The organism is Phaeodactylibacter sp. (assembly GCF_040219495.1).
Classification (GTDB): domain Bacteria; phylum Bacteroidota; class Bacteroidia; order Chitinophagales; family Saprospiraceae; genus Phaeodactylibacter.
Window position 1 is genome coordinate 173,015 of record NZ_JAVJSK010000079.1, and the last position, 115,343, is coordinate 288,357.

65 protein-coding genes (1 of these 65 cut by a window edge) are annotated in these 115,343 nt (G+C 50.5%); 30 read left to right on the plus strand and 35 right to left on the minus strand.

Annotation, left to right across the window (positions count from 1 at the left end; genetic code table 11):
* The 7 genes from RIC19_RS12050 to RIC19_RS12080 form a co-directional block, all read right to left on the minus strand.
* A protein-coding gene (locus RIC19_RS12050; RefSeq protein ID WP_350178570.1) for a DUF6923 family protein crosses the window boundary here: on the minus strand, nucleotides 1-269 show its 5' portion. The gene continues 2,326 nt to the left of window position 1, outside the view; the window shows 269 of its 2,595 coding nt (coding positions 1-269); it begins with the start codon at nucleotides 267-269; its stop codon lies beyond the left edge, outside the window.
* A gap of 339 nt (nucleotides 270-608) precedes the next feature.
* Nucleotides 609-1,466, minus strand: a complete 858-nt coding sequence (locus RIC19_RS12055; RefSeq protein ID WP_350178571.1) for a glycosyltransferase family 2 protein — start codon at nucleotides 1,464-1,466, stop codon at nucleotides 609-611.
* Between the two features lie 8 nt (nucleotides 1,467-1,474).
* Nucleotides 1,475-2,245 (minus strand): FkbM family methyltransferase, encoded by a 771-nt coding sequence (locus RIC19_RS12060; RefSeq protein WP_350178572.1) that lies wholly within the window; start codon nucleotides 2,243-2,245, stop codon nucleotides 1,475-1,477.
* A 35-nt stretch (nucleotides 2,246-2,280) separates the two neighbouring features.
* The gene (locus RIC19_RS12065; RefSeq protein ID WP_350178573.1) at nucleotides 2,281-2,721 is read right to left on the minus strand and encodes a peptidylprolyl isomerase; all 441 of its coding nucleotides are present in this window, start codon (nucleotides 2,719-2,721) and stop codon (nucleotides 2,281-2,283) included.
* 197 nt (nucleotides 2,722-2,918) lie between these two features.
* Nucleotides 2,919-4,025, minus strand: a complete 1,107-nt coding sequence (locus RIC19_RS12070) for a glycosyltransferase family 4 protein (protein ID WP_350178574.1) — start codon at nucleotides 4,023-4,025, stop codon at nucleotides 2,919-2,921.
* On the minus strand, nucleotides 4,025-6,520 hold the full coding sequence (locus tag RIC19_RS12075) for a YfhO family protein (RefSeq protein ID WP_350178575.1): 2,496 nt from the start codon (nucleotides 6,518-6,520) through the stop codon (nucleotides 4,025-4,027). Before RIC19_RS12075 ends, RIC19_RS12070 begins: the two co-directional genes overlap by 1 nt.
* A gap of 17 nt (nucleotides 6,521-6,537) precedes the next feature.
* Nucleotides 6,538-7,590: an NAD(P)H-dependent glycerol-3-phosphate dehydrogenase gene (locus RIC19_RS12080; RefSeq protein WP_350178576.1), complete on the minus strand. Its 1,053-nt coding sequence runs from the start codon at nucleotides 7,588-7,590 to the stop codon at nucleotides 6,538-6,540.
* 114 nt (nucleotides 7,591-7,704) lie between these two features.
* Here RIC19_RS12080 and RIC19_RS12085 point away from each other — a divergent pair, with 114 nt between their 5' ends.
* From RIC19_RS12085 to RIC19_RS12100, 4 genes are read left to right on the plus strand one after another with little or no spacing between them, the layout of a single operon-like run.
* Nucleotides 7,705-8,748, plus strand: a complete 1,044-nt coding sequence (locus tag RIC19_RS12085; RefSeq protein ID WP_350178577.1) for an alpha/beta hydrolase family protein — start codon at nucleotides 7,705-7,707, stop codon at nucleotides 8,746-8,748.
* 36 nt (nucleotides 8,749-8,784) lie between these two features.
* The gene (locus RIC19_RS12090) at nucleotides 8,785-10,170 is read left to right on the plus strand and encodes a caspase family protein (RefSeq protein WP_350178578.1); all 1,386 of its coding nucleotides are present in this window, start codon (nucleotides 8,785-8,787) and stop codon (nucleotides 10,168-10,170) included.
* 44 nt (nucleotides 10,171-10,214) lie between these two features.
* The gene (locus RIC19_RS12095) at nucleotides 10,215-13,598 is read left to right on the plus strand and encodes an ATP-dependent helicase (RefSeq protein WP_350178579.1); all 3,384 of its coding nucleotides are present in this window, start codon (nucleotides 10,215-10,217) and stop codon (nucleotides 13,596-13,598) included.
* Between the two features lie 12 nt (nucleotides 13,599-13,610).
* Complete coding sequence (locus RIC19_RS12100) at nucleotides 13,611-15,278, plus strand: glycoside hydrolase family 26 protein (RefSeq protein WP_350178580.1); 1,668 nt, start codon at nucleotides 13,611-13,613, stop codon at nucleotides 15,276-15,278.
* Nucleotides 15,279-15,517: 239 nt separating this feature from the next.
* Here the strand turns inward: RIC19_RS12100 and RIC19_RS12105 are convergent, their stop codons facing one another.
* Nucleotides 15,518-16,726 (minus strand): pyridoxal phosphate-dependent aminotransferase, encoded by a 1,209-nt coding sequence (locus RIC19_RS12105; protein ID WP_350178581.1) that lies wholly within the window; start codon nucleotides 16,724-16,726, stop codon nucleotides 15,518-15,520.
* A 541-nt stretch (nucleotides 16,727-17,267) separates the two neighbouring features.
* Between RIC19_RS12105 and RIC19_RS12110 the strand changes: the two genes are divergently transcribed.
* From RIC19_RS12110 to RIC19_RS12125, 4 genes are all read left to right on the plus strand, one after another.
* A complete protein-coding gene (locus tag RIC19_RS12110; protein WP_350178582.1) occupies nucleotides 17,268-19,469 on the plus strand; it encodes a tetratricopeptide repeat protein in 2,202 nt (733 codons plus the stop codon).
* Nucleotides 19,470-19,511: 42 nt separating this feature from the next.
* On the plus strand, nucleotides 19,512-20,315 hold the full coding sequence (locus tag RIC19_RS12115) for a class I SAM-dependent methyltransferase (RefSeq protein ID WP_350178583.1): 804 nt from the start codon (nucleotides 19,512-19,514) through the stop codon (nucleotides 20,313-20,315).
* Nucleotides 20,316-20,323: 8 nt separating this feature from the next.
* On the plus strand, nucleotides 20,324-21,865 hold the full coding sequence (locus tag RIC19_RS12120; protein WP_350178584.1) for an acyl-CoA carboxylase subunit beta: 1,542 nt from the start codon (nucleotides 20,324-20,326) through the stop codon (nucleotides 21,863-21,865).
* Nucleotides 21,866-22,049: 184 nt separating this feature from the next.
* The gene (locus RIC19_RS12125; RefSeq protein ID WP_350178585.1) at nucleotides 22,050-23,231 is read left to right on the plus strand and encodes a ribonuclease D; all 1,182 of its coding nucleotides are present in this window, start codon (nucleotides 22,050-22,052) and stop codon (nucleotides 23,229-23,231) included.
* A 150-nt stretch (nucleotides 23,232-23,381) separates the two neighbouring features.
* On the opposite strand, the gene RIC19_RS12130 is transcribed toward RIC19_RS12125, so the two are convergent.
* Nucleotides 23,382-24,932 (minus strand): cryptochrome/photolyase family protein, encoded by a 1,551-nt coding sequence (locus RIC19_RS12130; protein WP_350178586.1) that lies wholly within the window; start codon nucleotides 24,930-24,932, stop codon nucleotides 23,382-23,384.
* 141 nt (nucleotides 24,933-25,073) lie between these two features.
* On the opposite strand from RIC19_RS12130, the gene RIC19_RS12135 reads away from it, so the two are divergent.
* The 3 genes from RIC19_RS12135 (at nucleotide 25,074) to rimO (ending at nucleotide 28,160) form a co-directional block, all read left to right on the plus strand.
* Nucleotides 25,074-25,967: an ABC transporter ATP-binding protein gene (locus tag RIC19_RS12135; protein WP_350178587.1), complete on the plus strand. Its 894-nt coding sequence runs from the start codon at nucleotides 25,074-25,076 to the stop codon at nucleotides 25,965-25,967.
* Nucleotides 25,968-25,971: 4 nt separating this feature from the next.
* Nucleotides 25,972-26,778, plus strand: coding sequence for a DUF2705 family protein (locus RIC19_RS12140; RefSeq protein WP_350178588.1), 807 nt, complete (start codon nucleotides 25,972-25,974; stop codon nucleotides 26,776-26,778).
* Between the two features lie 71 nt (nucleotides 26,779-26,849).
* A complete protein-coding gene (rimO, locus tag RIC19_RS12145; protein ID WP_350178589.1) occupies nucleotides 26,850-28,160 on the plus strand; it encodes a 30S ribosomal protein S12 methylthiotransferase RimO in 1,311 nt (436 codons plus the stop codon).
* 75 nt (nucleotides 28,161-28,235) lie between these two features.
* On the opposite strand, the gene RIC19_RS12150 is transcribed toward rimO, so the two are convergent.
* From RIC19_RS12150 to RIC19_RS12165, 4 genes are all read right to left on the minus strand, one after another.
* Nucleotides 28,236-29,306, minus strand: coding sequence for a hypothetical protein (locus RIC19_RS12150; protein WP_350178590.1), 1,071 nt, complete (start codon nucleotides 29,304-29,306; stop codon nucleotides 28,236-28,238).
* Between the two features lie 22 nt (nucleotides 29,307-29,328).
* Nucleotides 29,329-31,026 (minus strand): HBL/NHE enterotoxin family protein, encoded by a 1,698-nt coding sequence (locus RIC19_RS12155; RefSeq protein ID WP_350178591.1) that lies wholly within the window; start codon nucleotides 31,024-31,026, stop codon nucleotides 29,329-29,331.
* 81 nt (nucleotides 31,027-31,107) lie between these two features.
* Nucleotides 31,108-32,184 carry an HBL/NHE enterotoxin family protein gene (locus RIC19_RS12160; RefSeq protein WP_350178592.1) on the minus strand — a complete coding sequence of 359 codons (1,077 nt, stop codon included), beginning with the start codon at nucleotides 32,182-32,184 and terminating at the stop codon, nucleotides 31,108-31,110.
* Nucleotides 32,185-32,432: 248 nt separating this feature from the next.
* Nucleotides 32,433-36,479 (minus strand): hybrid sensor histidine kinase/response regulator transcription factor, encoded by a 4,047-nt coding sequence (locus tag RIC19_RS12165; protein ID WP_350178593.1) that lies wholly within the window; start codon nucleotides 36,477-36,479, stop codon nucleotides 32,433-32,435.
* 942 nt (nucleotides 36,480-37,421) lie between these two features.
* Between RIC19_RS12165 and RIC19_RS12170 the strand changes: the two genes are divergently transcribed.
* From RIC19_RS12170 to RIC19_RS12195, 6 genes are all read left to right on the plus strand, one after another.
* The gene (locus tag RIC19_RS12170) at nucleotides 37,422-38,201 is read left to right on the plus strand and encodes a helix-turn-helix domain-containing protein (RefSeq protein WP_350178594.1); all 780 of its coding nucleotides are present in this window, start codon (nucleotides 37,422-37,424) and stop codon (nucleotides 38,199-38,201) included.
* 70 nt (nucleotides 38,202-38,271) lie between these two features.
* Nucleotides 38,272-39,372: a phage tail protein gene (locus tag RIC19_RS12175; RefSeq protein WP_350178595.1), complete on the plus strand. Its 1,101-nt coding sequence runs from the start codon at nucleotides 38,272-38,274 to the stop codon at nucleotides 39,370-39,372.
* A 91-nt stretch (nucleotides 39,373-39,463) separates the two neighbouring features.
* Nucleotides 39,464-51,004, plus strand: coding sequence for a PKD domain-containing protein (locus tag RIC19_RS12180; RefSeq protein ID WP_350178596.1), 11,541 nt, complete (start codon nucleotides 39,464-39,466; stop codon nucleotides 51,002-51,004).
* A gap of 288 nt (nucleotides 51,005-51,292) precedes the next feature.
* Nucleotides 51,293-63,748, plus strand: a complete 12,456-nt coding sequence (locus RIC19_RS12185) for a PKD domain-containing protein (RefSeq protein ID WP_350178597.1) — start codon at nucleotides 51,293-51,295, stop codon at nucleotides 63,746-63,748.
* A 35-nt stretch (nucleotides 63,749-63,783) separates the two neighbouring features.
* The gene (locus RIC19_RS12190) at nucleotides 63,784-71,130 is read left to right on the plus strand and encodes a PKD domain-containing protein (RefSeq protein ID WP_350178598.1); all 7,347 of its coding nucleotides are present in this window, start codon (nucleotides 63,784-63,786) and stop codon (nucleotides 71,128-71,130) included.
* A 3-nt stretch (nucleotides 71,131-71,133) separates the two neighbouring features.
* Complete coding sequence (locus tag RIC19_RS12195; RefSeq protein WP_350178599.1) at nucleotides 71,134-71,829, plus strand: PKD domain-containing protein; 696 nt, start codon at nucleotides 71,134-71,136, stop codon at nucleotides 71,827-71,829.
* Nucleotides 71,830-72,049: 220 nt separating this feature from the next.
* Here RIC19_RS12195 and RIC19_RS12200 read toward each other — a convergent pair whose 3' ends face one another.
* The 13 genes from RIC19_RS12200 to RIC19_RS12260 form a co-directional block, all read right to left on the minus strand.
* Nucleotides 72,050-73,384, minus strand: a complete 1,335-nt coding sequence (locus RIC19_RS12200; RefSeq protein ID WP_350178600.1) for a hypothetical protein — start codon at nucleotides 73,382-73,384, stop codon at nucleotides 72,050-72,052.
* The gene (locus RIC19_RS12205; protein ID WP_350178601.1) at nucleotides 73,381-74,781 is read right to left on the minus strand and encodes a transglutaminase domain-containing protein; all 1,401 of its coding nucleotides are present in this window, start codon (nucleotides 74,779-74,781) and stop codon (nucleotides 73,381-73,383) included. Before RIC19_RS12205 ends, RIC19_RS12200 begins: the two co-directional genes overlap by 4 nt.
* Nucleotides 74,782-74,899: 118 nt before the next feature.
* Nucleotides 74,900-76,111, minus strand: a complete 1,212-nt coding sequence (locus RIC19_RS12210) for a radical SAM protein (RefSeq protein WP_350178602.1) — start codon at nucleotides 76,109-76,111, stop codon at nucleotides 74,900-74,902.
* Nucleotides 76,112-76,348: 237 nt separating this feature from the next.
* Nucleotides 76,349-78,130 carry an asparagine synthase (glutamine-hydrolyzing) gene (asnB, locus tag RIC19_RS12215; RefSeq protein WP_350178603.1) on the minus strand — a complete coding sequence of 594 codons (1,782 nt, stop codon included), beginning with the start codon at nucleotides 78,128-78,130 and terminating at the stop codon, nucleotides 76,349-76,351.
* 12 nt (nucleotides 78,131-78,142) lie between these two features.
* Nucleotides 78,143-79,225: a UbiA family prenyltransferase gene (locus tag RIC19_RS12220; protein ID WP_350178604.1), complete on the minus strand. Its 1,083-nt coding sequence runs from the start codon at nucleotides 79,223-79,225 to the stop codon at nucleotides 78,143-78,145.
* 18 nt (nucleotides 79,226-79,243) lie between these two features.
* Nucleotides 79,244-80,041, minus strand: coding sequence for an ATP-binding protein (locus RIC19_RS12225; RefSeq protein WP_350178605.1), 798 nt, complete (start codon nucleotides 80,039-80,041; stop codon nucleotides 79,244-79,246).
* Nucleotides 80,038-82,482: a PEP-utilizing enzyme gene (locus RIC19_RS12230; RefSeq protein ID WP_350178606.1), complete on the minus strand. Its 2,445-nt coding sequence runs from the start codon at nucleotides 82,480-82,482 to the stop codon at nucleotides 80,038-80,040. The genes RIC19_RS12225 and RIC19_RS12230 overlap by 4 nt, the downstream gene beginning before the upstream one ends.
* Nucleotides 82,472-83,641, minus strand: coding sequence for an SDR family oxidoreductase (locus RIC19_RS12235; RefSeq protein WP_350178607.1), 1,170 nt, complete (start codon nucleotides 83,639-83,641; stop codon nucleotides 82,472-82,474). Before RIC19_RS12235 ends, RIC19_RS12230 begins: the two co-directional genes overlap by 11 nt.
* A 1-nt stretch (nucleotide 83,642) precedes the next feature.
* A complete protein-coding gene (locus RIC19_RS12240) occupies nucleotides 83,643-84,773 on the minus strand; it encodes an ABC transporter ATP-binding protein (RefSeq protein WP_350178608.1) in 1,131 nt (376 codons plus the stop codon).
* 4 nt (nucleotides 84,774-84,777) lie between these two features.
* Complete coding sequence (locus tag RIC19_RS12245; protein ID WP_350178609.1) at nucleotides 84,778-85,587, minus strand: ABC transporter permease; 810 nt, start codon at nucleotides 85,585-85,587, stop codon at nucleotides 84,778-84,780.
* Between the two features lie 13 nt (nucleotides 85,588-85,600).
* Nucleotides 85,601-87,868, minus strand: a complete 2,268-nt coding sequence (locus RIC19_RS12250) for an O-antigen ligase family protein (protein WP_350178610.1) — start codon at nucleotides 87,866-87,868, stop codon at nucleotides 85,601-85,603.
* 47 nt (nucleotides 87,869-87,915) lie between these two features.
* Nucleotides 87,916-89,091 carry a glycosyltransferase family 4 protein gene (locus RIC19_RS12255; RefSeq protein WP_350178611.1) on the minus strand — a complete coding sequence of 392 codons (1,176 nt, stop codon included), beginning with the start codon at nucleotides 89,089-89,091 and terminating at the stop codon, nucleotides 87,916-87,918.
* A gap of 64 nt (nucleotides 89,092-89,155) precedes the next feature.
* Nucleotides 89,156-90,022, minus strand: coding sequence for a glycosyltransferase (locus tag RIC19_RS12260; protein ID WP_350178612.1), 867 nt, complete (start codon nucleotides 90,020-90,022; stop codon nucleotides 89,156-89,158).
* Nucleotides 90,023-90,310: 288 nt separating this feature from the next.
* Here RIC19_RS12260 and RIC19_RS12265 point away from each other — a divergent pair, with 288 nt between their 5' ends.
* The 4 genes from RIC19_RS12265 (at nucleotide 90,311) to RIC19_RS12280 (ending at nucleotide 94,278) form a co-directional block, all read left to right on the plus strand.
* Entirely contained in the window at nucleotides 90,311-91,237 is a 927-nt protein-coding gene (locus RIC19_RS12265; RefSeq protein WP_350178647.1) for a hydroxypyruvate isomerase family protein, read from the plus strand.
* Between the two features lie 51 nt (nucleotides 91,238-91,288).
* On the plus strand, nucleotides 91,289-92,095 hold the full coding sequence (murQ, locus tag RIC19_RS12270) for an N-acetylmuramic acid 6-phosphate etherase (RefSeq protein WP_350178613.1): 807 nt from the start codon (nucleotides 91,289-91,291) through the stop codon (nucleotides 92,093-92,095).
* 82 nt (nucleotides 92,096-92,177) lie between these two features.
* Nucleotides 92,178-92,672, plus strand: a complete 495-nt coding sequence (locus RIC19_RS12275) for a DoxX subfamily (RefSeq protein WP_350178614.1) — start codon at nucleotides 92,178-92,180, stop codon at nucleotides 92,670-92,672.
* Complete coding sequence (locus RIC19_RS12280; protein WP_350178615.1) at nucleotides 92,665-94,278, plus strand: Gfo/Idh/MocA family oxidoreductase; 1,614 nt, start codon at nucleotides 92,665-92,667, stop codon at nucleotides 94,276-94,278. Before RIC19_RS12275 ends, RIC19_RS12280 begins: the two co-directional genes overlap by 8 nt.
* A gap of 166 nt (nucleotides 94,279-94,444) precedes the next feature.
* Here the strand turns inward: RIC19_RS12280 and RIC19_RS12285 are convergent, their stop codons facing one another.
* Both RIC19_RS12285 and fmt read right to left on the minus strand, forming a co-directional pair.
* Nucleotides 94,445-95,338 (minus strand): MBL fold metallo-hydrolase, encoded by an 894-nt coding sequence (locus tag RIC19_RS12285; protein ID WP_350178616.1) that lies wholly within the window; start codon nucleotides 95,336-95,338, stop codon nucleotides 94,445-94,447.
* 56 nt (nucleotides 95,339-95,394) lie between these two features.
* Nucleotides 95,395-96,315 (minus strand): methionyl-tRNA formyltransferase, encoded by a 921-nt coding sequence (gene fmt / locus RIC19_RS12290; RefSeq protein WP_350178617.1) that lies wholly within the window; start codon nucleotides 96,313-96,315, stop codon nucleotides 95,395-95,397.
* Nucleotides 96,316-96,380: 65 nt separating this feature from the next.
* On the opposite strand from fmt, the gene RIC19_RS12295 reads away from it, so the two are divergent.
* The gene (locus tag RIC19_RS12295) at nucleotides 96,381-96,917 is read left to right on the plus strand and encodes a hypothetical protein (protein WP_350178618.1); all 537 of its coding nucleotides are present in this window, start codon (nucleotides 96,381-96,383) and stop codon (nucleotides 96,915-96,917) included.
* Nucleotides 96,917-97,744: an alpha/beta hydrolase gene (locus RIC19_RS12300; RefSeq protein ID WP_350178619.1), complete on the plus strand. Its 828-nt coding sequence runs from the start codon at nucleotides 96,917-96,919 to the stop codon at nucleotides 97,742-97,744. The genes RIC19_RS12295 and RIC19_RS12300 overlap by 1 nt, the downstream gene beginning before the upstream one ends.
* A 16-nt stretch (nucleotides 97,745-97,760) precedes the next feature.
* On the opposite strand, the gene RIC19_RS12305 is transcribed toward RIC19_RS12300, so the two are convergent.
* Nucleotides 97,761-98,717 (minus strand): glycosyltransferase, encoded by a 957-nt coding sequence (locus RIC19_RS12305; protein ID WP_350178620.1) that lies wholly within the window; start codon nucleotides 98,715-98,717, stop codon nucleotides 97,761-97,763.
* A gap of 399 nt (nucleotides 98,718-99,116) precedes the next feature.
* On the opposite strand from RIC19_RS12305, the gene RIC19_RS12310 reads away from it, so the two are divergent.
* Nucleotides 99,117-101,306 carry a peptidase domain-containing ABC transporter gene (locus RIC19_RS12310; protein ID WP_350178621.1) on the plus strand — a complete coding sequence of 730 codons (2,190 nt, stop codon included), beginning with the start codon at nucleotides 99,117-99,119 and terminating at the stop codon, nucleotides 101,304-101,306.
* Between the two features lie 12 nt (nucleotides 101,307-101,318).
* The gene (locus RIC19_RS12315) at nucleotides 101,319-102,596 is read left to right on the plus strand and encodes an HlyD family secretion protein (RefSeq protein WP_350178622.1); all 1,278 of its coding nucleotides are present in this window, start codon (nucleotides 101,319-101,321) and stop codon (nucleotides 102,594-102,596) included.
* 112 nt (nucleotides 102,597-102,708) lie between these two features.
* Here RIC19_RS12315 and lpdA read toward each other — a convergent pair whose 3' ends face one another.
* Both lpdA and RIC19_RS12325 read right to left on the minus strand, forming a co-directional pair.
* Nucleotides 102,709-104,109, minus strand: coding sequence for a dihydrolipoyl dehydrogenase (gene lpdA, locus RIC19_RS12320; protein ID WP_350178623.1), 1,401 nt, complete (start codon nucleotides 104,107-104,109; stop codon nucleotides 102,709-102,711).
* Between the two features lie 697 nt (nucleotides 104,110-104,806).
* A complete protein-coding gene (locus RIC19_RS12325) occupies nucleotides 104,807-105,352 on the minus strand; it encodes a hypothetical protein (RefSeq protein ID WP_350178624.1) in 546 nt (181 codons plus the stop codon).
* A 124-nt stretch (nucleotides 105,353-105,476) separates the two neighbouring features.
* On the opposite strand from RIC19_RS12325, the gene folE reads away from it, so the two are divergent.
* Complete coding sequence (gene folE / locus RIC19_RS12330; protein ID WP_350178625.1) at nucleotides 105,477-106,193, plus strand: GTP cyclohydrolase I FolE; 717 nt, start codon at nucleotides 105,477-105,479, stop codon at nucleotides 106,191-106,193.
* 20 nt (nucleotides 106,194-106,213) lie between these two features.
* Nucleotides 106,214-106,936 (plus strand): SDR family oxidoreductase, encoded by a 723-nt coding sequence (locus tag RIC19_RS12335; protein ID WP_350178626.1) that lies wholly within the window; start codon nucleotides 106,214-106,216, stop codon nucleotides 106,934-106,936.
* A 205-nt stretch (nucleotides 106,937-107,141) separates the two neighbouring features.
* Here the strand turns inward: RIC19_RS12335 and RIC19_RS12340 are convergent, their stop codons facing one another.
* The 4 genes from RIC19_RS12340 to RIC19_RS12355 form a co-directional block, all read right to left on the minus strand.
* Complete coding sequence (locus tag RIC19_RS12340) at nucleotides 107,142-108,548, minus strand: S8 family serine peptidase (RefSeq protein ID WP_350178627.1); 1,407 nt, start codon at nucleotides 108,546-108,548, stop codon at nucleotides 107,142-107,144.
* A 6-nt stretch (nucleotides 108,549-108,554) separates the two neighbouring features.
* Nucleotides 108,555-111,764, minus strand: a complete 3,210-nt coding sequence (locus RIC19_RS12345) for an AAA family ATPase (protein ID WP_350178628.1) — start codon at nucleotides 111,762-111,764, stop codon at nucleotides 108,555-108,557.
* Nucleotides 111,765-111,825: 61 nt separating this feature from the next.
* Entirely contained in the window at nucleotides 111,826-112,410 is a 585-nt protein-coding gene (locus RIC19_RS12350; RefSeq protein WP_350178629.1) for a DUF429 domain-containing protein, read from the minus strand.
* Nucleotides 112,411-112,932 carry a shikimate kinase gene (locus RIC19_RS12355; protein WP_350178630.1) on the minus strand — a complete coding sequence of 174 codons (522 nt, stop codon included), beginning with the start codon at nucleotides 112,930-112,932 and terminating at the stop codon, nucleotides 112,411-112,413.
* Between the two features lie 110 nt (nucleotides 112,933-113,042).
* Between RIC19_RS12355 and RIC19_RS12360 the strand changes: the two genes are divergently transcribed.
* From RIC19_RS12360 to RIC19_RS12370, 3 genes are read left to right on the plus strand one after another with little or no spacing between them, the layout of a single operon-like run.
* A complete protein-coding gene (locus tag RIC19_RS12360) occupies nucleotides 113,043-113,558 on the plus strand; it encodes a DUF1573 domain-containing protein (protein WP_350178631.1) in 516 nt (171 codons plus the stop codon).
* A 24-nt stretch (nucleotides 113,559-113,582) separates the two neighbouring features.
* Nucleotides 113,583-113,912, plus strand: coding sequence for a preprotein translocase subunit YajC (gene yajC, locus RIC19_RS12365; RefSeq protein WP_350178632.1), 330 nt, complete (start codon nucleotides 113,583-113,585; stop codon nucleotides 113,910-113,912).
* 43 nt (nucleotides 113,913-113,955) lie between these two features.
* Nucleotides 113,956-114,885: a CdaR family protein gene (locus RIC19_RS12370; protein WP_350178633.1), complete on the plus strand. Its 930-nt coding sequence runs from the start codon at nucleotides 113,956-113,958 to the stop codon at nucleotides 114,883-114,885.
* Nucleotides 114,886-115,343 lie beyond the last annotated feature (458 nt).

The window sequence follows — 115,343 nt, forward strand, 5'->3', positions numbered from 1 at the left end:
TTTGTATTTTTGCGGTTTGCGTAGATGTAATTGTCATATCGGTTATAACCTACTGCATTGAAATATAAATCATTAAAGGTCGCTAACTCTTGGAACTCAACTTCGCCGCTTTCATTCATTTGTACCCAATGGGAATAGTTTGGAGGAGCATTTTGGTGTAGGGTGATAATCGGCTTTCCATTGCAGGGGAAAGCCTGCCCCGATAAACAATCAGTTATAATGAAAAGCAGTAATACTCCAAGTACAAATTTCACAGAAAGTGCACGCATTGCAAAAAGGTTTAATTACTTCATCAAGTTAGGAATTAAATGTAAAATATTCAACTTTTACCATCGAATGAATAGTGCGCTCTTAGAGTGGGTTGGGACTTTTGTCTTCTAGTCGAAAACTAACAATTTTTTGGTTAGATGAGGCACGGAAACCGGAGTTTAGCCTTAGCTAAACAGCCTGTCCCGCAGTTTGCGGAAAGGATTTTCGGGACGAAGTATAAGCAAACCTGCCTGCGTGTCGAACACTTCGGTCTCCGGTGGCCAAAGCCCACAGGCGATGAGACACAGGCAGGAAAGTGTCCCAGTGCACCGGGATAAAATCCCAACACGCTCTTAATTTCACCCAAACACCTTCCCCCGCATCCTATCTTTCCGAAACCGCCGGATAAACCGCCCTTCCTCAGCCGTCACAATAAATTCATCCTGGTTAAGGAAGGACTGTACCCAGCCCCAGAGCACTGCCAGCCCCGTGATGCCATACGGCTTGTTCAGATAGCCGGCCTTGATGGCGCTGATAAGGGTGATAAAAAAACCGTAGCGCAGGCGGTACATGCCATTACCGACTTTTACCCGGATTTTGACGGAGCCGGTCTCTGCCCCCAGTACCCGGTAGTGCCTGACCTGTAGCTCCGGGTCGACCTGAATGCCCCAGCCATGGAAGCGGGCCAGCAGCTCATCAGCTGTGTCCCAGCCGATGGAGGCGCGTAGTCCGCCAATCTGCTCAAAGCAGGCCCGCCGATAGGACTTGAAGGCGCCTTTGACATGATCAACATCCGAAAAATTTTCGTACACCCATTCCCCATTTTCTTCTATGGCAATGGTGCCGCCGGCGATGCCCAGTTTGGGGTCAGCCCGAAACAGGGAGGCAATGCGCTCAAAATAATGGGTCGGTAGAGTAAGGTCGGCGTCCAGTTTGACCAAAAAGTCGTAGTGATCCTGAATTTGCTGATACCCAAGGTAGAACGCACGTACGACTTTGGAGCCAGCCGCCCGCTGTTCCTTTTTATCGTTGTTGACCAACTGAATCCAGGGGTAGGTTTGCTGATAGCCCTCTACGATTTTACGAGTGCGGTCAGTAGAGCCATCATTGACGATGACCAGGCGCTGTGGGATCAGCGTCTGCGCTGCAATGGACTCGATGGCGCGCCCAATGAAGCCCTCCTCGTTGTAGGCTGGCATGACGATGACGTACTTCATATAACCTTTTAATCTTCCCGGAAGAACAGCCCATCAATGGTATTCACCCGGCCTGTGTTGAGGTCTACGCCTTCCACATGGAAACTATAAGGCTGAAAGCCGTGATGCCGGGCCAGGTCCATAATATCATAAAACCGGAACTCGGTATGCTCGTAGATGGCGTAAAGGGGGATTTCGATTTTTAGCCCGGTCGCTTTCGCCAAAGTGTCAGGGCCTCCTTCAATGACTTGCTTCTCAAAGCCTTGCGTATCAATCTTAAAAAGGATACGGGCATTTTTACTATCCTGAATATAGCGCGGCAGAATGGTGTCAATCCGAAAAGCCGGCACTTCTTCCTGCCGGACGATGCGCGACTTCTGATTATGGGAAACGTAGGAATCCTTGATAGGCAAAGCGGAGCTGAAGACGGTATCATCCGACACATTCATCGTGATGGTGCCGTCCTCTGCTCCGATCGCACAGCGCTCCGCAATAGTCCAGTTGGGGTAGGGGGCAGACCGTTTTTCCAGCTCTGCCCGCGCCGCCGCTACCGGCTCAAAGGAAATGACCTTGCCTGAAAACCCAAAATCATAAAGCGACTCCGCAAACTGACCGGTATTGGCACCGATGTCAACGACATGGGTAATGCCCGTATGCTTGCAGAGCATGGCTGTCCGCAGCTCCTCACTAGCGGAAGGCGTGAAACGCTTGAGCTTGAGGTAGAGGCCAGAACTTTTGCCTACCAATCGCTTGGTGCGCTCTAAAGCCTTGGATTGCAGGATTTGTTGGAGAAGATTCATGTCTACGGTGTTGCGCTGAGGTAAAAGACAAAGGCCTAAGCCTCTTCGTGGATCACAATTTGCTCAATCTTGTCGCCCTGACGGATATCGTCGATCACATCCAGGCCTTCCACTACCTTGCCGAAGCAGGTATGGTTGCCATCAAGATGAGCGGTGTTGTCCCGGCTATGGCAGACAAAAAACTGAGAACCCCCGGTATTACGCCCGGCGTGCGCCATAGAAAGTACGCCCCGGTCGTGGTACTGATTGCCCCCATCCAATTCACAGTCGATCGTGTAGCCAGGGCCGCCTCTGCCATCTCCCTTCGGGCAGCCGCCCTGAATCACGAAGTTGGGGATGACGCGGTGGAAGGTCAGCCCATCGTAGTAGCCTTCCTTAGACAACTTTACAAAATTGGCAACGGTATTTGGGGCATCTTCGTCGTAAAACTCGACTTTCATGGTGCCCTTTTCTGTTTTGATTTCTGCTTTGGTCACGGTAATTGTTTTAGTGGTTGGCAAAGAGACGGAAAAAAAATAAACGGAACAAATTTCGGGAAGCCTTCAGAAGAAAGTTTGACCGTTATTTTCCGTCAGGGCCCGCCCTGAAGCATTGTGAGGTTCGTAAACCCTTGATATACAGTAGGCTAAAACTCCAAACATGCTTTCGAACCGCTAAATTAAGGCTTTTCGCGCTAATGGTTAACCCCCCGCACGATATTCCCCCAGTAATACGTTTCGTAAAAGGAGGATGGGGTCGGTAGCTGTCCCTTTTGATAAGCCTGCTGTAAGGCGGCTGCAAATGCCGGGTATGCTTCATCTGCTACCCTGATCAGCTTTGGACCGCATGCCTCGGGTACGACACCAAGGGCACCGGTATAGCTCGATACCACCGTAGTGCCCAGGGCGATAGCCTCCACCAGTTTGGTTTTTACGCCCCCGCCGGAGTTGACGGGATTAGCCATGAGGTCACAGGCTTGCACGTAGGCTTCGATATCTTCCACATAGCCAAGGTAATCAACCCGGTCGTAGTCTTGCAGCCGGTTATACTTCCCGGGTAATCCGCCCCCGCAGATGAGGAAGCGGTAGGGGAAGTCAGCTATCTGACGGAAGGCGGGCTCAATTTGTTCCACAATGCGCACTACAGCTTCCAGGTTGGGCTGATAGGTCTGCGGGCCAAAGAAGATGATCAGGCATTCGTCCTCCGAATACCCATGTTGCTTACGGATACGCCTGCGTGCAGTTTGCCGCTCTGGTTGACGGGCGTATGGCGTACCGTAGGGAAGGACGCTGCACTGCTCCGGCTGTAGCCCAAATGCCCGCTGTCCGGGCACCACTTCGTCCGGCGAAATAAAATACAGATGGTCTGACAGGCGAAAGGCCAGCCATTCAACCACAAAAACGATGGGCCACCATGCTTTACCCATGCTGCGGAACCGCTGGTATTCCAGGTTTTGGATATAGATGGATAATGGCACGCCTCTGAGCCGGCACGGGATGAAAAGCAGGAGTGCGATAAAGGGCTGAAAAGCAATGCACTGGGTCACCCCGGCTTGTTTGAAGTAGCGGGCAATGCGCACCGCTCCACGAGGGTGTAGGTACCGGGTTACACTGTTGCCCAGTAAGCTTTGCAGCCGGAAGGGCAACGCTTCCGTATCCTCATTTCCAGGCGTGGTAACAGCGGTGACCGAAGTATGCCCGGCAAGGAACCGGCACAAGCCAAACGCTGCTTTGTGCCCCCCATTACGGGGCGGCACAAAGCAGTAGGGGACCACCACTGCTACGTGGCTGTCCTTAGCCATTATTGGTTTTTCTTTTTGCGTTTGGTACGGGTGGCCACTGGCTGGGTTTTTTCAGTCCCCGTATCTTTAGGTTGTGGCGCCTGCGGTGGATTCTGGAAATACTGGTAGCCATTGAAGCCCACATAACCGACGAGCCCCAGCAAAATGAGGCTGCTGAAAATACGGGAAACCAGCACACCCCGCTCAAAGGAGGCTGGTGCGAACTCAAAAGTGATTTCGTGCTGCCCAGCCGGTACTTTCAGCCCACGCAAGATATAATCGACCCGGATATGCGGTACTGGTTGTCCATCAATGTAAGCCTGCCAGCCTTTATCGGGGCCGTACCAGACCTCTGAGAAAACCGCAAGTTGATCGCCCTGCACGGTAGCTTCATAGGTAAGCTTGTTGGGGGCGTAGGAAGTCAGTTTTATTTGCCCGGCTCCGGTAGGGGAAAGGCCGGCAATGTAATCCTGGAATTCCTGATGCACAATGGCTGTGGTAGCGGGTTCGAAATTGCTCAGCGCATCAATTTCCTCGTTGGCCGAGCTTACGGTCTGCAAGTTGCTGACCAGCCAGGCATTGCCCAGTGCGTTGGGGTTCTGTTGCACTTGTTCCTGTCCAGGCTGCCCCACAATGAAGTACTTGGCGTTCAGCATATCAAGGACTTTCTGATTGCCTTTGCTGAGGTGGCGGTCAATCAGGTCCTGTGCGCGCTGCAACTTAGCCGCATGGTATCCCCCAATAGTTTTATGATAGTAGGAAGCCTTAGAACTGTTGAAGGTGTTGATGGAGGCATCGAAGACCCGGTAGTGCAGATCGGTATCCTGCAGGATTTGCTCATCTACCGGGCGGGGTGCCAGCCCGGCAAAGTACTGCCGCTCGGTAACAAACAGTTCATCGTCCACATAGCGGCGGCCAACGGTCCAATGATCAAAGGTGATCAGTACGCCCAGGCCCAGCAGGAAGATGTTGAGCTTGACTTTATCTTGCAGGTAAGCCCAGAGCAATCCGCCGCTCAGGAGCACCAGGAGAAGCGTACGGAATGCATCACCCCGCATGAGCGACTGCCGGTCGGAGCGTATAGCCCCCAAGTCATAGCCAGCCTGTTCGAGGCGTGCATCTCCGGGGTTGTTGAAGTCGAAAAAGGACGGCCCCAACAGGGCGAAAAAGAGCGCAATAGCCGCTGCAATGCCGCCACCGATTTTCAGGCTGCGCAGGGCTTCTTCTTTTGTGACTTTTTTGTTGACGATTTTATGGACGGCCAGGAAGCCGAGTACCGGGACCAGGAAAGCGGTAACGCTTAGAATAGAGTTAGGCGTACGGAACTTATTGTACAGCGGGAAGTAGTCGAAAAACAACCGGTTAAACCCTTCCAGGTTATTACCCATAGAGAGCAGCATCGTCAACAGGGTGCCTAGCCCTACCCACCATTTTACCGGGCCGTTGACGAGGAATAAGCCCATCAGGAAGAGGAAGAAAACGATACTGCCAAAGTAAATAGGCCCACTGGTAAAGGGCAGGTCGCCCCAGTAAAGCGGTGCCTTGAAATTGGCGGGCAGCCGCGCCCCTTTGCGCTTAAGGTCCTGAGCGATGGCGGAGTCTGGGCCTACCGCTTCCTGAGAACCGCCCCCAGCCACTCCGGGGATGTAGGAGGCGAAGAGGTCAACCACTCCGTTGCTCCACTGCATGGCGTAGTCCCAGGCCAGCCCATCGGTTTCGCTGCTGGAAGAGGCGTCGCCCGTGGTTTCCAGAATAGGCTCTCCCCGCATAGTATCTTTGGAATACTCGTAAGTAATGTACAGGTTGGAAGCCGCCGCGCCAATGGCCAGGAGCCCACCGGCAATGAGCACACCGGCTGCTTTGGCGAAATGCGGGAGGCGATTGCGCTGAATGTTGTAAATGAGCTCTGCGACGCCAAAGATCAGCAGGGTCAGGGCAAAATAGTAGGTCATCTGCACGTGGTTGGACATGATGTTCAGCCCAAGGCCGGTAGCGAAGAGGATGCCACCGAGCAGGTAGCGTTTCCGGAAAGCCATCAGCAGGCCCACGGTGACGATAGGCAGGTAGGTGATGGATTTGACTTTAGTCTCGTGCCCGGCTTCGTAAAGAATAAGATTGTTGGTGGTCAGCCCAAAGGCAATCGCGCCAATAACCGCCAGCCACGGATTGGCCCCGAGGACGACCATCAGCAGGTAGAAGCCAAGCATGGCGAGGAAAAACCGGCCAATCGGCGCCTTCATACCCAGCGTGCCGATTTTATCCAGCACCTTCAGGGAGTTACCCTCGCTTACGGTGTTGATTTGGTAAGTCGGCATCCCGCCAAACATGGCGTTGGTCCAAAGGGAGGTCTCACCGGTTGCTTCTTCGTATTCCCTAACCTCCTGAGACATACCCCGGTATTGGATAATATCGCCTTGCTGGGCCATTTTACCTTCGAGCTGAGGGTAGAAAAATGCGGCGCAAAGGGCAAAGAAAATACCTAAAGCGATCAGGTGAGGAATGACTTTTTGGATCATAATCGTTGTTGTTCTGGTCAGATGAAGTCTACGTCCACATCATAAGGATACGTAATCAGGAAGTGGATCGCGCGGTCTATATCAAAGTTTTCAAATACAATTTTGTAAAGCATATCCGTAATCGGTACCCGTAATTTATAGTGCCGAGCCAGCTTGCGGGCGATGCGCAGGGTACGTACCCCTTCCGCCAGTTCGGGCATAGTAGCTTCGATGTCTTCTATGGCTTCGCCCCGCCCCAGGCGGTACCCGAAGGTGAAGTTCCGGCTGTTTTTGCTGGTAGCAGTGGCGACGAGATCACCAATGCCGGCGGTACCAAAAAAAGCACTGCTTTGACTGCCCATAGCGTTGCCAAAGTAGACCATTTCGGTCAGGCCGCGCGTGATCAGCATGGCTTGTATGTTTTTGCCCAGGTCTTTGCCTTTGAGGACACCTGAGCCGATCGCGATGATGTTTTTCAGGGCACCTGCCAGTTCTGCTCCGAGCAGGTCGTAGGTGCCGAAGACATGAAAGTGCTCGCTGCTCAATACCTGCTTGCCCATGCTGATGACCTCATCAAACGCACTGCCGATAACAGTTGCTGTAGGTTGCCCTTCCATGATTTCGCTGGCCAGGTTAGGGCCCGACAAACAGCCAACCCTCCGCACTACGCTTTCCTGCAAAATCACTTCGCTCATGGTACTGACCTCTTCCCGCGAAAGCGGCTTGCCGTCATCAGTATCCTGAAACAGGTGCGCCGGGGCATCAAACCCCTTGGTGCCATGAATAAGGACATGATAGGGGCGTAGGTGAGGCCCCAGGCTGTGCATCATCTTTCGGAAACTATTGGAAGGCACCACCGGGAAGATCAGGGTGCAGGTGCTCGCCAGCTCCTGCAGGTTATTGGTAGCGCGGACGCGCGGGGAGAGGTCCACATCAAGGTGCCGGTGCGTCTCATTAATTTGCTGCACGATAGGTTGTTGACGGCTGTACAGCAAGACGTCGACGTTGTACGCCAGGAGATTGGCAATTGCAGTGCCAAAGCTGCCTGCCCCGATAATACCTACAGGTTGTTCTACTGTATTAGATGGCATGAAGCGCTCCTCTGATTTGGCGTAAATGTACACTTTTTTTCAGAGCCTGTCGGGCGACGGTCAAACTAGATTTTCTGAAGACAACTTTCCGGCGTTTTAGTCGTTTCCTTTCCTATGATGAATATTTGGTCTTCTACTTTTCTGCTGCTGTGCGGAGTTGCCCTCCTGTCGCCGGAACGGGAGCAGCCTGCCGGGCCGGAGCAACCCGCTTTTGGGCCTGGCGGTGCAGACTATACGCATGCCGCTGTAACCTTTTCCGATCATGCCCGCCGGGCTGACGGCTTTTGGCTGTTTGAGCCGGCGTCGCCTGTGCCACAGCAGGCACCGGTGGTGGTCTTCCACCACGGCTACGGCGCGATCAACCCTATGATTTACGGTGCCTGGATCCGGCATTTGGTCCGGCAGGGGAATATCGTCATCTACCCACGTTATCAAAAGAATTTGTTTTCGCCGGGCTCCAAACACTTCGTGCCCAACGCCGTAAAAGGGATACAGTCAGCATTGAGATTGCTGTCTGAAGAAGCGGGGCATGTCCGGCCCGATACCAACGCCTTATTTATGGCGGGGCATAGCTACGGCGGGGCGATTACCGCCAATATTGCTGCCCGCTACACTGAGCTCGGGCTGCCACGCCCACAGGGTGTTTTACTGTGCGCTCCGGGTACGGGCCCGCTGAAAGGTGGCCTGCTGGAATCCTACCATACGATTGATCCGCAAACGCGCTTGGGCATCATCGTGAGCGTCAACGATTACGTAGTCGGGGAGGAGCTGGGGCGAATGGTCTACCAAACGGCTACTCAGACCCCTTTCCGTTTTTTGATGCGGCAGTTCCCGGACGAGCATGGGGCACCGGCACTCACTGCCGGGCACAATGAATGCTATGCACTGGATGCTGACCTGGACGGGGGCGTGAACAACCTTTCCCTCAAGCGGGCAGAGCGCGTTGCCCAGGAAAATGCTTCCGATTACTTCGGGTACTGGAAAATGCTGGATGCTATGATGGCCTGTTCGCTGCGCGGCGAGCATTGTGAACTGGCTAAAGGATGCGGTGCTGAAGCCGCTTACATGGGCCAATGGAGCGATGGGCACCCGGTACAGCCTATGGAAGTTTGGGTGCCGGAAGATACGGTAGCCTGGCAGGGCGCTCTTAATCCGTAAAAATCCTATATTAGCCGGAAATAAGCCTAAAGCACTATGCCAGATTCAGGTTTCGGAGGAATGGACCTCAGCACCTATCAGCCAAAAGGTAAAAACTATCTGTATATCGTTGGTATTGACCAGTATACTGATATGCCAAAGCTATACAACGCCCGGATGGATGCCGAAAAAATCCAAACGGTACTGGAGGAAAAGTATCAGTTTGATGAACGTCTCACGCGCTGTCATTTCGATAAAGAGGCTACACAGGCGAATATCACCCAGCACCTCCGCAGCCTGGTCGAGGTAATCGGCGAAGATGATAACTTCCTGATGTACTTTGCCGGGCACGGCGAATACGATAAAGCTTTGGACGTGGGGTATTGGATCCCCTATGATGCTAAGTCGGGGCACATCGGCTCCTACATTTCCTTCGATCTGATCACCCGCCTGATCCGGGCCATCAAGAGCAAGCACACCTTTGTTATCACAGATTCGTGTTATTCTGGCAGTATTTTTACGCAGCAACGTGACAGCAGCTACATCGACCGGCTGGAGAGCATGCCCTCGCGGTGGCTACTGACCGCCGGGCGCAATGAGCCGGTCTCGGATGGCCGCCCCGGGCAGCACAGCCCGTTTGCGCAGGCGGTGCTGGCGGTTTTGAAAAACAACCAAGACCAGCGCCTTAGGGTGTCTATGTTTTGCAATATGGTACTAGATGGCGTAGGGCAAAATGTGAGAGACCAACTCCCGCGCGGAGCAGCGCTTTACGATGTGGGGGATATGGGGGGCGAATTTATGTTCCGCCTGAAGGACTTTGCCTACGAACCCGTGCCAGAAAAACGAACCTCTGAACCGAAAGCGGAAACGCCTTCACTGGCAGATGATCCGGTTTCGCGTGGGGCTGCATCATCGGGCGGTACCACCCAGAATGCCAAGCCAACCACCCTGAAAGGTTTGAAGAAACAGCTCAAAAGCTACCTGGCTGCCGGTGAATTCGAGCGGGTGTTTGATACGCTGAATGAGCTGATCTCTGATGATTCCTACCGGGAGACGGATATCATCATGCAGCAGGCGCGATACAACCGGACCAATCGGGAGAAAAATCAGGGCACCATCCGTAAGGAATCGGCAGATCTTACCTTCAATCAGATACAGTATGCCATGATCGACCTGGTGGACAGCCTCGAGGAAGAGGACCTGATCCTGGGCGAGGTGACCTCCCCGCCTGAAAATGAGCGTAGCAACACCGGTTCCGTAACCACCCTAAGCGAACTGGAACGACAGGGGCTTGAAAACCAGGCCGGGCTGCTGCAGCGCAAGCTCAACTCTTTTAATGAGGCCCTGATCAAAGCCTTTGACCCTTCGATGAAGTTTAACCTCGAAGAGCAAATTAAAGAAACCGAGCACCAACTGGAGGAAGTCCGGCGTAAACTACAGTAGTCTTCCGGTTGTAAACTTTGTGGATTTGGCCGTATATTGCTGGTATGTCCGAACAGCTCAATAAACCAGCACTAGCGGAGCTCTTTTACAAGGAAGTAGCCAAAGTAGTCCGCAATAAAGAATTGCTGCCCGTCGATCAGGTGGCGGCACTTTACCGTCTGCTCACCCTGCTCTTTGTAGAATGTACCAAAGCAGAACGCATACAATTTTCCACCCTCTTTGCCCGGATGGCTTACGTGTGCCATCGGGACGAGGTGGATAAGCGCCTGCAATTCTACCTGCACCAATTCAGGAAGCGGGCACTGAAGAGTTTCCGGCAGCCCGACGCGGTTGACGAATCTATCAAAACCCTGGGGCTTAAAGTACTGCTGGATATGCTGGAAGCTCTTCTCCAAGCACCGTTGCCCGAAGGCCTGCGCGACGACTATCCTCCGGCCTGGCCCAAGGGGATGAAAGCCCATAAAGTGGAGCAGTTTATTCCGCAGGCCAGGGTGGTGGCGCTGGAGGATGACCCAGAGGCCGAACAACTGCTCGTCCGGGACGAAGCCTGTGCGGATGCCGTGGTGCGGGTGCAGTATAACGATGCAGACCGGAACGACAACTTCATGCCGACCATCGAAGCGATCCGCTCCGTTTTTGGTTTTCCCCTGGTAATGAACCTGTTGGATATAGAGGTGGACGATAAGGGCTTTTACCACCCCCGGGCGTTTGTGGTGGAGCCCGACTACCTCATGGATGTGACCGCTGTTGCGGAATGTTTTCAGCCGGACGGGACCAATCCCTGGCCGCACCTCCTTAAAAAGTACCTGCCCAAGCCGCCCAATAAGTACCTCATGATCGGTAACATCGCGAATTTCTTTCTCGATGAGCTGATGAATGATTCCGATCTGCCTTTCCGGGAAGCTTTCCGGCAAACCTTTGCCAACAACCCCCTGCAGTATTGCCTGTTTGAAAACCGGGAAGTGAAAGAGATTATGCAAAGTTCCCAAAAGCACTTCCTCAACCTGAAACAGATGGTGAAGGAGGGCTTTCGCGAGCAGGGGATCATGCCTGAGGACTGTTATCTGGAGCCTAGCTTCTACGCCGAGACTTATGGCTTACAAGGCCGCCTGGATTTGCTGCACATGGGGGCTGATCGGGCCAGCATTGTAGAACTGAAAAGTGGCAAACCTTTTATGCCGAACACCTACGGGCTGAGCTCCAATCACTACACCCAGACCTTATTGTACGATCTGATGGTCCGCTCTGCTTTCGGCAAATCAGTAGACCCTGCCAATTACATCCTCTATTCCGGGCAGGACGACCGGCAGCTGCGCTATGCCCCCCGCATTCAGGCCCAGCAATACGAGGCTCTGCAAGTCCGGAATCAACTGGTAGCAATCGAACGCTTGCTGACTAAACTTGGCGACCCGGAGGCAGGGGACCTCCTGGAGCAGGGCAACCGGTTGTTCGGAAAGCTGAGCCCACGCAGGCAGAACAACTTAAAAGGCTTCGCACGCAGGGATATGGAAGCCTTCGAAAAAATTTATCAGGGCATGAGCCCTATCGCCAGGCGGTACTTTATAGCCTTCTCGGGGCTGATTGCCCGGGAGCACCAACTGGCTAAAGCCGGTGAGCAAGGACTGGAACAGGTCAATGGACTGGCCTCACTTTGGCTGAACAGCTTCGAGGAGAAGCAAGCGGGCTTTGATATCATTAGTCATCTGACGGTACAGGAACTGAATGCGCAGGAGGAAGAGCCGAGCATCACCTTTCAAAAAACTGAATCCACCAACCCACTGGCCAACTTCCGGAAAGGAGATATTGCAGTACTGTACCCACATCAGGAAGGGCAGGCCGTATTGTCCAATCAGATTTTCAAATGCTCCATCATTCACGTCAGTAACGAGCAGGTCACTGTGCGCCTACGCAGCCGGCAGTTCAACAACCGCATTTTTAAAGAACAGCCCCTGTGGAACCTGGAGCACGACTTGCTGGACAGCAGTTTTAACTCGATGTACAGAGGGTTGTATGCGTTTGCCGACAGCCCGAAGGTCAAGCAGCGTCTTTTGCTGACGCAGGACCCGCCCCGGGAAGGCCTTCCCGAAGACATTCCCGTCAGCCCGGAACTGACGCCGGAGCAGCAGGATATTTTCCGGAAAGCCCTGGCGGCAGAAGACTACTTCCTGCTTTGGGGGCCTCCGGGTACTGGGAAAACAAGTATGATGCTCAAACATCTGGTGGGCTATCTCTTTGAGCAAACCGAGGAAAATTTTCTGCTCCTGGCCTATACCAATCGCGCAGTGGATGAAATCTGCGCTTCCATTGAACGGCTCCGTCCGGATATCCGCCACCATTACCTACGCATCGGCTCAAGGTATGGGGCCTCTCCCGAATTCCAGGGGCAGCTCCTTCAGGAAAAAATTAAAGGCGTGGAGGACCGCAAAGCACTGAAGGCGGTAATTGACCAGCACCGGATTGTAGTGGGCACGGTCTCCTCTGTTGTTGGTAAGCCGGAACTCCTGATGCTCAAGCACTTCAACCGTGTGATTATTGACGAAGCCTCACAGATACTGGAGCCCATGCTCGTTGGGCTTTTGCCACAGTTTGAACGGTTTATTCTGATTGGCGACCACAAACAGCTCCCTGCTGTGGTGGTGCAATCGCCTACTGTTTCTCAAATTGATGATCCGGCCCTGCATAGCCTTGGGCTACACAACCTGCGCAATTCTCTCTTTGAACGGCTCTTCAAGCGGTGCCGGGAAAATGACTGGGACTGGGCCTATGCACAGCTTAGTCATCAGGGGCGTATGCACGAGGACATCATGCGGTTCCCCAATCAGTTTTTCTACGAAAACACGCTTAAAATCCTGCCGGATTCCGTGCCGGTAGCGGCGAAGCAAAAGCGGGTTTTGTCCATTCAGGTAGAAGAGGAAGCCGATAGGTTGATCCAACGCTTAGCTGGCAGCCGGGTGGTCTTCCTGCCTACCCCGACTGATGACCGCAGCGCCACCCAGAAAACCAACGCCTACGAAGCCGAACAGGTAGGGGAGGTGGTGAAAGCCTACCAGCATATATACCAACGGCAGGGCTGGGCACTGCATGAAAACAGCATTGGGGTCATCACCCCTTACCGTGCTCAGATTGCACAGATCAAGTCGGTGCTGGAAACGCAAGGCGCACCTCTGCAGCTTCTGACCATTGATACCGTTGAACGTTATCAGGGCGGTGCCCGGGACGTAATCATTATTTCCCTTTGTACCAATTCGATTAGTCAGTTGGCTATGCTGACTTCCTTATCGGACGAAGGGGTGGACCGGAAGCTCAACGTGGCCCTCACCCGCGCCCGCAACCACATCGTAATCATTGGCAATCCTGACCTGCTCAACCGTAGTGATATTTACCAGGCTTTGCTCCGTTATTGTGAAGAACAGACGACAGAGCCTTAAACCCTTTCGACTATGCACAGGAACTTAAAAGCTTTGCTCCTCTTCCTTAGCCTGCTCTTGGTAGCTGGTTTTGTTTACCGGTTTTTTTTCGCAGAGCCCACAGGGTTTGGGCCAAAGCCGTTGTTTCGTGAAATCAAAGCGGTTTCTGATACTTCCGCCCATGCCATACTCCCGGGCGCACAATCCTTTTTGCTGGAATGGCGGAAAACTTCTTTTGACCAGGCTGCGCTGGACGATTTCTACAATCTGATCAACAAACGTAAACCCTTGGTTCTTACTCTGCATGCCCTTGCTGAGCCCGGATTTAGCGATAGCTATGGCGCAAACCTGAATGCTACTACGAGAGGCGATTATGACCAACGAATTCAAAAACTGGCCAAGAAGCTCAGCGCTCACCGGGCACCGGTCTATTTGAGATGGGATGAAGCCATGGAGGTAGATGCACAGGAATACCCCTGGCAGTTGAAGTACCATAAGCTTTACACCGATGCCTACCGACACTTTGTGGCTACTGCCCGCGCAGTCAATCCGGGCCTGAAATTTATCTGGGGGCCCGCAGGCTACCCTGGCCTGGAGGAGTACTGGCCGGGCCAGGATGTGGTGGATGTCATCAGCCTGGACATCGCTCATCCTTCCGAACAACACCCTAAGGCCTATCCTCCCTATACTTCAGTTGCAGCGGAAGTATATCGCAAAGTGCACCGGTTGCGATTTTTTGATAAGCCCATTGTGGTTTTTGCAGACCAAGCATTGCCGGCTCAGGAAGTAACAACGGCCCTGGAAGAGGCGATCGCCACGCAGGCAACTCTGTCAGACGTTCCAATCGGGACTTCAAAAATGACGCCACAGGGCGATGGTTTTCATATTGGGGTATATGATCCGAAAGACCGGCTGACGGAGCTGGAGGGCGTTACCGTAGAGCACCTGTTTGTCAACTGGGCTGATTTGGAAAACGGGCCTTTTCAGTCTGACCTTCAGGCTGCCCTGGACCGGGGGCATGAGGTTATCGTTACGGCTGAACCTTTTAAAGATGCAGAAGCGAACCACGACCGGCAGGTGTTCTTAAAAATGCTAAAGGGTGAATACGATGCTAACATGCGGCAACTCTTTAACATGCTGGCTACAGCTGACCAAACCATCTACCTGCGCTTTGCTCACGAAATGGAAATCCCCATTGAGCGTTATCCCTGGCAAAGTCAGGACCCCATAGATTACATCAGGGCCTACCGGTACTTTATGAACTTCCCGGATACCCTGCCGCCCAACATCAAGCGGGTATGGGGCCCGGCGGGCGACCGCGGGAGTATGGAGTTTTACCCGGGTGATGATGTGGTGGATTTTGTGAGTGTGGCCATCTACGGGCTACCGGATAAGAACATCACGGACCACGAACAACAAGAGAGTTTCGAGCGGATTTTTGACCGGAAGCGGCACCGGGTACTACTGTCCGGAAAGCCTCTTTTTATCACTGAATTCGGAGTGAAAGGGCCGGAAGATTTTCAGGCCTTCTGGCTTCAGGAAGCGGCACAGGTACTTAGGTCACAGATGGAGCATATTTACGGCGCCTGCTACTTTAACCTCTATGACAATCCGGATGTATGGGGGGAAGGAATCCCTGCACCGGACTGGAGTGTGGAGGCGGGGACTTTTGCGGCTTTTATCGCAACCCTGGGGGAATAAATGGCTACCGGCCTGAATTGATTCTGGCAAGAGCAGCCCGAAGAGTGTACACCTAAATAAGCTCTAATCAACTACTTTTTCCCCATTCATACCATACTTTTGAGAACGAACAAATGGTTTGGGCTACAATAGAAGAGGGGCAGGAGGGAAGGAAGCCCGGCGAAAGGAGTGCGCCGGGCTTCCTGTCTGTTAACACCCGGCGCGCTCCCTTCGCCGGGTGTCCTGTTCGGCAGCAGTTTTTACCCCAAACGCTCCACCGCCGCGGCAATCCGCTTCACGGCTTCCCGCAGTTCTGCTTCACTGGCTGCGTAGGAGATACGGAAGCAGTCCGGCGCACCGAAGGCAGAGCCGGTAACTACTGCAACGTGTGCATCCTTGAGCAGGTACTCGCAGAAATCATCCGCATCATTCACTGCAAACTCCCCTGCCCGCTTGCCAAAGTAAGCGCTGATATCGGGGAAGATATAGAAAGCGCCCTGTGGCTTGTTGACCTTCATACCCGGAATCTTGCTGAGCTCCTCGATCATCATGTCCCGGCGCTGCAGGAATGCCGCTTTCATTTCGTGGGTGGGCGTCATGTCTGAGGTCAGAGCATGGGCACCTGCCATTTGGCCGAATGAAGTCGCACCGGAAGTGAACTGGCCCTGAATTTTAGCACAGGCACCGGCAATCCAGGCCGGCGCACCGATGTAGCCCAGGCGCCAGCCAGTCATCGCAAAGCCCTTGGAGAAGCCATTGACGGTGATGGTGCGGTCTTTCACTTTTTCAAAGGTGCCGATGCTCACATGTTGGTCGGTGAAGTTGATGTACTCGTAAATTTCATCAGAGATGATGTAAATATCATCCCGTTCTGCAATGACATCGGCGATGGCTTCCAGTTCCGGCTTGGTAAAAACAGAGCCGGTTGGGTTGCAGGGGGAAGAAAACAGCAGTATGCGCGTGCGGTCAGTCAGGGCAGCCCGCACCTGATCTGCAGTTGCTTTGTAGTCCTGATCGATGCCCGCGCTGACCAGTACCGGTATGCCGCCTGCTACCTTTACAATTTCTGAGTAAGAAACCCAGTAAGGCGCAAGGATAGCCACTTCGTCCCCTTCATCAAGCAGCGACATGCAAATGTTGGCAATGGACTGCTTAGCTCCGTTAGAGACTACAATCTGGCTGAGGTCGAAATCCAACCCGTTGTCCCGTTTGAACTTGGTCTGAATCGCTTTGCGCAATTCCACCAAACCGGGCACCGGCGTGTATTTGGTATAGCCCCCATCCAGTGCTTTTTTGGCGGCTTCCTTGATGTGGTCGGGGGTGTCAAAATCAGGCTCACCAAGGCTGAGGCTGATGACCTCATGGCCTTCAGCGGCCAGGTCGCGGGCCATTTGTGCCATTTTGATGGTGGCCGACTCTTCCATATTCTGTATACGCTGAGCAAGGTGCTGCTTAGTTGCCAATGCCATTAGCTTGTTTTTTTAACTTTGATAAATTCAAAAAATGACGGCTGCAAAATTAGGCATTTTGATATTCCATTCCACTTTTTAGGCAAAGTTTAGCTGTCTTAATGTAAGATTATCGTCCTAAGACAGAGACTAGTTTGACTAGTCTGAAATAGTTGGGCCTATTTCACGCTCGGAGCCCCTGGTTTTCCCGGGCTTCTATAATTAAGCGCTTGTTGGGGTTTTGCACTTTGGGCTGCTCTTGCCCGATTTTACACTGCTCTTCCTTGCTCTCCCGCCTGCCATAGTCTTGTAGGGGCTCCGGTGGTCAAAGCCCACAGGCGACGAGAGACGGACAGGTCGGTCCTGTCGCTATGGCCATGAGATTCAAGAATGGGTCCCTTTAATCTCATTTTTGAATGTATGGCTCCCAGATCTGAGCAAGATGTTGGCTGCGTTCGCTCCAAAAGCAGAATCCCGGCAAGCTCTAATTCCTTTCAGAACAATCCAAGAGTAGCCAAATGTCCATTTTTTGCTATCTTCGGACCAAATACGAACGCGATTCATGAGCAAAAAAAAACAGGGCAGCCGAAAAACGGCTAATCCCAAGGAAGGGAGCTCCACCGCGCCAGTACAGGCACCAAGCCTTACGCCTCCGGAAAGCCCCAATGACCCTTTACTAAAGCAGGTTTTTCAATTTTCCATCATCGGTATGGTCATTCTGGCGATCCTGCTCTCCCTGGGCACCGGCATCAATGGTGATGATGAGTTCCAGGTAGATTATTCCGGAAAGCTGGTAGACTATTACACCTCGTTTGGAGCGGATACAGCTGCCTTGTACATCGAAAAAGGGAACATGCATTACTACGGCGGCTTTTTCGACCTGACAACGGGCTTGATTAATACCGCTTTAGGTTTTGATGAATTTGATACCGGGTACCATCAGGTACGGCACGGGTTCAATGCCCTTCTGGGTATGCTTGCTATTCTGTTTGTCGGGCTTTTCGTCCGTCAGATTGCCGGGTGGCGCGCGGCTGTATTAGCCATTTGGATGCTGTTCCTTTCGCCCCGTTTCCTCGGGCATAGCATGATGAACCCCAAGGATATTCCATTTGCGGCGGGCTTCGCCGTTTCGCTATATTATATGGTGCGGGTGTTCCGGACCCTGCCCAAACCTGATTGGAGGAACGTACTGGGCCTGGCGCTTGGCATTGGCCTGGCTCTGGCTACCCGGGCGGGCGGTCTTCTGCTGATTGCCTATCTGGGGCTTTTCGCAGGGCTCGATTTCCTGTTCAAGTACGGCATCAAAGGTTTGTCTACCCAGTCAAAACTGGCTGGGCAGTACCTGGTTTGGTGTTTGGGCGCAGCAGTGGGTGGTTACGCTATAGCGGTGCTTTTCTGGCCCGCAGCCCTGGCTGATCCAATTGGGCATCCCCTTGCCGCACTCACGGAGTTCGCACAGTTGGGCATTAAGATCCGGCTTTTGTTTGAAGGGGAGAACGCTATGTCAGATGATACGGCCTGGTATTATCCTCTGATCTGGATCGTTAAAACCATTCCACTGTACGTGCTGGTGGGTTTTTCGGGCAGTTTATTCCTACTGCCGCGCCTGCTCAAAAAATATGATAAAACGGCAGTACTGCTGGCCTACTTTGCCACCATTTTCCCGGTAGCCTACATCATTTATAAGGATTCCATCCTGCACGATGGCTGGCGCCACCTGATGTTTATTTATCCGAGTATGGTAGCGGTAGCTGCCTTGTTTTGGATTAATCTGGAGGCCCTGTTTTCGAACAACAAGCCGCTCGTTTACGGGCTGTACGGCATTTTGGGGTTGATGGCTATTGAGTCCACGCAGTTCATCGTGCGCAACCCGCACTTGTCTTATGTGTACTTCAACCCCATCGGTGGCGGGTTGAATGGGGCCTTGGGCGAATACGAGACCGACTACTGGGGCATAAGTGTCAGGCAGGCGATTGACTGGATGGAAGACGAGGGGATTCTTAGTGAAAACATGCAGGATACCATTCGTCTGGCGACAACTTTCTACTATCCGGCCAGCCGGCAGACACGGGAGCAGTTCAATGGCAAAGTTAAGATGGAGTACGTCCGGTTCAGCTCCCGCTACGATGAGCCCTGGGACTACGCCATTTTCCCGTCCCGTTTTATAAGAGGTGCGCACCTGCGGTCGGGGAACTGGCCCACGAGCAAGTCTGTCCACACCATCACGGCCAACGGGGTTCCTATTGCTACTATAGAGCGTAACGAAACCTTGGCGGCTTACAACGGGCAGCAGGCCATCAAGCAGAGCAACTGGCAGGAAGCTATACGGCAGTTTAGTGCAGAAGTGCAAAATCATCCTGACAATGAGATTGCCTGGATCGGCCTGGCGAATGCCTACATTAACACCCAACAGTATAACGAAGCCCTGAGTGCCGCCCAAAAAGCGCTGGAAGTGGCACCAGACGTGGAGTCTGCCATCCTCTATCAGGGACTGGCTTACCTGAATACGGGCCGCTCAGCCGAAGCGCTGCAGACCTTTGACTACGCTACGCGTGTGAATGATGAGTACTTTGCAGCCTACTACTATATGGGGCTGATCCATCAGCAACAGCAACGCTACCGGGAAGCCTACGAGAATGCACAGAAAGCCATTGAGGCCAACCCGCGTTTCCGGGCGGGTTACCAACTGGCTGCGCAGGCCCTGCAGGCTTTAGGGGATAACCAAAATGCACAACGCTACCTGGAAGCAGCTCAGAAGTTATAAAATGCTAATTTTGCGGCTTTTCAACCTGACGTAAATACGGTAATGAACTATAAACTACTTTTCCCAACTTATCGCAACCGGTACCTCTTTGTGCGGCGCAACCTCAAAAGACTGTCTGAGGAGCGCCGCTTCGAAAAAGCGCTTAACCTGGGCACTGGCGAAGGGGATTACGACCCGATGATCAGCCAGTACTGTGAGCACCTGATTTCCTGTGACATCAACGAACAGGATATTGCCTACGCCCGTCAGTTAAATGCCGGCCTGCAGGGGGTCACCTACCGTGTGGAAGACGCGCTCAACCTTAGCTTCCCGGATAACCACTTTGACCTCATTACCTCAGTGGATGTGATCGAGCACGTCGGGCAGCCGGAACGAATGATTGAAGAGGTACAAAGAGTACTAAAACCCGACGGTATTGCGCTAATTACTTTTCCATCTCTGGATTTTCCATTAACTTACGATCCGATCAACCGGGGGTTGAGCTGGTTTGGTAAAAAGCGGATTTCGCAGGGAGCCTACGCCTTTGGGCATGACTACCTCGTCTCAAAAACAGAATTCCGCAAATGGTCAGCCCGCCATCAGTTGGACGTTTTGATTGAACAAAACCTTAGTGGATACATCATCGGGCTGCTTGAAATGTACTGGACCGGTATGGTGCAGCGGATTTTCAAGGCGAACGCAACTAACCTGCAACGGCAGCCTGACAAAGGCATGGCACTCCGGCCTTCCACACGGGAACCCTTCCTGACTAAGTTAACGGATCTGATTATCGCCATCGACCACGCCCTTTTCCAAAGAGCTGCACACTCTGTTGGCAAAGGTTTTATCATTAAAAAGAAAACCTAATTACTAAAATGAAAGACCGACTCGTAGAGCTAAAAGACCGCCTGGCGCAAGCCGAATTAGGTGGTGGACAAAAACGCATTGACAAACAGCACGAAAAGGGCAAACTCACCGCCCGGGAGCGCGTACACTTCCTGATGGATGAAGGCTCCTTTGAAGAAATTGGCGCTTTTGTTAAGCACCGTTGCACCGACTTTGGGATGGATAAGCAGCGGGTGCCCGGCGATGGCGTAGTGACAGGCTACGGTACCATTGAGGGCCGGTTGGTGTATGTCTTTTCTCAGGACTTCACTGTATTCGGCGGCTCCCTCTCTGAAACCCACGCAGAGAAAATCTGCAAGATTATGGACATGGCCATGAAAAACGGTGCTCCCGTCATTGGCCTGAACGATTCCGGTGGTGCCCGTATTCAGGAAGGTGTCCGCTCTCTGGGCGGTTATGCTGATATTTTCTACCGCAACGTAATGGCTTCAGGTGTTGTACCTCAGATTTCAGCCATCATGGGGCCTTGTGCGGGTGGAGCTGTTTATTCGCCGGCCATGACCGATTTTACCATCATGGTAGAGAATACTTCCTATATGTTTGTCACCGGGCCTAACGTGGTAAAAACGGTGACCAATGAAGAGGTTACGGCCGAAGAATTAGGAGGAGCCTCTGCGCACTCCACCAAGTCGGGGGTCACACACCTGACCGCAGCCAACGATATCGACTGTATCGCTAAGATCAAGCGGCTGTTGAGTTACATGCCGCAGAACTGTGAGGATAAGCCCGCAAACCTGCCCTACGAGCTGGGTGATGAACTGCGCCCTGAATTGCGCAACATCGTCCCTGAGAATACCAATCAGCCTTATGACATCCGTGAGGTAGTCAAAGGTGTGGTAGATGAGGGCAGCTTTATGGAGATCCACCCTAATTATGCGGATAATATCGTGGTCGGCTACGCACGCATTGGCGGGCGCAGTATCGGAGTAGTGGGCAACCAACCGATGAGCCTGGCGGGGGTACTCGATGTAGAGAGCTCCAAAAAAGGTGCTCGTTTTGTACGCACCTGTGACTGCTTCAATATTCCGCTGCTCGTCTTGGTTGATGTCCCCGGCTTCCTGCCTGGTACCGATCAGGAATGGAACGGCATTATTGTGAATGGTGCCAAGCTGCTGTACGCCTTCAGTGAGGCTACTGTGCCACGGGTGACGCTGATTACGCGCAAAGCCTACGGTGGTGCCTATGATGTGATGAACTCCAAGCACATCGGCGCCGATATGAACTTTGCCTGGCCGTCTTCTGAGATTGCTGTTATGGGCGCTAAGGGCGCTTCTGAAATCATCTTCCGCCGCGAAATCATGGCAGCGGATGATCCCGAAGCCATGCTCCTGGAAAAAGAAAAAGAATACCAGGAAAAGTTTGCCCATCCTTACCGGGCTGCAAGCCGGGGATTCATCGACGAGGTCATTGACCCGATATATACCCGCCGCAAACTGATCAAAGCGTTTACTATGCTGGAAAATAAAGTGGCTAAAATTCCTGCGAAGAAGCACGGTAATATCCCGCTTTAGCAGCGCTGTAAGAACTTTTTGATACATTTGCCAACTGCCGGGCGGCCGAAGCTCCCGGCAGTTTTCAATAGGCTTGATGTGCCGGGCCAGTGTAAGGGGAGGGAAAGCGCTATTTTAACCCTACAATGACTCCCGACGCATCAAGCTTAATAGGTTAGACCTTGATATACCATAGTACCTAAAGATGTCGCAGAGACTACCAGACTACACACTGATTGAAACGCCGGAGGCTTTGGAAGAATTCTACCAGGCCCACCGCAACCTCCAATGGATGGGCTTTGATACGGAGTTTGTAGGGGAGAAGCGTTTCAGAACTACCCTGTGCCTGATTCAGACGATTTCAGACGAAGGGCTCTATCTGATTGATTCCATTAAGCTTAAGGACGACCTCGGCCCTTTCCTGAGGCTTATGGAAGACAAGAATATCCAAAAGATCACCCATGCCGGTGACAATGACTACCGGTTGCTGTACAACTTGTACGGCACCCTGCCCAGAAACGTATTCGATACCCAGATTGCAGCCGGTTTTGCCGGGTACAATTACCCGACTTCGTTTCGTAAACTGGTAGAAGGGGAAACCGGGCGGCACCTGAAAAAAGGGTATGCGGTAGCCGATTGGGAGAAGCGCCCTTTCAACAGCAAAGCCCTCGGCTATGCTCTCGATGATGTCATCCCTCTGCCGGAGCTGCATGCGTCCCTGCAGAAAAAGCTGGAAGAACGTAACCGTTCGCATTGGGCTACGGAAGAGTTTGCGCATCTGGAAAAAGAATCCTACTACTATAAAGACCCGCATCATGATGCGCTGAACAGCAACATCATGCGCAGCCTCAAAAAGAAAGACAGAATCTTTTTGCTCCGGTTATTTGCCTGGCGCAATGCTACTGCAGAGCGGCGCGACCACTCTAAGGAAATGGTGTTGCCTGCCAAGTACATCAGCCACATCGTACGGGGTATTGCTTCCGGGGCCAATGCACTGCGCCAAAACCGACGTATCCCAGACAAGCTGGCCAATAAGTACGGGGATGAGTTTGAGCGGTTGTACAATAACGAAGCGACGGAAGCGGAGCTGGAAATCCTCAAACGGCTACCGTATGACTCGGATACCACGCCCGAAGAAGATGTGCTCATGGAGCTTCTCTACCACGTCATCAAGTACCGGTGCATTCAGGAAGACCTCTCCATAAATATGGTGGTGCCCCGGCAAATCCTAAAGTCGATCCGGAGCGGGGAGGAAACTGCCCGGGAAGCCATTGGCGATGGTTGGCGCCAGGAGATGCTTGGTGCTTATTTCACCGAGTGGCTGGCTACGGCCAAAAGCATGGATGTGCGGCTGCATGATGACCGTATTGAGCTTTGGCCGCATTAGTGCCGGGCTCACCCTCAACCTGAGAGCAGGTTCGGAGGAGCACTTCTGCTGACAGCCAAAGTGTTGTGAATCCTGCAAGGAGGTGGGACGTCCTGGAAAATATTTATTTGACCCGGCAATGCTGCGGGGCATGCTTCGCCCAACACGCTCTTAGAAATCGTTGATGTTGGCTTTTACGTAGTCAGCCTGCTTCAGGATTTCTGCCTGTTGCTCGCTGTCCATTTTATTCCAGATCCGGTACATCATGCCGATGCGTGGGTTGTTGCCAAGCTTGTCGGCGTGACGGTCATAAAAATCCCAATACAAGCTATTGAAGGGGCAGGCATCTTTGCCTACCTTTTTTTTATGATCGTAGGAGCAGTTGCTACAGTGATCGCTCATTTTGTGCATGTAGTTGGCGCTGGAGACGTAAGGCTTGGTGCCCACGATGCCGCCGTCCGCAAATTGGCTCATGCCTCTGGTGTTGGTGATTTCCACCCATTCTATTGCATCCATATAAATACCCAGGTACCATTGGTCGAGCTCATCGGGGTGTACTCCAAGCAGCAGGGCGAAGTTGCCGGTGACCATGAGGCGCTGAATATGATGGGCGTAGGCATGGTCCAGGGATTGATTGACTGCGGTGTGGAGGCACTTCATTTTGGTTTCGCCAGTCCAGTACCAGTCGGGTAGGGGCGCCTGGTGCTCAAAGAAATTCAGCTTTGCGTACCCAGGCATCTTAGCCCAGTAGATGCCGCGCATGAACTCCCGCCAGCCAATGATTTGCCGGACAAAGCCCTCGATTTGTGAGATGTCGACCTGGTCCTGATTGGCCTGCCAGTATGCTACACAGGCTTCCACCACTTCCAGCGGTGACAACATTTTGGTATTCATGGCGAATGACAGCTTGGAGTGGAAAAGCAGGTAGCCCCGGTCGGTCATTGCATCCTGATAGGTGCCAAAGTGGTGTAGGCGGATTTTGGTAAAATGCTCCAGCAGTTCGAGGCTTTCAGCTCGCGTAACGGGCCAGTAATAGTACTCCGGGTCAATACGCCCGATGGTTTCCACCTCTTCCGACTCCAGCAGGTTGACAATTTCCGTTACATCGCGCCGGAAATGCATGGGTTTGGGAATATCCTGTTTTTTGGGCAGCTTCTTGCGGTTGTCCTGATCGTAGTTCCACTGCCCGGTGAGTGGTGTCTTTCCATCTTCTTCCATGAGGATGTTGTACCGCTTGCGCATACTCCGGTAGAAGGTTTCCAGAAGGTAGGTTTTCTTGCCGGCAAAGAAGGTTTCCACGTCGTCCCGGGCGGTAAGGAAATGCTCAGTATCCACCGCTTTTGTTTCAATACCCAATTGCCCGCACAGGCTTTTGAGCTCATGGTCGAGGCGGTATTCGTCGGGCAATTGGTACTCAAAACGTTTGATGCCGTAGGTTTCGATGAGCGCTTTGATATTGGCGGTAACGGAGTGCCGGTTGCGCTCGTCATCGAGGGTATAATACAGCACCTCATGCCCCTCATTGCGGAGGTGCTCGGCAAAATGCCGCATGGCGAGGAAAAACCCGGTAACCTTTTGTATATGGTGCCTGACGTAGCCCGTTTCGTTTTTCATTTCTGCCATGAAGTAGAGCGCATGGGGATCCTGTTTTGCGTACCAGGAATGCTTTTGATTGAGCTGATCGCCCAAAATAAGCCGAAGCGTGCGGTAAGATTTTGACATAGTCCGTTGGTGGTGTTCGGGGGTGAAACGTGAATCCGGTCACATGGTTCATCTAAAAAATCAGGCGGTTAAGCCTAAAAAATCTCTCAAACCGGTCAAAATCCTAATTTTTACCTTAATTACTGGAAAAACAGCCTCCTAATGAATGTATTACGAATCAATGGGTTGAGTAAGCGGTACGGTCGCATTCAGGCAGTAGACCAGCTCAATCTGGAAGTAGAGCAGGGGATGGCCTACGGAATTCTGGGCCCCAACGGGAGCGGGAAGACCACGACCCTTGGTATGGTCCTCGACATTACCCATTCCGATAGCGGTTCTTTTGAGTGGTTTGATGGCCGGTACGGCAACGATGCCCGACGGCATGTGGGTGCCTTGCTGGAAACGCCCAACTTTTATCCTTACCTGAATGCAGTCGACAATCTCGGCATCGTTGCGCACATCAAGAAAGTGAAAAAGCCCCGCTTTGACGAGCTACTCAAGCTGGTCAATTTATACGAACGGCGGACCTCCAAATTCCGCACCTACTCCCTGGGCATGAAGCAGCGCCTGGCTATTGCATCGGCTATGGTGGGCGACCCCGAAGTGCTGATTTTTGACGAGCCTACCAATGGGCTGGACCCTCAGGGGATTGCGGAAATCAGGAATACGCTGCAAGGTATTGCGGAGACCGGCAAGACCATCATTATGGCCAGCCATATTCTGGATGAGGTGGAAAAGGTGTGTTCGCACGTCGCCATCATCAAGAACGGGCAATTGCTGGCTTCCGGAACCGTAGGCGCCATTATCAGTGAGGACTTCCTGGTGGAAGTTGCTGCAGAAGATTTGGCAGGGCTGCAGGCCGCTTTTCAGGCCGACGCCCGCATCAAAAAGATAACGCTGCAGGATGATCGGATGCTACTGCTGCACCTGGAGGAAGAGACACCGGCAGCTGCTATCAACGAGTGGGCTTTTGGCAAAGGGTACACCCTTTCTCACCTACGTATCGTGAAGAAAAGCCTGGAAGCTGAATTTTTGGAAATCACCGCGAATCGATAACCTCATGTTGTACTTACTCCGACTGGAATGGATGAAGATCCGGAAGCTTACGTCTTTCCGGCTCTTTTCGATTTGTTACCTCATTTTGCTGCCCGCTATTTTACTGACCGGATTACGGTTTGATGAGCTGCCGCCGCCCATCAACACCAATGAGGTGTTTTTCATGTTCCCCACGGTTTGGCAATACCTGGGCTACATCGGCAACTGGTTGTGCTTCTTTTTCTTTGGCTTCTTATCGATTGTGGTGGTCACTACGGAGCACAGCTACCGGACGATGCGGCAAAATATCATCACGGGTCTGAGCCGGCAGCAGTACTTCCTCAGCAAGTTTTACCTGATTGTGGTGGTCAGCCTACTGGCAGCGCTGTACTACGCACTTTGTGGTTTTACGATCGGGTATTTCAATACCGAAGCTATCTACTGGCACAAAGTATGGCAAAATGCCGATTATATTCCCCGGTACTTCCTCATGTGCTTTGGGTACATGAGCTTTGGCCTCTTTTTGGGCTTTATGATCCGGCGGACGGGCATCGCCCTGTTCCTTTACCTGGCTTACATCATGTTTATTGAGCTGATCTTGAGATGGGGCGTACACTTGCAAATCGTGGAGCACCGAAGTATGCATTTTTACCCGATGAATGCAGTAGAAGACCTGGTTTCCCTGCCTTTTATGGAAATGGCCGATGAATTCACCTCCAAGTATGGCTTTAGCATTTATCTGCAGCCCTGGGAGGCTTCGATAACGGTACTGGTTTACAGCGCGTTGTTCCTCTACCTGGCTTACTGGCGGGTGACCCGCAGCGATTTGTAGCAGAACCGGTCATCAGGGTTTGACGTTGTGAAATCCGGGACGTATCTTTGCGGGCTCGAAACGGGAATAACATGAAAACCAAGACCTTAAAGCAGGATAAAGTCAACGTCATCACCCTGGGCTGCTCCAAAAACCTGGTGGATTCTGAGAATATCATCACGCAGCTGCGGGGCAATGATTACGAGGTGGTCCACGATAGTAACGAAGAAGACGCGAATGTGGTCATCGTGAACACCTGCGGCTTCATCGATCTGGCTAAGGAGGAGTCTGTCAATACCATTCTGGATTATGCGGAGGTAAAAAAGCAGGGTGGCATTGACAAGCTATACGTCACCGGCTGCCTTTCTCAGCGCTACAAGGATGACCTGGAACAGGAAATTCCTGAAGTGGACGCCTACTTCGGCACTCTGGAGCTGCCGGGGCTTCTGGCTAAGCTTAATGCTGACTATAAGCACGAGCTGATTGGGGAGCGGGTGACCACCACACCACAGCACTTCGCTTATCTGAAGATTTCCGAAGGCTGCAACCGTACCTGCGCTTTTTGCGCCATCCCGCTCATGCGCGGCAAACACATTTCCAGGCCCATAGAAGAGCTAGTCAAGGAAGCCGAAAACCTGGCCCGGTTCGGCGTCAAAGAGCTCATACTCATCGCTCAGGAGCTGACCTACTACGGGCTGGATATCTACAAAAAGCGGGAGCTGCCCCGTTTGCTGCACGCCCTTGCAGATGTGGAAGGCATCGAATGGATTCGCCTGCACTATGCTTATCCCAGTAAATTCCCCACCGAAATCTTCGACGTAATGGCGGAACGCCCGGAAATCTGCAACTACCTCGACATGCCGCTGCAGCACGCCAATAATGCCGTGCTCGACCGCATGCGCCGTCAGATTACCCGGGAAGAAACGGTGGAACTTGTGCGTACCGCCCGCGAAAAAGTACCAGACCTGACCCTGCGTACCACCCTGCTAGTCGGCTTCCCCGGTGAAACGGAGGAAGAATTCCAGGACCTCTGCGACTTTGTACAAGAGATGGAATTTGACCGTTTGGGTGTCTTCCAGTACTCCCACGAAGAAGGTACGATCGCCCATGAGTACGAGGACGACGTGCCCGCCGAGGTGAAAGCCGAGCGAGCCAGCTACATCATGGAAATCCAACAATCCATTTCCGAAGGCAAAAACCAGGAGAAAGTAGGGCAGACCCTAAAAGTCCTGTTTGACCGCAAGGAAGGCGAGTTCTTCGTGGGCCGTACCGAAGGCGACAGCCCGGAGGTGGACAATGAGGTGCTGGTGAAAGCTGCCGACCACTATGTCCGTGTAGGTGATTTCGCGCAGGTGCTGATTACGGAGGCTACGGATTATGATTTGTTTGGGGAGGTGGTGTGAAGCTGATTGTCCAGCACAAGACAGACTGTATTTCCATGCTATTTTGCCTTGTCCTGGAACATAGCTTCAATGCACCTAGGCCTGGGTATATTGTACAGGTAATTTGCCAATACTGTAGAGGCCTTTGATCTTGATGCTGAGTTCGTTCCAATCACCCTTAGCCTGCTGTAATTGGTCAATCAGTTCATTATCGGGCTTGTTGCTGGACAAGTGTTCAGCAAGTGTTTTTAGCCCGTTCAACAGGTCTTTCCAACCCGCATCAAAATTTGCCCAAAAGTCTTTTAGTACAGGGAGCTGGGTGTTGAGAATGGTAAACTGAGCATTGAGGCTGCATACTAAAACATAATCCAGCTTATCGCTTTCCTGTTGCAGCACTAATTCTTTGTAGCGTTTGATTTGTGCATCTACATCGGCCATAGCTGCTTTCTGCTTGGCGTCCACATCTTTGATTTTCTTGATGCTCGCTGACATGATTTCGGAATTACGTTGTACTTGTTCCTGTTGCTGTTCGCCCTTGCTGGCAGCAGAAGAGATAGCAGCAACAATCATATCAAATATCGGCTTGATGTCTTCAGTTACACCTTTTGAAAGGGTTTTGTTGTCTTGATTGATTTTCTCAAACACAGAGTTGATCTGGGACTGTAAAGCGCCCGTTACAGCAGGGCCCAGGTCTTTTTCTACTTCTTTAACGGTGCTGTAAAAACTTTCAGAAAAGCTGGACGCTGCGTTGACGAGGGACTGTATATTGCCAAAAACGAGCTGCCTTTTTTGCAGATCAGCCTCGATCGTTTTTTCTAGTAGAATGATACCCTCTGTTAGTTCCCGGGCTTGTTTTTTTGAAGCGTCAGTTTCATAAGCTTTTGTGAACGCTATGAGCTTGCCATAGAGACTGCTGTACTCATTCTCGAACATTACCACAGTATCTCTCATGTTGCCAAAGATATCTCCTACCTGGTCAAGCAATGATTTGGATATACTTCTCGCAGTGCTTTGCTGTTTGGGCAATGCAGGAAGGCTGTCTATTTTGATGTCAGATTGGGCTACTATCGCGTTACAAGGAGCCTGAAGGCAAACCAATTGCGTAGCAACAGCCATGGCAGCCTGTTCGATGTTAGCAGTTGAAAGTAATTTGACTTGGGTACGCATATCTAATATTTTTTAGGTTTTGTTAAAATGTCTTGATAGACTTTACTTCTTTGCTCAAATCTTTCCATTCATCATTGGCTGTTGCCAATTCTTCCTTCAGCCAGAATACCATGTCAGTGGAGATGTCCTCCGCCTGAATAAGTTCGTCGAAATTAGCGTTTAGGGCGTCCCATCCCTGAACAAGGGCAAGGATACTGGCATGCTGTGCTCTTGCTGCCTGTGTTAGTCCATTCAAGCGGCCACTTATGGCTTTCAGGTGGTACTGTTCTTTTTCCTGTTTGGCTAGTTGACTGATTTGCCGGTTCAGTTCCCTCTCTAGCTTTTCACTATTTCCTTTAGCAGCGTCAATAATTCCCATGATGGGCACAAAAATGTCAATCAGAAAATTCTTGCGCCTTTGTTTTTCATATTCTTCAATATTGGCTTTGAGCTGCTTGATCTCTGCCTGGGAACCTGCAAGCTGGCTAGAGATTTTGTCTTGATCTGAGGTGAAGCTTCTGATATCCTGAGCTAAATCATCCAGGTATGCAATCATTTGAGGTTCATTGCTCCGGGCTTTTTGTGCCGCATGCCGGCTATACTGCTGCAGGGCTTTCAATTCGTTTTTAAAAGCGGGGCTAGCCCCTTTGTTGCCATTGGCTATTTGTGTAGCCAGCTTGAGGAGAGAGTGGTATCTACGCTCAAATTCGGAACCAAATTTATCTACTTCGGCAAGCATGCTGATCATCTGTGGCCGGATTTGAGTCCGCCATTTTCTGGAATGTCCTTGCGCCCTGATGATGTGTTGGTTGAGGTAGTCAATTTTCTCATAGATAACCGTACCCTTACGAGGCGGTCGTGGGGCATTGGGGTTAACTTTTAATATAGGCTGCTGATAGGAAAAGAAGAGTGCTGTATAAGGGGCGTAGTTACCTTTTCCGACCTCATTCCAGTAGCCTCCCGGATTGATATAGACGAAAAACTTGATATTCGGGTTACGATCTGCATATCGGACGGCGTCTGACACAGCGATTTGGCTGTAAGCTTTCACCAGATGCCAAGAAGAGACATAATTCTGATCCATCGCAGAAGTGGTGTAATAGTACTTATCTTCCCATGTCACCCATTTTACGGGAGTATAGTCTAATAGCTTCGTGCCGATGATCCTAGCAGAAGTCTGGTCCATCAAGTTGATGGCTTTGACTGAGGTTTGTACAGCCTTTGAAACTCTTCCCTTAGGAGAAACAGGAGCCGGGACTTTACCGCCAATGGGTGTGATTCGCCAGGCAGAGGACTGGTCTTTAACGGAACTCATAAGGTAACGGTCGTTCAGTACCATGTTATCGCCCAGTTGAGCATTACTGATGTAGTAATACCCACTTCTGTTAGGGGTAAGCTTCCACAGCTGACTTCTAGAGTTAGATTGTTTTTTAAGTTTGACTTGATTTCCATCAGTATCCAGGCAGTAGTAATCCTCATAGGTTAGGTTGGATATTTTGTAATACCCTTTTGACACAGGGGTAAATGCCCAGTGTTGACCAGAGTAAGGTTGATCTGTTCTGCCAGTGGAAGGGTGCTTTTCTGGCGTGCAGCAGTCCATAGCGTAATTGCCGCCTGACTGAGCTGAGGTCAACCTTTGGTATTGCTTGATATTTATTTCCTGACCTACTGATAAGAGGGGTAAAAACAGAAGGGTCAGGGCAAGAAAATAGTGACGTGCCGGGGGGATACTAGGAGCCATATTTTGAGTTTGGGTGAGCAAAGGAGCAAAACAGCCCCTTTGCCTTATTTTGGTAAAGATAAACTTGCTAAGAGCTGGTACTTACACCGTCTTTTTGACGATCTTTACTTTCCCATTCGATTGAAGCTGATCGGCCAGTGTGTAGGTGTCCTCCCACTCATCGTTAGCCGCTTTTAGTTCTTCGCCAATCCAGTCACTGAAGGTAGTGTCCACATTATTAAGTGCATCGATGATCTCATCAAAATCAGCTCCCAAGGCATCCCAGCCTTTCTGCAGACTTTCTATAGCCGCAACTGCTTGGTTAATAGAGTCTTTCATGTGAGAGATATTTGCATTGGCATTTTTAGTCAATGCGAACAATTTTTTGTCAGCATCAAGCTTTGATAGGTCGGTTTTGAGTGAATGGGTAGAGCTTTCTAAATTCTTTGCAGCAATTCCTGTCATCGCTCCACCGCCAGCAGCCATAGCTAAACCACCTACGACAAGGGCTGTAGAGACACCACTAGTCTCTATTTCTCCAAATATACCCCCAACTACCATTAAAGCGCCTACTACCATCATGACTGATCCGCCGGCAATCATACCGTTATCTTTTTTAATGGCGGAATGCAAAGCATCAATGGTCGACTCCAAAGTCTGTATTTCTCCTTTTTCCCCTGCCATAGCATTGGTCACGTACAGCGTAGCCGTATTGAAGTTGCGCTCATCGCCCTCAATATCATCAAGGAACTTTTTCAGAAATTCTACGATAGGCTCGGTAGTTTTCCCCTTTTCTTCAACCATACTCTTAAACTTGGTCATCGCCTCAGTAAACATCTTACGATTGTGCCCCTCGTCAATGTTTTTGCCCAATTCAACGAGTTTGTTATAAAATTCACTCCAGGTATGCTTGAATAACACAATATCACCTAGCACCTTTTCCATATGTGTGTCGTATTCAGCATACTGCTTAGCATGATTAATTGCTGTATTTTGATACTTTGGAAGGTCTTCCACGACTTGGCTATTACTGTCCTTGTCTACGCTAGCTGGAAGTTTGATGATTGGAGTACTGGTAATCACATTGTAGTATGTTTGTATCAAAAACCCAGCCTTGACGGTATCTAGCATTCCATTTTTTACACCCTTGACATTGATTTTTTTTGCTGTAGTGGCCATAATAATTGGTTTAAGTTTGAATGAGCTCAATAATTAGGATCATTTGGGCCCATAAGAGGATTTTAAATACTTTTTCAATCAAATAGCAATCAATGTTGTACTACATCAAATTGCTTGCATCAAAATTAGTGCAGGGGCAAGCCTGGTCCCATGTCAATCCGTCCCAAACCTATGTCAATTCGTTGCATGAGCACACACGAAGAATGGTGTATTCGTTGCAGATAAAGACTTAATGGGTTGAAAAACAATTACTTATTGATCTCGCTAGGGGAATGGTCAAATGCTTCCAAAAATGACTTGGAAAAGTGCGCCGGGTCTTTGAACCCGACTTTCCAAGCTACTTCCGATACCGAAAGCTCGCCCTCTTCCAGCAATTTTCTGGCCGTATTGAGCCGGTAAAAGCGGATAAAGGCAGAAGGCGTAGTATTCGTCAGCGCCTTCATTTTGCGGTAGAGCTGCGAGCGGCTCATGCCGAGCTTGGAACATAGATCAGGAAGGGCGAAATTTTCATCCTCGTAGTGTTCGGCGACTATGGAGCGCACCTTTTGGATAAAGGCATCTTCTATCTGCAGCGTAGCTTCCTCCTCCGGCTGGGGTAGGGAGGTTGGCTTGGTATCTTTTACTTGCCTTTCAAAGTAGGCCGCCATGCGCTTTTGCCGTTCTGCCAGCTTTTCCAGGCGCACGAGCAGCTCTTGTTTGTGAAAGGGCTTGGAGAGGTAGGCGTCTGCCCCACGCTTCAGGCCAGCAATACGGGAGTCAGTATCGGCTTTTGCGGTAAGCAAAATAAGTGGAATATGGCTGGTGCGTTCATCCTGCTTCAGGAAATCACAGACTTGGTAGCCATCCTTTTCCGGCATCATGATGTCGCTGATGATCAAGTCAGGGATGTGCTCCAGGGCTTTTTCGATACCGATTTTCCCATTGTAGGCAATATCGAGCCGGTAAAGGTGACTAAGGCAGCTTTTGAGGTAGAGCACCACATCCGGATTGTCCTCAATGATGAGGAGGAGGGGTTTGTCCGGGCTTGCATCAGCAAAAAGAGCAGCTTCCTCAACGATCTTGGGCTGCGAATCCTCTACAATGGGGGGGTGAGCCAGAGGGGCGTTCTGTGTGATAGGCAGGCTGATCGTGAAAACGGTGCCTTTGTGCAATTCGCTATCAACAGTTATACGGCCTTTCATCAGCTTGACCAACTCGCGGGTGTGCGACAGGCCTATGCCCGTACCCGCTACTTTATTGGTGTGCAGGGGTTCTCCATTCGCTACGACTTGGTAAAAGCGGTCAAAGATGCGTGCCTGGGCCTCCTTGTCGATGCCGATACCATTATCCTCTACGGCTATTTTCAGCAGGTCTTGCTCTTTTTGCAGACGCACGACAATCGCCCCACCGGATGGCGTGAATTTCACCGCATTGGAAATCAAATTATACATAATCTGCTGGAGTTGCTCCGGGTCGTAATCCATGAGCAGTTCATTTGGCTGGGCGAAGAAGCGCAAGGAAAGGTTCTTGCTGTTGGCGTAAGTCTGTAAAGAAGCGGTAATATAGCGTAAGTAGGAAACGATATCCGACTGCACCCATTGGAGTTGTAAGGCGTTATCCTCTAGTTTTGACAAGTCGAGCAGTTGATTAATCAGCCTGAGCAAGCTGCGTCCGTTGTTTTCTATGAGCCGCGTGCCTTGTTCCAGATGCTTTTTGGGGGCAGTACGTATCTGTTCTGTCATGCCGAGTATGACCGTCAATGGAGTGCGGAACTCGTGGGTGAGGCTGGTGAACAGGCGGCTCTTGAACTGGTCCAGCTCTGTCAGGCGCTGGGCTTCGCGTCGGTTGAAGTCCACTTGAGCCTGTAGTTTAAGTCTGTTTTTGAAAATGCGTAGGGCGATTAAGGCAGCTCCGGCGATAAACAGGGCATAGAGTGTATAGGCCCACCAAGACTGCCACCAGGGTGGTGATACATACAGGCGGACTTCCGCCGGCTGTTCGTTCCATACCCCATCCGCATTGCCCGCCATAACCTGAAAGATATAGGTACCGGGTGACAAATCCGTGAAGGAGGCAATACGATGGTCGGGGCTGGCTTCAATCCACTCATCTTGCAGGCCCTTGAGCCGGTATTTGTACAAATGCTCTGTGGGGTTTAGATAATCTAAGGCAGCAAACTCAAAAGCGGGGAAGTTCTGCCAGTGCTTCAGACGAATCTCCTCAGCGTATGAGATATGAGTTTTCAGGGGCGAAATGGCTAAAGTACTATCTACTAAAGCCTCATCAATGGGTACGGATTTATTGAATAAATGAAAGTCTGTCAGTGCTATCTTCGGGGCTACGGTGTAGTTTTCGATTTGTTCTGGATGGAACAAGACCGCCCCGTCAATACCTCCTAACAGAATACGTCCGTCTTTTGCTTGCGCAGCCGCACGGGTGAATTCCCCTTTTAGCAGCACATCTGCCGGCCCGTAGTTGGTAAAGGTTTCTTGGTCCGGGATAAACTTGGAAATCCCCTTGCCCGTTCCTAGCCACAGTTGCCCTGCAGCGTCTTCCGCTATGCTTTTCACCCAGCTGTCTGCCATTCCATGGGATTCGTCCCAGATTTTAAGCTCGCCCTTTGGGCGATAGTTTACTAGCCCTTGCTGCATGCCCAACCATATAGCACCATTTTTACCAGGGTGTAGTAGCGAGATGGTTGCGTTTTTATTGTTCAGGCCGGGCAGGTCAAGGCGTTGCGCTTGCTGGTTTTTAGTATCGTATTCAAATAAACCCTCATTGGTTACAAACCACAGCTTGCCTTGCTCATCTTGGGCGATGTCCTTGACCCAATAACCGGGGACTTTTCCACGAAAGTGGGTGAAGGAGGTATCTTTGGGCTGATATTTGACCAGTCCATTATTGACGGTGCCTATCCAGATATTTCCATGCTCGTCTTCCAAAAAGGTCCAGACAAATGGGTCTCTGATGAAGTCAGGTAGTTGTTCCTCTCGTAGCAAATGGCGGATTTGTCCGTCCGGTTTAAGTATACTCAGTCCGCCTCCCCAGCTTCCGATCCAGATGTTGTTATTCCTATCTTCAAGAAGGGCGACGACATCGTTATCGATCAAGTCGCCATTCTGCACGGACAAATAGGTGATCTTCCCGTTTTCAGGGTCGTAGATATTGATGCCGCCATCGTCGATACCCAACCAATACCGCCCATCATCGGTTACGCAAGCTGCTTCTATCGCCCCCGGGCTAATGGCGTTTTCACCCTGCCCAGCCTGTAGGGCCTGGAAGGCTTTACGGTTCATGTTGTAGTAGCTCATCCCTTTATGGGTGCCTACCCAGATACCTTGGTGCGGGTCCAAGTACAAAGCTTCCACGTTGTTGTCGGCTATACTGTTGGGATCAGATAAGATGTGCCGATAATGCAGAAACCGCCCGTTTGATGGATCGAGCTGGGACAATCCCCCTCCATCCGTGCCTACCCACAACCGGCCTTTGTCGTCTTCTTCGAGCTCTGTGACGAACTCATTCTGCAAGTAGCCAGGCACACCTGTTTTTACCGGGTATTTTTGACACCGGCCTAACTGTGTGTCCAGCTTGTATAGTCCCTGTTCTGTACCAATCCAGAGTTGATGTTCTTTGCCAAATTTCAAGTCATGCACGGGAGCGGTAAATACTGCCTTATTGGCGTCGGTTGGCTGTAGGGGCAAGGGGATGAACTGCCGTTTTTCCAGATCGAAGCAGGCAAGGCCCGCGTTGGTGCCCACCCATATACGGTCATTGGTGTCCTCTTCTAAGCTCCATATCCGATTTTGAGTACCTTCCAGCGCGTGGGCGGTCAGTTGGAATGCTCCTTTCCGTTGTGCTTCTTCCAACTCAGATTGCTGGTCTACCCGTTCTAACTGGCTGATACGGAACAAGCCATTTACGGCGCCTACCCATACATCTCCCTCACTGCTCTCCAGCAACTTCATGACCTGCCCAATTTGCTGGAAAGGAGAACGATTAGATTCTGATGAGGGGAAGAACTGCTCCTGTTGCCGGTTCATCAGTTGCAAGCCGCCCTTTGTACCTACCCAGAGATGCCCTAGCCGGTCTTCGAGCAGGGCAAGAACCCCACTGTGGTAAAGCCCCCCGGCTTCAGGCTTTCCGGAAGCTTCGAAAACCGTAAAACGGTAGCCGTCAAAGCGGTTCAGTCCCGCGGCTGTACCTACCCAAGTGAAGCCATCTTTGTCTTGCAGGAAAGCCCGCACCCGTGAATTGGAAAGTCCGTCTTCTGTGGTGTAATTCCGGAAGGGGAGCTGAGGCTGGGCAGCTATTATCAAGGGTAGAAAAAAGATAATAGTACTGATTAGGAGTAGCCACTTCAACTTGTTCATCACGGATAAAAAAAGCAAAGGCGTTTATTAGTTATTAGGTGTTTATCGTTTTTGTGCCAAAGCCGACCGCCCGAACATTTAGAGATGCTGACATAGCATCTCGTAAACAGCTGATGGACATGGACCAGATTTGGACAGGTTCGTAATATAGTGATAATTGTGATGCGGGGACAGGCTTCGCCTTTTCTTAGCGTAACTTTTCTCTTAAGCTCCATTGGTTGTAGCAGTAAAGCATCAAGTCTAATGGAATGTAAAGGCCCGCTCTGTCCTCTACTGAAAAATACACAACCCTCCCTGCCCAGAACGGTCGTTCACTGATTATTGCTTGCTGTCTTGCTACGAAGGTTCCATATTTGCTGTAGGGTTAAGAGCGTGTTGGGACTTTGCTTTTGGAGCGAACACAGCCAAATTTTGTTCTGATTAAGGCGTGATGAGGGAACATAGCCTTAGCTACGTGACCGACCTGTCCGCCGTACAAGACTATGGCAGGCGGGAGAACAACGAAGAGCAGGACAAAATTTGGCAAGAGCAGCCCGAAGTGTAAAATCCCAACACGCTCTAACTTCTGTTGGGCTATGGGAAAGAGCAGGTACGGCTACTGACATTCAGCATTGGTTGAAAGCTAACGCTACATTTTACTGATTTGGGACATACCGGGCGACTAGTATAAATTTCGTAATTTAACAGTCTTGATTTCTCTGCCGTTGCAGCTGATCGTTCCGGATAAAGGAACACACCTTAATGACAGCCGACAGGTAACCTTTTCCCCAATACGCAAATGAAGCCACTTGATACCGCTGATCTCTTCCTTTCCTGACAGCGGGATAGAGTTGCCTGCAGTAGGCGAGTATCACACTTTCGGCTTTTTTTCGGTCTAAAACCCAGCAGATGAAATATAGAGACATGGCAAAAGGAGTGTTTTCAAGCAGGGAGGAGACACCACAGTCCCGGATCATGCTCATAGGGAAAGAGACCACTGATCTGGAGGCACTAAAAAAATGTCTTCCGCCCAATTACGCTATAGAAGTGGTGGAGTGGGCTGCTTCCTCAAAAAGGGGTAAGAGGCAGTACGATCTGATTATACTTGCAGGCTGTTCTTTAATAAGCCAGCTACCAGCGCTAAGTAAAGCCCTTACTTATTATCCACCTGTCATATTTCACGGCTCCGCCATTTCCGCGAAAGAGCGGATAAAGGCCCGAAGATTGGGGGTCATCAGCTTTGTAGTTTCAAGCCCGGAAGAACAAGAGTTGGTGGCGGCTATAGAAAACGTGATTCAGTATACAAGAGTGCAAAGCCAGCCAGCGAAAAAAAACACTTTGTTTTGCCAGGAAGTGACCAAGGCACTTGGACAGCTCCTGTCGGATCAGCCCGGCTTCGGGGTTAAAGACTTAGGCCAGAAGTTGCAGTTAAGCCAGTCTACGGTGTACCGTAAAATAAAGGAAGCATTTGACCAATCCCCCAACCGCCTGATCGCCGCCTACCGGTGTTATGAGGCTGCAAAATTATTGTCTGGAAGTGACCAGAATATCACCGAAATCGCCTATACCTGCGGCTTTTCAAGCTCGACCTACCTCGCCCGGACATTTAAGCAGTTTTACGGGATTACGCCCAGGCAATTCAGGAAAGATGGTTTGTCGTCTGCCCAATTTGTGCGAATATTTGAATGATCCGTGCGGCTTCAAAACAATCATATACGCTAATTTTACACTTGCAAATCATAAAACACCATTAACTCTCATGAAGTACCTAATTTACTCCTCGAGCTTCCCTCGTTTGGCTTTCCACTTTAAAGCGCTGTTTTTTAGCGCATTCCTTATGGTTTTCTTCATTCAATCGGTTACGGCTCAGGCCCCTGAACAGTTTAGTTATCAGGGGGTAGTCCGGGATCTGAGCAACAATCTGATTACCAATACCACTTTGGGGGTTCGTATTACCATCCGGCAGGGATCTCCAGCCGGAAATAATGTGTTCAGAGAGACTCATAATCCGGTAACCAACGGTGCAGGATTATTCAGTATCGAAATTGGAACGGGGACTATTGAGAATGGTAGTATATCGGCCATCAATTGGCAAATGGGCCCTTATTACATAGAGCAGGAAATTGACCCTAATGGTGGTGTAAACTATACAATAACAGGAACAACTCAGCTGCTTAGTGTTCCTTACTCCCTGTACGCCAAGAATGCAGGTCGTGCTGCTACAGCTGATGTAGCCGACCAAGCAAGTTCGTTGTCTGCAAGTGGTGCCGCAACCCTGACCGTACCTCTAGGGACCATTTTGCCTTACGCAGGGAGTGGTAGCAGTGTTCCCGACGGTTGGCTGTTGTGTGACGGGACTTCATACGATGATGATGCCTACCCTGATTTATTTACCCTTATAGGCTACACGTACGGTTCGGAGTCTGGACGTTTTCGGGTGCCAAATTTGAATGGACGTGTTCCTGTTGGGCTAGACAATAATCAAGCAGAGTTTAACGCGCTTGGAAATATAGGCGGTAACAACGAGCATACGCTGACCGTGGATCAAATACCCGCTCACTCCCATAGTGCTAGCACAGGCAACGACGGGGCACATACGCATGATGTGGTAACCGAGCCAGTTCCTGGTGTCTTTGGGCCGTATAGTGTGCTCTGGGGTGACGGAGGTGGGAATGGTATTAACTATATTGATGCTGCCGGCGGTGCTGGTAGTGGTCAGATTAATTCCGGTGCAAACGTTTTTGCATCTTCTGCAGGTACTCATAATCATCCTGTTACTGTTAATAATACCGGCGGCGGTCAGGCGCATAGCATCTTACAGCCTTACCTCACTATTAATTACATGATTAAAGCAAGATAACCTCCAGTACCGCTGAGGATATCGACTTAATACCGGAGTGATCAGGCATTCACTATGGTATTGCTCGTGGACGACCTAAAACCCTAACGTCATGCATTGTTACAAGATACTTATCTTTACTATCATAGGGCTGTTTTCATACTTACCCATATTTTCGCAAAATGGTACTAATGCTGCCCATACCGAAGCGAATGGATCGGGTGGGAGCGTAAGCGCTACTTTAGGACAAATCTTTTACGTTACCGGAGATGCCTGTGGTGGTCGTGTGCAGGCCGGTGTATTACAGCCCGATTTCCCACTGTTGACTCGGGAAAGCAGACTGGATGCTACAGATACTTCTGATGCATACATTACGATTTCCTGGAGTGTCTTAGAAGAATGTTTTAAAGATGTAGGAAATCGATGCATGCCGTATCCGGATGGTGTACTCTTGGAGCTGCTAGCAGGAGGGGAAAGGATATACTCTGATATCATATTCAATGCCAATGGCTTGTTAACGGATAGTTATCGCCACTTTGTAGGGCCGGACAGTACCGTTAATTATACCCTGAATTTGTTCATCAGGGGCAGTGGCGCGATGGCTTGCACCAGTATTTCCACTATGGGTTCAACCTTGCCTTTTCAGCCACCGACCAACCTGACGGCATCCACAGGGGCTTCTCCCGGAGAGGTAACACTCAGTTGGACCAATAACTCTCAGTTGACGAGCAGTGTATTGGTATTTCGTAAAACCGGCACTGATAGTGTATTGGTAGAGGCTATTCCGGGCACAGAAACTGTAGATACTTCATTCACTTTTGTTGACGCCTACATAACTGGAAATCCAGACAATCTGGTCAATGGCCAGGTTTATGAATACTGTCTGGCTACTTTCAACGATCAATTGGATAGGACACTGCCTGAGCAGGTATGTACAAACGGCAGTACATTTGATATCGGCCTTGGCGCTATGGTCGAGGACAATAGTATTGTAAACCTATCATGGAATGATGTAAGCTCCTTTGCAAGTGCGTTGAATATCCGGCGGGATGGTATCGTTATCGCAACATTGGACAGCACCAGTACGGCCTTCACAGATCAGACGCCTACCTTTGGAATGCCAAGTTCATACCAACTTGACTTGCTGAATGAAGAAGGCCAGACGAGAGGACGCGACGTCTTTACAGTCGATTTGGATGCTATTGGCCAGATTTCCGGTTTTATCCGTACACCACTTTCAGTGGGTATCGCCGATATACCGGTGACTTACTCCGTCAGGATAGAAGCCGACACCCTCAGAGACACGGTATATACGGACTACAGAGGCTTTTATGTTTTTGACCAGGTGTTCTTTGGCAGGCGTGGTGTGTTTAACGTAAACGCCAGGGATATGGGACGGTTTACTTTCTCAAACCGGGCACTCAGAGATACATTGACTAATGGAGAACCAATTAGCAGCTTACTCAATTTCACCTCAAGGGAAACATACCCTACAAGTATCGATGGCAGTATAATTGTTGATACAGTTATTGCTACAGCTGGAATAGACGAACTTTCTTTCCAATGGGATTATCAAACCTCAGACAATTTAAGAGACACCATACACTTTCAGTTATTTCGGGAAAGCCAGTTGATTGACTTTACGGACGACCAACAATCACAACCGTTTACTCTAATGGATGAAAGCGGAAGTGCCGGTTATATCTATCAATACCGGGTGGTCGCTTATGGCTTCAAGGGAGACTCGCTGGTCTCAGGCAGCAAAATGCTTTTTGACACTATGCCAGCGGTCGAGTCGCCCTACAACTTGGTTGGACAAGTTGGAATTGATGCGAACAGTGATAATGTCATGGCGTTGAGCTGGGATCATGACTCGGAAAACTTCGACGGGTTTAGGCTATATAGAGATAATGAATTGATTGCTATACTTGATACCGCGAGCCGGACCTACTACGATTACTATGCAGATCCCGGTCAGACTTTTACTTATGAACTTACTGCCTTCAGAAAAGCAGCGGAATCGAATGATATCCTCGAGTCCAGTCCTCCGGCTAACTCGGGGCCGCTTTCGATACCCGATTTACCTGTAGCCATATCGCTCACCGCTGACCCATTGCCGGCATCAAACGCTGTTGAGCTAAGCTGGTCGCTACCCGCAACTGCAGACAACTACGACAACCTTTCCGGTTTCATTGTTAGTCGTAATGGTGTACCTGTAAAACGGATACTCAAGGAGGGGCAGAATTATATTTACCGGGACTATCAAGGTGGATCGGATATCAATTATACCTACAGTGTTTCTCCTTACCTTTATGTGCCGGATACGACTTACGTTGGTACCGCCACGACGGCAGCAGTCACTTATCCTGTTGTAGCGGAGCCAGGTATAAGCACTGTAACCCAGCCCGCTCCCGGAGTATTAGGTGTCAACGTAGACCCTGCTTATGCCCAGCAATACAGCAATTTTGACGGCTATGTACTTAGTGTAAATGGTGTCCGCTTTGATACCTTGCGCCCATTTGAGTTTAGCGCTTTTTTGACTCCAAACGTAGCGGGTGGTCTTACCAATATCGATATAGAATTGGCTGCGTTCCGTACAGTCAATGGCGTGGAATATACCAGTGATATTGCTACCCAGACAGCGTCCATACCCGCACAGACAGGTGCTCCCTTAGATTCCATTGAGCATTTTACCGCTTCCAACGACATCCCCATGCATGTGGGACTCAAATGGGAATTCCCGGACTTCATTTTTGCCACCTTTTCGGTATACAGAGACGGGGTACTATTGGATACGCTTCCTTTTACTGCCCGTAACTACTATGATTACGGTGCCACTCCGGGGCAAAAGCATTTGTATACCCTAACTGCTGAGTATGAGGGAACGAGCTCTCCGGTTGTAGCGGCAAGTGGCCTGCGCCGCGGGACAGACTTCCTACACGGACAATTATTGGCTAAGCGGTATACGACCGATCGAAATGGTGTTAGCGTTAGTCTTGTGGATGCATCGACTAATGCTTTTCTTCAGGGCACTACTACCGACAGCTCCGGCTATTTCCGCTTTGCCCGCCTGCATGAATTGGTGGGCAGTGGTGATTGGGAAATTGCCGTCGATGATATTGGTGGGGGGCACGAACTTGTTGCTAATAGCCAGTCGGGCTTAACTACTTCAAGGCGCACCATTTTGTTCCGGGACGACTTTTCGCCAGCAGTATTACCGCCTTTGCCCTATCAGGACAGTATTGCGTTTGTCACTGCCTTTCAGTTGAGCCCGTTTGAGGAGGAACAAGCAATGGTAGCATCTTGGTCTTTTACCGAAGGTGCTGCAACGGGAGCTGTACTGGACCGCGGTCTATCTGAAATTGTTTCTGTCAGAATGAATGGAAGGCAGTTTTTCATGGATACACTGGGTGTGGGTGCGACAACCTATCCTTACCTGGTCGGTCCATATGTGCTGCAAGACGGCAATCGCATACCAGAGGCTGAAGTTCGGACCGTATTCAGAAATACCGATTATCCGGCATTGCCTGCTGTTGAATGTCTTTCTGCTCTGCCTAACTTGAATTATCTTGACAACAGTATCACCTTGCAGTGGAGTCACTTCAACGATAAAGTATCTTTTTACGAAATACGCCGTAATGGTTTACCACTAGGAACGGTAAGCCCCGGTGATTCACTTTGGTATGTTGATGTACAGGGTAAGCCAAACCAAACCTACATATACGAAGTACGGGCGGTAAGAACAAACAACATCGGAGTTTCTAATTCAGATTTCCGCTCTGTGGAAGTCGTATTTCCTACCGTGGCACGCCCGGCTCCTTTCTCTGCCGTTGCTGAACCTGATTCTAATGCTGTTCGTTTGGATTGGTCCTACAATGGCAGTGCAGTAAGTGCTTTTCGTATTTTTAGGAATGACGTACCCATAGCCGATGTGCCGGCTGATGAGAGGAGTTACCGGGACTACGAAGGGATACCATTCTCTGAACCAACCTATAGTATTGTAGCTCTCCTTGAGCGGGAAGGAATATTGTTCCAGTCGCGGGCTTCAGAAGCTGAAGTGGAATACCCGCCTATTTTATCTCCATTTAACGTTGTCGCAACGCCAAATACCAATCTGGGGCTAACAGAAATCAGCTTTAACTACCGTGCCCAGGGTGTCAGCCAATTTATTGTATACCGGGTTTCGGGAGGAAACCGTACAGAGTTGGGTAACATACCTTACACTTATGACGGCACCCTGCAATCTTTTGCCTTCAGTGACAATACTGGTGTGAAAGACGCCTCGTACCGTTATGAGCTTGTCGCCACTGACCGGCGGGAGGGTATTCTTTATGAGTCCGCACCCGGCATAAGCAATTTGGCTGTATATCCGCCTCCCCCTCCGGTTGATGAGTTTTTTGCTACTACTGACCTGCCCAACTGGGTAGACCTTGACTGGGCTCAAGATCTGGGCGTAAATGTAGATGGCTTCCGTATTGAACGTACTTTTAACAGCTTTCAAGATACCTTTTTTGTGTTCAACCCGGGAAAGCGAACCTACCGGGACGTTTTCTTCCCTTTTCCAAATTTGCCAAATACCAATATGCAGTACGTCATCCGATCGTACCGCAATGTCGAGGGGGCAACCTATTTCTCGATTCCGCGAAACATCAATGGCAGGGTGGCCAATATTGCCAATAATACTGCACTCTCACAGGTGATTGCCAGCAAGGGCACTTTCACGAACCGTACCCGTATTTCCTGGGAGTACACCGGGGATATTGCTGATGTTGATAACTTTTTGGTCTACCGGGATGAAGAACAGATCGCTACCCTGGGGGCTGATGACAGTTTCTACAACGACAGTGACGGTGTGCCAGGTCGGGAGTACGTTTACGTTGTCTCAGCAGTTGTAAACGGGAATGAAGATTCTGGATTGTCAGACATTGGCTTCACAAAGGGGGCAGGGCAACTGGAAGGCGAAGTTGTTTCGCTAATAGGTAATGCGCCAATTCAGGGAGCTTATCTGGTTGCCAGAGGAATTGTAGAAGGCGAACTTTATACTTACGAAGCATATACCGACGAAAATGGGCAATTCATCATATCCGGTATGTATGTAGGGGAAGAGCCGGTGAACTATACACTCAGTGTTAGCTTCAGGGACCACGTGTTTGTAGAGTCTGAGCAAACATTTACACTCTCGCCTCAAAATAGTACCCGTTCTAACATTTTCTTTCTCGATTCTACCGCTTACACTGTGGCAGGGTCTGTGTCCTATGCGGGCAGTGATTGCAGTATTGATAGTATTACGGTGCGCGCTTTGCATATTCTTTCGGACGGAAATATTGTGGAGGAGACAACGACCACCGGAGCCGATGGCACCTATGGGCTGGTCCTTAACCCTTATCTGAACGGACTGGTCCGTATAGAAATCACAATAGATAGTGTGTACACCCGTAATTTGGGTATGCCAGGTGAAGAACGGATCCTGCACAGGTTTGCTAATCCCGTAAGGCAAGTTAGCACGCCTGTACCTCAGTTTACCGAGTTCAACTTTCAAGACGTCCTGACTTACGATGTGGCAGTGTCTGTCCGGAATGTGTGCGGTTTTGCGGCCTCTTCCAATGCCCGTTTTGACATTGAAGTCAGTACCCGGGATGGGTGTTTTAAGCGTATTGAACAGACTGCCCTGAACGGAAAAGTTACCCTGCAGTTGCCGCCGCTTGATGGAATTGTGGCAAGGGTGGTTGGGGCTGCGCCATTATCCTTGGAAAACAACCTGATTGTCAATTATTTAGAATACAGACCAACGGAATTGGAGCTCGGAACTTTCCACATAGCCAATACTGAACTGGAGGCAGGGGGACTGGTTCAAATACAAACGGATACCACCTTAGAACGTACACTCGTTTACCACAAACCTGCATCAATAACCCTGGCTTCGGAGTTTGGAATGCGCCCGGCTTGTAACCCCAACCAGCCAAGGATATTACAGCAAAATTCACGGTACACCACCCGGTTTAACGTAACAGAATTACATCAGGGGGTGGTGTGTGATGTAAAAGAAGGGTATATAATTATCAACAACTCAGCGGCGAAGGAGAACAGCCGGGATACCCTTTTCTACCAACCCGAAACAGATGATTTTGAGCAGCATAGTTTCAGGGGAGGGGCTCCTAATTTAGTTGCTCCTTACCGCAAGGGTATCAACATACAATACTTTTCAGAAATTGGTGATTTACTGGCGGAACGGACAATACCGGTCATTGTATTAGGCGCTTCACCGCTACCGGGCAGCGATATTATCGTAGACGTAGAGGATGAAGAAGGGCAGGTGAAAATGCCTATTTACATCCTTCGTGACCCTCCGGGTGATGGTAGCTTCAGCTCAATAGAAGAAGGGCAAACTTTCACCAAATCATTGACTGATGTTTTCTCTTTCCGTGGGGGAGCGGGGCTTGACCTTGACTTTAAGTTGGGATTAGCCGGACAAGGTCTGTTTCTGGAGATTGAACAACGTATTGGTGGAAGCACGAACGACGAAGACACCTTTGAACTTGAATTCACGACAAAGCAGACTATTTCAACATCTTCCACTGCTGATTTCGTAGGCCCAGATGCGGACGTAATGGTGGGCATAGGGGTAGCAATACAGTATGGTCTGATTGATGAAATCCGCTTTAATGAGGAGACCTGCAGTATTACGAAAGTGCAGAGCTTTAATGTGTCTCCAAACGAAATTAAAACCGATTGGAATTACACTGTTGGTCAAATTAAGCAAATCGCTAACGAAAGAAGGGCCCAGGCAGATTCGGTAAGAGCGGGTAGCCTCGAAATACAGGTTGGTGGCAATATTTTACCACCAGGCGAAGCGGAGGAAAGGCTGATAACAGAAGCGATGAACTGGGAAGAGATACTGAATTACCACCAGGTTGAATCGGTTCCTTTTTATCAATTCTGCGCCGAAACCTACGATCCAGATCAGCTTTGGTCAGAAGTACAGTTCTATAACCTGGAGAGCGAGTACCGTCAGGGACTTGGCGTATTCGGACAGGAAGTAGAGTTTTCTGATGCCGAAGCTCCAAGTGACTACAGGGACAGAGTAGTGGCAGCTGACGCAGCGCGCCGCATTTTTTGCGCCGATCCTGCTGTAGGCTCCTACAATGCACAGGATAGCTTCATCCTGGCCCAGGATATTCAGGAAGTCATTTTCACTACAGATTTGGCAGCAAAATACGAAACGGCGACTAGGGCTGTAGACTACTATCTGGACTCCTTGTACATCCCTTCTTTTTTGATTGAATCCTTTATTGGGCAAACTCCTACGGTGTCCTTTATTCCTACCGTAGAAAATACGACTTTCTCTGCTGGTGTAGATATTGAAAAAAGTAAATCCATTTCACAGACAACGAGCAGCAAGTTCTCTCAACGCGGCTTTTTTACCCTTTCAGCTAGTGTCGGCGCTTTACTGGGTGTTAATACGGAAGCAGGCTTCGGTATCATCATTGAAAGTATAGATATCGAAAATAAGATAGGTGTAGGGCTGGATTTAGAGTTTGAATGGGGTAAGGACTTTTATAGCAGCAGCGAGGTAGAATCTACTGTTTCCTATACCTTTTCTGATGATGATCCCGGCGACCAATTTAGCATAACGGCTATACAGGCACGCGACCCGGGTCATACGCCTTATTTTCAGCTCCTCGGTGGCCGTTCGAGCTGCCCGCCGGAGGTAGGGACGATACTCCGTGACCGCTTTGATATTTCTCTTTACGATCCGGAGACGCAATCTACTTTTGATTTCCAGGAACTTAGAGCATTGAATCCCGATGAGCCAGCTATTTTCTACCTGCAATTGACCAACCTTAATCCGTTTGGTGAGCAACGTGACTTCTTCGTTTACCACGAAGCCGAGAGCAATGAGAATGGCGCAGCACTACGCTTAAATGGTGCTCCACTTGGAGGCGGAAACCAAACGGGGCAAACGCTGACTTTTATCAATGCAAACCAGCCCGTAATTATCCCTCTGGAGTTAAACCGGTCTATCAATAATTATCAATTTGACAGTATTTTCATTACACTCCGTCCAAGCTGTACAGATGGCGATTTGTTCCTGCTAGGCGTGCGGGATACTGTAACCATTAGCGCCTTCTTCGATTCGCCCTGCAGCGATATCAGTATCGCCTCACCAGGCAACGACTGGCTCATCACCCGCCGTAACCCTTTCCAGGCAGACAGCCGGGAGGCTATTGTGGTGGAAGTAGGCGACTACGATTCCGAAAACCCGAATCTGGATGAGATCTACCTGGAATACCGGCGTATTGGTGATGGCTCGGGTTGGGAAATCGTACCGTTTACAGAACTTGAGCCTCGCTATATCGTCAATCAGGATTCCCTGATACAGTACGATATGGAGAAATTTGGTCCGGGTGAGTCGCCTCGCTTCTTCTTTACCTGGGACATCACGGAGCTTTACCAGAAATATCCGGATGGCACTTACGAAATCAGGGCTATTGCTGCTTGTGGTACCGATGGTGTCACACAGTCCAACCTGATCCGGGGACAGATACGCCGGCAAACGGGAGAAGCCTTTGCTTTATTTGAGCCTTCAGACCTGGTCTGGCAGTCTGGCGATGAAATCAGCATTAAAGTCAACCGGGAGCTGGATTGCGCTACCCTAACAGAGGCTTCTTTCATCGTAATGAATGAAGCCACGCGGGATACCGTACCGGGTACCTTTGGCTGCGACCCGGCTGAGAACAAGTTGGTATTCCTGCCTTTTGCTCCTTCCTCCTTATTTGAGACGCTGGAGCCATTCGATGATCAGTTGCTGACCATTAAGGTTTCCGGGTTGCGTGATGAGTTTGGAAACCCCTTCCCTCTGCTCAGAAACGCTCAGGGTATTGTACAGGAAACATTAGATGCCAACGGAAATACCGTACCGGCCAGGGATACCTTCAAATGGGATTTCCGGGTGGTTGCGAGAGATATTCTCGTGCAGGACACCTTCCTGGAAACCACCATTTACCAAGACAGCGAAGGCATACTCCGCACGGTCTTGTTCAACACCAATCAGGGTGCTGGTGCTACCATTGGGTTCTCTATTCCGGAGCTGCTGGGCTTGCCCTGGCTGCAAGCTACCCCACCCAACGGCATCATAACTACGTCTGATGGGCTGCCGGTGCAGTTCAATATCGATGGCAGCCTGCTGCCGGTAGGGGACACGACGGTGGTGCTGAGTGTGGTGTCCAACTCCGTCCTCAACAACGCCGGAGTGGACAATATCCGCATAAAAGTCAATGTGCTGGCCCGCCCGCCTTATTGGGTGGTCGATCCGGCTGACTTTAGCAACAGCATGCAAGTCGTTACGAATTATCAGTACACGCAGCCACCGGGGAATGCACCGTCCCGGGACACTATGGACATCATTAGTGCCTGGATTGGTAATGAAATCCGTGGGGTGGCCCGAATTGCAAGTACGCAGACAGGGCAATACGCCGCCTTTATGCTTGTATATGGCAACCCCGAAGATATTGGCAAGCCGATTGAGTTCCGGGCATGGGATGCAGATCCGGGAGAAGAGTACAATGCTTATCCGTTGGATAGTATTTTCTTTGACGAAACGACCCTTGTGGGCTCCTTCAGCGACCCAGAGTTGTTGTTTGCAGACCGCGATCGCGACCGCGCCCGCTACATACCCGTCAACGGGGAAGGCGATGGCGGTGGAGGTCTGACCTGGCTTTCCTTCAATAGCCAGGAAACCGACATGACGGTCAACGAGCAGCTCCGGGAGTTGAAGTTCCTGGAAAACGGCGATATCATCAAAACAGAAAGCACCTCTGCCGGCTATGTGGAAGGGGTAGGCTGGATTAGTACGAATGGGCTGGATAGTATTGATGTGGAAGAAGGCTACATCCTTTTCTTAGGCAATCTCGACGATACCATTCGGGTAACCGGCCGGGATGCCACTTATGGCCCGATCGTATTGGAACAAGGCTGGAACATCATCGGCTATCCGCTTCAGGATACCGTAGGGATTAATGACGCCTTTACCCTGTTCAACGTAGAGGATGGTGACCGCATGCAAACGGTGCCTCAGGACCCGATTGCGCTTGATCTACCTACCAACATGATTGCGGAATACAATGAGACGCTGATGCGGTGGTTGTTTGCACCGGGTATGGAAGTGCTGCGCCCGAATTTTGCCTATCAGATTCTGGTGAGCAATCCGGCAGCGACGATGCTCTATGATGGGGCACAAACGCCATTTACGGAGGCACCCGTTAGCGATGGTATGGGCAGTAATTTGCCTGTGTTTGCGCCTTCCGACCCTGAAACATGGACGGTTGACCCCTCTGCCTATCCTTCCAGTATGGTGGTAACGTCCACCCTCCACTTTGATGGTGAGATGAGCCTGGACGAAGGCGATCGGGTTGCTGCCTACGTCAATGGAGCATGCCGGGGCGTTGCGCCGGTGAGTTACGTGGAGGCATTGGATGCCTATCGGGCACCCTTGTTTGTATACGGTACGCAGGCCGGGGACGAGGTGCAATTTCTGATGTACGATGCCAGTGCAGGTCAGGTTTTTCTGGCGGAGGCGTCACTACTCTTTGAGCCGAATGGCATCACCGGCAGCTTCACCGCACCTTATGCTATGGAAGCCCGGTCCATGAGTGCGGCTTACGAGCAAAGCGGTACCTACTGCGCGGCAGATGCCAATGGCACGATTAGCGTAGCTATGGTCACCGGGCTGGAAGCGCCTTACACCTACCAATGGGAGACCGGAGCAGAAAGCGCCATGATTGAAGGGCTTACCGCCGGAGATTACAGCCTGACCATTACCGGTGCCAACGGACTGGTCTTTGCCGATACCGTAACCCTGGAGAATCTGAATATTGAAATTCCGGCACCGGAAATTGAGCTGTCTGCCCAAAGCCCGGCTTGCCGTGGCACCGACGTGGTCCTGTACGCTCATGCTCCCAATACAGGGGCTTCGGTCCTTTGGGAAACAGCGGATGGGGAGCTCCTGCAGGAAAACCCTGCGCTGCTGATTGAAGACATACAGTCTGCCTATACTGCTCGCGCTAAAACCACCTATCGGGGCTGCTTGTCCGAGCCGTCAGAAATCGTAGTGGAAGTTTACCAGCCCGATGCGAGCTTTACCCTTGCACGACCAACAGAATTGACCACGGAGACAGAGGTGCAGTTTACGCCTGCTGAGACGGAAGGCTCTTTTGCCTGGGCCTTCGGCGATGGGGAAAGCAGTACACTTATGAACCCAATGCACCAATACGAGCTGCCCGGGCACTATCAAACTGTTCTGTCTTTGACGGATATGGACGGTTGCACCGGGCAAGGGTTGTATGACATCTGGGTTAGCGCTGCCACGCAGGTGCTGGAATTACCGGAAGGCGAGCTCCTGCTGCAGGCAAATCCAAATCCATTTGGGACGCATATTGATGTGAGCCTCCAATTGCCCTACGGCAGTAGGTATACACTGGAACTGCTCACGCTATCCGGGCAGCGTATTGAGAAGCACGAAAACGTTTGGGAAGCCGGTGCACAAAGCCTGCGCCTCTCCCCGGATGTGCCAGATGGCACCTATCTGCTGAGGTTGGAAAGCAGTAGAGGGCATCAGTTGGCGCTGCCTATAGTCAAGCAAACACCACGTCCATAGGGCGTACTTAGGGGAGAAGACCATTTCACTTACCTGGGAGGTATTTTTTTTAGAAAAAAACCATGTCAAATCATGGAATTATTTTTTTTGATTAAAAGTCATGAAAAAATGTCTACTTTTGAAGAAGCCAAGGGTGATTTATTCTATTCCTTAAGCTGCCATAACCCCTCGGGACGATCTAAATATGAGCAGCAATCTTATCCTAAGGCGGGTTTTTCAATCGCGTTCTGTTTAAGCCTTCAAGCTGAATGGACGTGTAACGTAGATGTATAACAAATCCTAAACCTCATGACTCGACTATTATCCCTGGTGTTGAGCGGTTGCCTCGTTTTTGGTTGCCAATTTGCTTTTTCCCAACCTTTTTCGGCCACTTCCGGAATGAGCGACTCCTATATTGATGTGGAGTGGGACTTATCTCAGGCTTGTTTTGAAGATGCTTCTAATAATGATGAAGCTTATGAAGATGGTGTATTCCTTGAGCTGACAGCAAACGGTGTTGTCATCTATACAGAAATCATAGATGAGGCTATGCCGGGTCCGGTAGACAATATTTACCGCCACTTTGTTGGTCCGGGGCGATCCATTAATTATGAGCTTGTCCTCTATGAAATCGGGCCCGGTGACGAAATTACGGCGATGGGGTGTTCAAGTTTGACTGCAACTGGCGGCACCCTGGCTTTTCAGCCCCCGGTTGGGGTAACTGCTACAGATGCCACTCGTGCCGATGCGGTAGAGCTCACCTGGACGAATAAGTCTGAGTTGAGTTCCTCCTTCCAGGTGATACGAAAAGTTGGGGCAGAAGAGACTGTTGCGGCGATTATTCCTGGAACTACTATTATTGATTCTGTTTTTACATTTGAGGACAACTACCTCCTTGGCAATTCCAATAGCCTTGAAAATGGTGTTCAATATGACTATTGTATCCGGACCTTTAGCAATCTTGTAGATTCTACGTTTACTGAAGCCGATTTTACAGTTTGTGACCAGGGTAGCACATTCGATATTAATTTTCAGGCTTCTGATTTCACCTTTTTAGACCGGGTGGAGATGTCATGGAATGATGTATCGCCATTTGCTGATAAGCTGGTAATTAGAAGAGACGGGGACGTTATCGAGGTTATTGAAAATCCTTCTATAACACAATATGTAGATTCCATTCCTACTTATGGACTGAATAGTTTATACACTATAAGCCTGTTGGTTGATGAAGAGGGCGATGTTATCCAGATACAAGATCAGGATATGGGAGGTGTAGATCCTGTAGGTAGTATATCCGGATTTGTGAGAAGCGACGATGGGGTTGGTATATCCGGAGTTAAGATAATATATCGGGTAGAGGTTCTCGATTCGATCATTCAGGATTCGACATTAACGAACTACATCGGCGAATATTCATTCAGTTCGGTTTTCTTTGGGAGAACGGGTAATTTCACTATTACACCTTCCCGTCCGGGTGATGGGGCTTTTCTGCCCGCTGGAAAAGAGGTTACACTTGACGTAAACAATCCAGATGCTCAGAAAGTCAACTTCTCTTTTAGAGGCGTTCTTAGTACCGGGCCTGATTCCATAGCTATAAATTCTCTTACTTCCGACGGGGGAGAGGATATCCTAACCTTCTCCTGGGATTATTTTTCTGATGCGGATACTACCCATTTTCAATTGTATCGATATGGAACCCTTATTGGTATAGAAGATGATGCTGATGGCGTACCTGGAAGCATCACTGACAGAACCGGGAAGCCGGAACATTTTTATGTATATGAGCTTAGGGCTTATTCCATCCAAAATGACTCCTTTACTTTAGTATCTGTAAAGGATACGGTGCAGTTTCCAAAGGTCACAGCGCCACAAAATCTCATAATTCAGGATGATTTCAATTCCGAAACAGAAGGGGTTCTAACATTGAGCTGGACCCATGCTTCCAATAACTACGATGGTTTTCAGGTCTATCGCAACGATAGCCTTATCGCGGTGTTAAACAAAGGAGTAACGTTTTTCTCCGATTATGCTGGTATTCCGGGAGCAACTTACGATTATAATGTATCTGCCTTCAGGAAATTCAATGGTCCCGTTTTGGGAGAAGAAATCTTTGAATCAGCCTATTTAAGTGCTGATGGTAATTTATATCCGCAATTTTTTGAGCCAGAAAATGTAAACGCAGTCCCCAGGGGAAATGGTAATTCAGTTTTAATAACTTGGAATATACCAGCAGCAGCTTCGACAATTGATAACTTCACTGGCTTTAAAGTTTACCGCAACGGGGAAGAAATAGGAACTATCTTAAAGGACGATGATTATGAATTTTTAGACCTGCAGGGAGTGCCGGGAGCTGGAGTAAATTATTCAGTTAGCACTTTCGTACTACAATCTGACACCACATCCCAAAGCAACGGAACTTCAGCGTCTAACAATCCGGTCACTTTTCCTATCATAGAAGCTCCCGTCATTAATTCGGTGACACCCGCCCCGGGTAAAGCTACCGTAAACCTTGATGCGAGCTACCCTCTGAATAACTCCAACTTTGATGGGTATATCTTTTACGCAGACGGTGTACCCTTTGATACGGTTGGTGTAGATAAAAGCAGCGCAATTTATTATCCAAATACTACTGGAGCCATTGCTCTTTCCATCGATTTTGAAGTCCGCGCTTTTAGGAATATAAATGGTACGGTTTTTACTTCTGACGCTGCTGATCAAACGGCTTCCGTTACAGTTGGTAACAATACGCTGGAGGCTCCTGGCAATATCAATGCCTCTGAACGCTTCCCTATGCATGTGGCGCTGACCTGGACCTATCCGGTTTTCAAACTATCTCAGTTTGTCATTTACAGGGATGGAACAGCTTTGGATACCTTGCCAACTACCGCTCGGGCTTACTATGATTATGATATAGCTGTTTCTACCCGCTATGAATATGCGATCAAAGCCATTTACGAAGGTGCGGAGTCTATTTCTGTTTTTGATCGGGGTTCAAGATTAGGCCGCGGGTATGTGATCGCTCACATTGATACGGATGCGAATGGAAGGAGTATGGATAGCCTGCGAATTGATGTTGTGGGAGATTCAGGGCCTCTTGAACCTGTTTTTACTAATGCATCGGGTACGGCTATTTTTGATTGTATGCCAATTGGTAGCGAAGTAATATCCTTCAATCTGGATACTGAGGGGCGTACTCTTGAAGTACCGACAGATATCCTGAGTCCGGTTGGTGGAGTATCAGGAAACGAAATTGAAGTACTTATATTTGAAGAAATCTTTCAACCTTCTGATGTTCCTCCATTACCCAGAACAGACTCTATTGCTGCCGTATTGAATACTTCAGCTCAGGCACTTAAGCACCATAGGCAAGTTATTATCAGTTGGTCTGCCTCAGAAGGTAGTTATGATGGGTTTGAAGTCTACCGCGGTCTGGCTAAAATTGCTGATATTTCCAGGGGAGAGCCTAATTTTGTTATTGATAGTACTGGTTTTGGGGGCATTGAATACCTTTATACTGTGCGTCCATACGTTATTGATAACGGAGACATTGTTAGAGGAGAAGAAGTTGGAGCATTCATAGCTTTCCCTGCCCTTCAACCTGTGGAAAACTTAACGGCTACTATTGGTTACTTTGGAACTGCAAATACCTTAAGCCTCAACTGGAGCCATCCGAAAGGAGATGTTGCTTATTACCAAGTGACCAGAAATGACGAAGTAATAGGCATTGTGCAGGCTGGAGAACAGTTGACTTTTGAGGATAAGACTGGAAAGCCGGGTCAGACTTATAATTATACCGTCAGAGCTATACTGTTTCAGAATAATGGATTGGTCGCGTCTGCCCCTAAATCTGTAACTGTCGGCTACCCTGTTGTTGGAGATCCCGATCTTAACTTACTCGCTGTACAAGATAGCAATGCGGTTAAAATAGAATGGACATATATGGGAGACGAGGTGGATGGCTTCCGAATACTTCGGGATAACAACCTCATTGCTACATTGGATCCAGGGACACGATTGTATTGGGACCTGGAGGGTAGTCCGGAAACTGTTCATGATTATACGGTGATTGGATTGCTGGATCGCAACGGCATGGAATTCCAGTCGGAAGGAGCAATGGATACCATTACCTACCCTAAGCTTAAGCCAGTTGTCAATTTGATCGCCACACCAGTAGACTCTCTGGGGAATGCCATGCTGTCTTTTGAGTATTATGCAGGTGGGGTGGATCGGTTCGAAATGATGTATATGGTTACTTATACTGACCAGAGCAGCGTAATGCGGGATTCGACAATTATGCTAACGCTATTTCCAGATCAATTGGTAGGTAATGTCCTGAAATTCGAGGATGAACTGGCTATACCGGGAGCCAGTATCGATTATATGCTTCAGTCCGTATCGGTAAGAGATGGCGTAACCTATTATTCTGACTCAGAGACGGCTACAGTTGCCTCTTATCCCCGACCTCCAATGCCGATGAATCTGATCGCCACTGATGGTACCTATGAAAACCGGGTTGAATTGACTTGGTACAGCCCAATTGAAGCCAATATAGACTATTTTGAAATCCTGCGGGACAATTCCCCAATCGGAACCGTAAGTGGTGGGCTTCGGCAATTCACGGATGTATTTAATGGTATTGGTAATACGCCCGGCGGATCCTACTCTTACTCTGTAATTGCTTACAGGAGTGATTACGGGGTTAATTTCTCGTCTGTCCCCGCTATAAATTCTGGTTACCCAGGCTTGCTTCGTGAAGGGTACAATACTTTGGATGACTCCGGTGTCGATGCAACATTTGGATGGGCTGTCAGTGCGCATCAGGATATACTTGCTGTGGGGTCTCCATCCTCAGGTGGAGGGGTAGGACATGTTTCATTTTTTGAGTTTGATAATAATGGTTGGGGACTCGAAAGGTCTATTTCCGGAAATAGTTTTGGCGGTCTTAGCGAGTGGGGATACAGTGTTGATGCCTTCAATGGTCATTTTATAGCAGGTGCACCCGGTACAGATTCTCAGGATGGCTTCATTGCATATTATGATACTTTTTTTCCAAGTGTTATTATTGTAAATAACACACCAATAACGGATAGCCGTTTAGGAGAAAATGTTGCCGTTTCGGGGTCTCGCTATTATTTCACACAGCAACCAGACACTCCAACGCCATCCAGAGAAATAAGAGGGGTTAATATTACATATTCCCCTTTTGCAGCCACAGTCTTTACTAATCAGGTACAAGCTGCTAATCCATCTAATCAAAAGTATGTATCCATGGATGCCTCTGATTCTTACGTAGTGGCAGGGGCTACTACAAATACAGCGACGGAGGAGGGCTTTGTGGATGTTTACGAACGATCGGGTAACTCGATGAGCTCAATCAAGAGGATGAACGGCGAAGAGGATGGTAATAATTTCGGTACTTCTGTTTCCTTGAGCGGCAACTTACTAGCTGTGGGAGCTGATAGCAAAGAGTCCGGAAGGGTATATATTTACAGAGTAACTGGAAACAGTCCATTTCTGGATCCTATCCAGGAAATCTCCCAACCTGGTTTAGACAATAATACAGGTACGGATTTATTTGGTTCATCAGTTGCATTGTCAGATGACTACCTAGTAGTGGGGGCCCGAAATCATCGAGATATAGGCAGCTCATCTACTCGAACTGGGGTAGCCTATCTTTATAAAAGGACGGGTTCCAGCTTTGAATACATTGATGTAATGAATATTCCCGGAGGGCAAGGTAACGCAGGAGATGATTTTGGGTTCTCTGTCGCAGCTTGTGATGAAGGGTTTCTGATAGGAGCGCCTTATTATGGCAGCAAAGGTGGAGTGTTTTACTATTCGATAGACCTCCTCGAGCTTTGGAACGAAAAACTAATATCCGTTACCGCCAGCGATGGCCAATTCTCGAGCCGTACCCGAGTGGAATGGGACTTTACCGGCAATCGGGATTACATCAACGGATTTAACATCTACCGGGATGATGAGCTCATTTACAATGCTGCCTTCAATGAGTCGGTATACATGGATACCGACGGTGTTCCGGGCAGAGAATACACCTATAAGGTTAAAGTATTAACGACTGAAGATCGGGAATCTATACCCAAATCAGATAAAGGCTACCGTAAAGCAATCGGGGTATTCGAAGGGGATGTATTCACCGCGATCGGCAGTGCACCTGTGCCTGGCGTAACTATATCAGCAGAAGGGATCATTGATGGCGAGAAATATGAATATACAGGGCTTACAGATGTGAATGGCCATTTCTATATTGATGGCGTGTTCTTCGCTGATGAAACCGTCAATTATACGTTGACAGCTTCCTATCTGGATCACGTATTCCTGGTTAATCCAATTCCTGTGGTTATCTCACCAGATAATCCTGTCAAATCTAACATTATCTTTATTGACAACACTGCTTTCATTGCGCAGGGAAAGGTAGCCTATGAAGATGTAAGTTGCGGGCTGGACAGTATCACGGTCCGGTCTATCCATACCTTTACGAACGGGTCTGAAACCGTTGATGAGGTCATGACTGATGAAGAGGGTAACTATTCTCTGGTTCTTCGGCCCGGACAAGCCAGTTTGGAAGAAATTCGTATCGAAATTGACTCCTTTCAAATCCGGTCGGATATAATGGGCAATAATGTAGATACTATTCTGCATCTGTTTACAACAGACAGCGCAACTGTCTTTACAGATTTCTCAAATTTCAGGCAAAATTATCAGATTGACTTTGTTGATACTCTTACTTATGAAGCGGAGTTCTTTGTAACGACGGTTTGTGGTTTGCCAGCCTCGAGTAATGGCAGCTTTAATATTGAAATCAGCCGAAGAGATGGTTGTTACCAGCAAATTGTAGCTACCGATAGTATTTCAGGTAAGGTAACAGCGAATTTGCCGCCTTTGGATGACCTCGTGGTGACAGTCAGGTCCGGAGTGCCGGCAACGGTAGAAAATCTGTTGATCACGGACTATCTTCGTTATCGCCCAACTGAAATAAATGTAGAGCGTACCCATATCGATAATTTTAAAAACGACTACAGCCAGGAAGTATTGGATTCCTTGCTATTCACAAAACTGGTCTACCACAAGCCTGCAACAATCGATGTGGCGAACGAAATCGGAGAGTTGTTCTGCGGGGATGCTTCTGAGCCCCGGATTTTACGTCAAAACAGCAACTACAATTTAGCTTTCAGTGTGGAAGAAACCATCAATGGCCTCACCTGTAGTGTAGACGAAGGAATCTTAGTAGTAACTAATGCTGCAGCCAAATCCAATACCCGCGATACGCTGGCGTATTTGCCGGAATTGAATGGGTTTGAAAAACACCTGTTCACTGCGGGTGGCCCTAACCTTGTAGCGCCTTTCCGTAAAGGGGTCAACATCAAGTATTTCTCTGAGATTGGAGACTTGTTAGCGGAGGTCAATATTCCGTTTGTTATTACAGGTTCTGCACCATTGCCAGGCAGCGACATAATCGTGGACATCAGAGACCAGGAAGGCCAGATTAAACTTCCCATTTACGTGCTTCGTGATCCTTTCGGAGATGGCAGTTCTAGCTCTATTGAAGAAGGAACTACAATTACAAAATCACTTACGGAGCTCTTCTCTTTCCGTGGTGGTGCAGGTGTAGTGACAGACTTGAAGTTTGCTGTGGGCACAGTAGGACTGTTTTTAGAGATTGATGCTTTAGCAGGCGGAAGCACCGCCGATGAGGATACTTATGAGCTCTCAATTACTACAACCCAGGAAATCTCTACCTCAGCTACAAGTGACTTTGTAGGACCGGATGCTGATGTACTTGTGGGGATCGGGGCTTCAACGCAGTATGGTCTGATAGAGGAAGTCCGGTATCTTGAACAGAGTTGCGAGTTTGTCAAAGTTCAAACTATTGACATTACGCTGAATGAGATTAAAACAGATTGGTTTTATACGGTTGGTCAGATCAAACAGCTGCGCAATGAAAAGCTGGATCAGGTTCAGCAGGTGCTGGATGGAACGCTAGAGCTTCAGGTGAACGGGGACGTATTGGATCCAACTGAAGCAGTTGGGCGACTAAGTGCGCTTGCTGAAAATTGGCAGGCAATGCTAGATTACCATGCCCGGGAATCAGTCCCTTTCTATCAACTCTGTGCGGAACAGCTCAATGCAGATTCTTTGTGGGATGAGTCGATTCAGTTTGATAACTTCCAAACCTTTGTACAAGGGCTGGATGTAGGCGTCTTTGGAGAAGAGCCGGATGATTTTACGCCAGATGCTGATCCGAATGAGGATTTTATTACCAGGATACAAAATGCCAGGGATGCCAGAGCAGGGTTCTGTGGAGAAATAGGTTCCTATAATGCCCAGGATAGTTTTATCCTCAACCAGCCCCTGAATGAGGTCATTTTTACAACCGATTTGGCGGAAAGGTATGAAGAAGCATCGAGAGCTGTTGATCTATGGGTGGACTCCCTTTATCTTACTATTGATAAGATAGAGGAACAAATTTCTGATATTACAACGCTGGAGGGGATATTCCCGGAAGTGGAAAATACCACCTTTTCAGCTGGTGTGGATGTCACCAAAACCCGAACAGTCAATCGTACGACAAGTAGTAAATGGTCAACCCGGGGATTTGTGGATTTCTCGCTGATCCTGGGAGGTTACTTGGCAGCAAAGGCTTCGGGCGGATTTGGCCTAATTACAGAAATAGCCGTTGCTGAAAATAAACTTGGAGGACAAATCCAACTCAATTTTGAGTGGGGTAAAGACCACTATAATTCCAAAGAAGTGGAGTCCACTATCAGCTACACATTATCTGATGATGACCCAGGTGATCAATTTAGTGTGACCGCTATCAAAGGCCGTGACCCTGGGCATACGCCTTACTTCCAACTCCTTGGTGGCCGGTCCAGTTGTCCTCCTGAAGAGGGTACTATTTTGAGGGATATCTTCGATATTTCACTGTATGACCCGGAGACGGAGTCTACTTTCGATTCCCAGGAGCTAAACAACCTGGATCCCAATGAACCGGCGACTTTTTATGTACAGCTTACCAATCTAAACCCCTTTGGAGAACAGCGAGATCTATTCGTATACCACGAAGGGGAAAGCAATGAGAATGGGGCAGCGATACGCCTTAACGGAGGACTGCTAGGCGGAGGCAATCAGAGCGGGCAAACGTTAACATTCATTAATCCTAATCAACCCATTATTCTTCCGCTTACCCTTACCCGATCAGTCAATAATTACCAATTTGACAGCATCTATGTTGTACTAAGACCTAGTTGTACAGATGGGGATTTGTTCCTTTTAGGTGTTCGAGATACAGTAACCATTAGCGCCAATTTTGATCACCCTTGTAGTGATATCAGTATTGCTTCTCCGGGTAATGATTGGTTGATTTCAAGACGTAATCCATTTCTGGAAAACAACTACGAAAATTTATCCGTTGAAATTCGCGATTACGAAGCGGGTAATCCCTCTTTGGAAGAAATCTACCTCGAATATCGCCGCATTGGTGATGGTTCGGGTTGGGAGAAGATTCCAACATCTCAATTGGATCCGAACTATGTAGTTAAAAATGATTCTCTGGTTGCCTATAATGAAGACAACTTCGGTCCTGGACAAATTCCGAAATTCTTCTTTATATGGGACATAACCGAATTGTATGAAGAATATCCGGATGGGATTTACGAAGTCCGTGCTATTTCTTTCTGTGGGACTTCGGGAAAAGTCCAATCCAATATCATCCGCGGTCAGATCCGCCGGCAAACCGGCGATGTATTTGCTCTGACCGAACCCGCAGACGGTATCTGGCAGGCCGGGGATAAGATCAGTATCCAAGTGAATAAAGAACTGGATTGTTCAAAGCTCGGTAACTTTACCTTTGAGGTCACAGAGCGTGAAACCGGTAATGCTGTGCCCGGTGACGTATTCTGCTTTGCAAATGAAAATAAGCTGATCTTCGAACCGGATGACGCCACCCTGTTAACTTACGATGGACAAATACTGGACGCCATCGTCTATGATCTTGAAGATGAAGTCGGTAACCGTTATCTGGATACCTTCCGATGGGATTTCAGAGTGGTGGCCAGAGATATTTTTGTTCAGGATACCTCATTAGAAATCACCATCTATCAGGATAGTGAGGGTGAGTTGAATACGGTCATTTTCTACAATGATGATATTGGCTTTATCAACTTCATAACAGACGGAAACGCAAACTATCCCTGGTTAACGGTTGATCCATCTACAGGTTCTGTTCCGGCTGCCACCGGCAGAGCGATCAACTTTACCATTGATGGAACGCAACTTCCGGTAGGGGATACCACTGCGGTGATCCGCTTTTTATCTACCTCAGGTCTTGCCAACCAAGGTGAAGACGCTGTTACGATTAAGGTCAATGTATTGGCCAAACCGCCTTATTGGGTGGTCGACCCGACTCAGTACACCACTAGCGTCCCTGTGATTACCAACTTTGAATTTAGCAATGCACCGGGTGTGACTTCCCGTGATTCCATGGACATTATCAGTGCATGGATTGGTAATGAAATTCGTGGCGTCGCACGGATTAGCAGTACTCAGGTTGGGCAGTACGCCTCCTTTATGCTGGTTTATGGTGACCCCGAGGATGTTGGGACCCCGCTTGAGTTCAGGGTATGGGATGCGAATGAAGGCCGGGAGTACAATGGTTACCCACTGGATAGTCTGTTCTTTGATGATACTGAGCCAATCGGCTCCTTTGGAGATCCGGAGATTTTAATCGTTGACCGGAACCGCGATCGTGCCCGCTACATCCCTGTCAACGGCGAAGAAGATGGAGGAGGGATTACCTGGCTGTCTTTCAATAACGAGGAAGATGATATGCGTGTCGGCGAGCAGCTTCGTGAACTTAAATTCCTACAAAACGGAGATATTATCAAAACAGAAAGCACCTCGGCCGGCTATGTCGAAGGCATTGGATGGCTCAGTACCAACGGGCTCGATAGCATCGATGCAGAGGAGGGGTATATTCTCTTCCTGGGCCGGTTAGACGACACAATACGGGTGACCGGAGCGGATGCGTCATTTGGGCCTATCTCGCTTGAGCAGGGTTGGAATCTGATCGGTGCTCCTATTCAGGACACTGTAGATATTAATGCTGCCTTCAATGTGTTCAATGTTTCAGATGGTGATTTCCTCACTACTGTTCCACAGAACCCAACTATACCCGGTCTTGGAACCAATATGATTGCCCAGTACAATGAAGGCATGGCTCAATGGCTATTCGGTACGGGCAGCGGCATGGAAGTCATGCGCCCTAATTTCGCTTACCAGATAAGGGTGGGCAGTAATAATGCGGTCATGATATATGATGGTGCGACCAGCCCACTTTCGGCAGCACCGGTTACCGATGGCAACGGGCAAAACCCGGTTGCTTTTGTTCCTGCAGATCCGGAAACCTGGTCAGTCGATCCATCTGCTTTCCCTTCCAGTATGGTTGTTACGGGCGTGGCCCGGTTCAATGAAATACAGAGTTTGGACGAAGGCGATAAAATAGCAGCATACGTAAACGGAGCCTGCCGTGGCGCTGCCCATATCAGCCATATTGCTGCCCTGAATGATTACATGGCACCTATGTTTATCTACGGTGCGCAGCCTGGTGAAACGGTTCAGATATTGATGTACGATGCCAGCGAGGATCAGGTCTACCTGGCCAAGGAGTCTTTAGTCTACGAACCTAACGGCATCATTGGCAGCTTTACGGATCCTTATACCTTCGAAAACCAGGCTATGAGTGCGGTTTATGAGCAGGTGAGTACCTTCTGTGAAGCGGATACCACCGGCACATTGAGCGTGACAATGGTCAGCGGCTTAGAAGGGCCCTTTACTTACGAGTGGAATAACGGAGCGGCTGGGGCCTCACTTGAGGGCCTCTCCGCAGGCAGCTATACGGTCACCATCACGGGACAGGGGGATATCGCGTTCACTGATACCGTAGTATTGGAGAACCTTGAGGTGGAAATACCTGCACCAGCAATTGAAGTATCAACAGACGGAGCGGCTTGCCGCGGAACGGATGTTGTCCTGCACGCTATTGCGCCTAATCAGGACGCCAGCGTAGTTTGGGAGTCTTTAGATGGTGAAGTGCTTCAGGAAGGCAATACGCTACTTCTTGAAAACATTGAAGCGGCTTATACGGCTTACGCCAAAACGGTCTACCGGGGCTGCATATCTGCACCTGCGGAAGCCACCGTAGCGGTTTATGAGCCGGATGCCAGCTTTACGGTAGCCCCTCCTGAAGAAGTGACCACCGCTACTGCTATTCAGTTCCTTCCGGAACATGAGGCAGGGAGTTTTGCCTGGTCATTTGGAGATGGCCAGACGAGTGCCCTTGTTTCACCTTTGCATCAGTACGAATTCCCCGGCCATTACCAGGCCTCCTTATCACGAACCGATATGGCAGGTTGTATGGGCTTCGGGCTCTATGATATTTGGGTTGGCGCAGCTACTCAGACCCTGGAACTTCCAGAGGGAGAACTTCGACTGCAAGCCACTCCTAATCCGTTTAGCCAATACCTGGATGTAGCGCTGCAATTACCTTACGGCGGGGTTTATGAACTGGACCTACTCTCCATATCCGGGCAAAAAATTGAGCATTTGACCGCCACATGGGAAGCAGGGAAACGAAGTATTCGTTTAGCACCTGATATTCCAGATGGCACTTATCTGTTACAATTGAAGAGCGACCGAGGGCACCGCTTAGCTTTACCAATTGTAAAGCAAACACCAAGGCCATAACGGTCATTTAAAACAATTGAGAAAAAACTAGCTCCATGGCACCTAGAATTTATTTTAGCTTTTTGATCCTAATGGCTTGGTGTGTTACCCCGGTCCTGGCACAGGACACAGCCGACCGCTTCGACGAGTCCACCTGGTCGGTCGACCCTGCCAATTATCCCAATAGTATGGTGATAACGGCGGTCATTGATATAGAAGGGGAGGAGTCTATGGACCCCAATGACCGGGTCGCTGCCTTTACCGGCAACTCCAACGGTATCCGTGGGGTGTCCAACCCTGCTTATGTCGCTGCACTCGACCGGTATATCGTCAGCTTGTTTGTGTACTCCGTCAATGGCGCACAGGACGATATTACCTTCCAGGTGTATGATGCAAGCACAGACGTGGTCCTGCCTTGTACCACTACCGAGCTTTTCAGCACCAATAAAACCGTGGGCAGTTTTGCACAGCCGGACACGATTTTTACCGTCCGCATACAGGCGAACTTCACTAAGGATGACGTGCTGTGCGCCGCCGATACCTTTGGCTTCGCACAGGCCAACGTCATAGGTGGGCTACCGCCTTATGAGTATCTATGGAGTAATGGAGCTACGAACGACCGGATTGATAACATCGGCCAGGGCCGGTACTACCTGACCATTACTGATGATAACGGTTTTGCTAAAGTAGACAGCGTAGATATCCTGAACCTCAACCGGGAGATTTTAGCGCCGGTACTCGCCGCTGCTCCCGAAGACACCCTCTGTGCAGGGCAAGACGTATACCTGTTCAGCTTTAGCGCCGAAACTGAAATGCCCGCCTACGAGTGGTACGACAACTTTGGCAACTTCCTGCAAGAGGGGCAGTCCTTGTTTTTGCCAGATATCGCCTTTTCCAGAGAGTTGGAGGTCTTTACGAACGTGCGCAACTGCCTCTCTGCCCCAACCAGTATCGATATAGAAGTATTGCCGGTACCGAGTGCAGCCTTCACCTTGAATAATGCAGCACCTTCCGTACAGGATACGGTGATCTTTACCCCCGAAGTCAATGACGGGCAATTTGCATACGCCTGGAACTTCGGCGATGGCAATACCAGCACCATGCCTATGCCCAGCCACGCCTATACTATAGCAGGCAATTACGTGGTGGCACTGGAAATTACAACAGCAGACGGCTGTACCAATCGCACCGAACAATATCTAAGTGTAGGAGCAACGGGTATTGATGTATTGTTCAGCCAGGAATCGCCAGCCTGCGATGATGACCCCTCTGGCAGCATCACTGCTCAGGCCATAAACGGCGCACCCCCTTATACCTACGCATGGGAAAACGGCAGCACTGGCACTACGCTTGAGGGTTTGCTCCCTGGTGCTTATTCCCTGACCGTTACGGATGCGCAGGGTAACGAACGAGAGGCTGAATTTACACTCACTGCAGCCGGCGCACTCGCCGCGCCTGTCATCATCGCCAATGGTAACGGACAGGCCTGTGCGGGGGACGATGTAGCCCTCGCTGCTTTCTCTGAACGCCCCGGAGCTGAAATCCGTTGGTACGGAGATGCAGCCGGCGCCCAGTTGCTCTACACCGGTAGTCAGCTTACACTCTATGGTTTAAGCAGCAGTCAGCAGCTTTGGGCGGAAGCCCGCATTGGCGGCTGTACTTCTCCGCTTACCCCAGCAAATATTGAAATACCGGATATTGAAGCAGGCTTCAGCATTGATGTGGAAGCGCTGCCCCTGGGCGAAGCCACCACTTTCCAAGCTGCTGCCCAGCAAGCAGGCTATGTTTACACCTGGTCATTTGGCGACGGCAACGGCGCTACGGGCCCCGGGCCACACGACCATGCCTACTTGCTTTCTGGTACTTTTGAAGTGACATTACAAGTAGAAAGCCCGGAAGGCTGTACCACTACTTCCTCACGCTTTGTCAATGTCTGGGGCGGTGCATTGCAGTTGTTGCCCGTTGTATCTGAGGCCAGCTGTGCAGGGGACGATAGCGGTTCTGTTAGCCTGCAAATTCAGGGCGGCCAGGGGCCTTATACCTACGCCTGGAGCAACGGTAGTGCTCAGCCCAGCCTCGATGGCCTGCTGCCCGGCACCTACAGCGTCACCATTACCGATTCGAACGGTTTGTCAGCCAGCGTACAGGCGACAGTAGGTGCTGAATTGGACGGCCCCGCGCCGCCTGCGGTAATCGTGAACGGCGGTAATGCCATCTGTACCGGCGGCGACGCCTGGGCTACTGCCTATTCGCAGGACGATGGCGTTGTTTTTTACTGGTATCCTACTATACTCGGCAATAACCCCGTTTTCGTGGGCAGCACCTTCCTGTTGTTTGGCGTGGAAGAGAGTGATACCTACTACGTAGAAGCCAGAAATGGAGATTGTATTTCAGACCGTACGCCGGTCAATATTCAGGTCAACAACCCCGATGCCCGTTTCACAGCCAGCCTGGAAGTAGTGTACCCCGGTACGCCTATCCAATTTTCAGCACTGAATACGAACCTGGGCACCATTTTGTCCTGGGACTGGGGTGACAATTCGCCTAACGGGCAGTTTCCCGATATGCAGCATACTTATGCAGAGCCGGGTATTTATGAAGTTAAACTGACAGCGATCGCAGTACAATCTGGTTGCCAGGCCGAAGAGGTCATCCGCATTCAGGTTGTGAGTGCTCCGGATGGGGGTTCTGGCGGTGGGAATGGAGCTGAGAACTTGCTTGCCCTGCCATTATCTGAGCCTGCCCGTTGTCAGGGCAGCCCCTCTGGCACACTATCTGCGTACGCCATTGGCGGTACGCCACCTTACAGCTACAACTGGAGCAACGGCAATACAGAAGCCTATCAGAATGGCGTCAACAGCGGCGCTTATTTTCTTACGGTCACAGACAGCGAAGGCAATAGCGCCGTAGGGGCTGCAACAGTTGGCGCCCTGGACGAACTGGAGCCGCCGCTTGCGGTAGTCAATGGCGGACAGCCTGCCTGCCCCGGTGAAGAACTCTGGATTGCTGCCGCAAACCAGCATTCAGGGCTATCGTATTTTTGGTATGCAGATTCGTTGGGCCAGGAGGTACTTTACGCAGGTGCTTACATACAAGCGCAAGGCAACGATTTACTCGATACCCTTTACCTTCAGGCACGTGCAGATGGCTGTACTTCCGACCTGACTCCAATAACGGTGCAGTATGAGCCCATTGAAGCCAACTTCAGTGTGAGTGCACCTACAGCATCTGTAGATGACGAAATCACCTTCTCGGTAGAGACCACAGCACCTGGCGCCACCTATGCGTGGTCGTTTGGTGACGGTACCAGTGCAGATGGCGCACTGTCGACACACAGCTACCCACAGACGGGGCTTTATGAAGTGGCCCTTACCGTCACTTCGGCCTCTGGCTGCAGCGCTCAGCAGCGCCGCTTTGTCAACGTTTACGAAGCCCCGGCCGGACAGCTGTCTGCGGCTTTTGCTTTAGAGTACCCTTTCTGCCCGGAGGATGCAACCGGAGCCATTAATACACTGGTATTTGGCGGGCAGCCACCTTATACTTTCGATTGGGCGGATGGTGCGAGCGGTAATGTTCGTACCGGATTATCTACCGGTACTTACGCCGTGACCGTAACGGATGCCAATGGCAATACTGCCGTTGCTTCAACTTCACTGCCTGCCCTGGTGCCCCAACTGCCCGCTCCTGATGCCGGTCAGGCACAGTCAGGCCCGGTTTGCCTGGGAGGCACAGCATGGCTTGCTTCCACTGCGGACGTCTCTGGCGCTCAGTTCTACTGGTACGATTCGCCTGTGGGCGGTTCACCAATGTTTATTGGCAGTTACCTGGAGTTGAATGAAGTAGCCGGAGCACAGGCTTACTTTGTGGAAACCCAATATCAGGGTTGTGTTTCAGATACCCGAACGCCTGTTTTTGTGGAGGTGGAAAGTGCTGATGCGGCTTTCTCCGCTTCACCCATCGCAACTGTTGCCGGTGAGGCCATCACCTTCGTGGCACAGGATGGCCCGGGCGATCAGTCTTACAGCTGGTCCTTCGGCGATGGCAATAGCGCTGGCGGGTTTAGTGCCATGCATGCCTACAACAGCCCTGGTTTCTTTACCGTCGCTTTGGAAGCGACGACGGAGAATGGCTGTAGCGCAGCAAGTAGTCAAATCGTTCAAATCCTGCCAGGTGGCGGGCTGCAACTGGCAATAGAAGCCCAGGGGCCTGCCTGCCCGGATGCCACCGACGGCACCCTGGCGTTAAGCATTACCGGAGGAGCCTGGCCCTTTACCATCGAATGGTCTGACGGGTCGGCGGAAGCTGAGCGTTCGGGCCTGCAAGCGGGCACTTACGAAGTGACCGTTACCGATGGCCTTGGCAATACCGCTTCTGCTCAAGCCGAATTGAATAGCCCCGCCGGTGCATTAGCGGCACCAGCTGTAACGGTCTCAGGAGGCACCTGCCCGGGCAGCACGGTAAGCCTGATTGCGGGCAACAACCCCTCACAGGCCTTTTACCTTTGGTACGATGCGCCGGTTGACGGCAACCTGATCTTCGCCGGCTCCACCTTCCCGTTCGGGCCAGTGAGCGCCACAGATACCGTTTATGTGGAGGCTAAGCTGGGCAATTGCACCAGCAGCCGCGCAATGGTTGAAGTGGTGGTGGAAGGCCCTAATGCCGGCTTCACCTATAGCCCTGCAGATATTCTGGCAGGAGATGTGGTGTCTTTTACTCCGGAAGAAAATAACCCCGGTTACACCTATGCATGGGCCTTTGGTGATGGCAGTACTTCTGCTGATGCCACGCCCGTAAATACGTATACTACCGATAACACTTTCCTGGCAACCCTGACTGTAACCGACGAGTCGGGCTGCAGCGTATCCGGCACACAAGCTGTACCGGTCGGCTTTGGCCAGGCGTTGGGCATTCAGCTGGAAGCTGTGAACACCCAATGCAGCGGCGGCAGTGATGGCGCAGTAGCTGCTCTGGTGTTCAATGGTGCAGGCCCTTATACCTTTGAGTGGAGCAATGGTGCTTCCGGCCCGGCTCTACAGAACATCAGCGCGGGCTTGTACAGCGTGACGGTTACAGACGCAGAAGGCGTTTCTGCAGTAGCCCAGGCCACAGTGGGGAGCAACGTGCCCCCGCTTGCTGCACCACAAGCCGCTTCGAATAATGATGTCATTTGCGGGGATGGCTTCCTGTTGCTTTATGCTTACGATAATACCGGATCAGCTAATACCTTCTATTGGTACAACAGCGCTACCGGCAACGACCTGCTGGGCAGTGGCCCGACCTACAGTCAGCAAGGGCTGGCCGGGGCCGCACAGACCTTCTTTGTGGAAGCTGCTGCAGGCACCTGCCGTAGTGGCGTCCGGACACCTATAACGATTGAAGCGGAGTCGCCAAACGAAGGCTTCACCGTTTCGGCAAGCACCGTTACAACGGGAAATACCGTCAGCTTTTCCCCCATCAACGGAGATGCTTCTTTTGATTACCTGTGGTCCTTTGGGGACGGAACGGTTTCCACCCAAATGAGCCCGGTACATACTTACTCAGCCCCTGGGCAGTACACCGTAAGCTTGCAAGCAGAGAGCCCATCGGGCTGCAGCCAAACGGTTGAAGAGCCGGCCTTTGTGGAAGTGGTGGCTCAAGGGGCCTTGTCGGTCAGCCTGAATATCAGTCAGCCTGCCTGTGCAGGTGAGGTCACTGGAACGGTGGAGGCAACCCTGCTCAATGGTACTCCTCCATTCGAATACGCCTGGAGCACGGGCAGCACCGCGGAAGTACTGGTAGCGGTGCCCGCCGGGCAGTATGCCGTAACTATTACTGATGGGGAAGGCAACGTAGCGCAGAAATCCTTCGCGGTCAACGCGCTGTTCCCAACGCCCAATATCCCGAATATAGAACTCAATACAAGCTTACCACTTTGCAACGGTGAAAACGTTCTCCTTACCGCTTTCTCAGGGCAGGTGGTCGACCAGTATTTCTGGTACGATAACAACGGAACGCTGCTCGGCGCTGGCAATAGTTACCTGGCTGTAGCAAGCGGAGACTCGTTGAAGTTGCAAGCGCAAGCACAGCGGGGCAGCTGCTTTTCTGCACTGGCATCGGAAGCCTTCGAGGTGGAAGCCGTTGACGCTTCCTTTACAGTTGCCGGCAATGCTCAGGCAGGTGAAAGCCTGTCCTTCCAGGCCAACACGGCAGGATACCAGAGCTATACCTGGGATTTCGGCGATGGCAACACCAGCGCAGGAACTACGGTACAGCATACCTACCAGATGGAAGGTAATTATGCTGCCTCATTGGTAGTGGAAAGCCTGGCGGGCTGCGCCTCATCGGCGGGGCAAAACCTGGCGATTGCATCAGAAAACCAACTCGCCCTTCTGTTTGATACGAAGGATGTCCTTTGTGCAGAAAGCTCGGCTGGCACAGCTGCGGTAGCCGTACAAGGGGGGACCGCGCCTTACAATTACAGCTGGAGCAACGGGGAGTCCGGAGCCGGCATCGGTAATCTGGAAGCCGGCCTTTATCAGGTAACGGTAACGGATGCTGAAGGGCTTGCCATAGCGGGTACTGCTGAAATTGTAAACCTCAACGCCACCATCCCTCAGCCGGCAGTGAATGCCAACGGCGGGGCAGTGGTTTGTAAAAACGAGCCGGCATTCTTTACGGCCAGCGTTCCGGGCTATCCGGGTGCGGGCGTCAATTGGTACGAAAGCCTGTCGCAGCCCTCACCTTCAGCTCAGGGTGCGGTATTTGTCAGCTCCGGCTATGCCTCCAATGCCGTCCTTTATGCGGAAGCGGTGGTGGAAGGTTGCCTTTCCAATACCCTGCAGTACAACGTAAATGTGCAGGCACCGGAAGCTGGGTTTGCCATTACGCCTGAAGGCACCTTGGACGAGGGCAGCCTCGTTCAGTTCCTGCCCTCAGCACCTGAAAACGGTAACACTTACTACTGGCAGTTTGGCGACGGGGGCTGGAGCACCGCAATGGAGCCCTTTTATTTCTACAACTTGCCAGGTATGTTTGATGTGTCCCTCGAAGTGACGGATACCGACGGCTGTACCAATAATGAAATGGCACCGGAGTTTGTGGAAGTCCTGCCTTATCAGGGATTTGGCCCGGGGCTGGATGAGCGCTCGAGCCAGTTGCAGGGCAGCAGTGAAATGTCTGGTACCGTTTTCCCGGTCCCTTTCCGGTCATCGCTAACCGCAGTACTTGTTGCGAAAGAAGAAAACCAGTATAGCATAAGCCTTGCGGACGCCTTCGGCCGCACTTTGTTTCAGGAGCAGCTGGAAATCGGGCCGAACCCCCGTAGCTGGCAGCTCAGTGACGTTAGCCACTTGCCTGCCGGTGTATACTACCTGCGCATTCAGGGGCAGGGGCAGCATGCCATTACTAAAATCGTAAAACAATAAATCATGCCCAGAAACTTGAAATCCATCTTGATAGCCGCCTGCTGCATTGCAGGGGTTTTGCTGGCCGGCTGTAAAAAAGACAATAACACGAACGGGGATGGCCTCCCGCCTGTCCTTCTGGTTAACGGGGCAGATGTGTATGAAGACACCCTTAAGGTCAGTGCCGGGCAACTCCTGGAATTGACATATACAATAGAGGATGATCAAAGCAACCATACCTTGCTCATGTCTAAACTGAATGGTGCCGTTGTCAAATCGGGCGACTTTGTGCTGAACAACGCCAGTCTTGATGCCGTACCGAAAACCGGTACACTGACGCTACAGGCGCTTGAAGAGGGCACCCACTCCTTCATTTTGTCGGCTGAAGACCCGTTTGGGGTTTCTGGTACGGCATTGGTGGAAGTGTTGGCCATTGGGAACTATGAACCCGTCGCAGCACTGTCTATAGCGCAGCTTGATGAGGCCGCGCCCTATCATGTACGCATCAATGCTGGCCAGAGTTTTGACCGCGATAGTGCATGGGGCGGTGGTGTCCTGGCCTACGAGTTTACCCTCGAGGGAATCTACACGGTCGAGACGGAGCGTCCTGAGTTGGACTATATTTATCCGGGGCCGGGCACCTATGCGGTCCGGGTTCGGGTGAAAGACAACGATGGGGTATGGTCGGACTCTGTAAGGAGTACCTTTACGGTAGAATAGGTCAAGCCCCCTGAGAGCATGTTTGGAGCTCGTTGCTATTGCAAATCAACGCTTTATGAACCCCGCAGAAATGAGGGGCAAGCTCTGATTTCTTCACTAAATTTTTATTTAGCCCGCTAAACTCAAATTTAGTGACTTTGCCAGAACCATAAATCCTTGATTTTCATAACGAAACCGCTCCTAACATGCTCTGAGCTTCAGAAGTCTGGGAGATGGCTGGTTAACTTCCGGACAGTTGTTCTATATCTCTCCACAAAGGCCAGGTCATATTTCCGGCTTCGTGGAAGATGTGTACGAAAGCAGGGTGAAGGATGGTATCATCCTGTGCCTTAAAAGAGAAGTTGCCTAAGTAAGTATAAGCTGTCGTGTAATAGTCAGCGATAAGATTGAATTCAGCGGGTAGGGTGGGGTGGTCTGACAAATGCCTGTCCCACACCACCGCTGTAAGGGTGCCCTGATCTCTGATCTTCCATTTGGGGTGGTTGAAAATACGAAGAGTCCACTCGTGCCATTGTTTTAGGAAAGGAACGGATGAGTTGGAAAACAAGAATACACCTCCGTTCCAGTGTACCCAATAGGGCGCTGTGATGGTTGTATGGAAGTCTTCTTCAATGCGCTGCTTCAATAGATTAGAGCCTGGCCATTCCACAATCCGCTCACGTTGATCCCTCCACTTACCTGAATGACTGTCCCAGCGAAAAGAGCTGTTCGTGGCGATATGGTCATGAATAAGATTTTCTTCGAGGATGAGTTGCCCGTCCCGGGTAAACCATGCTTCCCTTTTTTCGTCGAATTTTAGCCCGGTTTGAAGAGCGGCAAAAGTCTTGAAATCAAACGGCGTTTGGAACAGGGCTTGGTGCAGCCTTTCAAAGGATGCTTCCTTTTTTTTGTGGTCAAATAGGAAAAAAGGGAATAAAACTGCATCATGTATCCACCTACTAAGCCTGAAAAAAGCTTTAGAACCCCACACTTTCAATCGTTGGCCAGCCCTGCTTACCTGCCTGGCAGAAAGGGTGTGTAAAGGGCGGTTTTCGTGAAAACGGGCTTTCACGGATTGAATTTGTCTAACGTAGTCAGGGGATTTTTGCTTTTGGGCACGGTCTAATTCGGCGGCTTCCAGATAAAGTTCTTTCAGTAAATTGATATTCTGCAGTTGCTCCTCGGTCTGCGGATCATAAACTGCATTGGGGCTAAAGTGGTGGAGATTGCCCTGGTCTTTTGCAAAGGTGACGGGAGGGACAAATTGCCCGAATATCTTATCAACAGCATTCGAGACCGCAAACACATCCGTATCAAGGTAGCAGTACAATTCACCTTCCCGGAGCGCAAGCCATTTCCAAAGCCCGGTTTTCAAGAAAATGGCGGCTTCGGCATTCGAATAATGAGGCGGGGTGTCAACCTGCACAACAGTATCATGCTCAATAGGCCGCTCATTGCGCTTGAGGTCGGTGATGACGACAATGGGCTCTCGGGAATGCTTCCTGAGCAACCGTATGGACAAGTGCAGTAACTGAATATGGTTCGTGGCCCCGCAGACTACATAAACATACGTCATAGCTTAAAATGCGTTTTCAGTAAACTGGGCAGCAGGTCTGTAGGATAGGTGATAAGGTAGTAGTCCAATATCAGGAATAACGAAAAAAGATCTCCATTCAATTGCTGGCGGATTACCTCTTGTTTAGCAGAAGCCAGGGCTATTTTGGATACCAGGCTGTACCTTAGGTCAAAATTTTTCTGCATTTCCGGGGACCAGGAGCCTATCTGTTTTTGAAACGACTGGAATATCTCCGGTAAAGTTTCCAGAGAAACCGGTGCAGGCTGTGATTTGAAATAATGACAGAATGCTGCAAATCGTTCCAAATCCAAAGCGTAGGGGCGTGAAAGAAGAGGGGCTTTCTCATCCGCTATATTCAGTACGGACCACCTTAGGTTATCGAGGTATGGGCTGCTGATCTTCAACTCTTTGAGTGTGTGCCATATGGGATTGACCTGGAAGTACAAGTCAGTATCCTGAGCTAAGGGGTGCTCTATTGGCCAGGGGGGTGCCTGTGCAGAAACCATTAAGGCCACCTCGGTAGCAGGGGCAGGACTGGAAAGCAGGAGTGGAATGTGTACTGCACCTCTTGCACCTTTAGGTAGGTGCAACTTTAGAAAGGAAGAAAGGGGTTGCGACGGGATAGTGTAACAACAACTGACCGAGCCCTTCCCCGGCAGCCTGAAACGGGTGTCCAGGTTTGGCACAGAATCAGTAAACCAAGTATTTGGGGTGTTGTCAGATTTAGTAGTATACTTTTCCAAATGAAAGGGCAGAGGAGAAAAAGAGCGTAAAGGAAAAGAGGTTTGGTTTTGCACAACCGCAGTGGCTTCCCCTCTTGCAATTGCTTCTACAGAGAGTGTGGTTTGATTATCATCTGTAAAGTATAAGCCTAAATCAGGATCATACATTTGCCATTTGCCATTCCGGAAAACCTCGGGTACAACATGTCCCTGCAAGTACCATACTCTGGCTTTGAATCCGAGTTCCTGCCATAATAAAGCCAGCGCACTTGCCATATCATCACAGTAGCCGTGACCAAGGCTGCTGATGAGCATTTCCGGAGCGTGAATATAACGTGCATGGGTGGAAAAGGAATTGAAGGTGTAATCACAGATGATTTTCCACGCTAAGCGGATCTGTTCTTCGGGGGTGGCCGCGTTCCGTTTAATGTGTCGGGACAGTGCAGCGCGGTCCAGAAAAAGGATGGAGTCAAGTTGCAGAGAAAAGGCAACTTCCTGCTCACTTGTGTTGTGGATTTGCCATTGGGATTTGTGCCCCGGCACATCGTTCAACCGCAGAGCAATGCTTTGTTCTTCGGGGCTGCAACCTACGTAGGCCATAAAACAAACCCATCCTGCAAAGGCAGGGAAGTAACTTTGTATTCGCTTAGAGCTTGTTTGGAGCGGTTTCATCATGAAAATCAAGGATTTATGGTTCCAACACGCTCTTAGTGAGGAAGTCAGAGCTTGCCCCGAATTTCTACGGGGTTCATAAAGCGTTGATTTGCAATAGTAACGAGCTCCAAACATGCTCTTAATCATCATTCTGTGCATCTCTCCATGAAATAAGCTGATTAATCAGGCCGGAAAATTTTGCCTGGTTTAATGGGTTACTTTGGGAGGCCCTTCCACCGGCAGCTTTCCGGTACTGTAGGATCAGGTCATTTAGCCATGGTTTGGGTAGTTTCCGAAGGGATAAATCTTCGGGCCACCAAACGGTATTGAAATGCAAATACCAGCCGTTTTTATTGCACCGTTCCACCATGTCTGGGATTTCATGGGCATTCAGAATAGTTGGGCATATACTAATAATGAGGTCTCTGTTCTTTTGCTGCAATACCTGATTGAAATACTGAAGGTTGCTCATGACCGTCTCAAAATTAGCATTTTTTCGGATCGCTTCGTATGTCTCAGGCTCAAAGGAGTCTATGGAAAGAATAAGGTGGATATTTAGCGTTTTTAATACGGTCCTGACTTTTTGGTTTAATATGCTGCCGTTGGTGGTGATGTGTATTTGAGCCTTGGGGTTGCATTTTCTGATTTTATCCCATATCTCATAGTAAAGAGGGATCAGAAAGGGCTCGCCACCGTAAAATTTAGCTTCCCAGATGTGGGGTAGAAAATGGTCTAAATCTTTAACGAATTTTGCATCGTAGACATCAGCGAGTGCAGGCAAATGTTCCCGGTTCCGGCGTATGCTGGAGCTGAATTCCCCAAAGCACATCGCACACTCGAGGTTGCAGGTATTGCTGAGCTCAAATTCGAGCAACTTCGGCATCTTCGAATCAGTCGTGGGCAAACCAGTACCGTATTTGATTCTCCTGCCTTCTGCTTTGATTTGATTCCACAGTACGGAAGAGCCTCTAAGGCCTGCTTTTAAAAGCCTGATAGGGAAAGCCTTTAAGGGGAACTCCGCATACCGGTCAAAGTTTTTTGCAAGCGTGTTTTCTACATTCCCGGCTTCAATCTGCTCCGCACACCCTTCGCATCCGCTAATTAGCTGCCCGGAGTCAAAAACCCGTTGCAGATGAGCAAGACGGTCAGAACTCCATACAGCCGAGGGCAGGTCCGCAGGGTAGCGCCCGAGTTCATATTTTTTGTTGTAGCAACAAGCCGTGATGCTACCATTACGGGAGAAATAAAGACTGTTTTTCGGGGCAAGGCAGTACCTTTTTTCTATACCTAAGGGGCGTGTGAGCTGGTATTTTTTACTCTGTTGCCGGGAAATTTTTATTGAGTCCGTCATGATAAAGTCGTATTTAGAGCGTGTTGGGACTTTAGCAATCGGTCTGTCCCGGTGAACCGGTACACTTTTTGCTTCTACTTCGTCCCGAAAATCCTTCCCGCAAACTGCGGGACGGGCTATCTAACTCAGGCTAAACTCCGGTTTTCGCGCCCCTGCCTGGCAAACCCGTTTGGCAGGCAGGTCGTTTAATCAAAAAATGATTAGTTGTCGACTAGAAGACAAAAGCCCCAACACGCTCTAATTGATCCAGGTCTGCCACCATTTTTCCAGCACGGTTAGCTTCCACAATCTCCAATGGTCTTTGGCTTGAAGCAGTGCTTCCACTGCTTCTCTGCTGATAACTGCTTCCTTTACCAGCCGCCCGTTTCGGAGTGCCTCAGCGTAAAAAGCATAAGACATGTAGTACCGGTCGGGCCCGACAAACCCTTGTTTGGGCCGCTTAAGGATGGATGCAGGGAGCTGGCTTTTGATGCATTCGTATAGTAAAAACTTGGTCTGTTGCTTATTAAAAACTACGTCTGCGGGCAACTGGTATAGGAAGGAGACCAGCTCATGATCAAGGAAAGGGACCCTCACTTCCAGTCCGCAAGCCATACTGGCCCGGTCGATCTTGGTCAGGACCAGCTCGCCCATAAAGGTCTTAATATCCAGCTGTTGCACTGTTTTTATCAGCTGGGTTTTAGGGTGTACCTGAGCTTTGTAAAACCATTCCGGGAAGGCGGGCAGCTCTTTGTGCAACCTGGGGTGGAGTACTTGCTTCAGTGTAGTCAGGTCAAACCTGCCCATCGCCATAGCAGAGGCGTAATAGGCGGTCATGCTTTTCCCAAACAATCGCTCCCTAAAGTATAACTGTAGCCGGTGCCTGGTATTGAGCTGAGCAATAGGCTGTTGCCAGCCGTAGCCAATGAAAAGCTCATCTGCTCCTTCCCCCGAAAGAACTGCCTTGCAGTGCCGGCTTGCCAATGCACTGACCATATAGGTGGGAATGGTGGAAATGTCTCCGAGAGGCTCATCGTAATGGTATGCCAGTTTGTCCATCAGAGCGAGCTGTTCATGCCCGGCCATTCTGGTGTGCAAGGGCAGTTTCAGGTGTTGGGCGACTTGACGGGCATGTTGGTGTTCGCTGTTTGCCCAGCCTTCGAAGCCGATCGAAAAGGTTTGTAAAGGGTAACCTTGTGCGGAGGCATAGGCAGCGAGGGCACTGCTATCGTACCCGCCGCTCAGAAAACTGCCTACGGGCACGTCGCTTTGCAGGTGCGCTTCAATGGATTGATTGAGAAGCGTATGGGTGCTTTGGATCGCATCCCGGGTGTCGATACTCAGCCTAGCATCTGGCAATTGCCAGTAGCATTTAGGGTCAAGGGAAGGAGGCGCTGCCTCAAAGGGAATATCGAGGTAATGGGCGGGCGGTAACTTTTTTAAGCCTTCCCAGATCGTTTTGGGGCTGGGCACATACCTGTAGACCAGAAAGTCTGCAACGGCTGACATTGAGGGGGGCGGGCATCCGGGGAGCCCTTTGATGATCGCTTTGAGCTCAGAAGCAAAATAGAATTGGTGGTCAAAGTAGCCATAGTAGAGCGGCTTTATCCCAAACCGGTCCCGTGCCAGGAAAAGCCGTTTTTTGCGGTCGTCCCAGATACCAAAGGCAAACATCCCCTTTAGCCGGTGCAGCATGTCCGCACCCCACTCTTCATAAGCATGCAGGAGGACTTCCGAGTCGGTACGTGAGCGAAATTGGTGCCCAGCCTGTTCTAACTTAGCCCTGAGCGGCAGGTAATTATAGATTTCACCATTGAAAGTCAGCCAAATATCTTCAGTCTCGTTTGGCATTGGCTGTTGCCCTTGCTCTGACAGGTCCAGGAAGGACAGCCGCCGGTGACCCAGCGCTGCGCTGTGATCCTTCGCAAACCAGGAGCCATACCCATCAGGGCCTCTGTGGGCAAGGGTATCCCGCATAGTATTAAATCTTTGAGGGTGGATAGGTTGCCGAAGAGAAATCTGCCCGATTATTCCGCACATGGGGTAAGCCGTTTAGCTGAAGAAGTATTTTTTTAATCGAGCATAAAGGATCAGCAATTTATGGTAATAAAAATAGACCATACACCCTTGTAGCCACTTCCATCTGTCCCGGAGCCAGCGCAGGTATTGCCAGGCCCGGGGCAGGATGACAGAACGGAAGCCCAAGATATGCAATAATAACAGGGCGATGTGCCCTGTGGACTGAATAACGAGGCCCAGCAAAAAATAAAGCGGTGCCCAGATTTCTGTCAGTTCGTTCGTAGCAATAAGCTTTTGAGCTTTTGGAGAATGAGTACGCCGGCTCAGGGCCTGCGTCCGGGGCAGCGTGAACATAAGTAGTGTGCCAATCAAACCAGCTGATAAAACCACCTGCCCGTTGAGCCCCAAAAATAAATAATACCCTCCCTGCGATACCAGGCTCAGCGGGGCAAACCACCGGAAGCTCAGCTTCAGCGCATTGGACGGCCCGGTCCGGACAACCCAGGTCTGAACGCCCGCGCTTTTGTCTGCCTTGTAATCCTCCAGTTGGTGATAAATAATATTGTTGATACCCGGCGCAAGTTGGGATAATGCTGCAAGTGCAACGTACCAGCCCAGGTAGTCCGGGGTTTCTGTTCCAGCTGTATAGCCAAAGGCAAAACCTACTGCTGCGGGCACCACATGGCCATAGCCGGCATCACAAATCAGGCCCGCCCAGCCACGTTCCTTCAGCCGTATAGGCGGCAGCGAATAGATCAGGTACAAGACATGCTGCAGCCCCATCAGAATATAGAGGATGGCAGGGGCGCTCAAGAGCCACAGGACGATTACAATCAGAGCGGAGTAACCTGCTAGCTTCAGGCCCTGCACTACCAGAGTATCGGCCTGAGCGATATTGTACTTGCCCGCACGCCGGTCTTGCTCCTGATCACAAAAGTCATTGAAGTACCTGACAAAGAGCCCGCTCCCCAAAAAGGCGAAAAGCATAGCCGCCGTATGTATGAGCGCAACTGCCCAACCTGCCTGAGGGGCCATCAGCAGCCCCAAATAACAATACCCGAACCCCATGGGGACCTTCGAATAGAGCCAGCTGTTTTTGTGGGTCAGGTGCTTCAAGTTAGGGTTGGTTTGGGGCTAGGAACTTAAAAAAGAGGGAAGGATGGCTTCTGTGGTATCCGCAGCCCCATCGGTCGTATACACTTTAAGGTTAGACTGACAGGCCATAAGGGCTGCAAGGGCTTGCTCAAGGTAAGTCTTGAGTTGCCGGATAAAGGTGGCCTGCTCATGCATTTCTCTTGCGGCAGCTTCTCTTTGCTGCAGCCGCTCAATAATGGTGGCCACCGGAGGGTTCAGGAACAGTATTTTTTGGGGTATAGGGACGTCAAAAGCGCGGGTGAATACATCAAATTGCGCTTGCCATCCTAAAGGTGCGGTTTGTTTGATAAACTCAGGTAGGGGCTGTTGGTCCCATCGTTGGGCATTTGCACTAATCAATTGGGAGAGGGCTTCCCATTGGTCCGAAGGCAGGTAAAGCTTTGCCCGCGCGAATATGTTTTGCTTTTCCTCCGGGCGCATGCGTAAGTGTTGGATAAACAGGCGCGCGTAGACAGGGGTGTCGATAACCGGGTGGCGGGTGGAAAGTACGACGGCCGCTGCATGCTGCTCCTGCAAGTGGCGAAGCTCGGTAGAGAAAAGCAACATCTTCAAAAAGAGCGAGATACCTTTCAATGCTGCATCAGATGCCTGGTCTGCCTGTATTCCTAATTCCTGCAAGGCCATAGATAATGCAGGCTGCGCACAATGTGCTGAATGATGATAGGCCGTACAGGGTAGCGGCCAATACTTTTTAGTATCAACCTGCGCCATAATACGCTGCAGCCAATAGTCTTTTCCACTGCCGTCAATCCCTATGATGCTGAAAAGCTGCTTCATTTAGCCAAGATAGCAACTTCGCCAGTTTTTCCATTCAGTTGAAGGCGGGCGTTGTCGGGGATTTTCCGCGTGGCGTCCGGAATGCCGAAAACAGCCGGAATCCCCAGCTCACGGCAGATGATAGCTGCGTGAGAAAGCAGCCCGCCGTTTGCGGTAATCAGCCCCTTCAGGGTCGGAAAATACGAAAGATGGCCAGGATTGATATACTCGGTCACCAGGATGCGCCCGTGGAGCAAACCGGGGTCAAAGGACTCATTGAGTTCAGCAATGACTACAGCAGGGCCTTCCACAACACCCTGGCATACCCCAATCCCGTTTAAGCCTGAGGATTTACCAGAATGCCTTTGCTGTAATACCGGGTTCGGGAAAATAATATCGGGCTTTTGATAATTCCGAAAACTCGCTCTTATGCACCGTCGGTATTGAATCCGCTCCCGGTAGTCTGCTGGTAGATGACTCGATTGAGCCAGGTGGATTAATTCCTGATGGGTTAGGAAAAAAGCATCTTCTGCTTGGTGGAGCAGCCCATCCTGTACCAGGCTTTTTCCAAGCGCTACCACGGTCAATCGGATAAAATGCATGAGCTGTGTTGTGATATCCCGGATTTCCTCTTTCCACCACAGAAATTTTCGTTGCCGCTCAATTTTCCTTACCAGCGATTGGGGAAGTTGGTGCCTGATCTTTTGGAAGGTCTGGTGTTCCGTATGTTCAGAAACAGGAGCAGGTGGAAGGTCGAGGTACTGTTGAAGGGCCTGCAGGACAGCAGTGGGGTCTTCTATCCAGTTTGGGGCCATTATTTCCAGTTCACGGGTACTTTTATAGCCGTATTTATCCAGGAAATCGGCAAGTCGTGCCCGGTAGGGAAAGGGCTTACCTGTACGCCACGCTTCGAGCAGAGCAGTAGCAGTAGCTGGTTTCCACCATCGGTAAGCGGGCTCGTCCGATCGGATTTGTGCTGCGAGTTGTTGTAGTGCATTCAGGGGATGGAGGTGAGCGACGTGATCGAGCCCTGCCGTGACATCCGTAAATTGTAAGTCTAAGCCCCTTCGGCGATTGTACCGTTCGATAGCATTTTGAGTAAATGTGCTGACGAAAGTATTGTCGTAAATGATTTCCCAGTAATTGGAATAGACATACATCAGGTGTTGAGTAGCCAGCCGCTTAAAGTATTGCCCGATTTCAGCAGTAGAAGACGGGTCGAATGGGGCCGCTTTGAATTCGGGGCGGACAATATCCTGGAAATAAGCCTTGGTCTGCCGGCAAACGGCAAACCTTGTTTTGATGGACTTCCGGATGGCGGTCAGGGCCTTAACAGAAGTGGAGATACGCTTAAGTGTTAGCTTTGATTGCTCCCCTTTGCCTTTATAGTAAGGGGTAACGCCTTGCCCTTCATCAAACCGTCGTTCTACATAACCCATGACTTTTCTGGCGCCACTCTTGGTAGCCGCAAGGTTCCAGTAAGGGTAGCCCAAAAAGGTGGTGGACCAGGCTCTTGGGGGTTCGTCGGGCGTTATATGATAGCGCCTGGAAAAAGCATCAATCGAATAATCGAAGGTCATCTTATACAAATCCCACATCAGCGGCGAGGGCATTTCCGCACCAATGCCACCATCCCGGAAGTTGGCATTGGTCCAAATCGTTTCGGCCGGGAAAAGGATTTGAGTAATCGGCCTGCACTGAAAAATGTAAAGTTGCCCGTTTTTGACACCCCACTCAATATCCTGAGGGCATCCGAATTGCTTTTGTAAGCTTAAAAATACCACTCCGAATTCAATAATTTGCTTGCTACTGACCAGTTGAGCCAGCGCAGGTGGAATCCGCCCGTTGAGTTCCTGCCGCCTCCAGTTAAAATTCAATCGGGCATCCGGACTGTGCCCGGCCGTAAGCGCTTCACAGCTACCGGCGGCCAGCTCCAGTATCATCTCAGCCGCTTTGGGAGCGGTAGGCGAAAGGGTAAAAGTGAGCCCTGCAAATTCCGTAGGGATGTACGCCTGAAGCAAAAGGGATAACCGGTTTTCGGTTATTTCCCGGCTATTGGCTGTAGCCCAGACTTCTGCAAAGGCTTGTTGTAAATCCTTTAGAGTAGTGAGGCCTGCCGGGGAGGCAAAATGCCCGGCCATGGTTTGCCCTGGGCGGTCTTCTGCTGAAGCGGCTGTCCTCAAAATCAGGGGCTTGCCCTCCGGGAATGCGGCAAGCAGTGATTGAAGTAAAACATTGGCCGCTCCGGATGATCGTATGCGCTCAGCAGCTTGTTCTTGCGTATCCTGAGGGTGTAGCCCTGCCTCCTGGCAAAAGCGTTCAAAACGATCATAGGGGACGACTAAACCCTCCGGAACCCGGTAGCCTTGCCGCTTGAGCTGATTTTGATATATGGCTTTGGGGCCACAGTCTAAAGGGCTCAAGTCCCTTTCTCCGAGCCAGTGATAGTGCTTAGAGTCCAAAGTCATGCTGTTTTGCAAATTCAAGCAATGCGTGCAGTGCAGGCCCTTTCACCAGTGGGCATTCAGGAAAATCGACCGGTAGTTGTTCGTGTAGGCTGTCTAGTGAAAATAATGGCACCGGTTTACTGATGTAGGGGTCATAGATCTTACCGACGGACCGGTGGTAATACACCCGCTCCAATGGAGTCAGGTCAGCTGGCATTTTCTCTACAAAATCAGGTAAGGATACCTTGATGAATGCCAGAAGCCCGGGCAGGTCATCGTAGTTGTCGGTCAGGCCGGGCGATGCCAGGTGATAAGCCTGTGATGGAGGGCGTTGAAGACAGATATGTACGAGTGCTTTAGCGGCATAATCAGCCGGTATGATGTTCAATCCGGACCCCCGCCTGAGGGCGACGCGGATATCAATGAAAGCCGGAGTTTCATAATCCAGACGACCGAGTTGTTTGATCTTTAGCCTCAGGAAGAATGCCAGCCAGGCGTAGAAGACATCAAACTTTGGTGTGTACCCGATAGGCGGTTCGATCAGGCGGCCACAGATGGTGGTTGGGCGAAAGCAGTGGACCCGTTTGAACCGCCCTTCAGCACCGGCTTGCTTCACGAGTTGCTCCGCTTCGAGTTTGGAGCGCTCATAGGGGTTCCTGAAGGTTGGATTTGGGGCACTAAAATCCGGAGCGACTTCCCCCGAGCGGATACCGCATACATAAGCCGTACTGACTATAGCGAAATCAGGCACCCCCAGGGCTTCAGATAAGGCCAGCACCTGTTGGGTCCCTTCTACGTTGATCTGCCTAAGCTGCTCCACCACACCCGGCTGATCGCGGAAATCAACCGCTGCCGCGCAGTGGATAAATAAGTCAGGGGGGTGCTGCTTCATTTCGCGGAAGCTATCGTCTGCGATCCCTAAATTTGGGTGGCCCAGAAAGCAATCCACGGCCCGGATTCGGTCCAGGAACGGAGCAGGGTCAGCAATTTGCAGGTAGTGGCGCCCGTCGGTTTGCATCAGCTCCGATAGTCGTTCGGCAAGGGGTTGCCGGTCAGCAGGCCTTCCCAAAACCCATACGGTGAGCTGCCCGGGGGAATGCCGGTATTGGCTGAAAAGCTCAAAGAGAATGTTGCTGCCCAGCAATCCCGTAGCTCCGGTTAATGCAACGACCATTTTACCCTTGTTTTATACTGATTTGGCTGTCGATATGAATCGCATGAAATCCCCCCTCAATTTGCCGGTAGGGGTCCGCATAGGGCGGTATCTCCAGTTGCCCGGCTTTAGGGTGTTGTTCTGCGATACTTTCCGCCTCAATAAAATACAAATTCACCCAAAATAAACCTTCGTTGAGGTGTTTTTTAGGAAATCGCCAGGTCAGTTCAACGGTTTGCCCGTTTAAAGAAACGGCCTCCATGCTGACGTGCCCGCTAAAGAGCAATTGATTAAGGCTGTCGGCAATGGCGACGGCTACGGCAGAGGGGCGCTTTCCCGGCTTCAGCTTCAGCTTGAAAGCAACAGATACTGAAGCATCGGTACCTTCTGACAACACAGTAGCGCCCTGATAATGCATCGCATTCAGGTATAGGCTGTCTTCCAGTTCATGCGGGGGCGCGGCAGCATAGTGTTTGCTGTAGAAAGACAGTGCTTTTTGAGCAGGCCCGATAAACTGACATTGGCCATCCGCCATCACGAGCACCTGATCACAAAACTGAGCTAGCTTAGCAGGCTCATGACTAGCCATGATCATGGTCTTTCCGGCTTGCTTCAGGGTTTGTATTTTTTGAAAACACTTTTCCTGAAAGGCATTATCGCCTACGGCAAGCACCTCGTCGAAGAGCAGGATTTCACAATCGGTATGGATTAAAGTGGAAAAAGCCAGCCGCAGAAACATGCCCGAAGAATAGTACTTAACGGGAGTTCCCAGGTGTTTTTCTAAGCCACTAAATGCCACGATTTTTGGAAAAACGGCTTGGAGCTGTGCCCTGTTCAAGCCAGCCAGCCGACCCGCAAAGTAAACATTCTCCCTGCCTGTCAAATCAGGGTGGAAGCCTGACCCGATATCCAGTACAGCTCCTGTTTTTCCCCGCATTACCGCTTGTCCGCAAGTGGGCAGGTAGATGCCAGCCAGAATTTTTAGCAGGGTACTCTTGCCGGCCCCGTTAGGACCAATCAGCCCTAAAGCCTTGCCCGCCGCCAGATTGAAAGACAACTGCCTGAAAGCCCACACTTCGTGGTTGGGGCCAGTACTACGATTGGGCAATTGTTGAATGCTGAATTTTTTGCCCAGGTTTTCTACCGAAATCATATTATTAAAGGTAGTCAATTAATTGGTACTGCCGTCGAAAGAAGGCCCTGATTCCAGCAAGGAGGATGCCCATCCATAACAGTAGGCAGGCCCAGGCAAAAAACGGTGGCAGGGGCAGCCCCAGAAGAGCCCATCTGTAGGCACCGAGCAGGGTGGCCACAGGGTTGAGGTATATCAAAGATTGATAGGGGAGCGGGATCAGGCCAGGAAGGTAGAATACAGGTGTCAGCCAGATGCCTACATTCAGCCCGGAGATCGCCAGGTGTATGGCGTCCCGTCTCTTTCCCGAAAGATTGCAAACCCAAATGGCCACACTGAACCCCAGTAAATGATTGAGTAAAATGAGTAAGGGGAGCACCAAAATAGAGGCACGGAATGGCTGTTGATAGAGGAGCATTAATACCAGAAAAAGCCCAAGTGAAATACCAAGCTCGACCAGCCCCAGCAGGCTCCTGTACAGCGGAATGATAAACTTGGGCAGGACATTCTTTTTCAGGTATTCTCCTTCCTCATGCAGGGAGGGCCCTGCGTTGTGAATAATATCTTTAAAGTAGTTCCAGCCCAACAAGCCGGAGAAGGCAATGAGGGGGTAAGGCAACCCTTCGGTATCGACTTTCAACAATACGGAGAAGAAAACCGAATAGATGATCAGATAGGCAGCAAGGGGGAGGATGACCCAAAGTAGCCCCAGGGTGGTATTTGTATATTTAATGCGAATGGCCCGCTGCGCAAAAGCCAGGGCGATGGGCAAAGCGCCCCAGACGGCTTTCAGCTCTTCAGAAAAAGGCTTGGGTTTGTTGTTAATGATGTGCATTAGTAGCCCGTATTTAAAAGGGGAAGAGCAAGTCTTCGGCTGCGGTCATACCGGTTTCAGGCAGCTTACCGATCGCGCTTAGGGTTTGCAGGTGGTCGTTGTACATGATAAGGGCTGTGATTTTGCTGTAGGAATTAGTCTTTCCAAGGTTATCCGTCACTTTATCCAGTGCTTGTTTTAACCGGATAACATCCTCAGGTGGCGGTTTCTCCTGCCAGGCCTTGAATAGCACGTAATGCCTGAAGGTATCGAAATAGGCTTTTACGAATGCCTCATCGGATGGGAACTGCTCCCGTAGTAATTTGACCCGTCCGGGCCATTGCGACTTGGGCAAAGGCGGATTTGCTTTTAGTGCAGTCAGCCCGGCCTGGTAGATCGCATTGTCCTGCAAGGCGTTCCTTTCCATGCGCTCGCCCGCATCCCAAATTACAGGCAGCCACTTGGAATGCTGCTGCAAATCGAGTTGCATAAGCGCTGCTATAGCTTGTTCAAATTGATCGGTCCGGTACCGGGCATAGCCCAGGTTGGACAAGGCTGGTTCGTAGTCTGGCGCCAGTTGCAGAGCCGAATCCAGCGCAGGCAAAGCAGCCTGAAACTGATTTTGTTGAATGAGGATAGCCGCCCTGGTATTCCAAACCCGGTGACTGCCCGGATGGACTTTAATAGCCTCATCGATTTTTGTAAGGGCGGCATCGTATTTGCCCAATTGTTTGAGCGCATTAGCAGAGTGCCATTCAATAGGGTCGCCTACGGGGTCGAGACTGGCCAGTGGCATGCGTTCGGTTTCCTGGCTGATTGCAATGGCTTTTTCCCATTGGCCTGCTACTTCTGCCCGCAGCAACTGATGTAAGCTACGGTTGGTTTGCCAGTTATAGTAGCTCAAAATGGCCGCCGCCAATGCCAATAAACCCAGCAGGCCAGCCAACATGCCCTGAAGCCGTTTGCTGGTTTTCCCTTCACCAGACCATTGCAAGGCCAGGGCGGTATTCAAAGCGATGAGGTAGCTATGCCCCATGCGTTCCAGCGCAAAGCTGAATACAAAATCTACAGCCAGCCCTGTACCGATGCCGACCAGGACAATACCGCTGATCAGTTTTTGTTCCTCATTGGTCCTGAACACGAGCTTTAGGGCGCTAAATGCAGTAGTGGCCATCAGTGACAAAAACAGGAGGAGCCCAACTAAGCCCAATTCACTGCTGATACTCAGGTACTCGTTATGAGGACGGACCCGTAGCTTGTCTTTTTCTTCAAACCGGGCTGCGCTACTCCCTCCGTACTTCGGAAACTCAATTTTCCAGTTGCCAGCGCCGACTCCTTTGAGGGGGTGTGCTTTGATCAACTCAAGGGTATGTTGCCAAAGGTGGTACCGGTCGAGAATATTCCGTTCCGCTTCATTAGCGGCTTCGGCACCGGCAGAGGGGACCTGCACCAGGCTGACCATCCGGTTGCGGAGGTTTTCTTTTAGTTCACTACCTTGCCCGCTCAAAGTGAGGAATCCTATTATGCCTATTACCCCGGCAATTACAGCAATACTGCCAACTTTCCAGCGCTGTTTGACTTGCCCGGAAAGCCGCTTTCGGGCAATCAACAGCAGCACTTGCATCACCAAAAAAGCCACTATAAAAGCGACCCAGGCCGAACGGGTTTGAGAAAGCAGAAGCGCAGCAGTGCCCGTTGCCAGGCTTAGCAGGCCGGCGAAGCTCCAGTAGCGTGACCCAGTCAGGAAAAGGTGGAGCGCCCAGGGTAAAAGAATGATTAGAGTGGACCCCAGCAGATTACGGTTGCCGGAAAGGCCTATAGGTGGGCTACTGCTTTCGTATGGGAATACGGTCCAACCAGTGTACTGCCCAATGCTCAAAGCCGATAGGAGCACTAAATAAATAGAAAAGACCCGCGAGAGGGCCAGGGTTGGATTGGTGAAATCGCGATAGAAAAGTACGAAAAAGGCGATGAGCCCCACTTGAAGCAACACCCGGTTGGAAACGAGTAGCGCCTCTGTTGGGTTGTATGCCCAGGTTGTGCTGAGAAAGCACCAGGCTAAAAACAGGCCACTGAGGATTAGGAATGTTTTGCCAGCGGAGGAGAAAACAACGGGTTTTTTTACAATCCATGAAAACCCCAGCGTCCCGGCCAGCAACCAAATACTGATTAAAAACTGCCGGACGGGCAAAAAAGCTTCTCTGGAGCCCGGGTCAAAAACGAAACCACTGAAGAAGAGCCCTATGATAACCCATGCCATAAAGAATTTAGGGTAAGCAGGACTCTCGTTTTTATTGGTCATAAGGCAACAGCGTTGGTTGGCATTTTTCTCAAGCGCAAAGTATGAAATTAGTGCAATTTTATTGGCGCTTTGGTTCGTTGATCTGCCGGGCAGCCTAAAACCTGTTCAAGCAAACGCAGATAGCGGTCAATAATGATTTCTTCCCGAAAGTTGGCTGCCACGATTGCCCGCCCGCGAATGCCCAGCTTGCGCCGTTCGGTTTCAGGCAATTGTATGATTCTCGTCAGGGTGTGGGCCAGTTGAACGGGCTCCCGTTCCTGGCATAAAAAGCCATTCTCCCCTTCAATGACAATATCTTTGGAGCCTGGAGAGTTGGTGCCTACAATGACGATGCCCATGCTCGCGGCTTCGAGCAATATCCGGGGCACGCCCTCCCGGTAATAGGTCGGAAGCACCACACAATCGGCTTCAGCAAGGGTCGGGCGGATGTCTTCTTTTGGACCTTTGTAGGTGATCAGGCCTGAGGCTTCCCAGGCTTTGATATCTGCCAGTTGAATAGCACCGGGTGCTTCGCGTTCTATAAAGCCCGCAATCTTGAACTGAATACCAGGGTGAGCCGACTTGATGATTTGCGCAGCCCGAACGAACTCCGGGACTCCTTTCTCCTTGATTAATCGTCCGGCATACAGGAAACACAGCGGCCGTTCCGAAACCGGTGTAGTGGGCATGGGTTTAAAGTAATTGATGTCTACACCCTCTCCCGGAAGGTAGCCCGCCTGCGCTTTAGTTATTGTGCCATCGGACAGGAATATCGCCAAGTCATCTTTATTTAAAAACCAAACCCGCTCCGCCCTTTTAAAACTATGGCGGTATAACGTCTTGACAATTCGGGTCTTCCAGTTTTGGGCTATGAATAAATACCCGAGCCCTGTGACTACGGCCAATCTGGGGATACCAAGCATCCGGGCAGCAAGCTGCCCGTAAATATTGGGTTTGATGGTATAGCTGATCATAAGGTCAGGCTTGTACTTTTTCAGGATGCTGAATACCTGGAATGCATACCTGAAATCATGAAGAGGGTTGACCTTGTGCCGGGATAACGTAACCGGGAAAAACAAGCACGGTTCTTCCTGGAGCTGGGCGGTGTATTGGTCAGGTGGGGCAACAATCAAAACCCTGTACCCCTCTGCCGAGAGCCGCCTGATGAGGCCACGGCGGAAGTTATAAACGCTCCAGCTTGTATTGGAGAGTATGGCAATGGTTTTTATTGCTGACCTACGCATTCCTGTAGAGCATTTTCCAAATGATAAGAACGGATTTTAAACCGGGGGTGTTTGTTTCCACTGCTCAGGAGGGTATCATAAGCCGTTGGAAACGAAAAGCCAGTGACTTGAGCCTGCTCCGGATAAATTGCGGTAGAATAGGGATAAGAAATTTAGCTAAGCGTTGGGTTAATCGGGTTCGGAGGGCGATGGGCGGCAAATAGTTGACTTCAATGGAATGGCCTTGCAATAGCCGGGCTAAGTAACTTTTGGCTCTCACGGCATCTTTCGGGATAGATTTGCTCCTCCATTCTTCATTCATCCAATGAAAGGCATACCAAGCCGGATCGGGGGGTAGCGATTGCTCCCGGTAACAATCGACGATTTCCCAACGATCGGGGTTGGTCATATCGTGGATGGCATCGCCGAGGTGGAAATCGGTGATGCCCTGATTTAAGATACGGATAGGCAAAAGCCAATCGGTATTGTCTGCATCTACCTGTTCCCGGGCAGTTTTGTAGCACCATTTCATAAGGGGGCTTGCTTTGGGGCACTTCATTAAGTTACCAACGACGGCAAGCACATCATGCGCCCGGAAGACGTACGGTGCCGGGAAGTCCAGGGGGCGCAGGCAGGTCACATCCATGTCCGTCCACCATCCACCCTGCTCGTAAAGGAGCTTGTAGCGGAACAAATCAGAGAACCCGGCCAGGCTGCCTTTACCGTGGCCAAATTCATTTCCGTACCTGTACCTGAAAATAGCTGAGGAGGGCAAAATTTCTTGTGCAGCGCAAATCACCGTCCCTTGCGGCGGCGGTGTTCTGAGGTGGCCGTAAGTCCATAAATGAAAGCGGTGCCCCTGTGCCTGGAAAGATTTAATGCAAAGCATCTCCACAGGGCTCAGCGTTTCCCCTATCCATAACCCGTGAACCACTTTATTGTCTTCTCTCATGGACCAGAAACCTCAATTTATTGGGTGTGCCGTGCAAGATAGGCATTTTGCAATTAATTTCGCCACGGGCACTTTTTGCCCGCCCTGGAGGTGCGGATGGGGGCAAGATTGCACAGCGAGATGAAGCAGTAGAACTGCCTGGCTACGATGATTTGAAACAGGTGGCCTGTAGATGAGCATTTGCAGCATTACATTTCAGTTTTACCTGACCCCTGTCTTAGAATAATTTGCGGGATATCCCTACCTTAATGACCAATAAATTCATTCAAAACGGAAGACAAAATCATGATGGACAGAAGAGGATTTATACAGAAAGCCGGGCTCGCCGCAGGAGCACTGACTATAGGCAATACCCCGGGCTTTAGCACCAACCCGGACAGAGCAGCTTCTTCATTTCAGCTCAGGTATGCTCCACATTTGGGGATGTTCCAAGAGACCGCAGGTAAAGATCCGGTCGCGCAGCTTCACTATATGGCAGATCAGGGTTTCAGCGCTTTTGAAGATAACGGTATGAAAAAGAAGCCGGTGGAACTTCAAAAGGCAATGGCCAAAGCCATGGAAACCCGAAATATGCAAATGGGGGTCTTTGTTGCTCATACCATTGCCTGGAAAGACGCCAACCTGGCTAGTGGGGACGAGGACAAGCGGGCGGCTTTTCTCAAAGAGATTGAAGAAAGCGTGGAGGTCGCCAAGCGGGTGAATGCGACCTGGATGACGGTAGTACCCGGACTGGTGGATATGCGGCAGGATATGGGCTACCAAACGGCGCATGTCATCGAAAGCCTGAAGCAAGCTTCTGCTGTCCTGGAGCCCCACGGCCTGGTTATGGTGCTGGAGCCCCTCAACTTCTACAACCACCCGGGGCTTTTCCTGAGCAAAGCGGCACAAGCCTACCAGATTTGTAAAGCAGTGGACAGCCCGGCCTGCAAAATCCTGTTTGATATATACCATCAGCAAATTCAGGAAGGGAACCTCTTGCCTAACATCGAGAAGTGCTGGGAGGAAATCGCGTACTTCCAGATCGGCGATAACCCCGGGCGCAATGAGCCGACCACCGGAGAAATCAACTACAAGAATATTTTCCAGTACATCCACGAGCGGGGCTTCGAGGGGGTACTGGGCATGGAGCATGGTAATTCCCAACCTGGCAAGGAAGGTGAACAGGCGGTCATAGAAGCCTACCGCTCCGTTGATGTAGTGGTTGAGGAGGATTAACCCGCAGAGAATGCACAGGTTTTTCTAACTTTATCGCAAATTGACACCCGCATGCGAAAAGTAACCGAAGAACCTTCCCTTTACCGGCATTTGGAGCAAATGCCGGTAAAGGAAATCCTCACCCATATCAATGAGGAGGATGCTAAAATCCACCTTGCCGTACGTAAGGTAATCCCTCAACTGACCGCTTTGGTCGAAGCCATTCTTGAGCGTATGAAGCAAGGAGGGCGCTTGTTTTATATTGGTGCGGGCACAAGTGGCCGGCTGGGCATACTGGATGCCTCAGAATGCCCGCCTACCTATGGTGTGCCTGCCGATTGGGTTATCGGCATTATTGCCGGCGGGGACCACGCCATCCGCAATGCGGTGGAGTTTGCTGAGGATAGCAAAACCCAGGCTTGGAAAGACCTGGAAGCCTACTACGTCAATGATCAGGATACTGTGATTGGCATCGCTGCATCCGGCACGACTCCATACGTAGAGCACGGCCTGAAAGACTGCCAAAATCAGGGCATTCTGACGGGGTGTATCACCTGCAACCCCGGCTCGCCGGTCAGCCGGTATGCCGATTATCCGCTGGAAGTGATCGTGGGGCCTGAGTTTGTCACCGGCAGTACCCGCATGAAAGCCGGCACTGCTCAAAAACTGGTCCTCAATATGATTTCTACCACTGTAATGATTGGGCTCGGCCGGGTGGTTGATAATAAGATGGTGGATATGCAGCTGAGCAACCAAAAACTGGTAGACCGAGGGACACAGATTATAAAAAACACAGTAGGTATACCCTACGAAGAAGCCAAAGCGCTCCTGCTCAGTCATGGCAGTGTACGCAAAGCTATCGAGGCCGCGCGGCAATAATCAGTTTTTTTTCTGATAAATATCATTTTCCAGCTGAGGGCAATAGAGGATTTTAGTGGCTGTACACCAAACTGGTACAGCTATGACCTATTCCAAACCACAGCGCTTCTTTCTGACCGCCCTGCGCCTCTTTGCCGGGTGGCATTTTTTATTTGAGGGCCTGATAAAGCTCCTGACGCCCGGGTGGACCGCACAGGGCTATCTGATGACTGCGCAGGGCCCCTTTGCTTTTTTCTTCAAATGGCTGGGCAGTGACAGCCTCATCAACATTTCTGATACGCTTACGGCAGTAGCTTTGGTACTGGTGGGCTTTACCCTTGTTTTAGGTATTTGGGAAAAAGCCGGCGCGTTCGCAGGCATCGCCATGCTTGCCTTTTTCTACCTGGCTCACCCGCCCTGGCCAGGCCTCTCAGCAGCCGGGCCCGCAGAAGGCAACTATTTTATTGTCAATAAAAACCTGGTAGAGCTTGCGGCCCTTGGCGTACTGGCTTACTTCCCCACCGGTCACCTGCTGGGGCTGGAAGTGTTTTTTAAACAGCGGCCGGGAACGCCTGCACAAAACAAAGCACATGGATAAGCAACAACAGGATTCAGGCGCACCCCAAAGCCGCCGGAAAGCCCTGAAAGGCCTGATCGGCTTGCCGTTCATTGGCGGCATCGCAGCCGGTGCGTACGCAGAAATACGCAAAAAGCAGTTGGAAAAAAGCAAAATTCTAACAGAGCTTAACATCAAAGCAGAACGCCCGGAAGTGGCCTCTGACTTATCTGGCGACCCCATTCGCATAGGGATTGTTGGAAACGGCGGGCGCGGGCAGCACCTGATCCGGGTCTTGGGTTTTGCCACACCCGCCTGGGTGGAAGCCATGACTGCACAGGGCAATACGGGCGTTCTGGAAGCCTACTATGGCCAGGAAAATCTCAATGTCAGGCTGACCGGCGTATGTGATGTGTTTGAGGTGAACGCCGAGCTGGCTCAGGCTGCTTCACCGGACTGCAAGCGGTACCGGCATTACGAAGAATTGGTCAATAGCCCGGATATTGATGCGGTGGTTATCGCTACGCCCGACCACTGGCATGCTCCCGTTGCTATTGCAGCCCTCGAGGCCGGTAAGCATGTCTACGTCGAAAAGCCTATGACGCACAACATCAATGAGACCTACGCGCTGCGGGAAGCCGCCCGGAGCGCTAAAGCTGTCTTTCAGGTGGGGCATCAGCACCGGCAAACCCAAAGCTTCATTACCGCCAAGGACATCATCCGTAAAAAGGTGTTAGGGCATGTGTCTCTGGTACAAGCCAATACCAACCGTAATAGTGATAATGGTGCCTGGCAGTACCCCATTCATGAGAAAGCCAGCCCGCAAACTATTGACTGGGACCTCTTCCTGGGTAATGCGCCCCGTGTACCATTCAACAAAGAACATTTTTTCCGCTGGCGCAAATGGTGGGCTTATGGCTCCGGCTTGTCTGGTGACCTGATGACGCACGACTACGACCGCGTGAATTGTATCCTGGAAATGGGTATGCCGCGCTATGTGACGGCTTCGGGTGGCATCTACACTCACCGCGATGGCCGGGATGTCCCCGATGTTTTTCAGGCGGTGATGGAGTATCCGGATTTCTCTACGGGATCTAGTCGGGCAACCGGGCTGGAAAAGGGCATGACTTTTATGTATAGTGCTACGTTGGGCAATCAATACTGGCGGGAAACCCTGCTTATGGGGCACGATGGCACCCTGGAACTCGGCAATCAGCTGAGGGTGTACGCTGACGCTGATTCCTCCCGTTATGCTCAATTGATTGAAAGCGGTGTGATGGACCCAAGCGTGCCTATTTACACCTACGACCCCGCTTCGGGCAACGCCGATGGGGTGACCTCCGCAACGTCCAAATACTTTGCTCAAAAGGGGTTGCTGTGGACTTACCGCGATGGCAAACGAGTGGATTCTGCTATGCTCCACCTTCGGGAATGGCTAAGCGCTATTCGCAATGACACTCCGGTGAGCTGCGGAATCGATGCAGGCTTCGAGGAGGCGATGTCTGCCCACATGGCCGGATTATCCTGGAAGCTGGGGCGCAGAATGGAGTGGGACCCGGCAGCGGAGCAAATCATTGCTCAGCCAGGTGAAGACCTGAATGCTGTTTTGCTCGCTTCGGGTACAAATCCTATGGCCTGGCAGGGATAACGCAAACAAAGCCCCTACCTTCCCGCAGAACGGTTGGGTAGGGGCTTCCTAAGCGTTACTGCCGTAAAATAAGCAGGATTTTACAGCATCCCATGCTGATCCGCATGAATGCAGCTCTGTTCCTCATGGATAAACCCTTAGAGCTTGTTTGGAGCGGTACATGCTCTTAGTCTGCAAGCCGTTTTTTCCAGTACCGCATTAGCCCCGCCACACTCATCCAGGAAGGGTTGGCATTTTCATAGATTTCCAGGGTCGCCTCCGATACGCCCTTTTCGGATAACCGGCTTTGTACCCAAGCCATAAATTTGGGTGTGAGGGCTTTGGGGTCACTACCTTTTTCGTAGTGCGGTTTCATCCACTCCGCCCAGGCAAGGAGTTCACTTTCCAGTTCGTCGAGATGTACGGGGACGTCCGCTCCAGCGATGCGCCCGTAATGCGTAAGGTAGATTTCCTGCAGGGGAAGCTCACGAATAAGCTTGATGGATCGCTGCCAGTCTTCCACATTGATATCAGGAGGCGGGCAAGGCGGCACAACGGGCGCATCACCAATCTTAACTCCGGCTACATCCCCGGCGATCAGAACGCCATCAATTTGCCATGCGATATGGTGAACAGCGTGCCCGGGCGTATGCCAGGCTTTGATTGTCGTACCTCCAACCTTGATGTCTTCTTCATGCCCGATGGTCTTAAGCCGGGATTCAGGAATCCCCTTCATCGCGCCCCACAGCCGGTCCATGTCGTCACCGTAAATGCGGGTAGCCGAGGCGACTAGCTTCGAGGGGTCGTGCATATGCGCTTTGCCAAACGGGTGGAGGTAGACCGTGGCACCAGCTTCTGCCATAGCCCAGGCGGCACCGGCATGGTCCAGATGAATATGGGTAAGGAAAACATGATCAATATCTCCGGGCTTGTAGCCGTGCCGGGCGAGACCGGACTTGAGGTGCTCAAAAGTGGAGTAGGGGCCCGTTTCGAATAAAATGGGGCCTGCTGAAGTTTCTGCAAGAAAGGCGGCTATGGTATCGCTTTTGTCCAGAAAGTGCAGGTCAATAACTTTAATCATCCTTTGTTTTATTTTACTCAGTTAGAATTTTCTTAGCTTTTAAAAAATGACAATAATTAAACGTCAAAAGAAAAGCCATTAAGGAAATCACTGGTTTTCATTCGCTTACGTCCCTGTAGTTGAAGTTCTTCTATAAGCAGCCACCCACCTTGTGCAGCGATTTTAACCCAGCTCTTGTTGTCAGACTGGAAGGTGCCGGGGCTCGCGGTGGGCGCTACTTTTTCGTACCGGGCACGCAGTATTTTCAGCTGTTTGCCATCGAGGACAGTCCAGGCTGCAGGGTAGGGGCTCAGGCCACGGATGAAGTCATGCACCTTTTCAACGGGCTGCTCAAAGTTGATTTCGCAAGTCTCCCGGAAAATTTTCGGTGCCTTGGTTGCCTGCTTATCATCTTGTTGCTTCAGGCTGTAGTCACCGGATTCAATTACTTTGACGGTTTTGAGGACGGCTTTTGCGCCGAGTTCCATCATTCGGTCGTGCACTTCTCCAGCGGTTTCATTGGGCCCGATTGGCATTTTTTCCTGTAAGACCACATCACCGGTATCAATTTCGTGGCGGATGAAGAACGTAGTGACCCCTGTTTCTTTATCGCCATTGATCACCGCCCAGTTGATGGGCGCAGCGCCACGGTATTTAGGCAGGAGCGACCCATGCAGGTTAAAGGTGCCATGCTCCGGCATATCCCACACCGCTTCGGGCAGCATACGGAAGGCAACAACGACCTGTAAATTGGCATTCAGGGCACGAAGTTCATTCTGGAAATCAGGCGATTTAAGATTGGTGGGCTGTAAAACCGGGATGCCTTTGGACAGGGCGTATTGCTTCACCGGTGATTGTAGCAACTGCTTTTTGCCGCGTCCGCCGAGCTTATCCGTTGCGGTGACCACACCCACTACATCGTAGCCTTCCCGAACCAGAATATCGAGGGATGGTACTGCAAAATCAGGAGTGCCCATGAAAACTATTCTCAAACTCATAGAGGACAAGTTGGTATTTTTGCGTTATTGTATCTAATATTGAACATAACCAGCTATTCCACAATATGATGAAATCAGCTTTAATTTATAGTGTATTTGGCATTTTCTTTTTATCGGGCCAGGCTACAGCGTATGCCAGTCCTGCTTTGGGCCAGGAGTATCGGGTGGCGGCAGACACCATTCCCGTTGCAGAGCGCTTCGACGAGCCACTGAGTGGTGCTACCCAACAGCGCGACAACAGGAAGGGCCCGCTGCAGCAGGAGGTTGCCGACCGGAAGGTCATTCCGGTGACCACCATTGAAACGGACACTACCTACCGGAACCTGCTCGAAATCCCGAAAGAATACACCGGGTACAAAATCGAAATCATGTCCACGTCCATTCCGTTGCCAGCGGACCATGACTTGTTCTTTCAGCACGGAAATATCACCCTGGAGCAGTTGGGCGAATCGCAATTTTCTTACCTTATCGGGCACTTTGAGGTGAAAGCTAAGGCAGAAACCTTTCGGGCTTCCTTCCTGGAAGAACGGTATCCCGGGTCTCGGGTGGTTGGTTATCTCGGAGGTAAACGGCAGTCAGCACCGGCATCAAAAGAAGAATAATGCAGAAACGTACTTTTTTCTGGACAACAGCAGATGGTATCAGGATTCATGCCTGCGAGTGGAAAACAGGAGATCCCCGGGCTGTTATATGTATCGCCCACGGGCTGGGCGAGCACATTGAGCGGTACGAACATATGGCGAGGTGGTTTAACGCCCGTGGTTTTTCGGTGTTTGGCTACGACCGGCGCGGGCATGGGCAATCTGGTGGCAAACGGGGGCATAGCCCGGGGCTCGACCCCTTGCTTGATGAGATTGCTCAGCTCTTGGTAGAAGCCCGGACAGACTATCAGAACCTACCGGTTTTCCTCTACGGACACAGTCAGGGCGGCGGCTTGGTGCTTTCTTACGCGCTGCGCCGGCATCCGCAGGTTACCGGGGTTATTGCTTCCGGGCCGTGGATACAACTGTCCTTTACGCCCCCATCGGCTTTGGTGGCGCTGGGGCGGCTAATGCGTAATCTATACCCTGGCTTTCTGCAGCCTAATAATCTGGATCCTAAGCTGCTGTCCAGAGATTCCAAAGTAGTGGAAGCTTATGAAAAGGATCCGCTCGTTCACAATCGGATTTCTGCTGCAGTGGGCATTGATATGATGCAGGAAGGGGACTGGATCATGCAACAAAAGGGCGGGTTCCCGGTCCCGCTCCTTATTGTACATGGTGATGCGGATGGCGTTACTTCGGCGGAGGCAAGTGAAGCTTTCGCCGGTCAACTGGAAGGCGATATAACCTTCAAATCCTGGCCGGGCATGTACCACGAGCTGCACAATGAGCCTGAGAAAGTAGCGGTCTTTGAGTACGTCCTGAATTGGCTGGAGCGGCTGGTTTGAATTGACGCCAGGCGCACTAGAACCGCTTGATGGACTCCAGGATATACAGTGGCCGTTGTTTGATTTCGTTGTAAATATTGGAGAGGTAGATGGACATAATGTAGAGGTTCAGGCAGGTCGTTGCAAAGAAAATGGCAATCAGAATAACCAGGAAAGTCCAGCCCGGATAAGGCTCCCCTGCACTGCCAAACAAATCTACCCCGGTAAACTTCACTTTCAGTGCATTCGCAATTACGCCAATGAGGAAAACCAGGGAGAAAAGAAAAATCCACAGCAGCAGAGACCGAAGGAAGGTGGTAAAGGAGGTAATAGCGATGAGCGAAGTCCTGAACCGCTCCCCAAATGATTCCTGTTCGCGGCCGTGGAGGGGCTCCTCCGTTTCCAGAAAGCTGGTCCGGTAACCTACGATAGAGTAGATCGCCTTCATATACCGGAGGTTTTCGCGCAGGCGGAGCAGAGAATTCAGCGCACGCCGGGAGATAATGCGCGTATTGTGGGCCATCTTATCCACCTCAAGGGAAGAATACCGCCTCAGGATAAAGTAGAAAAGGCTGTAGAATGGGCGAAAGTATGCCCCTGTCTGCCGTTGCTTTGCCCGCATGTAGACGATATCCGCACTTTCTTCCCGGCTGCGTTCAAACAATTGCAGGATAAGCTCAGGTTTTTGATAAAAATCAAAGTCAAAAATGACCGTATAGTCCCCGTTGCTGCGGTCAAGCCCGGCCAGGATCGCATGGTTACGGTTAGTGGTACGTGAAAGATTGAGAAGATAAACGTTGTGCTTGAGCTCGTCCGGCAGCTCATTGATGGTGTCATCAGCAGAAGCTTCCGGGTTGTTGTTGACAACAATAAACTCGAAATCTGTAAAGTGCTCATGGACTACAGCGTAGGTATTACGAAGGTAATCCGATAAGAGGCGGAGCTCATGTGTATGCTCCAAAACACAGACCACAGTGACGAAACTATTGTACATTCAACACAAATTTTCCCAAAAATATCACTATTTTAATTACATAAGTTGCTTTTCCACCGGTTTTTAAAGAAATTGCGGGGACTTTGTTTTAAAAGATACCTGAACGCCTTATATTTCGTATTTAAATTTGTTATCTAAAGCGGCTAACACTGCTAATATGAATCGTGGGGAAAATGATTGGTTGGCTTTTTAGGCAGAATTGCCAGCAGGCGCTTGACTAAAAAGGCACTCATTTTTCGGTATGCATTCATAGTGCAGCAGCGCTTTGGGGGGCAGTATTAGGAACGTTTCTGCTCAGGCTTAAAGCTCTTTATCAATAGCTTAGAGCTGCGATGCAGGAACTTCGTCAGAAGAGAACCAATATAGTGCTTCTGGCTTTGACCACTAAGGCAATTACAAATGTCAGGGAGATTTCCATTTTATCAGCAATTAGACGCAATGGACTGCGGGGCGACCTGCCTGCGTATGGTGTCTCGCCACTTTGGGCGGTACTACTCGCTCGAGTATCTCCGTGACCTCACGTATATGGGCAAACAGGGCGTTACCTTGCTGGGTATCAGCGATGCTGCCGAACATATTGGTTTGCAAAGCCTTGCCGTGAAAACGAATTATGACCGTCTGGCACGCGATCTCCCTCTCCCTGCTGTGGCCCACTGGAAACAGGAACACTTCGTCGTCGTTTACAAAGCCAATAATAAGTATGTCTGGATTGCAGACCCGGCAGCCGACAAATTTAAGCTGACGAAAGAAGAGTTTCTTGAAAGCTGGGCGAGCGACATAGAAGACGGGGAAGATGTGGGGGTGCTGCTGCTCCTGGAGCCTACACCGGAGTTTTACGCCCGGGAAGGCGAAAAGATCAACAAATCCGGCTTCGGGTATGTCCTCAGCTACTTTCAGCGTTACCGTTCTTTGCTGATACAGTTGGGCGTAGGGCTGGCACTTGGCAGTCTTCTGCAGCTCATTTTTCCCTTCCTGATCAAATCCATCATTGATACCGGTATAGAAAATGATGACCTCGACTTCATTCAGCTGATACTGCTGGCACAGTTTTTCCTCTTTGCCACGATGCTTGCGGTGGAGCAGTTCCGTAGTTGGATACTGCTTCATGTAACAGTCCGGGTGAATATCAGCCTGATCTCCGACTTTTTGATCAAGCTAACCAAGTTGCCCATCAGTTTCTTTGACTCTAAAGTGACGGGCGATTTAATGCAGCGTATTGCCGACCACGATCGGGTGCAACGTTTCCTAACGTCCACTTCCCTGGTTTCCATCTTCAGCTTTGCCAATATTCTAGTTTTTGCCGGCGTACTGCTGGTTTGGAGCCCCTTTATTTTCGGTATTTTTCTAACCTTCACTCTGGCTCAAATCGGGTGGATTTTCTACTTTCAGTACCTACGGCGCGAACTTGATTACAAGCACTTCGATCAATCGGCTGAAAATCAGAGTAACCTGCTGGAGTTGATTAATGGTATGCAGGATATCAAGCTGCACAATGCCGAAAAACAAAAACGTTGGGCCTGGGAACGGGTTCAGGCTCGCTTGTTCCGTACGGGTATTAGTGCCCTGCGCATCGGGCAGGTGCAGCGTGCAGGGTCAGGCTTTTTCAATGAAACGAAGAACCTGCTCATTATTTTCTTTGTGGCTCAGGCTGTTCTTGACAACAGTATGTCCCTCGGTATGCTCCTTGGCGTACAGTACATCATCGGTCAGATGAACGCGCCCCTCAATCAGCTGTTTGAATTCCTGCGGGCGCGTCAGGAGGCCAAAATCAGCCTGGAACGCCTCAACGAAATTCACGTCCGGGATAATGAAGAGAACCTCGAAGAGAAAATCACTATCCTTCCGGAGTATGGAGACCTGATCCTGGATAAGGTGAGTTTTCAGTACAACGGTCCCCACTCGCCCACCGTGCTGCGGAATGTCAACCTCCGTATCCCCAAAGGTCAAACGACCGCTATTGTTGGGACGAGCGGTAGCGGCAAAACTACTATCCTCAAGCTTTTGCTCAATATTTATAAGCCTACCGAAGGTGCCATCCGCCTGGGCGATATCAACCTTTCCAATGTCGACAACCGGCTTTGGCGGAACAAATGCGGGGTCGTGATGCAGGATGGCTATATCTTTTTTGATTCCATTGCACGCAATATTGCACTGGGCGACGAAATCATTGATAAGCGTAAGTTGCTCAACGCGGTCAAGGTGGCTAATATACAGACCTTTATTGAGTCCCTGCCGCTTGGGTACAATACCAAAATCGGGCAAGAAGGGCTGGGACTCAGTCAGGGGCAGCGTCAGCGCATGCTCATTGCCAGGGCCGTTTACAAGAACCCTGACTACATCTTTTTTGATGAAGCCACTACCGCACTGGACGCCTACAACGAGATGCTGATCATGGAGAACCTGGATGATTTCTTCCGGGGGCGTACGGTTGTCACTGTTGCTCACCGCCTGAGTACCGTCATGAACGCTGACAATATTATTGTACTTGAAGGGGGCGAGATTGTAGAGCAAGGCACACACGATGAACTCACCTACCTGCGTGGGGCCTATTATCAACTGGTCCGCAACCAACTGGAGCTTGGGGCGTAAATGATACCATCTATGCAAGAGCATGAAAATATCGAAATCAGAAGCGAAGAAGTGCAGGAAATCCTGGGTACTCCCCCCCCTTGGATGGTCCGGTTCGGCACCCTGCTGGCCCTGCTCGTCGTAGTGATGCTGGGGTATATCAGTTACTTTATTGAGTATCCGGTCGTTGTTGAAGCAGGCATTACCGTATCTTCTAAAGAGCCCCCCAAACGGCTGGTTTCAAATATCAGCGGGCGGGTGCAGTCCATTTTAGTGGAAAACGAGGCGCCCGTTCGGGAGAATGATGTCATTGTGCTCTTCAAAAGTAATGCCCGGCTGGAAGACATGCTGACCCTGGAATCCAAAATGATGATGATAGATACGCCCACCGATTCGACACTGCTGGCCTTCTCGGTGCCCGATACCTTTGTCTTGGGGGCGATCAAAGAACCGCTTTACAACTTCTACCGGCAGCAAAAAGCCAGGCAGCAATTTGAGGAAAACCCTTATGATAAGTACAGTATCGATCAACTGGAACGCGAGCTGCGCAAAATTCAGGCCATCATCAAATCTGATGAGCGCCGGGTTAAAAACCTTGAAAGCCAAATAAAACTGGTAGAGGAGCGGTTGGAACGGGAAAATAAACTGGTGACGGATAATCTTCTGGCTGAATCCCGCATCGAAAAAACAAGAGAATCGCTCCTCAGCCTGCAGCGTATGAAGGAAAGTGTAGAGTCTTCCATTAATAACCGTGAGCTGGAAAAAGATCGTATCCGTGCAGAAAAAACCGGAGTCAGGGAAGGGTCTGTGGAAAGTAAGAAGCAGGCGGGCATCGAACTGCGGGAGCGCTTTGTCGATCTTCAACGTGCGGTGGAAGAATGGATGTTTAAATATGTTATTACTTCGCCGGTTTCAGGGATAGTCTCCCTGTACATGGAAGAGATTACGGAGCAGCAATTCGTTGAAGCAGGGTTTGAAATTGGCGTGGTCGTTCCTCAGCTGGAGCAGGAAGCCAAAGGCACCATCTGGCTGCCTGTCGCAAAGGCCAGCCCGGTCAGGCCCGGTAAAAGGGTGGTCGTCAGCTTTGATAGCTACCCCGTACTGGAGTTTGGCTCCACTATTGGCCGCGTGGAATCGATCAGTCAGGTCCCCATCAACGGGCAGGTAGCTCTTACTATTGATTTCCCCAAAGGATTGGTGACTGAATACGGGCGCTCGCTCGATGCCTCACAGACGATGAAGGGAGAAGCAAATATCATCATCAAAGACAAGCGGTTTATTGAGCGGATCTTTGAGCACTTCAGGAGTTAATGCTCGCCTAAGAGCGTCCATCCAACAGGCTGCTAACCAGCAAAAAAATAAGCCCTCAGCAATAGTCAATACTTTGCTGAGGGCTTGTTATTGTATAGAGCAGGCTGGTGGGCTATAAATGGATCACCTCGCCGTAAGCCGCAGCCGCAGCTTCCATAACGGCTTCGCTCATCGTTGGGTGCGGATGTACCGTTTTGATGATTTCGTGGCCAGTCGTTTCCAGCTTGCGGGCGGCCACCACTTCAGCAATCATTTCAGTCACGTTCATGCCCACCATGTGCGCACCGAGGAGTTCACCGTACTTCGCATCGAAGATGAGTTTTACAAAGCCTTCTTTAGCACCTGCTGCACTAGCTTTGCCGGATGCTGAGAATGGGAATTTGCCCACTTTGATTTCGTACCCTGCATCCTTAGCTGCCTGCTCGGTATAACCTACAGAAGCAACTTCCGGTACGCAGTAGGTACAAGACGGGATGTTGTTGTAGTCCATCGGCTGCGGATTTTCCCCGGCGATTTTCTCTACACAAATGATGCCTTCAGCACTAGCCACGTGCGCAAGGGCTGCACCCGGCGTGACGTCACCAATAGCGTAGATGCCTGCCACATTGGTGTGGTAGAACTCATCTACCTGAATGAGGCCACGGTCGGTTTTTATGCCTAAAGCTTCCAGGCCAATGTTTTCAGTATTGGGCGCAACACCGGCAGCAGACAGAACGATGTCACACTTGATCTCGTCCGTTTTACCCGTTTTCTGGTTTTTGACCGTTACGGTGCAGCCACGGCCTTTGGTATCTACGGCTTCTACTGAAGTATTGCCCAGGATGTTGATGCCTTTCTTTTTGTAAATCTTGTTCATCTCCTTGCTTACATCAGCATCTTCCCGGGGCACCAGACCTTGCTCCATAAATTCCACCACGGTAACCTCCGTGCCGATAGAGTGGTAGAAATACGCGAATTCGGTCCCTATAGCACCTGCACCGACGACCACCATTTTCTTAGGCTGCTTTTCAAGGGTCATCGCTTTACGGTATTCGATCACCTTCTTACCATCGATTGGCACCGTAGGCAATTCTTTAGCCCGGCCGCCAGTAGCAATGATAATATGCTCCGCACCGTATTCTTTCTTGTTACCGTCTTTATCTGTTACTTCTACCTTCTTGCCACGGAGCAGTTTGCCGTGGCCATCAAGTACGGTGATTTTATTTTTGCGGAAAAGGAAGTTAATACCCTTGCTCATGCCATCAGCCACGTTGCGGCTGCGATTTACCATTCCGGTGAAGTCGACACTGGCTTTATCTACTTTGATGCCATAATCTTCCGCGTGGTTAATATATTCAAAAACCTGGGCACTCTTAAGCAATGCTTTAGTAGGGATACAACCCCAGTTCAGGCAGATACCTCCAAGTGATTCACGCTCGACCACCGCTACTTTCATGCCTAATTGGGAAGCGCGAATAGCTGCAACGTATCCACCAGGGCCGCTACCTATTACAATCAGATCAAACTTATCCATGTTCTTGTTTCTGGTTTTAATTATGAGTCAACCTGCTGTGTCCACAGCAGAATAGGCGAAAATTTCAGGCTGCCTGCTAAGAAGGCCACCATGAAATCAGCGCAAATATACTGACCAAAATGCGGTTGTCACAACAAAGCGCCTTATTGTGCAGTGTACAGCTGTTGTGCCCCGGTTGAGGAAAGGGGAAAAAGGAACTCCGCTGACTTATTAAAGCAGCGGAGCCCGTACTAACTTGCTGATACTTAATCTTTAGATCTATAGTGTAAAATCTGTTTTTCATTCCGATACTCTAAAAGTAGGGTAAAGGAGGCGGTTCCTGAAAAAAACGCACTGACAATTTGTCAAACAACAAAATGGTGAAAGATGGTCACTATTTGTTTAAGTGTATTGATTGTGATTGAGTTATGGATATGTGGAAAGATCAATTGTGTGGTGCTGTTTTTGCTATCGGTTGTAAATCAGCGGATAGGGATGTCAGTCCCCGAACCGGTTTTTTTGCACCCGCTGAAGATTTTGTGCTTGAGTACAGTCAGGTAAATTGGATCCAATGGGAGCCGATTTTTGCCGATGTATTCTGGGGGATACCACGGCTACGAAGTTGAGGGGGAGCCGAAAATAAGAACCCGAAAATAAATTTAGCATGTGCAGCCTGAGACTATGTTTAGAGCGTGCTCCTATTGCACTTGCCGGCAAGTTAATTACCACTGGCTGTGGATTCGTAAAGTAAGGTGACCAGTTCGGCCCGTTGACCTTGTTGGGCCTGCTCGATCCGGAAGTACAGCCCGGGCTGCAATACAATAGCTTCGCCACGGGGAGTTAATTGATTTTGTTTTTTCTGAAGCACCTCACTGATGGCAGAAAAGGAGAGATAAGGAGCGCCCAGTTCCCCCAGTTCCTGATACTTCAGAATAGCCTGCTCGCTCCAGTAGGTGTTGTTTTTGCTGCCCGTGCCAGCATCCCAGGAAAAAGTAAACCGCTGCTGAAGTTGATCACAGCCGGTCTGCTCAATCCTGACCTGGGTGGCCTGGTTTAACACGAAGCGCTCAATCCCCATGCCAGGACGCAACTCAAATTGGTGCTTTGAGACCCCCCGGACTGATCCGTCAAAAATAGGCTCCGGAGCGCCGTACAGACAATCCTCAAAAGAAGTGGCTTGGGGTGGGTCCGCCGCACAACCGCCCAGCCCAAGCAGAAAAAAAAGCCCAAAAGAAAAGACCAGGCTTAGCAGGGTTTGCTTCATTTCAGATGATCAATGGTTAAACAATTATTAGGACTTGGTGTTAGGCTATCGGTTTCTAGATAATACGGCAATTCAATAAAAATTGCCACTCAATTAACCTGATAAATTTCAAAATACATCCTTTATGGTGAATTCAAAATATTCCGGCAATGGTATTGCCAGGAAGGTAAACGGCTATACGCCTAAGAATGGGGAAGAACTTGTAGATGAACTGGGGGACATGCATGCTGCAACCTCCAAAGACACGCCCATGCGGGAAGATGCCTTTGAGCGTTCGGATGAAGAAAAAATGGAAATCATCAGTGATCATTTCCGGCAAATCATGGAAACTCTGGGGCTCGACCTTACCGACGATTCTCTGAACGGTACACCCCGGCGGGTGGCCAAAATGTTTGTCAAAGAGATCTTTGGTGGTCTCAATCCGGCTTCCAAGCCTGCTATTTCACTGTTCGATAACAAATTTGGGTACCGGCAGATGCTCGTAGAGAAAGGCATTCAGGTGCAGTCGTTCTGCGAGCACCACTTTTTGCCCATTTACGGCAAGTGCCATATTGCCTATATCGCAAACGGCCAGGTGATTGGGCTGTCGAAGCTCAATCGCATCGTAGAGCACTTCGCCCGCCGCCCTCAGGTGCAGGAACGTCTGACCGTTCAGATTGCAGAGGAGTTGAAGCGGGTGCTTAAAACGGAAGACGTGGCAGTCTATATCGATGCTAAGCACATGTGTGTGGAAATGCGCGGCATTAAACATACTCAGTGCAGCACCGTTACCACAGAATACGGCGGGCGTTTCCTGAATGAAAGTGTTCGTGCCGAATTTTTGAAAATTATCAAAGACTAAATTAAAATCATATCCCAACTATGGCGGTTGAAATGTTAGCCAATAAGAAAGTACTGATTGTGGGGGCTACGGGTGGCATTGGCGCCGAGGCCACCAAAATGATAAAAAACTCTCAGGGCAATGTGTTCATTACGGGGCGTGATGCAGAAAAGCTGGCCAAGGTGGCTAAGGCTAACAACATCCCCGATGATCAGGTCTTTACCATGGAGGTGACCGACCCTGAATCGGTGCGCGCAGTGGCGGATAAAATCCACAGTAAGGTCAATCAAATCGACATCCTGGTAAATGCAGCCGGGGTGGGCTACCTCAAGAAGTTCGAAAACATTGAGTACGAACAGATGAGCCGGATGATTGACATCAACCTCAAAGGCGCTTTCCTGGTTATGCAAGCCTTTCTGCCCCCCATGAAAGCCTCCAAGAAGGGGCTGATTATCAATATCCCGGGGGTGCTGGGACGGGCACCTATGGCAGCGGCAGCAGCTTATGCGGCCTCCAAATATGGCCTGAACGGAATGGTTAAGTCTCTCCGCGAGGAATTGAAGCGGACTGAAATCCGATTGTCAAACCTTTACCTCGGTGGAGTGGATTCTGAATTCTGGGATGACATTGATATGCCCGTAAACCGGGATAAGTTTATCACTGCTCAGGAAGCGGGCCGTGCGGTATGGTTTATGTGCCAGCAGCCTACTTCTGGGGTGGTATCAGAGATGGTCATTCAGCCTTTCAATCATCAGGTGATTTAGACCCTGTTTATAGGGTTCCTGCTTTTGGCAATAATAGGTCAAAATGTGAAATTCTGATAAGTTTGAAAAATCAGGGCTGAGGTTGGGCACTTGAGCGTTGGCTATGGAAAGAAATATTCCTCTGGCTATACTCGCTTGCTTCAACCTCAGCCCTTTTTTATTCCCGGGCATCGGAGCCCTTGCTTTATGGCTTGCCGGTACTGCCTCAGGGTTGCTTGTGCAGCGCCTCATAAGCTTTTATGAAGTCTGGTATCCCATAGCCTACCGCTACATTAGGTAGGTCCGACTGATTGCCGCTGTTGCGGATAGCGTCAAGAATTTCTTCTACTGAAACCTCGGGGTAAGCTTCGCGCAGGCAGGCAACCATACCAGCTACAATAGGACTGGCAAAAGAAGTCCCGGAGCCAATAGTCACCTGATATTGGTAAGCATCAGCGAGGGTGACCCATGCGCCGGGCGCCACGATATCCGGCTTTATCCGCCGATCAGCTGTTGGCCCCACGGAACTGAAGCTCGCAAGGTCTCCGTTTAGTGCGGTAGCTCCAATTGAAAAAGCCCCTGCCGCATCCGCAGGGATTCCAATCTTCCGCCAGGGGCTGCTCCCCTCATTACCGGCGCTTGTCACCACCAAAATGCCTTTCTCCGCTGCAATATCTGCCGCCCGGCTCGCTACAGAAGTGTGCCCGGTCAGGTCGTCAGCGCCATAGTTCATATCCGGCTCGTCAAACTGCGTATAACCGAGAGAAGAATTGATCACATCGGCACCCAGGCTGTCGGCGTATTCAAGCCCTGCAACCCAGTGGCACTCTTCAATACGGTGCTCTCCCCGTGTATCTTCTGTTTTAATGCAAACGTAAGTGGCATCCGGTGCGGTACCAACAAGGACTTCCGGCTGATTGGCAGCCATGGTCGACAATACTTTCGTGCCGTGGCTGCTGGATTCCCACACCAGGGTGTCTTTATCTACCATATCCATCGACCGCAACAGCCGGTTGTGCGCCCGAAGCGTATCAAAGAAAGGGCTGCGGTCTACCCCCGTAAAGCCGCCGTCCATCACAGCTACGAGTACACCTTTGCCCCGGTAGCCGGCCTGATGCAGGCTATCCCCATTGATAGCCTTGATTTGCTTGGTAGCATAGCCGTAGTGCTGGCCGGTAAGTGCTTTGCTCTTGAGCTTATCCATTTTTTTAGTACGCTCTACGCTGGCCTTGTCCCGTTCCCGGTACGGACCGGCATACCAAACCGTGTCCACATAGGGTAAGACAGCAATGGCAGGGAGCGCAGACTGCTCCCCGTACACCGTCGCAGCATTAAGCCAGCGGGAGGTATGATGCACGCGGGCGCCCGCTGCTTCCACACCTTCCAGGTAATCAGGATTTGGGGGGAAGTCAGTAGGAGTGATAAGGATACCGAGTTTCTCCCGGCGGGCAATGGCGCGCGGAGAGAGAAAAGCCTCCGGAGCTTTTGCGGCGTAGGGCGTATTGGCCTTGTCCTTGAAGGCGACCCAATAAAATTGCCGGGGATTATCGGGCTCAGACGACTCCTGTCCGAATGCAGGTAAAGCAAAAAAAAGGAAACAGGCGATCACAGCGCCGATAGAAGTCTTTTTCATAGTTGATTATCCAATTATCGAATCAATATTGAGATGGAAGTGATGGTCCAGGTTATCCTGAATGAATTCGAGAAGCTGATTGCTATGGTACTCCCGTTTGAGGTCATAAAGCGTGTCGCGGATGGTATCTTTGGTAATCATCCGGCGCAGGGCAGGCGGGCGCTCCCGAAAGGCTGCCAGTACACTCGTCTGCGCAGCGTCGAGGCTCGGGGCTACCATGACCTGATACTCCTGGGCTTCGTCCGGATCAAACTGCCAGGATTGCACGCCGTCTTCGGGCTCGAAGTAGATGCCAGCAGCTTGCCCGGAGAGGTGCAGGCAGGCCCCCATCAGTTTGTCAGACGGCAATTCAGGGGTGGGCGTTTCTTTTGCCCAGTGGTGTTCCGTCAGAATGATTTCGGACTTTTTGTCTGCTGCCCTGAGCCAAACTGCCGATGTGGATGCCTCGAAGGGTAGTGCTTTGTTCAGCTCCAGATAGAACTGAACGGGCAGCTCAGGTTTCTCTCCCAAAATAAACAGCAGGCATTCATTGTTTCCGGGTTTCAGAATTTCGTACAGGTTGACCTTCTCCTGCTGGAATTGTTGCTCTACCGCTTCTAATGCTTCCACCCATTCCGGTTGATAGGTTTGAATGTGCAGGCAAGCCATGGACAGCTGCAATTCGAGTTGTTCGGTACGTTGCAGCAACGCTTCGAACTGGGTTTTCTGTTCGGTGAGCAGGCCGTAGCGTTCGGCATTTTCCTTTTGGTTCCAAAAGCCTTTGCCTTTGCGGCGGCGGGCGGAGGTCAGCATGTCCAGTTCTGAAAGCATGTGAACGTAAGAACTGCCCTCCATCAATTTTTCCACCGAGCGCCTGAGGTTGCTTGCGTGGTCGGCATAAGTGATCTTGGTGTATTCCTCAAGGAGTAAATCCAGGCCGAGGGGGTCCGCTTTGGTTGTCAGATGTGGTTTGTGGTCTTTGAGGTCGACCACAATTTCTACCTGGTCATCGATATCCTGTTGGTTCAGAGCATAGGCCAGTGGCAGGAGCAGTTCGTGCCGGATGGTCCGTTGCAGGTGGCGGGCACCATATTGTTTATCGTACCCCTTATTAGCGAGGTGTTCCTGGAAAGCCTCCGTAAGCACAAAGTTCATCTTGCGGAAGCGGATACCTTCCCTTCGGCGGAGTTGTTCGATTTCCCGGTCGAGTACATACCGAATGGTCAGGCTGTCCAAAGGTGCAAACGGAATTACCTGGTCAATACGGTTGAAAAGTTCCGGGCGGAAATACTTTTGTACGGCGTTGAGGAAGTGGTCCGCTACGCCTTTTACCGACTGTTCCTGCTGCCATCCGATGGGGTTAGGCTGTAAGCTGCTTGCCCCCACATTGGACGTCATAATGATAATCGTACTGCAAAAGTTAACCAGCCGGCCCTGACTGTCGGTCAGCCGCCCTTCGGAAAGCATTTGCAGGAGGAGGTCGAAAAACAAGGGGTGGGCTTTTTCGATCTCATCAAAGAGCAGTACACCGAAGGGAGCTTTGCGGATGGCGGAAGTCAGCAGGCCTTCTGAGAAATAACTTTGACCGATAAGGCGCTGTACGGCATAAGGCGTAGAGAATTCGCTCATATCAAAGCGCGTCATCCGGTCCGGGTTGCCAAACATGAAAGTGGCCAGTTGCTTGGCCAGCTCGGTTTTGCCCACGCCGGTAGGCCCCACGAAAAGCAGGGAGGCAATGGGCTTGCCGGTACGGGAAAGTGCTGTTTTGATAGCAGCCAAAATGCCTGTAATGCGTTCCACTGCTTCTTCCTGCCCAAAAACGTTGCTATTGAAATACCCAAGTAGCGCCTCGGGGTCCATAGGCAAATCGGGGTCAATCATAAACCGGGGCATACCGGTCTCTTCACTAAATTGGGCAATAACTTCGGAGCTGTGAATAGTTATCTGCTCCTGATGATGCCCGGGCATAGATTTTCCTCTCCGGTTGAGCAGGAGGTTTTCCAAAAAGCGGATCGGCCGGCCAGGCATTCCATCATAGGGCGTGAACCGGCGGCTCAACCTTACCGTCTCCTGAATAGCCGCGCGGTCTATATGGACACGCTGCCCTCTGGCCAGGTCATTGGCTTTGCGCTCAATAATGTCTTCCAGGTTTTTCGCTTCGGGCTCAGCCAGGGTGATGCGCTGAAAAACATTGAGGTAGGAGGGGCTTTTGATTTCAATGCGAGCGAGTTCATCTTCGGTACATTCTGAAATCAGTGTTACTTCTCCACGGCTGAGGTAGGGCAGGAGGTAGTCGGCAATACTAATGGTGTTGCCCTCGTATTTGCCCACCTCGAAAAGGTCCATAAGGTTGCGTACAAAGAGTAGGTCCGGTTGGCCGGAGAGTTCACGGCAAAGCTGTGAAAGGTTCTCCTGCCAGCCGGTATCTTTCATAAGTTCTTTAATGAGGGTAGAAGCGGTCGTCTCCCATATTTTGCCCTGCAGGCCTAATTGGGATTGCCGGCGGGCAAGCTCCCAGACCAGGGCTGTTTTGCCTGTACCCGAAGGGCCGATCAGCAGGGTGTTGCGATGGAAGTTGCCGTTGAGTATCTGTGCCAGTTGGTGCAGCTCCGGCTCCCTGCCATAACAAGCCGGGGTATCAACGTCCAGAGCCGTAGCCGCTTTGGGCAGCAAACGGTCTTGCTGTTCCGTACCCATCTTTTCGAGCTCTTTCGGGCTCGGTACCAGCAGGGTGATGGGGTATTGTTTGAGCTCAACCAGGTCAAACCAGATCGCACTGACGATATGCTGCACGGCCTGCAGGCGTCGGTGGCGCGCAAAATCGAGCTGAATCGCTTCGACTACCCGCTGTTCCAATTCGTCGGGCACAGCGGCGTAAGTTTCCAGGTCTAAGGCAGGCACTATTGCCCAAATACCGCCGCCCGGCTCCAGCTGATTAAAATAATAGGTGAACTCCAGCTCGAAGGCCGGATAGGTAAATTTATCTTTTGAGGCTGGGAACAAAGCCCTGACCTTTGCAGGAATGAAATTCCCCTGTGGGTATTCATTGAGCAACTCGCTGATTTGCCCTTTGTTGAGCACCTTTCGCTGAAGTGCTTCTGCATACTGACCAGCCAGTACAGGGAGTTTCTCTCTGATGCGGATGACCTCCCGGTCATTCAGTGGTGCTAATAGGCTACCTCCGGTTTGGAGGTGCAATCGGAAAGCATAAAAAGGTATCGTGAGTTCGAAGGCCATGCCGGCAAGTCCTTTTGTTCAGCAAGGCTTAAAGCTAGTTCTTTTTTCCGGTTCTGAAAAGTCAGACAACGATCTGCCCTTCTGCTATGGAGCCGTAGACTTCTGCCTGCCCGTTTTGATGCCGGTAACCGCTGCAAAAGGCCAGTAACGCATCTACCTGATGCCAGTTGGCTGTAGCTTCCTGCAGCTGATACCCGGGCAGGTGCCCCAGAATCACCGAAGTAGCCGCTTCCAGGTACCCCTTATCTTTCTTGTAGCGCTTGCCGTCGAGGCCAATCATCTTTGAAAGGTGGCCGGGGTAGGCTTCCAACGTTGTGCAATGAAGGCCTTCAAGCTCGTGGCTGAGGCGCATAGCCCGTGCCGTAAGGCCACCAAGGAACATGGGGGACATAGCCTGCACCGCTTTGTCGGCGGCACGGTAGAAATAGTCGGAATACTGGTCGGGGGCCAGGTAAACGCCCGGAAGACTGAGCGGTGCATCGAGATAAAGCTGCCTGGGCTGATGCTCGGTTACCCATTGCCTGAGCCAGCGGTCTGCATCCTTTTTCTTTTGGCTTTGGGCAAGGTAAAGCACCTGGCGTTCCGCCCAGGCAATTACCGTTGTGCCTGCCATTTTACTGCCGTAATCTACGCCTGCCCATTCCATTTAGTGCCCGATTATATTGGTGAATTGATACGAGAGGTCCTCAGCAACCGCCTCCTTGCCCGTACGCTGTTGATAAACAATACTCGCCTGCTGATAGTAGTGGCTCCGTTCCTGCAGTTTGTCGTGAATGAACTGCCGGAGGGCTTCCTCTGTCATAGACCGTATGAGTGGGCGGTGGCTACGCCCTTCCTTCAGGCGTTGGAATAAAACTGCAGGCGCTGTATCAAGGTAGATGGTCAGCCCGTTTTGGTTCATCCAATCCATATTTTGGTGGAAACAGGGCGTGCCGCCGCCGGTAGCCACCACGGCTGCCGGTTGGGCTGCCATTTGCCGCAGTGCAGCTGCCTCGGCTTGCCGGAAGTAAGCTTCTCCGGCTTGCTCAAAAATGCTGCGGACCGATCGCCCTTCCTGCTCCTCAATGAAAGTGTCGAGATCAGTAAAGGCTCTGCCGAGCAATTCGGCCAGGCGCTTGCCGGAATAAGATTTGCCCGACCCCATAAAGCCGAGGAGGTAAATTTGCATACTAAGGATTCATATTTATACGGGACAAAACAAATCCTTTCCCGGATTAGTTGATAATTTCGTTAGGGTTTGAATTCGTTAATTACCTTTGTGCTGAAAAACGATAAGCTATGATGAAATCACTGCCGGCACTATTTTGGGCTTTTTTACTGGTACTGACTGCCTGCGGCAGCGGCAATCAACAGCCCGAAGGCGCTTCAGAGAAGACCCTTCAGGAAATCAAACAGGAGGGCCCCATCAGCAATGCCGATATTATCCGCAACCCGGTATCTGCGGATACGCCTATCGATACGGTTAACGTAGCCAAAGTTACATTCGAGGAGCAAAACTTCGAATTTGGAGAGGTGACCGAAGGAGATGTCATTGAGCATTCCTTTAAATTCAGGAATACAGGCAAAGCGCCACTCGTCATTCAGGGCGCACGTTCCACTTGTGGCTGCACCGTGCCGGAATGGCCTACCGATCCCATCCCGGTAGGAGAGGAGGGGGAGATTTTTGTCCGCTTCAACACCAAAAACAAGCGGGCACGGCAGGTTAAGCCGGTCATTATCACCGCCAATTCTTATCCGGCAACCACCAAAGTTTACTTGCGCGGCTTCGTGAACGAAGCAGGCGCTGAACAATAAAAACAAACGAAATACATCTTAAACATGACTCAAAACACTATCTTACTGCTACAGGCGGGCAATGCAGGCATGATGAACCTGGTGTTCATCGGTGCCATGATTGTGATTTTTTACCTGTTTCTGATCCGTCCGCAACAGAAACGACAGAAAGAACAAAAGACATTTAATGAAGGGCTCCAAAAGGGGGATGAAGTGGTTACGGCCAGCGGTATTATTGGGCGCATCAACAAGCTGAGCGAAGCAGAAGCGACGCTGGAAGTGTCCAACAAAACCTTCATCCGTATTACCCGTAGCGCCATTTCCAAAGAGATGACGGAGTCCTTCGTATCAGAAGGTGATGATCAAGATCAATAAACAAATATTTAAGTTTCACTTAAAAGAAGACCGGGCTATCCTGATGGCATGCATTGGGATAGCCTTCGTCTTTTGGTTGTTGATCAAGCTTTCTCAGACCTACCGGGCACAAAAAGAAGTTTACTTTGAAATTCAGTTGCCACAGGGGGCTTCTTTATCCGCCCTGCCACCCGATAATCTGGTGGTAGACCTGGAGGGTACGGGCTGGGATTTGCTCTTTGACCATTTTTACAGCCGCAAACTGGGGCTTGAATATAACATGGAAGGCCTCAGCCGGTTAAACCTCTCCCGTGGACAGTTGCGCAGCGATATTCAGGCTAAGTTGCATTCTGATGACATCAACGTCCTGGAAATCAATTATGACGAGCTGAATCTCGTGGCAGAAGAGCAGGCGCAGCGCCGGGTACCCATCAATCCGGTAACCGTTTTGAGTTTTGCTCCGGCACACCAATTAAAAAAGCCGGTGGAACTGTTGCCTGATTCTGTTACCCTCACCGGGCCTGAGTCTATTGTAAGTCAGTACGATGCCTGGTCTACCGACTCCCTGGTCTACAAAAACCTCAAGCAGAGCCTGTTGACTCAGGTCAGGCTGCAAAAACCGCCACCGGAAGTAACCCTTTCGCCTCAAACCACAGAGGCCAATATCGAAGTGGAGCCTTTTACAGAAAAATCAGTATATGTGCCCTTAGTGGTGAAGAACGCTCCGGACAGCCTCCGGATTTTTCCGGAAAAAGTAACCGTGACCTCCAAGCTTGGGCTGAGCCAATACGACCGTATGACCTACGAGGACTTTACCGCTGAGGTGGACCTCAAAGGGATGGTCCCCAATTCTTCCGGTACCACCGCTCCGATTATCATTACCAAACAGCCTTCTTATATTCAATCTTTGTTTTTCACGCCTAAGTCTGCCCGTTTCTTTTTTGTAGAAGAAGCGGACACTGTACCGGACCAAAAGCCTCCGCCCGGACAGTAGCCTCCGCCTTTGTCCTGTGGCGCTCATCAACAGGCAGCGCGCAACAACCTGCGGTCAGTTTGGAATAATGCGGTGTGTTCTGCGCTTCAAAGCCTTCGTTTAAGGGGTCTTTGCGATCAGGTACTTCCCGGGCTATCCACTAACTTAGCGGCTCAGTCCTGATAATCAATAAATTATAATGGAAAACCTTGAGTTTGGGGCATAAAAAAACCCGCTGCTATTTTGAAGGAAGGTGCAGCGGGCTCACTAACGCGCTCTCTCTGTATACTCAAATATACAGCCTTTTTGCACTATTTGTTTAATTAGGACCATTTTTTTTTAAAAAACACTGTTAAGCCCCAATAAAAAAGCAATATATAAAAACGCTGCCCCGCACATCCTGACCGGAGGCGGGGCAGCTCACACTATGAGAACACCCATTAATTTGTTCGTCTTTAATACGAATTCTGTGCACCATT

Coding starts and splice junctions, on each gene's coding strand:
- RIC19_RS12060 (WP_350178572.1), bottom strand. CDS start 2,245: ATGAATCTTCTCCAACAAATCCTGCAATCCAAGGCTTTAGAGCGCACC.
- RIC19_RS12325 (WP_350178624.1), bottom strand. CDS start 105,352: ATGAAGCAAACCCTGCTAAGCCTGGTCTTTTCTTTTGGGCTTTTTTTT.
- RIC19_RS12350 (WP_350178629.1), bottom strand. CDS start 112,410: ATGGAATGGGCAGGCGTAGATTACGGCAGTAAAATGGCAGGCACAACG.
- RIC19_RS12295 (WP_350178618.1), top strand. CDS start 96,381: ATGATGAAATCAGCTTTAATTTATAGTGTATTTGGCATTTTCTTTTTA.
- RIC19_RS12185 (WP_350178597.1), top strand. CDS start 51,293: ATGACTCGACTATTATCCCTGGTGTTGAGCGGTTGCCTCGTTTTTGGT.
- RIC19_RS12180 (WP_350178596.1), top strand. CDS start 39,464: ATGCATTGTTACAAGATACTTATCTTTACTATCATAGGGCTGTTTTCA.
- RIC19_RS12305 (WP_350178620.1), bottom strand. CDS start 98,717: ATGTACAATAGTTTCGTCACTGTGGTCTGTGTTTTGGAGCATACACAT.
- RIC19_RS12315 (WP_350178622.1), top strand. CDS start 101,319: ATGCAAGAGCATGAAAATATCGAAATCAGAAGCGAAGAAGTGCAGGAA.
- RIC19_RS12105 (WP_350178581.1), bottom strand. CDS start 16,726: ATGGCATTGGCAACTAAGCAGCACCTTGCTCAGCGTATACAGAATATG.
- RIC19_RS12130 (WP_350178586.1), bottom strand. CDS start 24,932: ATGTCAAAATCTTACCGCACGCTTCGGCTTATTTTGGGCGATCAGCTC.
- RIC19_RS12240 (WP_350178608.1), bottom strand. CDS start 84,773: ATGATTTCGGTAGAAAACCTGGGCAAAAAATTCAGCATTCAACAATTG.
- RIC19_RS12115 (WP_350178583.1), top strand. CDS start 19,512: ATGAACTATAAACTACTTTTCCCAACTTATCGCAACCGGTACCTCTTT.
- RIC19_RS12255 (WP_350178611.1), bottom strand. CDS start 89,091: ATGCGTAGGTCAGCAATAAAAACCATTGCCATACTCTCCAATACAAGC.
- RIC19_RS12235 (WP_350178607.1), bottom strand. CDS start 83,641: ATGGTCGTTGCATTAACCGGAGCTACGGGATTGCTGGGCAGCAACATT.
- RIC19_RS12285 (WP_350178616.1), bottom strand. CDS start 95,338: ATGATTAAAGTTATTGACCTGCACTTTCTGGACAAAAGCGATACCATA.
- folE (WP_350178625.1), top strand. CDS start 105,477: ATGGTGAATTCAAAATATTCCGGCAATGGTATTGCCAGGAAGGTAAAC.
- RIC19_RS12275 (WP_350178614.1), top strand. CDS start 92,178: ATGACCTATTCCAAACCACAGCGCTTCTTTCTGACCGCCCTGCGCCTC.
- yajC (WP_350178632.1), top strand. CDS start 113,583: ATGACTCAAAACACTATCTTACTGCTACAGGCGGGCAATGCAGGCATG.
- RIC19_RS12280 (WP_350178615.1), top strand. CDS start 92,665: ATGGATAAGCAACAACAGGATTCAGGCGCACCCCAAAGCCGCCGGAAA.
- RIC19_RS12095 (WP_350178579.1), top strand. CDS start 10,215: ATGTCCGAACAGCTCAATAAACCAGCACTAGCGGAGCTCTTTTACAAG.
- RIC19_RS12170 (WP_350178594.1), top strand. CDS start 37,422: ATGAAATATAGAGACATGGCAAAAGGAGTGTTTTCAAGCAGGGAGGAG.
- RIC19_RS12110 (WP_350178582.1), top strand. CDS start 17,268: ATGAGCAAAAAAAAACAGGGCAGCCGAAAAACGGCTAATCCCAAGGAA.
- RIC19_RS12250 (WP_350178610.1), bottom strand. CDS start 87,868: ATGACCAATAAAAACGAGAGTCCTGCTTACCCTAAATTCTTTATGGCA.
- RIC19_RS12265 (WP_350178647.1), top strand. CDS start 90,311: ATGGACAGAAGAGGATTTATACAGAAAGCCGGGCTCGCCGCAGGAGCA.
- RIC19_RS12360 (WP_350178631.1), top strand. CDS start 113,043: ATGATGAAATCACTGCCGGCACTATTTTGGGCTTTTTTACTGGTACTG.
- RIC19_RS12100 (WP_350178580.1), top strand. CDS start 13,611: ATGCACAGGAACTTAAAAGCTTTGCTCCTCTTCCTTAGCCTGCTCTTG.
- RIC19_RS12155 (WP_350178591.1), bottom strand. CDS start 31,026: ATGGCTCCTAGTATCCCCCCGGCACGTCACTATTTTCTTGCCCTGACC.
- RIC19_RS12335 (WP_350178626.1), top strand. CDS start 106,214: ATGGCGGTTGAAATGTTAGCCAATAAGAAAGTACTGATTGTGGGGGCT.
- RIC19_RS12125 (WP_350178585.1), top strand. CDS start 22,050: ATGTCGCAGAGACTACCAGACTACACACTGATTGAAACGCCGGAGGCT.
- RIC19_RS12150 (WP_350178590.1), bottom strand. CDS start 29,306: ATGCGTACCCAAGTCAAATTACTTTCAACTGCTAACATCGAACAGGCT.
- RIC19_RS12225 (WP_350178605.1), bottom strand. CDS start 80,041: ATGAAGCAGCTTTTCAGCATCATAGGGATTGACGGCAGTGGAAAAGAC.
- RIC19_RS12210 (WP_350178602.1), bottom strand. CDS start 76,111: ATGACGGACTCAATAAAAATTTCCCGGCAACAGAGTAAAAAATACCAG.
- RIC19_RS12070 (WP_350178574.1), bottom strand. CDS start 4,025: ATGGCTAAGGACAGCCACGTAGCAGTGGTGGTCCCCTACTGCTTTGTG.
- RIC19_RS12355 (WP_350178630.1), bottom strand. CDS start 112,932: ATGCAAATTTACCTCCTCGGCTTTATGGGGTCGGGCAAATCTTATTCC.
- RIC19_RS12300 (WP_350178619.1), top strand. CDS start 96,917: ATGCAGAAACGTACTTTTTTCTGGACAACAGCAGATGGTATCAGGATT.
- RIC19_RS12245 (WP_350178609.1), bottom strand. CDS start 85,587: ATGCACATCATTAACAACAAACCCAAGCCTTTTTCTGAAGAGCTGAAA.
- RIC19_RS12175 (WP_350178595.1), top strand. CDS start 38,272: ATGAAGTACCTAATTTACTCCTCGAGCTTCCCTCGTTTGGCTTTCCAC.
- RIC19_RS12120 (WP_350178584.1), top strand. CDS start 20,324: ATGAAAGACCGACTCGTAGAGCTAAAAGACCGCCTGGCGCAAGCCGAA.
- RIC19_RS12135 (WP_350178587.1), top strand. CDS start 25,074: ATGAATGTATTACGAATCAATGGGTTGAGTAAGCGGTACGGTCGCATT.
- RIC19_RS12140 (WP_350178588.1), top strand. CDS start 25,972: ATGTTGTACTTACTCCGACTGGAATGGATGAAGATCCGGAAGCTTACG.
- RIC19_RS12345 (WP_350178628.1), bottom strand. CDS start 111,764: ATGGCCTTCGAACTCACGATACCTTTTTATGCTTTCCGATTGCACCTC.
- asnB (WP_350178603.1), bottom strand. CDS start 78,130: ATGTGCGGAATAATCGGGCAGATTTCTCTTCGGCAACCTATCCACCCT.
- lpdA (WP_350178623.1), bottom strand. CDS start 104,109: ATGGATAAGTTTGATCTGATTGTAATAGGTAGCGGCCCTGGTGGATAC.
- rimO (WP_350178589.1), top strand. CDS start 26,850: ATGAAAACCAAGACCTTAAAGCAGGATAAAGTCAACGTCATCACCCTG.
- RIC19_RS12160 (WP_350178592.1), bottom strand. CDS start 32,184: ATGGCCACTACAGCAAAAAAAATCAATGTCAAGGGTGTAAAAAATGGA.
- RIC19_RS12370 (WP_350178633.1), top strand. CDS start 113,956: ATGGCATGCATTGGGATAGCCTTCGTCTTTTGGTTGTTGATCAAGCTT.
- RIC19_RS12340 (WP_350178627.1), bottom strand. CDS start 108,548: ATGAAAAAGACTTCTATCGGCGCTGTGATCGCCTGTTTCCTTTTTTTT.
- RIC19_RS12205 (WP_350178601.1), bottom strand. CDS start 74,781: ATGATGAAACCGCTCCAAACAAGCTCTAAGCGAATACAAAGTTACTTC.
- RIC19_RS12085 (WP_350178577.1), top strand. CDS start 7,705: ATGATGAATATTTGGTCTTCTACTTTTCTGCTGCTGTGCGGAGTTGCC.
- RIC19_RS12055 (WP_350178571.1), bottom strand. CDS start 1,466: ATGAAGTACGTCATCGTCATGCCAGCCTACAACGAGGAGGGCTTCATT.
- RIC19_RS12075 (WP_350178575.1), bottom strand. CDS start 6,520: ATGATCCAAAAAGTCATTCCTCACCTGATCGCTTTAGGTATTTTCTTT.
- RIC19_RS12195 (WP_350178599.1), top strand. CDS start 71,134: ATGCCCAGAAACTTGAAATCCATCTTGATAGCCGCCTGCTGCATTGCA.
- RIC19_RS12200 (WP_350178600.1), bottom strand. CDS start 73,384: ATGACGTATGTTTATGTAGTCTGCGGGGCCACGAACCATATTCAGTTA.
- RIC19_RS12080 (WP_350178576.1), bottom strand. CDS start 7,590: ATGCCATCTAATACAGTAGAACAACCTGTAGGTATTATCGGGGCAGGC.
- RIC19_RS12310 (WP_350178621.1), top strand. CDS start 99,117: ATGTCAGGGAGATTTCCATTTTATCAGCAATTAGACGCAATGGACTGC.
- murQ (WP_350178613.1), top strand. CDS start 91,289: ATGCGAAAAGTAACCGAAGAACCTTCCCTTTACCGGCATTTGGAGCAA.
- fmt (WP_350178617.1), bottom strand. CDS start 96,315: ATGAGTTTGAGAATAGTTTTCATGGGCACTCCTGATTTTGCAGTACCA.
- RIC19_RS12260 (WP_350178612.1), bottom strand. CDS start 90,022: ATGAGAGAAGACAATAAAGTGGTTCACGGGTTATGGATAGGGGAAACG.
- RIC19_RS12090 (WP_350178578.1), top strand. CDS start 8,785: ATGCCAGATTCAGGTTTCGGAGGAATGGACCTCAGCACCTATCAGCCA.
- RIC19_RS12190 (WP_350178598.1), top strand. CDS start 63,784: ATGGCACCTAGAATTTATTTTAGCTTTTTGATCCTAATGGCTTGGTGT.